This is a genomic window from Phenylobacterium sp. GW823-FHT02A09, assembly GCF_058797775.1.
Map to the genome: position 1 here is coordinate 808,046 of NZ_JBXAJZ010000002.1, position 109,389 is coordinate 917,434.

Annotated in this window: 112 protein-coding genes (2 of these 112 only partly in view); 68 read left to right on the forward strand and 44 right to left on the reverse strand. The window is 69.4% G+C overall.

Annotated features, from left to right (window positions below; translation table 11 throughout):
• On the forward strand, positions 1 to 150 hold the final stretch of the coding sequence (locus tag AC1Q87_RS11225) for a transglycosylase domain-containing protein (RefSeq protein ID WP_492609018.1). 1,809 nt of this gene lie to the left of the window's left edge; the window shows 150 of its 1,959 coding nt (coding positions 1,810–1,959); its start codon lies beyond the left edge, outside the window; its stop codon occupies positions 148 to 150.
• A 4-nt stretch (positions 151 to 154) separates the two neighbouring features.
• On the opposite strand, the gene AC1Q87_RS11230 is transcribed toward AC1Q87_RS11225, so the two are convergent.
• Positions 155 to 430: a hypothetical protein gene (locus tag AC1Q87_RS11230; protein WP_492609019.1), complete on the reverse strand. Its 276-nt coding sequence runs from the start codon at positions 428 to 430 to the stop codon at positions 155 to 157.
• 135 nt (positions 431 to 565) lie between these two features.
• On the opposite strand from AC1Q87_RS11230, the gene AC1Q87_RS11235 reads away from it, so the two are divergent.
• From AC1Q87_RS11235 to AC1Q87_RS11260, 6 genes are read left to right on the forward strand one after another with little or no spacing between them, the layout of a single operon-like run.
• Positions 566 to 1,555 (forward strand): adenosine kinase, encoded by a 990-nt coding sequence (locus AC1Q87_RS11235; RefSeq protein ID WP_492609020.1) that lies wholly within the window; start codon positions 566 to 568, stop codon positions 1,553 to 1,555.
• Positions 1,556 to 1,558: 3 nt separating this feature from the next.
• Positions 1,559 to 2,149 carry an imidazoleglycerol-phosphate dehydratase HisB gene (gene hisB, locus AC1Q87_RS11240; RefSeq protein ID WP_492609021.1) on the forward strand — a complete coding sequence of 197 codons (591 nt, stop codon included), beginning with the start codon at positions 1,559 to 1,561 and terminating at the stop codon, positions 2,147 to 2,149.
• A 13-nt stretch (positions 2,150 to 2,162) separates the two neighbouring features.
• Positions 2,163 to 2,795, forward strand: coding sequence for an imidazole glycerol phosphate synthase subunit HisH (gene hisH / locus AC1Q87_RS11245; protein ID WP_492609022.1), 633 nt, complete (start codon positions 2,163 to 2,165; stop codon positions 2,793 to 2,795).
• Positions 2,792 to 3,514 carry a 1-(5-phosphoribosyl)-5-[(5-phosphoribosylamino)methylideneamino]imidazole-4-carboxamide isomerase gene (hisA, locus tag AC1Q87_RS11250; RefSeq protein ID WP_492609276.1) on the forward strand — a complete coding sequence of 241 codons (723 nt, stop codon included), beginning with the start codon at positions 2,792 to 2,794 and terminating at the stop codon, positions 3,512 to 3,514. Before hisH ends, hisA begins: the two co-directional genes overlap by 4 nt.
• Complete coding sequence (hisF, locus tag AC1Q87_RS11255) at positions 3,514 to 4,281, forward strand: imidazole glycerol phosphate synthase subunit HisF (RefSeq protein WP_492609023.1); 768 nt, start codon at positions 3,514 to 3,516, stop codon at positions 4,279 to 4,281. Before hisA ends, hisF begins: the two co-directional genes overlap by 1 nt.
• Positions 4,278 to 4,604: a phosphoribosyl-ATP diphosphatase gene (locus AC1Q87_RS11260; protein ID WP_492609024.1), complete on the forward strand. Its 327-nt coding sequence runs from the start codon at positions 4,278 to 4,280 to the stop codon at positions 4,602 to 4,604. Before hisF ends, AC1Q87_RS11260 begins: the two co-directional genes overlap by 4 nt.
• A gap of 135 nt (positions 4,605 to 4,739) precedes the next feature.
• Here the strand turns inward: AC1Q87_RS11260 and AC1Q87_RS11265 are convergent, their stop codons facing one another.
• From AC1Q87_RS11265 to AC1Q87_RS11280, 4 genes are all read right to left on the reverse strand, one after another.
• Positions 4,740 to 5,885, reverse strand: a complete 1,146-nt coding sequence (locus AC1Q87_RS11265) for a hypothetical protein (RefSeq protein ID WP_492609025.1) — start codon at positions 5,883 to 5,885, stop codon at positions 4,740 to 4,742.
• A gap of 21 nt (positions 5,886 to 5,906) precedes the next feature.
• Positions 5,907 to 6,587: a helix-turn-helix domain-containing protein gene (locus tag AC1Q87_RS11270; RefSeq protein ID WP_492609026.1), complete on the reverse strand. Its 681-nt coding sequence runs from the start codon at positions 6,585 to 6,587 to the stop codon at positions 5,907 to 5,909.
• A gap of 4 nt (positions 6,588 to 6,591) precedes the next feature.
• Complete coding sequence (locus tag AC1Q87_RS11275; protein WP_492609027.1) at positions 6,592 to 6,825, reverse strand: YdeI/OmpD-associated family protein; 234 nt, start codon at positions 6,823 to 6,825, stop codon at positions 6,592 to 6,594.
• Between the two features lie 67 nt (positions 6,826 to 6,892).
• Positions 6,893 to 7,831, reverse strand: a complete 939-nt coding sequence (locus AC1Q87_RS11280; protein ID WP_492609028.1) for a sensor histidine kinase — start codon at positions 7,829 to 7,831, stop codon at positions 6,893 to 6,895.
• A 170-nt stretch (positions 7,832 to 8,001) separates the two neighbouring features.
• On the opposite strand from AC1Q87_RS11280, the gene AC1Q87_RS11285 reads away from it, so the two are divergent.
• Positions 8,002 to 8,931 carry a CPBP family intramembrane glutamic endopeptidase gene (locus AC1Q87_RS11285; RefSeq protein WP_492609029.1) on the forward strand — a complete coding sequence of 310 codons (930 nt, stop codon included), beginning with the start codon at positions 8,002 to 8,004 and terminating at the stop codon, positions 8,929 to 8,931.
• Here AC1Q87_RS11285 and AC1Q87_RS11290 read toward each other — a convergent pair.
• From AC1Q87_RS11290 to timA, 8 genes are all read right to left on the reverse strand, one after another.
• The gene (locus tag AC1Q87_RS11290; RefSeq protein ID WP_492609030.1) at positions 8,912 to 9,220 is read right to left on the reverse strand and encodes a polyhydroxyalkanoic acid system family protein; all 309 of its coding nucleotides are present in this window, start codon (positions 9,218 to 9,220) and stop codon (positions 8,912 to 8,914) included. The two genes, AC1Q87_RS11285 and AC1Q87_RS11290, sit on opposite strands and share 20 nt — an antisense overlap.
• A gap of 20 nt (positions 9,221 to 9,240) precedes the next feature.
• On the reverse strand, positions 9,241 to 9,390 hold the full coding sequence (locus AC1Q87_RS11295) for a hypothetical protein (protein WP_492609031.1): 150 nt from the start codon (positions 9,388 to 9,390) through the stop codon (positions 9,241 to 9,243).
• Entirely contained in the window at positions 9,383 to 9,877 is a 495-nt protein-coding gene (locus AC1Q87_RS11300; protein ID WP_492609032.1) for a LysR substrate-binding domain-containing protein, read from the reverse strand. Before AC1Q87_RS11300 ends, AC1Q87_RS11295 begins: the two co-directional genes overlap by 8 nt.
• 3 nt (positions 9,878 to 9,880) lie before the next feature.
• The gene (locus AC1Q87_RS11305) at positions 9,881 to 10,306 is read right to left on the reverse strand and encodes a hypothetical protein (RefSeq protein ID WP_492609033.1); all 426 of its coding nucleotides are present in this window, start codon (positions 10,304 to 10,306) and stop codon (positions 9,881 to 9,883) included.
• A gap of 129 nt (positions 10,307 to 10,435) precedes the next feature.
• Positions 10,436 to 11,389, reverse strand: coding sequence for a Tim44 domain-containing protein (locus AC1Q87_RS11310; RefSeq protein WP_492609034.1), 954 nt, complete (start codon positions 11,387 to 11,389; stop codon positions 10,436 to 10,438).
• Positions 11,390 to 11,472: 83 nt separating this feature from the next.
• Complete coding sequence (locus AC1Q87_RS11315; RefSeq protein WP_492609035.1) at positions 11,473 to 12,015, reverse strand: Smr/MutS family protein; 543 nt, start codon at positions 12,013 to 12,015, stop codon at positions 11,473 to 11,475.
• The gene (locus AC1Q87_RS11320) at positions 12,012 to 13,163 is read right to left on the reverse strand and encodes an MltA domain-containing protein (protein ID WP_492609036.1); all 1,152 of its coding nucleotides are present in this window, start codon (positions 13,161 to 13,163) and stop codon (positions 12,012 to 12,014) included. Before AC1Q87_RS11320 ends, AC1Q87_RS11315 begins: the two co-directional genes overlap by 4 nt.
• A 176-nt stretch (positions 13,164 to 13,339) precedes the next feature.
• Positions 13,340 to 13,951, reverse strand: coding sequence for a TIM44-related membrane protein TimA (timA, locus tag AC1Q87_RS11325; protein WP_492609037.1), 612 nt, complete (start codon positions 13,949 to 13,951; stop codon positions 13,340 to 13,342).
• Positions 13,952 to 14,102: 151 nt separating this feature from the next.
• Here timA and secB point away from each other — a divergent pair, with 151 nt between their 5' ends.
• Positions 14,103 to 14,600, forward strand: coding sequence for a protein-export chaperone SecB (gene secB, locus AC1Q87_RS11330; RefSeq protein WP_293407491.1), 498 nt, complete (start codon positions 14,103 to 14,105; stop codon positions 14,598 to 14,600).
• A 51-nt stretch (positions 14,601 to 14,651) separates the two neighbouring features.
• Here the strand turns inward: secB and cml are convergent, their stop codons facing one another.
• Complete coding sequence (gene cml / locus AC1Q87_RS11335) at positions 14,652 to 15,848, reverse strand: CmlA/FloR family chloramphenicol efflux MFS transporter (RefSeq protein WP_492609038.1); 1,197 nt, start codon at positions 15,846 to 15,848, stop codon at positions 14,652 to 14,654.
• A gap of 270 nt (positions 15,849 to 16,118) precedes the next feature.
• Between cml and AC1Q87_RS11340 the strand changes: the two genes are divergently transcribed.
• The 3 genes from AC1Q87_RS11340 (at position 16,119) to AC1Q87_RS11350 (ending at position 18,890) form a co-directional block, all read left to right on the forward strand.
• A complete protein-coding gene (locus AC1Q87_RS11340) occupies positions 16,119 to 17,141 on the forward strand; it encodes a mechanosensitive ion channel family protein (protein WP_492609039.1) in 1,023 nt (340 codons plus the stop codon).
• A gap of 104 nt (positions 17,142 to 17,245) precedes the next feature.
• Positions 17,246 to 18,172: a cation diffusion facilitator family transporter gene (locus AC1Q87_RS11345; protein WP_492609040.1), complete on the forward strand. Its 927-nt coding sequence runs from the start codon at positions 17,246 to 17,248 to the stop codon at positions 18,170 to 18,172.
• Between the two features lie 142 nt (positions 18,173 to 18,314).
• Positions 18,315 to 18,890, forward strand: a complete 576-nt coding sequence (locus tag AC1Q87_RS11350) for a hypothetical protein (protein ID WP_492609041.1) — start codon at positions 18,315 to 18,317, stop codon at positions 18,888 to 18,890.
• Here the strand turns inward: AC1Q87_RS11350 and dnaQ are convergent.
• From dnaQ to AC1Q87_RS11375, 5 genes are all read right to left on the reverse strand, one after another.
• Positions 18,887 to 19,594: a DNA polymerase III subunit epsilon gene (gene dnaQ, locus AC1Q87_RS11355; protein WP_492609042.1), complete on the reverse strand. Its 708-nt coding sequence runs from the start codon at positions 19,592 to 19,594 to the stop codon at positions 18,887 to 18,889. The two genes, AC1Q87_RS11350 and dnaQ, sit on opposite strands and share 4 nt — an antisense overlap.
• Positions 19,595 to 19,625: 31 nt before the next feature.
• Positions 19,626 to 20,249: a dephospho-CoA kinase gene (coaE, locus tag AC1Q87_RS11360; RefSeq protein ID WP_492609043.1), complete on the reverse strand. Its 624-nt coding sequence runs from the start codon at positions 20,247 to 20,249 to the stop codon at positions 19,626 to 19,628.
• A gap of 133 nt (positions 20,250 to 20,382) precedes the next feature.
• On the reverse strand, positions 20,383 to 21,225 hold the full coding sequence (aroE, locus tag AC1Q87_RS11365) for a shikimate dehydrogenase (protein WP_492609044.1): 843 nt from the start codon (positions 21,223 to 21,225) through the stop codon (positions 20,383 to 20,385).
• On the reverse strand, positions 21,222 to 21,818 hold the full coding sequence (locus AC1Q87_RS11370; RefSeq protein ID WP_492609045.1) for a Maf family protein: 597 nt from the start codon (positions 21,816 to 21,818) through the stop codon (positions 21,222 to 21,224). Before AC1Q87_RS11370 ends, aroE begins: the two co-directional genes overlap by 4 nt.
• Positions 21,815 to 22,657, reverse strand: a complete 843-nt coding sequence (locus AC1Q87_RS11375) for a pyruvate, water dikinase regulatory protein (protein ID WP_183775460.1) — start codon at positions 22,655 to 22,657, stop codon at positions 21,815 to 21,817. Before AC1Q87_RS11375 ends, AC1Q87_RS11370 begins: the two co-directional genes overlap by 4 nt.
• Before the next feature lie 513 nt (positions 22,658 to 23,170).
• Here AC1Q87_RS11375 and hemE point away from each other — a divergent pair.
• From hemE to rho, 4 genes are all read left to right on the forward strand, one after another.
• A complete protein-coding gene (gene hemE, locus AC1Q87_RS11380) occupies positions 23,171 to 24,202 on the forward strand; it encodes a uroporphyrinogen decarboxylase (protein ID WP_492609046.1) in 1,032 nt (343 codons plus the stop codon).
• Entirely contained in the window at positions 24,199 to 25,227 is a 1,029-nt protein-coding gene (gene hemH, locus AC1Q87_RS11385) for a ferrochelatase (RefSeq protein WP_492609047.1), read from the forward strand. The genes hemE and hemH overlap by 4 nt, the downstream gene beginning before the upstream one ends.
• Before the next feature lie 12 nt (positions 25,228 to 25,239).
• Positions 25,240 to 25,701: a CopD family protein gene (locus tag AC1Q87_RS11390; protein WP_492609048.1), complete on the forward strand. Its 462-nt coding sequence runs from the start codon at positions 25,240 to 25,242 to the stop codon at positions 25,699 to 25,701.
• A gap of 374 nt (positions 25,702 to 26,075) precedes the next feature.
• On the forward strand, positions 26,076 to 27,506 hold the full coding sequence (rho, locus tag AC1Q87_RS11395) for a transcription termination factor Rho (RefSeq protein ID WP_492609049.1): 1,431 nt from the start codon (positions 26,076 to 26,078) through the stop codon (positions 27,504 to 27,506).
• Positions 27,507 to 27,740: 234 nt separating this feature from the next.
• Here the strand turns inward: rho and AC1Q87_RS11400 are convergent, their stop codons facing one another.
• Positions 27,741 to 28,712, reverse strand: coding sequence for a quinone oxidoreductase family protein (locus AC1Q87_RS11400; RefSeq protein WP_492609050.1), 972 nt, complete (start codon positions 28,710 to 28,712; stop codon positions 27,741 to 27,743).
• Between the two features lie 9 nt (positions 28,713 to 28,721).
• Positions 28,722 to 29,417: a dienelactone hydrolase family protein gene (locus AC1Q87_RS11405; RefSeq protein WP_492609051.1), complete on the reverse strand. Its 696-nt coding sequence runs from the start codon at positions 29,415 to 29,417 to the stop codon at positions 28,722 to 28,724.
• A gap of 184 nt (positions 29,418 to 29,601) precedes the next feature.
• Between AC1Q87_RS11405 and AC1Q87_RS11410 the strand changes: the two genes are divergently transcribed.
• The 6 genes from AC1Q87_RS11410 to AC1Q87_RS11435 all read left to right on the forward strand — a co-directional run bounded on the left by AC1Q87_RS11410 (position 29,602) and on the right by AC1Q87_RS11435 (position 35,528).
• Entirely contained in the window at positions 29,602 to 29,853 is a 252-nt protein-coding gene (locus tag AC1Q87_RS11410) for a DUF6489 family protein (protein WP_492609052.1), read from the forward strand.
• Positions 29,850 to 31,184 carry a tRNA uridine-5-carboxymethylaminomethyl(34) synthesis GTPase MnmE gene (gene mnmE / locus AC1Q87_RS11415; protein ID WP_492609053.1) on the forward strand — a complete coding sequence of 445 codons (1,335 nt, stop codon included), beginning with the start codon at positions 29,850 to 29,852 and terminating at the stop codon, positions 31,182 to 31,184. Before AC1Q87_RS11410 ends, mnmE begins: the two co-directional genes overlap by 4 nt.
• Before the next feature lie 160 nt (positions 31,185 to 31,344).
• Entirely contained in the window at positions 31,345 to 33,195 is a 1,851-nt protein-coding gene (mnmG, locus tag AC1Q87_RS11420; protein ID WP_492609054.1) for a tRNA uridine-5-carboxymethylaminomethyl(34) synthesis enzyme MnmG, read from the forward strand.
• On the forward strand, positions 33,173 to 33,835 hold the full coding sequence (rsmG, locus tag AC1Q87_RS11425) for a 16S rRNA (guanine(527)-N(7))-methyltransferase RsmG (RefSeq protein ID WP_492609055.1): 663 nt from the start codon (positions 33,173 to 33,175) through the stop codon (positions 33,833 to 33,835). Before mnmG ends, rsmG begins: the two co-directional genes overlap by 23 nt.
• A gap of 7 nt (positions 33,836 to 33,842) precedes the next feature.
• Positions 33,843 to 34,634: a ParA family protein gene (locus AC1Q87_RS11430; protein WP_492609277.1), complete on the forward strand. Its 792-nt coding sequence runs from the start codon at positions 33,843 to 33,845 to the stop codon at positions 34,632 to 34,634.
• Positions 34,635 to 34,640: 6 nt separating this feature from the next.
• Positions 34,641 to 35,528 carry a ParB/RepB/Spo0J family partition protein gene (locus AC1Q87_RS11435; protein ID WP_492609056.1) on the forward strand — a complete coding sequence of 296 codons (888 nt, stop codon included), beginning with the start codon at positions 34,641 to 34,643 and terminating at the stop codon, positions 35,526 to 35,528.
• Between the two features lie 120 nt (positions 35,529 to 35,648).
• Here the strand turns inward: AC1Q87_RS11435 and holA are convergent, their stop codons facing one another.
• From holA to AC1Q87_RS11455, 4 genes are all read right to left on the reverse strand, one after another.
• Positions 35,649 to 36,701 (reverse strand): DNA polymerase III subunit delta, encoded by a 1,053-nt coding sequence (gene holA / locus AC1Q87_RS11440; protein WP_492609057.1) that lies wholly within the window; start codon positions 36,699 to 36,701, stop codon positions 35,649 to 35,651.
• A gap of 13 nt (positions 36,702 to 36,714) precedes the next feature.
• Positions 36,715 to 37,209, reverse strand: a complete 495-nt coding sequence (gene lptE, locus AC1Q87_RS11445; RefSeq protein WP_492609058.1) for an LPS assembly lipoprotein LptE — start codon at positions 37,207 to 37,209, stop codon at positions 36,715 to 36,717.
• A gap of 5 nt (positions 37,210 to 37,214) precedes the next feature.
• Entirely contained in the window at positions 37,215 to 39,800 is a 2,586-nt protein-coding gene (gene leuS, locus AC1Q87_RS11450; protein ID WP_492609059.1) for a leucine--tRNA ligase, read from the reverse strand.
• Positions 39,801 to 39,916: 116 nt separating this feature from the next.
• Positions 39,917 to 40,426 carry a DUF3576 domain-containing protein gene (locus AC1Q87_RS11455; protein WP_492609060.1) on the reverse strand — a complete coding sequence of 170 codons (510 nt, stop codon included), beginning with the start codon at positions 40,424 to 40,426 and terminating at the stop codon, positions 39,917 to 39,919.
• Between the two features lie 260 nt (positions 40,427 to 40,686).
• Between AC1Q87_RS11455 and AC1Q87_RS11460 the strand changes: the two genes are divergently transcribed.
• A complete protein-coding gene (locus AC1Q87_RS11460) occupies positions 40,687 to 41,082 on the forward strand; it encodes an NtrZ family periplasmic regulatory protein (protein ID WP_492609061.1) in 396 nt (131 codons plus the stop codon).
• On the opposite strand, the gene AC1Q87_RS11465 is transcribed toward AC1Q87_RS11460, so the two are convergent.
• Positions 41,072 to 41,599, reverse strand: coding sequence for a thiamine phosphate synthase (locus AC1Q87_RS11465; protein ID WP_492609062.1), 528 nt, complete (start codon positions 41,597 to 41,599; stop codon positions 41,072 to 41,074). The genes AC1Q87_RS11460 and AC1Q87_RS11465 overlap by 11 nt on opposite strands.
• 82 nt (positions 41,600 to 41,681) lie before the next feature.
• Between AC1Q87_RS11465 and AC1Q87_RS11470 the strand changes: the two genes are divergently transcribed.
• A complete protein-coding gene (locus AC1Q87_RS11470) occupies positions 41,682 to 42,335 on the forward strand; it encodes a YggS family pyridoxal phosphate-dependent enzyme (RefSeq protein ID WP_492609063.1) in 654 nt (217 codons plus the stop codon).
• Here AC1Q87_RS11470 and AC1Q87_RS11475 read toward each other — a convergent pair.
• The gene (locus tag AC1Q87_RS11475) at positions 42,332 to 42,838 is read right to left on the reverse strand and encodes a L,D-transpeptidase family protein (RefSeq protein WP_492609064.1); all 507 of its coding nucleotides are present in this window, start codon (positions 42,836 to 42,838) and stop codon (positions 42,332 to 42,334) included. The two genes, AC1Q87_RS11470 and AC1Q87_RS11475, sit on opposite strands and share 4 nt — an antisense overlap.
• Before the next feature lie 58 nt (positions 42,839 to 42,896).
• Here AC1Q87_RS11475 and AC1Q87_RS11480 point away from each other — a divergent pair, with 58 nt between their 5' ends.
• Entirely contained in the window at positions 42,897 to 43,583 is a 687-nt protein-coding gene (locus AC1Q87_RS11480; RefSeq protein WP_492609065.1) for a response regulator transcription factor, read from the forward strand.
• A gap of 17 nt (positions 43,584 to 43,600) precedes the next feature.
• The gene (locus AC1Q87_RS11485) at positions 43,601 to 44,065 is read left to right on the forward strand and encodes a hypothetical protein (RefSeq protein WP_492609066.1); all 465 of its coding nucleotides are present in this window, start codon (positions 43,601 to 43,603) and stop codon (positions 44,063 to 44,065) included.
• Here AC1Q87_RS11485 and AC1Q87_RS11490 read toward each other — a convergent pair.
• From AC1Q87_RS11490 to AC1Q87_RS11500, 3 genes are all read right to left on the reverse strand, one after another.
• The gene (locus AC1Q87_RS11490; protein WP_492609067.1) at positions 44,062 to 44,868 is read right to left on the reverse strand and encodes an exodeoxyribonuclease III; all 807 of its coding nucleotides are present in this window, start codon (positions 44,866 to 44,868) and stop codon (positions 44,062 to 44,064) included. The genes AC1Q87_RS11485 and AC1Q87_RS11490 overlap by 4 nt on opposite strands.
• A 214-nt stretch (positions 44,869 to 45,082) precedes the next feature.
• The gene (locus AC1Q87_RS11495; protein WP_492609068.1) at positions 45,083 to 45,727 is read right to left on the reverse strand and encodes a LolA family protein; all 645 of its coding nucleotides are present in this window, start codon (positions 45,725 to 45,727) and stop codon (positions 45,083 to 45,085) included.
• An 80-nt stretch (positions 45,728 to 45,807) separates the two neighbouring features.
• The gene (locus AC1Q87_RS11500; protein ID WP_492609069.1) at positions 45,808 to 46,182 is read right to left on the reverse strand and encodes a hypothetical protein; all 375 of its coding nucleotides are present in this window, start codon (positions 46,180 to 46,182) and stop codon (positions 45,808 to 45,810) included.
• Between the two features lie 231 nt (positions 46,183 to 46,413).
• On the opposite strand from AC1Q87_RS11500, the gene AC1Q87_RS11505 reads away from it, so the two are divergent.
• Positions 46,414 to 48,249, forward strand: a complete 1,836-nt coding sequence (locus AC1Q87_RS11505; protein WP_492609070.1) for a phosphoenolpyruvate carboxykinase (GTP) — start codon at positions 46,414 to 46,416, stop codon at positions 48,247 to 48,249.
• Positions 48,250 to 48,411: 162 nt separating this feature from the next.
• Positions 48,412 to 49,554, forward strand: coding sequence for a serine hydrolase domain-containing protein (locus tag AC1Q87_RS11510; protein WP_492609071.1), 1,143 nt, complete (start codon positions 48,412 to 48,414; stop codon positions 49,552 to 49,554).
• Here AC1Q87_RS11510 and AC1Q87_RS11515 read toward each other — a convergent pair.
• The gene (locus AC1Q87_RS11515) at positions 49,551 to 51,956 is read right to left on the reverse strand and encodes an FtsK/SpoIIIE family DNA translocase (protein WP_492609072.1); all 2,406 of its coding nucleotides are present in this window, start codon (positions 51,954 to 51,956) and stop codon (positions 49,551 to 49,553) included. The two genes, AC1Q87_RS11510 and AC1Q87_RS11515, sit on opposite strands and share 4 nt — an antisense overlap.
• A gap of 135 nt (positions 51,957 to 52,091) precedes the next feature.
• On the opposite strand from AC1Q87_RS11515, the gene AC1Q87_RS11520 reads away from it, so the two are divergent.
• A complete protein-coding gene (locus tag AC1Q87_RS11520; protein ID WP_492609073.1) occupies positions 52,092 to 52,481 on the forward strand; it encodes a hypothetical protein in 390 nt (129 codons plus the stop codon).
• Here the strand turns inward: AC1Q87_RS11520 and AC1Q87_RS11525 are convergent.
• Positions 52,478 to 53,089: an alpha-ketoglutarate-dependent dioxygenase AlkB gene (locus AC1Q87_RS11525; protein WP_492609074.1), complete on the reverse strand. Its 612-nt coding sequence runs from the start codon at positions 53,087 to 53,089 to the stop codon at positions 52,478 to 52,480. The two genes, AC1Q87_RS11520 and AC1Q87_RS11525, sit on opposite strands and share 4 nt — an antisense overlap.
• Positions 53,090 to 53,108: 19 nt before the next feature.
• On the opposite strand from AC1Q87_RS11525, the gene AC1Q87_RS11530 reads away from it, so the two are divergent.
• The 4 genes from AC1Q87_RS11530 to AC1Q87_RS11545 all read left to right on the forward strand — a co-directional run bounded on the left by AC1Q87_RS11530 (position 53,109) and on the right by AC1Q87_RS11545 (position 57,646).
• Positions 53,109 to 53,621: a hypothetical protein gene (locus AC1Q87_RS11530; RefSeq protein ID WP_492609075.1), complete on the forward strand. Its 513-nt coding sequence runs from the start codon at positions 53,109 to 53,111 to the stop codon at positions 53,619 to 53,621.
• Positions 53,622 to 53,797: 176 nt separating this feature from the next.
• Positions 53,798 to 55,702, forward strand: coding sequence for a molecular chaperone DnaK (gene dnaK / locus AC1Q87_RS11535; RefSeq protein ID WP_492609076.1), 1,905 nt, complete (start codon positions 53,798 to 53,800; stop codon positions 55,700 to 55,702).
• 164 nt (positions 55,703 to 55,866) lie between these two features.
• A complete protein-coding gene (gene dnaJ, locus AC1Q87_RS11540; protein WP_492609077.1) occupies positions 55,867 to 57,018 on the forward strand; it encodes a molecular chaperone DnaJ in 1,152 nt (383 codons plus the stop codon).
• A 31-nt stretch (positions 57,019 to 57,049) separates the two neighbouring features.
• On the forward strand, positions 57,050 to 57,646 hold the full coding sequence (locus AC1Q87_RS11545; protein ID WP_492609078.1) for a TetR/AcrR family transcriptional regulator: 597 nt from the start codon (positions 57,050 to 57,052) through the stop codon (positions 57,644 to 57,646).
• Here AC1Q87_RS11545 and AC1Q87_RS11550 read toward each other — a convergent pair.
• Entirely contained in the window at positions 57,643 to 58,161 is a 519-nt protein-coding gene (locus AC1Q87_RS11550) for a GNAT family N-acetyltransferase (protein ID WP_492609278.1), read from the reverse strand. The two genes, AC1Q87_RS11545 and AC1Q87_RS11550, sit on opposite strands and share 4 nt — an antisense overlap.
• Positions 58,162 to 58,282: 121 nt before the next feature.
• On the opposite strand from AC1Q87_RS11550, the gene mutS reads away from it, so the two are divergent.
• Both mutS and AC1Q87_RS11560 read left to right on the forward strand, forming a co-directional pair.
• Positions 58,283 to 60,967 carry a DNA mismatch repair protein MutS gene (gene mutS / locus AC1Q87_RS11555; RefSeq protein ID WP_492609079.1) on the forward strand — a complete coding sequence of 895 codons (2,685 nt, stop codon included), beginning with the start codon at positions 58,283 to 58,285 and terminating at the stop codon, positions 60,965 to 60,967.
• Complete coding sequence (locus AC1Q87_RS11560; RefSeq protein ID WP_492609080.1) at positions 60,964 to 61,557, forward strand: HAD family hydrolase; 594 nt, start codon at positions 60,964 to 60,966, stop codon at positions 61,555 to 61,557. The genes mutS and AC1Q87_RS11560 overlap by 4 nt, the downstream gene beginning before the upstream one ends.
• On the opposite strand, the gene AC1Q87_RS11565 is transcribed toward AC1Q87_RS11560, so the two are convergent.
• Entirely contained in the window at positions 61,554 to 63,035 is a 1,482-nt protein-coding gene (locus tag AC1Q87_RS11565; RefSeq protein WP_492609081.1) for a methyl-accepting chemotaxis protein, read from the reverse strand. The two genes, AC1Q87_RS11560 and AC1Q87_RS11565, sit on opposite strands and share 4 nt — an antisense overlap.
• Before the next feature lie 261 nt (positions 63,036 to 63,296).
• On the opposite strand from AC1Q87_RS11565, the gene AC1Q87_RS11570 reads away from it, so the two are divergent.
• From AC1Q87_RS11570 to trmB, 18 genes are all read left to right on the forward strand, one after another.
• Positions 63,297 to 66,116, forward strand: a complete 2,820-nt coding sequence (locus AC1Q87_RS11570) for a [protein-PII] uridylyltransferase (protein WP_492609082.1) — start codon at positions 63,297 to 63,299, stop codon at positions 66,114 to 66,116.
• An 82-nt stretch (positions 66,117 to 66,198) separates the two neighbouring features.
• The gene (murJ, locus tag AC1Q87_RS11575; RefSeq protein WP_492609083.1) at positions 66,199 to 67,788 is read left to right on the forward strand and encodes a murein biosynthesis integral membrane protein MurJ; all 1,590 of its coding nucleotides are present in this window, start codon (positions 66,199 to 66,201) and stop codon (positions 67,786 to 67,788) included.
• Positions 67,789 to 67,934: 146 nt separating this feature from the next.
• The gene (gene trpS, locus AC1Q87_RS11580; protein WP_492609084.1) at positions 67,935 to 68,969 is read left to right on the forward strand and encodes a tryptophan--tRNA ligase; all 1,035 of its coding nucleotides are present in this window, start codon (positions 67,935 to 67,937) and stop codon (positions 68,967 to 68,969) included.
• A gap of 26 nt (positions 68,970 to 68,995) precedes the next feature.
• Positions 68,996 to 69,505 (forward strand): universal stress protein, encoded by a 510-nt coding sequence (locus AC1Q87_RS11585; RefSeq protein ID WP_492609085.1) that lies wholly within the window; start codon positions 68,996 to 68,998, stop codon positions 69,503 to 69,505.
• A gap of 48 nt (positions 69,506 to 69,553) precedes the next feature.
• The gene (locus tag AC1Q87_RS11590; RefSeq protein WP_492609086.1) at positions 69,554 to 70,126 is read left to right on the forward strand and encodes a NifU family protein; all 573 of its coding nucleotides are present in this window, start codon (positions 69,554 to 69,556) and stop codon (positions 70,124 to 70,126) included.
• Between the two features lie 10 nt (positions 70,127 to 70,136).
• Complete coding sequence (locus tag AC1Q87_RS11595; RefSeq protein ID WP_492609087.1) at positions 70,137 to 70,667, forward strand: hypothetical protein; 531 nt, start codon at positions 70,137 to 70,139, stop codon at positions 70,665 to 70,667.
• Positions 70,667 to 71,302, forward strand: coding sequence for a tRNA (adenosine(37)-N6)-threonylcarbamoyltransferase complex dimerization subunit type 1 TsaB (gene tsaB, locus AC1Q87_RS11600; protein ID WP_492609088.1), 636 nt, complete (start codon positions 70,667 to 70,669; stop codon positions 71,300 to 71,302). Before AC1Q87_RS11595 ends, tsaB begins: the two co-directional genes overlap by 1 nt.
• A gap of 10 nt (positions 71,303 to 71,312) precedes the next feature.
• Positions 71,313 to 71,765, forward strand: a complete 453-nt coding sequence (locus AC1Q87_RS11605; RefSeq protein ID WP_492609089.1) for a GNAT family N-acetyltransferase — start codon at positions 71,313 to 71,315, stop codon at positions 71,763 to 71,765.
• Positions 71,766 to 71,807: 42 nt separating this feature from the next.
• Positions 71,808 to 72,215 (forward strand): Fur family transcriptional regulator, encoded by a 408-nt coding sequence (locus tag AC1Q87_RS11610; RefSeq protein WP_492609090.1) that lies wholly within the window; start codon positions 71,808 to 71,810, stop codon positions 72,213 to 72,215.
• 72 nt (positions 72,216 to 72,287) lie between these two features.
• Positions 72,288 to 73,628: a tRNA (N6-isopentenyl adenosine(37)-C2)-methylthiotransferase MiaB gene (gene miaB / locus AC1Q87_RS11615; protein WP_492609091.1), complete on the forward strand. Its 1,341-nt coding sequence runs from the start codon at positions 72,288 to 72,290 to the stop codon at positions 73,626 to 73,628.
• On the forward strand, positions 73,625 to 74,578 hold the full coding sequence (locus AC1Q87_RS11620; protein WP_436059568.1) for a PhoH family protein: 954 nt from the start codon (positions 73,625 to 73,627) through the stop codon (positions 74,576 to 74,578). Before miaB ends, AC1Q87_RS11620 begins: the two co-directional genes overlap by 4 nt.
• Positions 74,575 to 75,039, forward strand: coding sequence for an rRNA maturation RNase YbeY (gene ybeY, locus AC1Q87_RS11625; protein ID WP_492609092.1), 465 nt, complete (start codon positions 74,575 to 74,577; stop codon positions 75,037 to 75,039). Before AC1Q87_RS11620 ends, ybeY begins: the two co-directional genes overlap by 4 nt.
• Positions 75,032 to 75,904 carry a hemolysin family protein gene (locus tag AC1Q87_RS11630; RefSeq protein ID WP_492609093.1) on the forward strand — a complete coding sequence of 291 codons (873 nt, stop codon included), beginning with the start codon at positions 75,032 to 75,034 and terminating at the stop codon, positions 75,902 to 75,904. Before ybeY ends, AC1Q87_RS11630 begins: the two co-directional genes overlap by 8 nt.
• A gap of 52 nt (positions 75,905 to 75,956) precedes the next feature.
• Positions 75,957 to 77,489: an apolipoprotein N-acyltransferase gene (gene lnt / locus AC1Q87_RS11635; RefSeq protein ID WP_492609094.1), complete on the forward strand. Its 1,533-nt coding sequence runs from the start codon at positions 75,957 to 75,959 to the stop codon at positions 77,487 to 77,489.
• Between the two features lie 52 nt (positions 77,490 to 77,541).
• Positions 77,542 to 77,967 (forward strand): helix-turn-helix domain-containing protein, encoded by a 426-nt coding sequence (locus AC1Q87_RS11640; protein WP_492609095.1) that lies wholly within the window; start codon positions 77,542 to 77,544, stop codon positions 77,965 to 77,967.
• A 210-nt stretch (positions 77,968 to 78,177) separates the two neighbouring features.
• Positions 78,178 to 82,953 (forward strand): autotransporter outer membrane beta-barrel domain-containing protein, encoded by a 4,776-nt coding sequence (locus AC1Q87_RS11645; protein ID WP_492609096.1) that lies wholly within the window; start codon positions 78,178 to 78,180, stop codon positions 82,951 to 82,953.
• Positions 82,954 to 83,121: 168 nt separating this feature from the next.
• Positions 83,122 to 84,342, forward strand: coding sequence for a methionine adenosyltransferase (gene metK / locus AC1Q87_RS11650; protein WP_492609097.1), 1,221 nt, complete (start codon positions 83,122 to 83,124; stop codon positions 84,340 to 84,342).
• Positions 84,343 to 84,414: 72 nt separating this feature from the next.
• Positions 84,415 to 85,092 carry a tRNA (guanosine(46)-N7)-methyltransferase TrmB gene (gene trmB, locus AC1Q87_RS11655; protein ID WP_492609098.1) on the forward strand — a complete coding sequence of 226 codons (678 nt, stop codon included), beginning with the start codon at positions 84,415 to 84,417 and terminating at the stop codon, positions 85,090 to 85,092.
• A gap of 43 nt (positions 85,093 to 85,135) precedes the next feature.
• Here trmB and ppa read toward each other — a convergent pair whose 3' ends face one another.
• Entirely contained in the window at positions 85,136 to 85,687 is a 552-nt protein-coding gene (gene ppa, locus AC1Q87_RS11660; RefSeq protein WP_183775334.1) for an inorganic diphosphatase, read from the reverse strand.
• 258 nt (positions 85,688 to 85,945) lie between these two features.
• Between ppa and rimP the strand changes: the two genes are divergently transcribed.
• The 12 genes from rimP (at position 85,946) to AC1Q87_RS11720 (ending at position 98,935) form a co-directional block, all read left to right on the forward strand.
• On the forward strand, positions 85,946 to 86,491 hold the full coding sequence (rimP, locus tag AC1Q87_RS11665; RefSeq protein ID WP_492609099.1) for a ribosome maturation factor RimP: 546 nt from the start codon (positions 85,946 to 85,948) through the stop codon (positions 86,489 to 86,491).
• 14 nt (positions 86,492 to 86,505) lie between these two features.
• Positions 86,506 to 88,209 carry a transcription termination factor NusA gene (gene nusA / locus AC1Q87_RS11670; RefSeq protein ID WP_492609100.1) on the forward strand — a complete coding sequence of 568 codons (1,704 nt, stop codon included), beginning with the start codon at positions 86,506 to 86,508 and terminating at the stop codon, positions 88,207 to 88,209.
• 24 nt (positions 88,210 to 88,233) lie between these two features.
• A complete protein-coding gene (locus AC1Q87_RS11675; RefSeq protein ID WP_492609279.1) occupies positions 88,234 to 88,896 on the forward strand; it encodes an RNA-binding protein in 663 nt (220 codons plus the stop codon).
• A gap of 74 nt (positions 88,897 to 88,970) precedes the next feature.
• On the forward strand, positions 88,971 to 92,102 hold the full coding sequence (gene infB / locus AC1Q87_RS11680) for a translation initiation factor IF-2 (protein WP_492609101.1): 3,132 nt from the start codon (positions 88,971 to 88,973) through the stop codon (positions 92,100 to 92,102).
• Between the two features lie 114 nt (positions 92,103 to 92,216).
• Positions 92,217 to 92,759 (forward strand): lipocalin family protein, encoded by a 543-nt coding sequence (locus AC1Q87_RS11685; protein WP_492609102.1) that lies wholly within the window; start codon positions 92,217 to 92,219, stop codon positions 92,757 to 92,759.
• A complete protein-coding gene (locus AC1Q87_RS11690) occupies positions 92,759 to 93,268 on the forward strand; it encodes a DUF2939 domain-containing protein (protein ID WP_492609103.1) in 510 nt (169 codons plus the stop codon). Before AC1Q87_RS11685 ends, AC1Q87_RS11690 begins: the two co-directional genes overlap by 1 nt.
• A 40-nt stretch (positions 93,269 to 93,308) precedes the next feature.
• Positions 93,309 to 94,106, forward strand: a complete 798-nt coding sequence (locus AC1Q87_RS11695; protein WP_492609104.1) for a dienelactone hydrolase family protein — start codon at positions 93,309 to 93,311, stop codon at positions 94,104 to 94,106.
• Between the two features lie 93 nt (positions 94,107 to 94,199).
• The gene (rbfA, locus tag AC1Q87_RS11700; protein ID WP_492609105.1) at positions 94,200 to 94,637 is read left to right on the forward strand and encodes a 30S ribosome-binding factor RbfA; all 438 of its coding nucleotides are present in this window, start codon (positions 94,200 to 94,202) and stop codon (positions 94,635 to 94,637) included.
• The gene (gene truB, locus AC1Q87_RS11705; protein ID WP_492609106.1) at positions 94,637 to 95,581 is read left to right on the forward strand and encodes a tRNA pseudouridine(55) synthase TruB; all 945 of its coding nucleotides are present in this window, start codon (positions 94,637 to 94,639) and stop codon (positions 95,579 to 95,581) included. The genes rbfA and truB overlap by 1 nt, the downstream gene beginning before the upstream one ends.
• Before the next feature lie 3 nt (positions 95,582 to 95,584).
• Complete coding sequence (rpsO, locus tag AC1Q87_RS11710) at positions 95,585 to 95,854, forward strand: 30S ribosomal protein S15 (protein WP_056023895.1); 270 nt, start codon at positions 95,585 to 95,587, stop codon at positions 95,852 to 95,854.
• Between the two features lie 246 nt (positions 95,855 to 96,100).
• A complete protein-coding gene (pnp, locus tag AC1Q87_RS11715) occupies positions 96,101 to 98,248 on the forward strand; it encodes a polyribonucleotide nucleotidyltransferase (protein ID WP_492609107.1) in 2,148 nt (715 codons plus the stop codon).
• An 87-nt stretch (positions 98,249 to 98,335) separates the two neighbouring features.
• On the forward strand, positions 98,336 to 98,935 hold the full coding sequence (locus AC1Q87_RS11720) for an SOS response-associated peptidase family protein (protein WP_492609108.1): 600 nt from the start codon (positions 98,336 to 98,338) through the stop codon (positions 98,933 to 98,935).
• A gap of 4 nt (positions 98,936 to 98,939) precedes the next feature.
• Here the strand turns inward: AC1Q87_RS11720 and AC1Q87_RS11725 are convergent, their stop codons facing one another.
• Together AC1Q87_RS11725 and AC1Q87_RS11730 are read right to left on the reverse strand one after the other, a co-directional pair.
• Positions 98,940 to 101,258 carry a hybrid sensor histidine kinase/response regulator gene (locus AC1Q87_RS11725; RefSeq protein ID WP_492609109.1) on the reverse strand — a complete coding sequence of 773 codons (2,319 nt, stop codon included), beginning with the start codon at positions 101,256 to 101,258 and terminating at the stop codon, positions 98,940 to 98,942.
• A gap of 117 nt (positions 101,259 to 101,375) precedes the next feature.
• The gene (locus AC1Q87_RS11730) at positions 101,376 to 102,155 is read right to left on the reverse strand and encodes an SDR family NAD(P)-dependent oxidoreductase (RefSeq protein WP_056023883.1); all 780 of its coding nucleotides are present in this window, start codon (positions 102,153 to 102,155) and stop codon (positions 101,376 to 101,378) included.
• Positions 102,156 to 102,212: 57 nt separating this feature from the next.
• Between AC1Q87_RS11730 and AC1Q87_RS11735 the strand changes: the two genes are divergently transcribed.
• A complete protein-coding gene (locus AC1Q87_RS11735; RefSeq protein WP_492609110.1) occupies positions 102,213 to 102,641 on the forward strand; it encodes a YkvA family protein in 429 nt (142 codons plus the stop codon).
• Here the strand turns inward: AC1Q87_RS11735 and AC1Q87_RS11740 are convergent.
• From AC1Q87_RS11740 to AC1Q87_RS11755, 4 genes are all read right to left on the reverse strand, one after another.
• Positions 102,638 to 103,510, reverse strand: a complete 873-nt coding sequence (locus AC1Q87_RS11740; protein WP_492609280.1) for a DMT family transporter — start codon at positions 103,508 to 103,510, stop codon at positions 102,638 to 102,640. The genes AC1Q87_RS11735 and AC1Q87_RS11740 overlap by 4 nt on opposite strands.
• Positions 103,511 to 103,563: 53 nt before the next feature.
• The gene (locus tag AC1Q87_RS11745; RefSeq protein WP_492609111.1) at positions 103,564 to 104,418 is read right to left on the reverse strand and encodes an SDR family NAD(P)-dependent oxidoreductase; all 855 of its coding nucleotides are present in this window, start codon (positions 104,416 to 104,418) and stop codon (positions 103,564 to 103,566) included.
• 93 nt (positions 104,419 to 104,511) lie between these two features.
• Positions 104,512 to 105,513, reverse strand: coding sequence for an NADPH:quinone oxidoreductase family protein (locus tag AC1Q87_RS11750; protein WP_492609112.1), 1,002 nt, complete (start codon positions 105,511 to 105,513; stop codon positions 104,512 to 104,514).
• A 91-nt stretch (positions 105,514 to 105,604) separates the two neighbouring features.
• Positions 105,605 to 106,135, reverse strand: a complete 531-nt coding sequence (locus tag AC1Q87_RS11755; protein WP_492609113.1) for a hypothetical protein — start codon at positions 106,133 to 106,135, stop codon at positions 105,605 to 105,607.
• 116 nt (positions 106,136 to 106,251) lie between these two features.
• Between AC1Q87_RS11755 and coaBC the strand changes: the two genes are divergently transcribed.
• Positions 106,252 to 107,445, forward strand: coding sequence for a bifunctional phosphopantothenoylcysteine decarboxylase/phosphopantothenate--cysteine ligase CoaBC (gene coaBC / locus AC1Q87_RS11760; RefSeq protein WP_492609281.1), 1,194 nt, complete (start codon positions 106,252 to 106,254; stop codon positions 107,443 to 107,445).
• A gap of 4 nt (positions 107,446 to 107,449) precedes the next feature.
• On the opposite strand, the gene AC1Q87_RS11765 is transcribed toward coaBC, so the two are convergent.
• Genes AC1Q87_RS11765 through AC1Q87_RS11775 form a run of 3 tightly spaced genes read right to left on the reverse strand, consistent with a single transcriptional unit; the run spans position 107,450 to position 109,071 of the window.
• Positions 107,450 to 107,923, reverse strand: coding sequence for a hypothetical protein (locus AC1Q87_RS11765; protein WP_492609114.1), 474 nt, complete (start codon positions 107,921 to 107,923; stop codon positions 107,450 to 107,452).
• Between the two features lie 21 nt (positions 107,924 to 107,944).
• The gene (locus tag AC1Q87_RS11770) at positions 107,945 to 108,337 is read right to left on the reverse strand and encodes a c-type cytochrome (RefSeq protein WP_492609115.1); all 393 of its coding nucleotides are present in this window, start codon (positions 108,335 to 108,337) and stop codon (positions 107,945 to 107,947) included.
• Complete coding sequence (locus tag AC1Q87_RS11775; protein WP_492609116.1) at positions 108,334 to 109,071, reverse strand: GntR family transcriptional regulator; 738 nt, start codon at positions 109,069 to 109,071, stop codon at positions 108,334 to 108,336. Before AC1Q87_RS11775 ends, AC1Q87_RS11770 begins: the two co-directional genes overlap by 4 nt.
• Positions 109,072 to 109,246: 175 nt before the next feature.
• Between AC1Q87_RS11775 and AC1Q87_RS11780 the strand changes: the two genes are divergently transcribed.
• A protein-coding gene (locus AC1Q87_RS11780; RefSeq protein ID WP_492609117.1) for an FAD-linked oxidase C-terminal domain-containing protein crosses the window boundary here: on the forward strand, positions 109,247 to 109,389 show its start. 1,345 nt of this gene lie beyond the right edge of the window; 143 of the gene's 1,488 nt are visible here — the first part of the coding sequence; its start codon is at positions 109,247 to 109,249; its stop codon lies off the right edge, out of view.

Consider the following 109,389-nt stretch of genomic DNA (forward strand, 5'->3'; position numbering starts at 1 on the left):
CCGCCGCTCTATGTCGAAGAGCCCCCGCCGCCGGCCCCCCTGCGCGACGCCTTCGGCCCGGTGCGTCGCAACGCCATGGCCAACGACGCCGATCTCCGGCCCGCCGAGGTCGAACCGACCCCGGCGGACTGGTCGGAAATTCCCTACTGACCGGTCAGGTGATGCGCTTGACGCTCACCGGGTCGCTGCTCGGGAAGCTTTCCTCCAGGCCTTCGTCCAGCAGCGCTTCCTGACGGTCCTCCGCGTTCTTCTGCTTTTCGGCGAGCTGGTCGTGTTTCTCGTTGTCGCCGAGCGGCGTCGCGGGCCGGGCGTGCGGGGCCTCGCTCCTGTGGTCGGCCTTCGTCGGGCGACCCTCGACGGCGGCGTCGGCCGCCGCCGCGCCCGAGCCGATAGCGTCAGTCTTGGGTTTGTCGCGCTTCAGTATCGCCATTTCGGTCCTCCGTTGTGCCCAGGATCAACACATGGGACCGGCGGCGGTTGCCCTCGATGCGCCGCCCGCGTTGCTCCGAAAGGGCTTTCCCTGTAGGAGGCGAGCCTGATTTCCGCGAAAGCCGACCATCCCCGCATGACCGAGCTCTACGACGTCGCCGCCATCGGCAACGCCATCGTCGACGTGATCGCCCCGGCGACCGACGACTTCCTCACCCAGCAAGGCATGGACAAGGGCGCCATGATGCTGGTCGACGAGCAGCGCAGCGCGGCGCTTTACGCAGCCATGCAGGCCGGCGTCGAAGCCTCCGGCGGCTCGGCCGCCAACACCGTCGCGGGCCTCGCCTCGTTCGGCGGCCGCGGCGCCTTCCTCGGCAAGGTCGCCGACGACCAGCTCGGCAAGGTCTTCACCCACGACATGCGCGCCATCGGCGCCCACTTCGACACCGCCCCGCTGCTGGACGGCAAGGCCACCGCGGTGTCGATGATCAACGTCACGCCCGACGGCGAGCGGACCATGTCGACCTTCCTGGGCGCCTCGACCGAGTTCGCCTCCGGCGACATCGACGCGGCGGTCATCGAGGCGGCCAAGATCGTCTACCTGGAAGGCTACCTGTTCGACGCCGAGGCCGCGCGCCGCGCCTTCGCCAAGGCCGCCGGCCTGGCCCACGCCGCCGGCCGGATGATCGCCATCACCCTGTCGGACGGCTTCGTGGTCGAGCGCCACCGCGAGGCCCTGCTCGGCTTCCTGGAGACCCAGGTCGACCTGGTGTTCGCCAACGCCACCGAAGTCACCTCGCTGTTCCAGACCGACGACTTCGACGCCGCGGTCAACGCGCTGCGCTCCAAGGTCAAGATCGCCGCGGTCACCCGCAGCGCCCAGGGCTCGGTCATCGCCGCCGGCGGCGAAACCTTTGAAGTTTCCGCGTTCCCCGTGGAGAAAGTCGTGGACACGACGGGCGCGGGCGACCAATACGCAGCCGGGTTCATGTACGGCCTCGCCACCGGCCGGCCGCTCAATGTCTGCGGCCAGCTCGGCTCGCTGGCGGCGGCCGAAGTGATCTCGCACTATGGCCCGCGGCCGCAGATCAGCCTCAAGGATCTCGCGGCTTCGAAAGGACTCTAACGGATGGCCCGCACCGCGGAAGTGGTCCGCAACACCAAGGAGACCCAGATCACGGTTCGCGTGGATCTGGACGGCTCCGGCGTTGCCGACGTCGAGACCGGCATCGGTTTCTTCGACCACATGCTGGACGGTCTCGCACGCTTCAGCGGGATCGACCTCTATGTCCGCACCAAGGGCGACCTGCACATCGACTTCCACCACACCGTGGAAGACACCGGCATCGTCATCGGCCAGGCGATCCGCCAGGCGCTGGACGGCTTCAAGGGCATCTACCGCTTCGGCCACGCCTACGTCCCGATGGACGAGACGCTGACCCGCTGCGCCCTCGACCTCTGCAACCGCCCGTATCTGATCTGGAAGGTCGCGTTCAAGACCCCGAAGATCGGCGATTTCGACACCGAGCTGTTCAAGGAATTCCACCAGGCCTTCGCCATGAACCTGGGCGCCTGCGTGCACCTGGAGACGCTCTACGGCGACAACAGCCACCACATCGCCGAAAGCGGCTTCAAGGCCCTGGGCCGCGCCCTGCGCGCAGCCGTCGAACTCGACCCCAAGACCCATGGTCACGCCCCGTCGACCAAGGGCGTCCTGTAGGAAAGTATCCCCTATGCAGAGCGTCGCCCTGATCGACTACGGGTCGGGCAACCTGCGCTCGGCCGAAAAGGCCCTCGTCCGCGCTGCGGCGGGAACGAGCCAGATCGTCGTCACCAGCGATCCCGAAACCGTGGCGGCCGCCGACCGGGTGGTGCTGCCCGGGGTCGGCGCCTTCGCCGCGTGCATGAAGGCCCTGTCCGAGCGTCCCGGCCTGATCGAGGCCATGACCGAGGCTGTCCAGGTCAAGGGCCGCCCGTTCCTGGGCGTCTGCGTCGGCATGCAGTTGCTGGCCACCCGCGGCCTGGAGTTCGGCGAGACCCCCGGCCTCGGCTGGATTCCGGGCGACGTCCGCCGCGTGGAGCCGACCGACCCCGCCGCCAAGATCCCGCACATGGGCTGGAACACCTTGATCGACCCGCACGGCCCCGCGCCGATCGCCGGCGTCGGCGAGGCGCCCATGTACTTCACCCATTCGTTCGCCTTCTTCCCGAACGATCCCGCCGACGTCGCCGCCTATGTCGACCATGGAGGCCGCTTCCCGGCCGCCGTCGCCAAGGGCCATGTCGCGGGCGTACAATTTCACCCTGAAAAGTCGCAAAGCGCCGGCCTCGCCCTGCTGGCGCGTTTCCTGGAGTGGCGACCGTGATCCTCTATCCGGCCATCGACCTCAAAGACGGCCAGTGCGTCCGTGTCCTGCACGGCGACCTCGACACCGCCACGGTGTTCAACAATTCACCCGCCGCCCAGGCGGCCAGCTTCGTCGAAGCCGGCTTCCACTGGGTCCACGTCGTCGACCTGAACGGCGCGGTGCAAGGCAAGGCCGTGAATGAGAAGGCCGTCGAGGCGATCCTCGAAGCGGTCTCGATCCCGGTCCAGCTGGGCGGCGGCATCCGCAGCCTGAAGGACGTCGAGCGCTGGATCGAAGCCGGCGTGAGCCGCGTCATCCTCGGCACCGTCGCGGTGACCGAACCCGAGATCGTCCGCGAGGCCGCCCGCCTCTGGCCCGAACAGATCGCCGTCTCGGTCGACGTCCGCGCCGGCAAGGTCGCGACCCAGGGCTGGACCGAGAGCTCCGACCTCGACGCCGTCACCGTCGCCAAGCGCTTCGAGGACGCCGGCGTCGGCGCTCTGATCATCACCGACATCGACCGCGACGGCACCGTCATGGGCTTCAACGTCGAGGCCTTCGGCGCCATCGCCGACGCCGTGGCGATCCCGGTCATCGCCGCCGGCGGCCTCGCCACCATCGACGACATCGTCAAGATCAAGGCCCGCAAGGGCGTGCCGATCGCCGGGGCCGTGCTCGGCCGCGCGCTCTACAACGGCGCGATCAACCCGGAAGAAGCCCTCAAGGTCTCCGCCTGATGCTCAAGGTTCGCGTCATTCCGTGCCTGGACGTCAAGGACGGCCGCGTCGTGAAGGGCGTGAACTTCGTCTCGCTGCGCGACGCCGGCGACCCGGTCGAACAGGCCACCGCCTATGACGCCGCCGGCGCCGACGAGCTGATGTTCCTCGACATCACCGCCAGCCACGAGCGGCGCGGCGCGATCCTCGACGTCATCGCCCGCACCGCCGACGTCTGCTTCATGCCGCTCAGCGTCGGCGGCGGCATCCGCCAGGTCGAAGACGCCCGCCGGCTGCTGCTGGCCGGCGCCGACAAGATTTCCGTCAACACCGCCGCGGTCGAGAACCCCGACCTGATCAGCGCCTGCGCCGACGCCTTCGGCTCGCAGGCCGTGGTCGTCGCGATCGACGCCAAGCGCACCGCCGACGGCTGGAAGGTGTTCACCTATGGCGGCCGCACCGACACCGGGCTCGACGTGGTCGAGTATGCGGCGAACGCGGTGAAGCGCGGGGCAGGGGAGATCCTGCTGACCTCCATGGACCGCGACGGCGCCAAGACCGGCTACGACCTCGACTTGTTGAAGGCGGTGACCAGCGCGGTCAACGTCCCGGTCATCGCCTCGGGCGGGGCCGGGAACGCCCAACACATGGTCGATGCGGTGACCCAGGGCGGGGCCGACGCGGTCCTCGCCGCCTCGATCTTCCATTTCGGCGAGGTCTCGGTCGCCGAGGTGAAGCGCGAAATGGCCAAGGCCCACATCCCGGTCCGCATCACGGAGGCCGCATGAGCCGCTTCTCGCAGACCCTCGAGCGCCTCGCCGCGACCATCGAAGCCCGCAAGGGCGCCGATCCGTCCAGCTCCTACACCGCCAAGCTGCTCAGCGACGGCGTCGAGCGCGCGGCCAAGAAGTTCGGCGAGGAAGCCGTCGAGGCGGTGATCGCCGCCGCCCAGGGCGACCAGGACGGCCTGGCCGCCGAAAGCGCCGACCTGATCTATCACTGGCTGGTGCTGCTGGCCCGCGCCGGCGTCAGCCTCGACGAGGTCGCCGCCAAGCTCGAAGCCCGCGAGGGAACCTCCGGCCTGGCCGAAAAGGCGTCGCGGCCGAAGTAGTTCCTCCCCCTCTGGGGGAGGTGGATCGATGCGCAGCATCGAGACGGAGGGGGACTGCTCTCTCCTGACTTCAAAGTCCCCCTCAGTCAGCCATTCGGCTGACAGCTCCCCCAAAAGGGGAGCAATCGGAAGACCTCAGGCCTTCGGCGTCGTCCAGAGCCCATCCGCCGGCTTGCCCAGCACCTTGCCCGCCGCCGCGTGCAGACTGGCCGGCGCCAGCTTGCCGCCCCGCGCCGCCGCCAGCATCCAGGCCTCCAGGTCGCCCCCGGTCCTGTCATAGCCGTCGGCCTTCAGCAGGCCGTAGAGCCCGGCCGCCAGCACGTGCATGCCCTGGTCGCCCTGGCTCCAGCGCTCGGCGGCCGGCCGGGCCACATAGCCGAGCCGCTCCTGGATGATCTGGTCCAGCGCCTGGGCGGTGTCCTCGTTGAGGATGCCGTCGAGGCTGTTGTAACCGGTCTGCTTGTCCTTCTCGGCCAGGATCCTGGTGAACAGGTCGTCCCGCGCCAGCACCGCCAGCGCCGCGCTCGCCGCCGGCCCCTTCATGTCGATCGGCGGGTGCAGGATCTCGTGCGCCGCGGTCAGCACCACGACCTGGTCGCGAGCGCCGACAAAGGTCAGGAACCGCTGGCCCTGCACCTTCACCCCATGCGGCTTGCAGAACCAGCTGAGCTCGATCTCGATCAGGGGGTCCAGCTTGCGGCCCAACAACCGCTCCTGCTCGGCGATGACGTCCAGGCCGCCGAGCAGGGTCTGCAACTCCCGGGTCCGGGTTTCGAACTGCGTCTGCGCCAGCCCCCGGCGGAAGCCTGCGAAGTCGGCGTCGCGCAACGCCGTCAGGACCAGGGAAAGCTCGGCGCGCCCGGCGATGAACCGATCCCAGTCCTCGGCGTCCCAGTACTCGCCGGCCGCCAGCGGCGGGCGCAGCACCGTCTCGGCGTCGGCCAGGCTGCGCAGCAAGTCGTCCACGCTCGCGGTCGGCCCGCCCGAGAAGATCAGCGCCAACCCCGGCCACAGCAGGCCGCCGGCGGCGTCGGCGCGGGCGTGCAGCGCGGCCAGGGCCTCGAGCGCCCGCGGCGCCAGCCGGGGTTTGAAGGCGGCCATCTCGCTCTCGTAGAAGCGCGCATAGAACGGCTTGCCCGACAACGGGCCCAGGAAGGCGATGGCGTCCATGCCCTCGCTGGCGGCGAGCTTCCAGCGGGTTCGCGGCGGCGCGGCGAGCGCTGGAAGGGGGGCGAGGGCCAACACGGCGGCGGCGCTGAGCAGAGCACGGCGATCAATCATGCGAGCCGTTGTGCGCCGGGGTCAGGCCGGCGTCTTGTCGCCACTTGACCTGCGCCGCCAGGATCCGGGCGAAACCCCGGTCAGCGCGCCGATCGCCCGGCTCATCTGCGCCTGGTCGGCGAAGCCGGCGTCCAGCGCCACCTGGGCCAGCGGCGCGGCGGTTTCGATCGCGCCCGCCAGCGCGCGGCGCATCTTCACCTCGTGGCGGAAGCGCTTGGGCGCCAGGCCGAAGGTGCGCCGAAAGCCCCGCGACACGGTCTCCGGCGCCAGGCCGCGGGCGCCGGCCCAATCGCTGAGCGAGATCTGCGGATCGCCGGCCAGGGCCGCCGCCAGCTCGTCTGGCCAATCCAGCCGCTCGGCGCCCAGCACGGCGAGGCTCCGCGTCGCCAGCGCCGCAGCGCTCGCCGGGTCTTCTGCCGCCAGCGCGACCACGGCGTCGGGATCGGCCAGCCGCCCGAACAGGCCGACGGTTCCGGACGTCGACAAGTTCAGCACCACCGCGCCGCGCGTCGCGACGCTGTTGCGATGGCAGGAGAACATCCCGTGCACGACGACGTCGCCCGGCCCCAGACGGCGGCGGCCATGGTCGCCCGCTTCCTCGTAGGACCCTTCCAGCACCAGGGTCAGATAGGCGCCGTCATGACGGTGACAGGCGATCTGCAGGCCGGGATCCAGGACTTGGCGAGGCGGGGGCGCGCGCATCGGCTCAGGATGCCGGGCCCCAACGCATCTTCATATAGATATCGCCGTCCTCGAGCTCGTCGAGCATCTGGGTCAGCCGCTTCAGGCGGGTCTCAGGCTTGCGGGCGCGGGTGATCCAGCCGAGGTAGTCGTTGCGCTGGAACGGGGGACGGGCCTCGTACGCATCGGTCAGGGCGCGGGCCTCCAGCGCCTGGCGCACGTCGTCCGGTATCGGGTTCAGGTCACGGCGCAGCGTCATTCGACGTCCTCCCTGGCGCCGTTAACGAATAACTACGGTGAAGGTTCTCGCCAACCTTGCATTCGGCTCAGTGCGGCAACACCAAGGTGTGGCTGACGCCCGGGCCGTCGCCGCGCGTCAGGGTGCCGCCGGTCTGGCGGGCGAACCCCTCGACCAGCTTGCGGCCGAGCCCGCGGCTGTTGAGCTCGGCGTCGGGCGCCATTCCGACGCCGTTGTCGGCGACCGTCAGCTCGCAGCCGATCTCGATCTGCTTGAGGGAGACCAGGATGCGGCCGGTGCGGCCGGCCGGGAAGGCGTACTTGGCCGCGTTGGTGACCAGCTCGTTGACCACCAGCCCGACCGCCACCGCCCGGTCGCGGTCGCACGGGCAGGAGGTGAGCCAGCTGTCCAGCCGCACATCCCCGCTCAGCAATAGGCTGTCCGACAGGTTTTCGCAGAGATCGCCCAGATAGGCGCCGAGATCGATCGCATCGCCGGCCTCGTCGGGCGAATAGAGGTTGGCGTGGGCCTGGGCCATCGAGTGCACCCGGCGCAGCGCGTCGGCCAGGGCCTGCTCGGTGCTCGCCGCGGACGCCCGGCGCCGCTGCATGTCGAGCAGGCTCTCGACCATCTGGAAATTGTTCTTCACCCGATGGTTCAGCTCCCGCAGCAGCAGGTCGCGGACCTCGAGCTTGGCGGCGCGCTCGGCCTCGGCCACCCGGTACGATGTGCGGAACGCCTGCGCCACGGCGACCACCGCCAGTCCGCTCAGCGCGTTGAGCACCAGCGCCGCGCCTTCGCCGGCGGTCAGCGGCCCGAACCGGGCGGGGAACAGCACCACGTACCAGATGCCGAGCAGGATGATCGTCAGGCTGTAGAGCCCCGAGCGCCACCCCGCCAGCAGCGTCGCCAGCAGCACCAGCGGGTAGAGGAAGACATAGGGCGGGGCGACGACCACCAACGAGATCAGCGCCCGCAGCACGCCGGCCAGCGCTGCGCAGGCGCAGGCGCACACCCACTCGGTCACCCAAGTGGGGACGTCCGGCGCGAGTCTCTCGCGCAGATTAAGGTCACCCAGCCCAAGCATCGGTGACACAACGTCGGTCTCGATGCCGTCCGGTCAAGGCAAAATTCACCCTATAGGTGAATTTATCCCAAAAACAGCTTTGCGGCTACACCACGACGCTACTCGCGGCGATGGCGCAAGCGCCTCCGCAGGAGCATAGTCCGGCGGTGCTCGCGCCCTTTCCATTTCTGCAGGCTGTAACCGAACGCGATCGTCGCTGGCCGCGGGTCGCCGCCATGGCCGCGGCGACGCCGGCGGCGGTGATGCTGTTGTCGCTGCTGTTTGCGATCGTGCTCGGCACGCTCACCGGCGGCGCGATGTTCGAGGACACCGGCGGGCCGCGACTGCAGCGCTCGGCCATCTACGTCCTGCAGCTCGGGGCCGGGCTCGGGGCGATGGGCTTGGCCGTGCTGCTGGCCGCCCGCTACGTGTTCGGCCGCCCGATTACCACCTGGCTGACCGCCGCGCCGCACTTCCGCTGGCGCCTGCTGCTGGTCGGCGCCGCGCTCACCGTGGTGGGGGTGGGGGTGCTGATGGCCGCCGACCTCGTGCTCAATCCCGGCCAGTTCCAGATGCCGATTTTCGACCCGCACTCCGGCCTCGGACTGAAGGCGTTCTACGCGCTGGCGGTGGTCGCCGGGCTGCTGGTCGCCGCGACGGCGGAGGAGGCGGTGTTCCGCGGCTACCTGTTGCAGCAGACCGCCGCCTTCACGCGCAATGTCTGGGTGCTGATCGCGGTCAACGCCGTCGCCTTTGCGCTGGCCCACCTGGAATTCGATCCCGGCGCCATGGCGGCTCGCGCCCTGGCCGGCGCGGCCTTCGCCTGGGCGGCGCTGCGGCTCGGCGGTCTGGAGTTCGCGATCGGCGCCCACGTGGCGACGAACCTGATGATCGCCTTCTTCCAGGCCCCGATGCTGCCGGACGACCCGGAGGTGACCGGCGGCCTCGACGAAACCGTCATCGAGGTCCTGCTGGCCTTCTACATGGTGGTGGTCGTCGAGCTGGTGCGCCGCTCGCCGCGGCTGATGGCGCCGTTCTCGGCTACTTCTTCTCAAGCATGAGTTGGCCTTCCTTCTTGAGGCGGCCCTTCACCTTGTCGGCGATCATCGCGAAGAACGGCGGCAGGTCGACCTCCATGCGCACCGCGTCCTCGGCCACGTCGAGCCGGCCGGCCACCGCCTGACCGACGACCTTGGCCGCGAACGAGAGGCGGTCGCCCTCCCAGGTCCGGGTCAGCTTCACGCCTTCGCCGAACTGATGGATCAGCTTGCCGACGCCGTCCTCGATGCGTTGGCGCGCCTCGGCCTTGCCGAGTTCGTGCGGGATGGTGACGACGACGGGCTTGGCCATGTGCGGATCCTCCAGCCCCTTTAACGGGCGAGCGGCGCAACCGCTCCAACGCTCGACGGCGCGGCCGGGTCGGCGGCGGCGGCCACGACCAGCGCGCCGATCAGCAGCACCAGCATCGCCGCCGCGCCCAGGACGGTCGCCAGGTCGGTCGGCTCGCGTCGCCTACGCACGGGGGGCCTCCCGCAGCCAGCCTCGGGGAGGGCCCTCATGGCCCGGCGGCCAGAACGCGCAGTACGTCAGCCATCCGAAGTCGCTATCCAGCGGCCTGAGACTGACGCCGCGCGGCAAGGCGGCCAGGCCCCGGGCTCCGGCCAAAGTGTAGCCGAGGCCGAGCGACACGAGCTCCAGCAGGTCCGTGCGCCCCGCATAGTGCAGCAACGTCGGCGGGCCGCCGAGCGCCCGCAAGATCTCGCGGTGCAAGACGCGGTCTTCCGGTTCGTCGCCCCCGAGCACGAGCGTGCCCTCCGCCAGAAGGTCCGGCGTGAGGACGTTGCGCGCGGCCCACGCGCTGTCGTGCGGAACCAGGACGACCAAAGGCTCCGACCACAGCGGTGCAGAGCGCCAATCTCGCGGGCCCGCCCCGTGCAGCGCCACCACCACGTCGCCCGGTCGGTCGGCCGGCCGGCCGATCCGGGGCGCGAGCATCTGACCAACCATGGCTCACGCCGCCCGTTGCAGCGGCGGCGCACGTCGCGCCACCAAGACGTCGCGGTGGGCGCCCGGCAGCCGGCGCACCAGGTCGAAGCCATGGCGATGGAAGATCCGCGCGGCGGCCGCGCCGCCGACGCTGGGCCGGGTCTGGACGATCACCACGCCGCCGGGCTGCACGTGCGGTCCGGCCTCGAGCAGACCTTCCAGCCATTCGCCGCTGGCGGTGTGCGCGGCCAGCAGGGCGTCCGCCTCGCCGGCGGGCGCGCGGACGCCGGCCTGCAGGCAGCCGACGTTCTCGTAGCCGCGTCGGCACAGCCAGAGCAGGGCGGGCAGGGCGCCGGGGCCGGTCACCCGGATGGCGCTGCCGGCGTCGAGGCCGGCTTCGATGAGCAGTTGGGAAAGGCCGATGGTCGGCCGGGGGAACGCCGCGGACATGGTCGCCTCATTGACGCGGCCGGCGGATGAGCCGGCCTGGCGTCAAATCTGGCGCAAAGCCCCGTCAGGGTTCGATGGCGGATGACGGCGCGCCGCATAAGCGCGCCGTCAAGATCAGCCCAAGCCTATTCAGGCTTCCTGGATCGCCGAGAGCTTCCAGCCTTCGTTCGGGTGGCGCACGAAGGTCCACAGCTCGGTCGTCTCGGTCGGGCGATCGGCGTCGCCCTCGACCACCGCGCCGCTCTGGCGGTCGACCATCACGTCGATGCTCGAATAGCGCAGGGCGGCGGTGGCGTAGTCGATCGGGCCCTCACGCCAGGCTTCGGCGACGTCGCCTTCCAGCATCTTCACGTCGCGGACCTCGTTGCGGCGGCCGGCGGTGGCGTTCTGGCCCAGTTCCTCGGCCAGGTAGCCCATGATCTCCGGCGTCGTGCGCTCGCGGATCGCGGCGTAGTCCTCGCGGCCGAAGGCTTCCTGGATCTCGCGCAGCAACCGCTCGAAGGTCTCGCGGTCGGCGCCGGTGACCGCGAAGTCCTGGCCGAGATCGGCCGCCGGCGCATAGGTCTGCGGCGCGGCGGTCGCCGGCTGCTGCATCTCGAAGGGCGAACGGAACGCGGCGTTGTTGCTCGCCGCGGCCTGGGCCGGTTTGCGGCGCGAGGCGAAGAAGCGGAACGCCAGCATCGCCACCAGCGCGATCGCCGCGATCTGCAGCAGGCCGCCCAGCATGCCGGCCATGCCGGCGCCGAAGCCGTGGCCCAGCAGCAGGCCGATCAGGCCGCCCAGCATCAGGCCGCGGACCAGCGGGTTCCCGAACAGGCCGGGCTTCGGCGCGGCGGCCGGATTTGCCGCGTTCGGACGGGCCGGCGCCGTGGTCGGCGCGCCCGGCTGGCGCTCGGTCATCGAGCGCTGCACCGGCGCGGTCTGGGTCGGCGAGGTCTGGGTCGGCGGCGCGGCCTGGTGGGTGCGCGCCCCGCGGCTGCCGAAGCTGCCCCCGCGACGGGCGTCCGCCTCGGTCACGAGCGCCAGCCCCATGGCCAGCGACAGGCCGCTGACGGCGAAGATCTTCGGAAGTCGGGAGGTCAAAACAGCGTTTCCTTTGTAATTATCCGCGCGCATATCGTGCGTCAGGCTCGAGATTTCCAGGGGGCCATACGCAGTTGTGACCGCTAGGCCCTCGGCTTGCGCTTCAACGCCACGTAGAGCGCGCCCTCGCCGCCGTGCCGCCGGTGGGCCTCCGAGATGCCGGCCACCACGCCGCGCAGGGCCATGCCGCCCAACCACTCCGGCGCGCGGCGGCGCAGCACGCCGTCGCCCAGCGTTCCCTTGCCGGTGATCACCAGCACCGCGCGATAGCCCTCGTCCCAGGCCCGCAGCACGAACGCCTCCAGCGCCGCCTTGGCGCGTTGCTGGTCCATGCCGTGCAGGTCGATCCGCGCGCCGATCGGATCGCGCTCCTTGGCGATGCGGTGCTTGCGGCGCGGCTCGATGCCCTCGGTCTCGCCACGCAGCGGCGGGCGCAGGGGCGGCATGATTTCGGACAGCGGCAGGCGGGCGGCCGGATCGGTCACCCGGCCCTTGGCCTTCAGCGCCGGGATCGCCGGCTCGGCCGGCGGCGGCGCAGGCGTCGCCGGTCGGCCCGGATGCGGGTGGACGGTGGCCGCCACCATCGCCCAGAGCTTCTGCTCGTCAGGGCGGATGGGCCGTTTCATCGATAGGGGCCGACCTTCGGGACCAGCCGGTGCATGCGCAGGGTGTGGCGGACGCGGCCGGCTTCGGCGCCGGCCTGCGAGCCGATGCCCAGATAGAGGTCGGCGCGCACCGGCCCCTTGATCGCCCCGCCGGCGTCCAGCGCCATCACCGTGCGGCGATAGGCCGGGAAGGCGCCCGACAGGGTCGGGGCCACGCCCTCGATGAAGTAGAGCCCGCCGAGCGCGTTCAGCCCGGTGTCGACGGCGATCGAGCGGCCGGGCGGCAGCGGAATGCCGGCCGCGCCGACCGGCTGGCGGCCGTCGTCGGGCGCCAGGGTGAAGAACACATAGCGCGGGTTCAGCCGCATGATCTCGTCGGCGCGCGGGCCGCGGTTGTCGGCCAGCCAGCTGCGGATCGCCTCGCCGGAGGTGTTGTTGGCGGCCAGCAGCCCGCGGTCGCGCATCGGATTGGCGATCCCCTGGAACGTCTTGCCGTTGGTGGCGGCGAACACCGCCTTGGCGCGGCGGCCGCCCTCGAAGGTCAGCACGCCCGAGCCCTGGATCTGCAGGAAGAACAGGTCTTCGGGCCGCATCCAGGCCAGCACCGGCCCGGCGCTGGCCTTTTCGATCTCGGCGCGGTCCGGATAGGGGCCAAGCTGGCCGCCGCCGCCGCGCTGCTGGGCCGGCTTGCCGCCGACGCCGGTGCCGACCAGGTCGTCCGGCTTGGGCCGCACCGGGGCCGAGAACTCGACGCTCGGCCGCTCGCGCGCCTCGTACTCGGGCGAGAAGTAGGCGGTCAGCACGCCTTCGCCGACCAGCAGCTCCGGCCGGAAGTTCTCTTCCAGGAAGGCGCGCGCCCGGCCGCCGTCCAGCGGCCCGATGGCCCGCGCCCGGCGGCAGATCTCGCCCAGCGCCGGATCTCGCGTCACCCCGCAGGTGGTGCGGAACGCCTCATAGCCGGCGCCGTGATCGTCCTGCGCCCAGCCCGGCACTTCGGCGAAGCTCTCGGGCCGGCCGGCGGGCGGCGTCGGTTGCGGCGGCTGGGTCGGGGTCGGCCGCGGCGGTTGCGGGCCGGGCCCCGGCGCCGGCGGCTTGGGCGTGGCGCAGGCCGCGACCAGCAAGGTCAGCAGCAGGGCCGGAACCAGGCGGCTTGCATGTCGTATGTTCAAGGTCGCCCCCAGCGCTGTCGTCGAAGTCGCGGCGATCGGCCCGCCGCCCGCTCGAACCGAAAGAACGAACGCCCGGCGCACATCGTCCGCCAGGCTCCCTTCATAGTCCTGCGTTGAGGGCGGGAAAACGGCGTAAGGGTTAACAAACCCTTGCCGCCGTTCGGTTTTCGCTCTGCTTAAGCTTCGGCGGCGGCCACGTTGACGAGCAGCCAGTTGGGGTCGCGGTTCTTCAGATTGCGCTCGAAGGTCCACAGTTCGGCGGTGCGCTTGTCGTCCACCGCCTCGCCTTCCGGGCCCTTGGTGCGGCTGCGGAATTCGGCCAGGAAGCGGACCGTGATCTGCGCGGTCTCACCGTGCAGGTCGGCGCGTTCCATGTCGGCGCGCGGCGGATGCAGGAACTCCACGGACTCGCTGCGGCCCTGGGTTTCGCGCTCGTCGATCGCGCTCTCGAAACTGGCCAGCACGTTGGGGGCCAACAGGTTGCGCAGGGTCTCGCGGTCGCCGCCGGCGAAGGCGCGGACCACCATCTCGTAGGCGCCCTTGGCTCCGCCGAGGAAGCGCGAAAGGTCGAACGAGGGGTCGCGATGCTTGATCGCCGGCAGGCCGGTCAGGTCGACGCCGTCGTCGATCTGGTCCATCGCCGGCGCCTGGCGCGCGCCCGCCGCCACGGAGTCCGCCGCCGGCGTGTCCTCAGGCTGACGGCCGACACGACGGCCCAGCACCGCATAGAGCTGGTACAGCACCACAGCGGCCAGACCGGCGAAAATGATCAGTTCGAGGACTTGCAATTCTTCAGGCTCACGAGACGAACGTAATCTTCAATATAGGACAGCGTAACGCCCGCGTCAGGGGCGACGTTGCCATGGCATAGGGCGCATGATAGCAGCCCAGGCCACAACAGGACGTGAATGCGCGTCCACCAACCGGATTTTCCCGACTATGACCGATACCGACGCCGCCGGCCCCGAGACCAACGGTGCGGGCGCCCCCGAGCCCGGCATCCGCATCCTCGCCCAGTTCATCCGCGACCTGTCGTTCGAAAATCCCCGCGCGCCGGAGACCCTCCGCGCCCAGAACGCCACCCAGCCGCAGATCGAAATGGGCGTCGAAATGAACGCCCGCGGCCGTGAGGACGGTCTGTTCGAAGTCGACCTGAAGCTGTCGGCCCGCGCCGAGCGCGAAGACGGCCCGGTGTTCCACGTCGAGCTGCTCTACGGCGGCGTGTTCCAGATTTCGGGCGTCAGCCAGGAAGACCTCGAGCCGGTGCTGCTGGTCGAGTGCCCGCGCTTCATGTTCCCGTTCGCCCGCCAGATCATCGCCTCGGTGACCTCGGACGGCGGCTTCCCGCCCTTCATGCTCGACCCGATCGACTTCGCCGGCGTCTACGCGGCGCGCAAGGCCCAGGGCCTGGGCGGCGAGACCATCGGCAACGCCTAAGGCGACGATCTTGGAGGGGGACGGCTCGCGCCATCCCCCTCGCAGGCCGAGCTAAGCCAGGCGTCTCGACGGGCTGGCGACAAGCATCCCCAGCACCAGAAGCGCCGTCCCGGCCGCGAACGTCGCCAAAGGCCACGCCGTGTCGCCGTCCAGCCAGACCACCGCCGCCGTGCCCAGCACGCCGACGATCACGCTCTCGATGGCGAAGTAGAGCGCCACCGCCGTCCCGGCCGCGCCGCCGAACGCCGCCAGCGCCCCGTTGGCGCAGACCGCGACCGCCAGCACCATCCCGACGGCCATCACCCACATCGGCGCCAGCAGCGTCCAGAACGACGGCTCGGCCCAGATCTGTCCGACCGCCAGCATCGCGGCGCCGACGATCAGCAGGCCCATGCCGCGCGCCAGGCCGCCGGCGGTTCCCCAGCGCGCGACGGCTCGGCCGACGAACCGCGAGGCCAGGATCATCACCCCTGCCGCCGAAGCGAAGGCCAGACTGAACGCCAGCTGCGAGAGCCCCGCCTGGCCGATCAGGATCCGCGGCGCGGTCGAGAAGAAGACGAAGAACGTCCCCATCGCGGCGCTGAACCCGAGCGTATAGGCCCAGAAGTCGTAGCTGCGCAGGATCGCGGCGAGCGACGGGCCGTCTCCGCGGCCGACCGCCGGCCGCGTCTCGGGCCAGCGGCGCGACGCCTGAAAGGCCGCGCCCGCCATCAGCGCCGCCAGCAGCAGGAAAATCGCCCGCCACCCGAACCCCTCGGCGATCAACGCCCCGGCGATCGGCCCCAACGCCGGGACGAACGACAGGATCGCGCCGAGCAGGCCGTAGATGCTCGCCGCTTCCGGCCGCTCGGCATAGACGTCGCGCACCGTGGCGAAGGTGGCGACCAGGGCCGCCGAAGCGCCGGCCGCCTGCACCGCCCGCCAGGCGACGAACGCCGGCCCGGCGTCGGTCAGCGCCAGGATCAGGCTGGCGACCGCGAACAGCAGGGCTCCGCCGAGCAGCACCGGGCGGCGGCCGATGCGATCCGACAACGGCCCGAAGGCCAGTTGGCCCAGGCCCAGCACCGCCATGTAGAGGCTGAGGGTCAGTTGAACGACGGCGGGCGTCGTCGAAAGCTGGTCGGGCATCTCGGGGACGACCGGCAGGTAGATGTCCATGGCCAGCGAGGCCAGGACGTCGAAAGGCGCCAGCAGCATGAGCGCGGCGGGCAGGGAATAGTCCCAGGGTCTGGCTTTGGAACCAGGCATGACTTTGCATCCACTCAAATCAGGAGATTTGGCGGCGGTCTGCCGTGGCTCTGGAGCTGGGGTGTCGACCGCCGCAACAACGAAGGGGTGTTGTTGCGGCCTACCTGCTTGCGGACTCGGTCATGGGTCCCGTCCCGGTTCGAGGAAGCGTCCTAGCTAGGCGGCGGTCAGGCCGGGCGCAAGCGCCGCCGGCGGCGCCAGGGTTTCGCCGAATGTTCAGACCGCGCCTTCTACGCCTTGATTGGCGCTCCTCAATGCGGGAGCACGACGATGAGTGACACCACCCTCCTGGCGATCGGCGACTGGCTGACGTCCGGCGCCTGGCTGCACTTCGGCGGGCGGGCGCTGGCCGCCATCGCCATCGTCGTGGCGGCCTACGGGCTTGTTCGGCTGATGCGGGCCGGGCTCGACCAGGTCCGCCGCCGCTCCAAGGCCGCCTCGCCGCTGATCTATATCTTCGAACAGGTCGCCGGCTACGCCCTGCTGGTGGTCGGGATCCTGGCCGGGCTCGCCGCGCTCGGCCTCAACCTCAGCTCGTTCACGATTTTTGCTGGCGCCACGGGGGTCGGCGTCGGCCTCGGTCTGCAGGGCGTGGTCAAGGAGTTCGTCGCCGGCCTCGTGCTGATCTTCGATCCGGCCATCCAGGTCGGCGATTTCATCGAGCTGGAAGGCGACCTGCGCGGCGAGATCGTGGAGATCGGCGCCCGCGCCACCCGGCTGCGCACCAATGACGACGTCAACGTGGTGATCCCGAACTCCAAGCTGATGCAGAGCCAAGTGGTCAACTGGACCTACAACGAGGAATCCCGCCGCATCCACGTACCGTTCTCGGTGGCCGAGACCTCGAACAAGGCCCTGGTCCGCGACGTGGTGCTGGCCGCGGCCGAGGCGCTGCCGTTCACCCAGCCCGACCTCGACCATCGCAAGACCCAGGTCTGGCTGACCAGCTTCAGCGGCGACGGCCTCGACTTCGAGTTGATCGTCTGGCCGACCCCGGAATCCTCGCGCCATCCGTCCTCGATGCACGCGGCCTACACCTGGGCGATCCACGAGGCGCTGCTCGCTGCCGGGATCGAAAATTCCTCGCCCCAGCTCGACCTGCGGGTCCGCAACCTGTTCGGACGCGAGGGCGATCACGCCCTCGACGCCCTGCAGCTCAAGACCGCCCCCCCACCCCCCGGGCGGCGGCCGAGGCAGGCCCCGAACGACGCCGCCGTCGCCGTGTTCGACGACGCCGTCCGCACCACCCGGGCCCGCGAAGCCGCGCCGCGCAAGCGCGAGCCGCAGCTCTAGCCCGGCCGTTCGGCCAGGAAGGTTCCGTAGACGTGCTCCCTCTCGACGCCGGCGCGCCGATGGGGTCTCCTGGCGGCGATTGAGCCAACAGGTGCGCCCGCCGCATGACGCCGCAATCGACCACGCCGCACCCGTCGGCCAGGGAGGAACGGCTGCTCGCGACCTCGATGGCGACGACCATCGTCTTCGCCGTCGCCAGCATCGGGTTCGGGCTCTGGCTTGGCTCGAAATCGGTGACCTTCGACGGCTTCTACGACCTGATCGACGCGGCGATGACGGCCATCGCCCTGCTGACCGTGCGGCTGATCGCGCGCGGCGACGACCGCCGGTTCCAGTACGGGTACTGGCACCTCGAGCCGATGCTGGCCTTGCTCAACGGCCTCGTGCTCAGCTTCGCCTGCATCTACGCCTTCCTCGACGGGCTCAACGGCCTGCTGGCCGGCGGCCGCTACGTGCAGTTCGGCCTCGGCGCGGTCTATGCCGGCCTCAGCAGCGTGCTCAGCTTCGGCATGTTCGCCTATGTGCGCAGCTCCGCCCGTCACCTGAACTCACAGATGCTCGACGTCGACGCCCGCTCCTGGCTGATGGGCGGGGTGCTCAGCGCCGGCCTTTGCCTCAGCTTCCTGATCGGAAAGGGGCTGACGGGCAGCGGCGCGGAGTGGATGACCCCCTATGTCGACCCGATGATCCTGGTGATTGTCGCGGTCTGCCTGGTCCCGTTCCCGGTCATGACCCTATGGCGGGCCAGCCAGGACATCCTGATGATCGCGCCGAGCGCGCTCGACCAGCAGGTCCGGGATCTCGCCGCCGAAGTCGCCGCCCGCTACGGCTTTTCCAACTACAGCTCGCACGTGGTCCGCTCGGGCCGTCAGCAGTTCATCGAGATCGGCTTCGTCGCCCCGACCGGCCAGACGACCATGAGCTTCGAGCAGCTCGACACCATCCGCCGCGAGATCGCCCTGGCGATGGGCGGACTCCATCCCGGCTATTGGCTGACCGTCGACTTCACGGCCGACGAACGGTGGATCTGAAGCGCGAAGGCCCGATCCCACGCGCGAGCACATTGGCGGCGCGGGAGTAGCCCGCCGCCAACGCTCAGGTATTGGTTAGAACTGTCCAGACAATCTCTTGGCGAGGCCGCTGGACCTCCCCAGCATTGCATAGGGTCAGTACGTGCCGAAATTGAGCGCCCGAACATTTGTGATGCTCTATTGGGGGTCTCAGATAGCGACCTTTCTCCCGAGTTTCTGGCTGACACCAACGCACTCCGCAACGCTGCTGCGGTTGAACGGCGCCTGGGTGACTCTGCTGGTGTGCTCGGCTTTCGGGCTTCAGGTTCTTTGGATTTGGCAGCAGGTCAAACTGGCGGCCGATCCGGTCGCCGCCTCTAGTCCGAAGATTTCACGCCTGCTGGCGCGCTGTCGGACTACAGGAGGCGCAAGCCTCGCCGGCTTCCTGATCCTCGCCGCACTCAAGATCGCGCTTGAGGGATATTTCACGGACCTCGACGACTGGCTGGATCCGGTGTTTGGTGTCGCCCTCCTGGGCGTGGTTGTCTCGGGCGTCTTCGCCGCACAATGTCTGTGCACGACCGAAATCGAGCTCGCGCCACAAGCCAAGCCGAGCGTTTTCGGGACGTGTGTGCAGTTCTTCTATGCCGGCCTGACGGCGGGCGTAATCGCCCGACGCGCTAGAAAAGCGGTCGCCGCAGCAGAAGCTAACCAGCTTGGCGTAGGCATCGCGGCCTAGAGCCCGAACTTGCCCCAGAGCTCGTCGCTCTTCACGACCTCGCGCACGAACTTGGCGTGCAGTTCGCGCTCGGCGTCAGTCGAACGGAAGGGCAGGGGGCGCGGGCGCGCGCCATAGGCCGCGGCCTTGGCGACGGCGACGGCGTGGGCGGCCATTTCGCGGGTGGTCAGTTCCAGCGTCAGCGCGCGGCCGCCCTTCAGCTCCAGATAGACCGCGGCCAGCAGCCGGGCGTCGATGAGCGCCCCGTGCTTCTCGCGCTCGGAGAGCGAAATCTTGAAGCGCTTGCAGAGCGCGTCGAGGGAGTTGTGCATCCCCGGAAAGCGCTTGCGCGCCAGGGCCAGGGTGTCGATCCAACGCTCTTCCGGAATGCCGGCGAGGCCCAGGCCCTCCAGCTCGTAGTTCACGAAAGTGCGGTCGAAGGTGGCGTTGTGGGCGATGATCGGGGCGTCGCCGACGAAGTCCAGGAACTCCTGGTGGATCTCCTTGTCGCGGAACTTCGGCTTGCCGCGCAGGAAGTTCGCCGACAGCCCGTGCACCTTCTCGGCCTCGGGCGGCATGTCGCGTTCGGGGTCGATATAGACGTGGAAGCTGCGCCCCGTCGGCAGGTAGTCCTCGATCTCCAGGCAAGCCAGTTCGACCAGCTTGTGGCCGAGGTGCGGCTCGAAGCCGGTGGTTTCGGTGTCGAGAACGATCTCACGCGCCATGGAAACTACTTCGGCTGCTTCGCCGCAGCCTTCAACCCGGCGCCTTGTCGCGAGCCGGTTTGCGTTGTGGATCGCGCATGATCTCGATGATCTCGGCCACCTGTTCGCGGGCTGGCTCCAGGCCGCGGCCGGTGTCGACCACGAAGTGCGCCCGGGCCCGCTTCTCGGCGTCGTGCATCTGCCGCGACAGGATCGCGTCCAGTCGCTCGGCGGTCATGCCGGGCCGGGCAAGCACCCGTTCGCGCTGCTGGCTCTCCGGCGCCGAGACCACCACCACCGCGTCCATGTTGGCGTGGCCGCCGGTCTCGTAGAGCAGCGGGATGTCCAGCACGACCATGTCGGCCTGGGCCTCTTCGGCCGCCTTGAAGAAGTGCACCCGGTCGGCGCCGACCAGCGGGTGGACGATGGCGTTGAGCTTGGCCATCGCCTCGTCGTTGCCCAGCACCCTCTGGCGCAGGGCTTCACGGTCGACGGCGCCGTCCTTGGTCACGCCCGGAAACGCCGCTTCCAGCGGCGCGACCGCCGCCCCGCCGGTTTCGTACAGGTCAGCGACCGCCGCGTCGGCGTCGTAGACCGGGATCCCCGCCTCGCGGAACATCTTGGCGGTCGTGGACTTGCCCATGCCGATAGAGCCGGTCAGGCCGATGATGAGCATGCTCGCCCCTCCAACTCTGTTCGTCATGGCCGGCGTCTTGTGCCGGCCACCCATAGACTCCGCGTCTCGGGCTTGCCTGCAGGTTTCGTGCTTATGGGTCGCTGGGACAAGCCCGGCGATGACGAACCTGTGGTCAAAGCCCCAGCGCCTTGATCGCCAGCGCCCGCACGTCGACCTCGCGCGGCGGGAGCTGGCCGTAGAAGTATTCGAAACTCGGGACCGCCTGGCCGATCAGCATGGCCAGGCCGTCCACCGTCCGCCGGCCCAGACCCTCGGCCTGCGCCAGGAACGGCGTCTTCAGCGGCTTGTAGACCATGTCCATCACCACCGCGGTCTTTGGGGTCGCGTCCAGCGGAACCTCGAGCCCCGCACTTCCCGACAACCCGGTCGAGGTGGCGTTGACCACGGCCACGACGCCGTCGAACGCGGCGGCCGCCTCGCTGAGCGGCAAGGCCTGCGCGCCCAGAGGCTCGGCGATTTCCTGCGCTTTCAAGAGCGTGCGGTTGACGATCCGCACCTGCGGGCAGCCGGCCTCGACGAAGGCGGCCGCCGCGCCGCGGGCCGCGCCGCCGGCGCCCAGGATCGCCACCGGCCCGGCCGCCGGATCAAAGCCCGGCGCTTGCTCGGCGAACGCCCCCAGCATGCCCAGGCCGTCGGTGTTGTCGGCGTAGATCGTCCCGTCCTCGCGGAACACCAGCACGTTGGCGGCGTCGGCGCTCCTGGCCCGGAAGCTGGCCTCGTCGGCGAGGGCCAGCGCCTCGCCCTTGAACGGCAGGGTGACGTTCAGGCCCGCCACCGAGCCGCCGCGCAGGGACTGCGCGAAGGCCGTGAACCGGCCAGGCTGGGTCGAGAACGGCACATAGATCCCGTCGATCCCCGCCGCCTCCAGCCAGGCGTTGTGCAGGATCGGGCTCATCGAGTGGGCGATCGGCCGCCCCACCACGCCGGCGACCCGGGTCGCGCCCGAGATGCTCATGGCGTCAGCACCCCGTGCCGCCGGAACAGGTCCAGCAGGCCCATCAGCGGCAGGCCGAGGATCGCGAAATAGTCGCCCTCGATCTTCGAGAACAGCTGCGCGCCGGGCCCTTCCAGCCGATAGCAGCCGACCGATCCCAGCATCTCCTCGCCCTCGAGCGCCAAGTACTCGTCCAGGAAGGCGTCCGAGAAGTCGCGCATGGTCAGGGTCGCCGAGACGATCTCGCGCCAGATCGGCGCCCCGTCCTTGGCCACCACCACCGCCGAATGCAGCTTGTGCGGCTTGCCGCGCATGGTCGCCAGCCGCTCGCGCGCGGCGTCCAGGGTCTCGGCCTTGTCGTAGAGCCTCCCCTCGAACTCCAGGGTCTGGTCCGAGCCGATCACGAAACCGGCCCGGCCGGCGGAGATCTTCACCGCCTTGATCTCGGCCAGGGCGTCGGCGACGTCGCGGGGGCTCGCCCCCTGCGCCAGCATCGAGGTCTTGACCGCGTCCTCGTCGACGCCGGCCACCGCCACGTCGAACGGCACGCCCGCCCCTGTCAGCACTGCGCGGCGCGCAGCGCTCTTCGAGGCCAGAATGATCGGCTCGCTCATCCGCCCAGCACCTCGACCTGGCCGTGACCGCCGTGCAGCAGGTTCAGCACCGCCGCGGCCGTCTCCTCGACGCTGCGCCGGGTGACGTCGATCACCGGCCAGCCTTGGCGCTCGTAAAGCCGGCGCGCCTTCACCGTCTCCTCGCGCACCGCCTCGATGTCGATGTAGCTGCTTTCCCGGTCTTCCTTGAGGCTCAGCAGCCGGTTGCGGCGGATCTGGATCAGCCGGTCCGGCGAGATGGTCAGCCCCACGACCAGGGTGTTCTTCAGCTCGAACAGCTTCTCCGGCGGCGGTCTTGTCGGCACCAGCGGCACGTTCGCCGCCCGCACCCCACGGTGGGCCAGATAGATGCAGGTCGGCGTCTTCGAGGTCCGCGACACGCCGACCAGCACGACGTCGGCCTGCTCCAGGTCCTGGCCGCCCTGCCCGTCGTCATGGCCGATCGCGTAGTTCAGCGCGTCCATGCGGTTGAAATAGTCGTTGTCCAGCGCGTGCTGCACGCCGACCCGCCGGCTGATCGAGGCGCCCAGATAGCGCTGCAGCGAGGAGACCAGCGGGTCGAGCGCGGCGATGCACGGCATGTCCAGCCGCCGCACGCCCTCTTCCAGCGCCGTGCGCAGCTGGTCGTCGACGATGGTGTGGATCACCACGCCGGGCGCTTCTTCGATGTCGGTCAGCGCCCGCTCCAGCTGCCGGGGCGAGCGCACCAGCGCATAGATGTGCTCGATCGGCAGCACGTTCTCGAACCGGGCGCACACCGCCCGCGCCATCGCGTTCAGCGTCTCGCCGGTGGAGTCCGAGACCAGGTGGACGTGGAAGTAGGTCGCAAAGCGGGTCATGGAGCCTTTGCCGGCGCGTAAAGAGGAATCTGCAGGGCGGGGATCGCAAAGCTGGGGACGAAAGAGTCGAAACCTTCTTAACGAAGCCGGACCGTTTTGGGGAAGAGTGCGCGCGCCGCCGCCGAGGGTGTGAACGGGCGGGATAAACCCCCGGGTTTGCGCCCGTCTCGTCCACGGCTCCGTTGGTTAAAAAAGTATGAACAGGGTCGGTTTCCGGAACGGTTTTGATGACTCCCGTTCGTCATCGTTAACTCCCTGTTAACCCTTTAACGAAAGGTAAACGCCAGTAGGGGTTTAGGGGTTTTCCCCGTGACTCACAGGTATGGCTTAACCATGTTGGGAAATGCGCGATCGCCTTGTTGAAAAGGGGTTGGCGCGGTATGGCCGGGCGAAGTTGTCCCCACTTCTCCAAGGGCCAACCTCTAACTCCACTTCCTATTTAAGAATCTTAGATATGAAGAAGAAGGGCAGGCGGGCTTGAGCCTTTCGTCCGAAGCCGGTTTAACGACGGCCATGTCGGAAAGTTCAAAACCGCGCCTTCTGCGGGCGCTCGCGGGCGAAACCCTCGATCGGCCGCCGGTCTGGTTCATGCGCCAGGCGGGCCGCTCCTTGCCGGAGTACCGCGAGCTGCGGACCCGCGCCGGCGACTTCATCGCCTTTTGCCACAATCCGGAAATGGCCGCCGAGGCGACGCTGCAGCCGATGCGCCGCTTCCCGCTGGATGCGGCCATCGTGTTCGCCGACATCCTGCTGATCCCGCGGGCGCTGGGCCAGGACGTCTGGTTCGAAGCCGGCGAAGGCCCACGGCTCGGCGAGCTGCCGCCGATCGAGGCCCTGGCCGACCAGATCGAGGCCTCCACCGGCCGGCTGTCGGCGATCGGCGAGACCCTGAGCCGCGTCCGCGCAGAGCTCGAGCCGGAACGCGCCCTGATCGGGTTCGCCGGCGCGCCGTGGACCGTCGCCACCTACATGATCGAGGGTCGGGGCTCGCAGCGCGAAGCCGCCCGCGCCTTCGCCTACCAGAACCCCGAGAAGCTGGGCGCCCTGCTGGACGTGCTGGTCGAGTCCACCGCCCGCTACCTGGTCATGCAGGCCAAGTCCGGCGCCCAGGTGCTGAAGCTGTTCGAGAGCTGGGCGGAAAGTCTCTCCGAGGACATGTTCGAACGCATCGTCATCGGCCCGCACGCCGCGATCATCGAAAAGGTCCGGGCGGCGGGGGTCGACACGCCGTTCATCGGCTTCCCGCGCGGGGCCGGCGCCCAGGTCGCCACCTACGCCGCCAAGGTCCCGGTCCAGGCCGTCGCCCTCGACACCCAGGCGACCGCCGTGCTCGGCCAGCAGATCCAGGCCGGCGGCAAGGCCATCCAGGGGGCGCTCGACAACCTGCTGCTGCGCGCCGGCGGCCCGGCGCTCGACGCGCGGGTCGACGCCCTGATCGAGCAGTGGAACGGCGGGCCCTACATCTTCAACCTCGGCCACGGGGTGATGCCCGACACGCCCATCGCGCATATCGAGCGCACGATCCGCAGGGTGACCGGCAAGTGAAGAAGCTGGCCGTCGTCCTCTTCAACCTCGGAGGACCTGACGGCCCCGAGGCGGTGAAGCCGTTCCTCACCAATCTGTTCAGCGACCCGGCGATCATCAGCCTGCCGGGGATCTTGCGGCTGCCGCTGGCCCGGATGATCGCCTCCGGCCGCGAGGAGACCGCCAAGGCCAACTACGCGATCATGGGCGGCGGCTCGCCGCTGCTGCCCGAGACGAAGCGCCAGGCCGAGGCCCTGCAGACCGCCCTCGCCGTCGCCCGGCCGGATCTGGAGACCCAGGTCTTCATCTCGATGCGCTACTGGAAGCCGTTCGCCGACGAGACCGCGAAAGAGGTCGCCGCCTTCGCCCCGGACGAGCTGGTGCTGCTGCCGCTCTATCCGCAGTTCTCGACCACGACGAGCGCCTCGTCGCTGAAGGACTGGGCCCGCGCCTATCGCGGCCCGGGCGCCAGCCATGCGGTCTGCTGCTATCCGACCGCCCAGGGTCTGGTCGAGGCCCACGCCCGCGCCATCAGCCAGACCTGGCTGAAGGCCGGACGGCCCGACAATGTGCGGCTGCTGTTCTCGGCCCACGGCCTGCCGGAAAAGGTCATCAAGGCCGGCGATCCCTACCAGGCCCAGGTCGAGGCCACCGCCCAGGCGGTCTCGGCGCTGTTGCCCGAGCTGCCGGACTGGAGCGTCTGCTACCAGAGCCGGGTCGGCCGGCTGAAATGGATCGGCCCCTCGACCGACGATGCGATCCGTCAGGCCGCCGCCGACGGCAAGGGCGTGCTGGTCACGCCGATCGCCTTCGTCTCCGAGCATGTCGAGACGCTGGTCGAACTGGATCACGAGTATGCCGAGCTCGCCAGGTCGCTGGGCTGCGCGCCTTATCTGCGCGCGCCGACCCCGACCGTGGACGGCGCATTGATCGATGCCTTGGCGGCCGCCACGCTGGAGGCGCTAGATCGCGGCGGCGCGCCCGCGCCGTTCGGGACGTGGCGTTGTCCGGCGGCGCATGGCAAATGCGCCTGCAGACAAGGCTAGGGGGAGCCGACGATGAACCATTTCGACCTGCTGCGCGGCCTGCACATCATCGCGGTGATCGCCTGGATGGCCGGCATGATGTACCTGCCGCGGCTCTACGCCTACCACACCGAGACCGCGCCGCCCGGCAGCGAGTTCGACAAGCACTTCCTGGTCTGGGAGCGCAAACTCCTGAAAATCATCATCAATCCGTCGATGATCATCGTCTGGGTGCTGGGCGTCAGCCTGGTCCTCTACCACGTCTATGCGGTCGGCGAGGGCTGGGGCTTCCTGCTGCAGCCCTGGATGATCGTGAAGCTGGCCGCGGTGCTGTTCATCTCCGGCTGGCACGGCTTCCTGGCCGGCTCCTACAAGAAGTTCCTGGCCGGCCAGCGCCCGAAGTCGGCGAAGTTCTGGCGCGCCACCAACGAACTGCCGTTCCTGGCCGCGGTGATCGCCGTCCTGGCCGTGACCCTTCAATTCGGCCAGCGCTGATCCTATCTGTCTCTCCGGGTCGTCATGGCCGGGCCGGTAGGTCCCGGTCATCCATAGACGCCATCCTCGACGAATAACGCCGGCGCATATGGATCCCCGGCGCGCTGACGCGGCCGAGGATGACGAACGGGGAGGCGACAGCGCCCCCGCGATCCCAGGCCACGCTTGACCCGCCGCCCGGCATGTGGTTCCGCTGACCGCACGTGGAGTCGCGCCGCGAAGCCACGCCCCGCCTTTTCCCGTGCGCCGCGCGCTGAACATCAGCCGCCGCGGCCCGGTCCTAGAAAAATTCATCGGCGCGCCCCTGCGCCAATTGCGATTCCCCCGGCGCCCGAAGTCCGTTCGGCCCCGCCAGGGACTATCAGAGTTATATCATGAGCGAAGACACCCCCGCCCCGACCGAGGAAACCCCGGTCGAAGCCACCGAAACCACCGAAACCCCGGTTGTCGAGGACGCCCCGGTCGAAGCCGGCGCCGAAACCGAGGACGAGGACGACGAAGGTCCCTCGGAGGTCGCCCAGGCGATCGCCGCCATGGGCCTCACCCGCATGTCGCTCCAGGAGCTGAAGGACAAGTCGCCGGCCGACCTGCTGTCCTTCGCCGAGACCCTGGAGATCGAGAACGCGAACTCGATGCGCAAGCAGGACATGATGTTCGCGATCCTCAAGGCCCTGGCCGAGGAAGGCGTTCAGATTTCAGGCTCCGGCACGCTCGAGGTCGTCCAGGACGGCTTCGGCTACCTGCGCAGCCCGGAAGCCAACTACCTGTCCGGCCCGGACGACATCTATGTCAGCCCCTCGCAGATCCGGAAGTTCGGCCTGCGCACCGGCGACACCGTCGAGGGCGTCATCCGCTCGCCGCGGGAAGGCGAGCGCTATTTCGCGCTGGTCAGCGTCGAGCAGATCAATTTCGAGAACCCCGAGAACGTCCGCCACAAGGTCCTGTTCGACAACCTGACGCCGCTCTATCCGGACAAGCGTCTGAACATGGAGATCCAGGACCCGACGCTGAAGGACCGCACCGGCCGGGTCATCGACATCGTCGCGCCGCTCGGCAAGGGCCAGCGCTGCCTGATCACCGCCCCGCCGCGGGTCGGTAAGACGGTGATGCTGCAGAACATCGCCAAGTCGATCGAGACCAATCACCCCGAGTGCTACCTGATCGTCCTGCTGATCGACGAGCGCCCGGAAGAAGTGACCGACATGCGCCGCACCGTGCGCGGCGAGGTCGTGTCCTCGACCTTCGACGAGCCGGCGACCCGCCACGTGCAGGTCGCCGAAATGGTCATCGAGAAGGCCAAGCGGCTGGTCGAGCACAAGCGCGACGTGGTCATCCTGCTGGACTCGGTCACCCGTCTCGGCCGCGCCTACAACACCGTGGTGCCGTCGTCCGGCAAGGTGCTGACCGGCGGTGTCGACGCCAACGCCCTGCAGCGTCCGAAGCGCTTCTTCGGCGCGGCCCGGAACATCGAGGAAGGCGGCTCGCTGACCATCATCGCCACCGCCCTGATCGACACCGGCAGCCGGATGGACGAAGTCATCTTCGAAGAGTTCAAGGGCACCGGTAACTCGGAAATCATTCTGGACCGCAAGGTCGCCGACAAGCGGATCTACCCCGCCGTCGACGTCATCAAGTCGGGCACCCGGAAGGAAGACCTCATCACCCCGAAGGAACACCTGCAGAAGTCGTTCATCCTGCGCCGCATCATTACCCCGATGGGCGCCCAGGACGCGATCGAGTTCCTGCTCGACAAGCTCCGGCAGTCGAAGAACAACGACGACTTCTTCCAGTCGATGAACACCTAGGGCTCTCCGGCCTTAGCGATACAAAAAAAGGGGCTCGCGGCGACGCGGGCCCCTTTGATTTTGTCTAAGCCGCTGATTTCAGACGTGTTTCACGTGGAACACCGCCTTTCCCCCCCTTTTGTGGGGAGGGTGGATCGCCGTGAAGCGGCGAGACGGGCGGGGACTACTGACTCCGCAAGGCCCCACCCTGACCGCTCCGCGGTCTGTCCCTCCCCATGAAGGGGAGGGAGATCACTACGGGATCAGCAGGCTCGCCCCGACGGTCTCGCGGCCCTCCAGCGCCTCGTGCGCGCGCTGCGCCTCTTCCAGCTTGAACGTCTGGCCGATGTCGATCTTCACGGCCCCGGAGGCGATCACCCCGAACAGCGCCGCGGCGCTCTCGTCCAGCTCGGCCGTGGTGACCAGGTAGTCGCCCATCGTCGGGCGGGTGAAGAACAACGAACCGGATTGCTGCAACCGGGCCGGCGCGAACGGCGGAACCGGGCCCGACGCGTTGCCGAAGCTGACGAACAGCCCCCGCCGGGCCAGGCTCTTGAGCGTGCCTTCGAAGGTCGCGGCGCCCACGGAGTCGTAGGCCACCGGCACGCCGGCGCCGCCGGTGATCTCGCGCACCCGCGCAGCCACGTCCTCGTCGCGATAGAGGATGACGTGGTCGGCGCCGAGCGATGTCGCCCGCGCCGCCTTCTCCGGCGAACCAGCGGTGGCGATCACGGTGGCCCCGATGTGCTTGGCCCACTGGACCAGGATCGAGCCGACCCCGCCGGCCGCGGCGTGGACCAGGATCGTCTCCCCCGCCGTCACCGGATAGCAGCGGCGGATCAGGAACTCGGCGGTCATGCCCTTGAGCATCGCCGCGGCCCCGACCTGGGCGCTGACCCCGGCGGGCAGGGCGACGGCCCGGTCGGCGGCCACCGCGTGATGCTCGGCATAGGCGCCGAGCGGCCCCGACGCATAGGCGATGAGGTCGCCGGCCTTGAAGCGGGTCACGCCGTCGCCGACCGCCTCCACCACGCCCGCGCCTTCCATGCCGAGCCGCGACGGCAGCTTCACCGGATAGAGCCCGGAGCGATGGTAGGTGTCGATGAAGTTGACGCCGATCGCCTGCTGCTTGACCAGCACCTGGCCGGGTCCGGCGACCGGCGCCGGGATTTCGACGACGCTCAGGACCTCGGGGCCCCCGGTGGTATCGAACTGGATGGCTTTCATGGCCGGTCCCTAGGCGAGGTGCTGTTGGAAGAAGGCGAGCGTGCGGCCGCCGGCCAGCTTGGCGTCGGCGGCGTCGTAGTGCTCGCCGCCCTGGCGGGCGAAGGCGTGGTCGCGGCCGGGATAGGTGAAGATCTCGACCTGCGGGTGGTTCTTCAGTTGCGCGAGGATCAGGGCCTGGGCCTCCTTCGGCACGAACTGGTCTTCTTCGGCGATGTGCATCAGCAGCGGATGGGCCTGCTTTTCGCTCTCGGCCAGATGCTTTTCGATGCCGACCCCGTAATAGGCGACGGAGGCGTCGGCGTCGGTGCGCGCCGCGGTCAGGTAGGCGAGCAGCCCGCCCAGGCAGAAGCCGACCGCGCCGACCTTGCCGTTGGCCTCGGGCAGCGCCCGGACGTGGTCGATGGTGGCGGCGATGTCCTTGACGCCGGCGTCGACGTCGAACGCGTTGTAGAGCTCGAACGCCTTCTTCCACTCGGCCTCGGACTGGTCGGTGATGTCGATGCCGGGCTCGATCCGCCAGAACAGGTCCGGGCAGACCGCCAGGAAGCCGGCCGCAGCCAACTCGTCGCAGACGCCGCGCATCACGGCGTTCACGCCGAAGATCTCCTGGATGACCACGATGGCCGGCGCCTTCGGATTGCTCGGCCGCGCCACGTACGCGGCGAACTGACCGTCCTCGGTCTTGATGGTGGTGGTCTCGCCCATCGGTAACTCCCTAGCTGTGCGGCGCCTACGCGCGGCGCCGCATGTGGATACTGGTTCGCGCGCTCACCGCACGCTCACTTTTACGAGTAGTCTTGACCAAGGGCCGGCTGGAGGTGGCGCCCCTGGCCGGGCTAGGCTCATATCAAATGTGGTCAAGCATCACGTCGGCTGTAGAGTTATCCGAATGAAGATGACGATTGAAATCGACTGCTCGCCTCAGGAGGCCCGCGCCTTCCTCGGCCTGCCGGACGTGTCTGGTCTCAACGACAAACTCGTCGAAGAGATGCAGAAGCGCATGACGTCCAACATGGCCATGCTGTCGCCGGACGAGCTGATCAAGAATTGGACCGCATTCGGGGTGGGGGCTCAGGAGCAGTTCCGCAACCTCATGAACGCGGCTGTCGACGTCGGCATGGGCGCCACGCGCTCAAAATGACCGACACCATTTTCGCGCCCGCCACCGCCGCCGGGCGATCGGCGGTCGCGGTCGTGCGTCTGTCAGGCCCGGGGACGGGGGCGGCGCTCAAAGCCCTGGCCGGCAAACTCCCGCGTCGGCGCGAGGCGGCCCTGCGCCTGCTGCGGGACGGGCAGGGGCGGGCGATCGACCAGGCCCTGGTCCTCTGGTTCGAGGGACCCTCCAGCTACACCGGCGAAGACGCCGCCGAGTTCCACGTGCACGGGGGCCCGGCCGTGGTCGCTGGCCTGCTCGATGCGCTGGCCGGCCAGGGCCTGCGGCTGGCCGAGCCGGGAGAGTTCACCCGCCGCGCCTTCGAGAACGGCAAGCTCGACCTGGCGCAGGCCGAGGGCGTGGCCGACCTGATCGAGGCCGAGACGGAGGCGCAGCGGCGCCAGGCGCTCGACCAGCTAGGCGGCGCGCTGGGCCAGGCCCAGACCCGCTGGCGCGATGGACTGATCGAGGCGTTGGCCATGTTCGAGGCGGCCGTCGACTTTCCGGACGAGGAGGTTCCGGCCGATGTCGCCGCCCGCGCCCGTCCGGTGCTGGCGTCGCTGATCGGCGAACTGGAGCACGCCGTCGCCGACGTGAAACGCGGCGAGCGGGTGCGCGAGGGCTTCCGCATCGCGCTGGTCGGCGCGCCGAACGCCGGCAAGAGCACGATCCTCAACGCCCTGGCCGGTCGCGAGGCGGCGATCGTCACCGCCACGCCGGGCACCACGCGCGACGTGATCGAGGTGCCGATGCGGCTGGCCGGCTACAAGGCGCTGCTGGCCGACACCGCCGGCCTGCGCGACACCCACGACGAGATCGAGGCGGAGGGGGTTCGCCGGGCCCGGGCCTGGGCCGACGACGCCGACCTGCGGATCTGGGTTGTCGACGGCGCCAGCGACGCGGCCGCGACCGTCCCGGCGCTGCATCCGCATGATCTCTGCGTGATCAACAAGTCCGACCTCGGGCAGGGGGCCGAGACCGGCCATGCGCTGGTCGAGGCGCGCGCGCTTAATGTTGAGGTTGTTAGGCTGAGCGCCTGGAAACCTGACGATATCTCCGCCCTCGAGGCTGCGCTGGAACACCGCGTCGTCGAGGCCCTGGCCGGGGCCGAGCTGCCCACCGCCACCCGCCTTCGTCATCGCGAGCTGCTGTCCGAAGCCCTCGAACGCCTCAACCGTGCCCTGGTGCTGGAGGACGATCTCGAGCTCGCCGCCGAGGATGTGCGGCTCGCCGGCCGTGCACTGGACCGGATCACCGGCCGGATCGACCCGGAGGACGTGCTCGACCGGGTGTTCTCCAGCTTCTGCATCGGCAAGTAGCCGCTGTTTCACGTGAAACACCGCGGCGCGCTTCTGCTGTTTCACGTGAAACACTCTGCCGGGCGGCTGCGGAATCCCGGGTGAAAAACCGCCTCCAGTTCGCTATATAGCTGCCGATCACGCCCCCGGCCGCCCGGGGGCGTCTTCCGTGGAGATCAGCTTGAGCGCCTGGGACGTCATCATCATCGGGGGAGGGCACGCCGGCTGCGAAGCCGCCGCGGCCTCCGCGCGCGTCGGCGCCAAGACCCTGCTGCTGACCCACAAGCTCGAGACCATCGGCGAGATGAGCTGCAACCCGGCCATTGGCGGCCTCGGCAAGGGCCACCTCGTCCGCGAGATCGACGCCCTCGACGGGCTGATGGGCCGGCTGGCCGACCAGGCCGGCATCCAGTTTCGGATGCTGAACCGCTCGAAGGGCGCGGCCGTCCGCGGCCCGCGCAGCCAGATCGACCGCAAGCTCTATCGCCAGGCCATGCAGGCCGAGCTCGCCGCCACGCCGAACCTCACCGTGATGGCCGAGGCGGTCGAGGACCTGATCGTGGTCGACGGCGTGGTCCAGGGCGTGGTCGGCGCGACGGGGACCGAGTACCGTGCCGGGCGCGTGGTGCTGACCACCGGAACCTTCCTCAAGGGCCTGATCCATCAGGGCGAGACCCGCATCCCTGCGGGCCGGGTCGGCGACGCGCCGGCCATCGGCCTGTCTGATCGTCTCTACGCGTCGGGCCTGACCATGGGCCGGCTGAAGACCGGGACGCCCGCGCGCCTCGACGGCTCGACCATCGCCTGGGACGGTCTGGAGATGCAGGCCGCCGACGATGAGCCGGTGCCGTTCTCGTTCCTGACCGACAAGATCACCGTGCCGCAGATCTCCTGCGGCGTGACCTACACCAACGCCCAGACCCATCAGATCATCGCCGACCGGCTGACCGAGTCGGCGGTCTATGGCGGCCGGATCAACGGCCGCGGGCCGCGCTACTGCCCGTCGATCGAGGACAAGGTCGTCCGCTTCGGCGACAAGGACAGCCACCAGATCTTCCTGGAGCCCGAGGGCCTGGACGACGACACCGTTTATCCGAACGGCATCTCGACCTCGGTCTCGACCGAGACCCAGGACCTGTTCCTGCGCACGATCCCCGGCCTCGAGAACGTCAAGGTCAAGCGCTACGGCTATGCGATCGAGTACGATTACGTCGATCCGCGCGAGCTCTATCCGACCCTGGAAGTGAAGAAGCTGCCGGGCCTCTACCTGGCCGGCCAGATCAACGGCACGACGGGCTATGAGGAGGCGGGGGCTCAGGGCCTGGTCGCCGGACTGAACGCGGCCCGCGCCGCCTCCGGTCAGGACGCCGCCGCCTTCGGTCGCGACGAAGCCTACATCGGCGTGCTGATCGACGACCTGACGACCCGGGGCGTCACCGAGCCCTATCGGATGTTCACCAGCCGGGCGGAGTTCCGTCTGACCCTGCGGGCCGACAACGCCGACCAGCGTCTGACCGAACGCGGTATGGCCTTGGGCGCGGTCGGTGTTTCACGTGAAACGTCATACCGCGCCAAGGCGGCCGAACTGACGCACGCGCGCCAGCGGGCAGGGGAGTTGATCCTGTCTCCGAACATGGCCCAGAAGGCCGGCCTGCCGGTGAAGTCGGACGGCGTCGTCCGCGACTTCGTCCAGCTGCTGGCCTACCCGACCATCAGCTTCGACGACCTGGCGCGGATCTTCCCGGAGGCCGGCGACTGGTCGGCGACCTGCCGCGAGCAGCTGGAGATCGACGCCGCCTACGCGGGTTACCTGGATCGGCAAGCGGCTGACGCCGCAGCGTTTCGTCGCGACGAGAACCTGCGGCTGCCGGCAGATCTCGACTATGCCGGCGTCGGCGGCCTTTCCAACGAAGTGCGCGAAAAGCTCTCGACCGTCCGGCCGCTGACCCTCGGCCAGGCCGCGCGGATCGAGGGCGTGACGCCCGGCGCGCTGACCGCCCTGCTGGCCCATGTCCGCCGTCGCGCCGCCTGATCGCATGACCATGGATGTGACCGACGCGGCCAGCTTCGCCGCCGCGACCAACGCCGGCCCCCAGGCCATCGCCGACCTCGAGCGCTACCGGTCATACCTGGCCGAGTGGAACGAGAAGATGAACCTGATCGGGCCGGCCACGCTGGACACGTTCTGGTCGCGGCACGCCTGGGACTCGGCCCAGATCTTGCCGTTGGCGCCCGACGCGCTGACCTGGGCCGACCTCGGAACCGGCGCAGGACTTCCGGGCATCGTGTTGGCGATCATGGAAAAAGACCGGCCAGGCTTTCACGTGCATCTGGTCGACAGCCTGACCAAGCGCTGCCGCTTCCTGACCGAGGTGGTGAACGGCCTGCAGCTTCCGGCGACCGTTCACAATTCACGTGCGGAAGACTTGTCGCTGACTGTGGATATCGTCACGGCGCGGGCTTGCGCCCCTCTGTCGCGACTGATGGGGTACGCTCAGCCCTACTTCAAGCGAGGCGCGCAGGCGCTGTTCCTGAAGGGGCAGGAGGTTGCGTCCGAACTCGAAGACGCGGCGAAGACCTGGAATTTCGAGGCGGACGTGTCGCCGAGCTTGAGCGACGCCAGAGGCCGGATCGTGCGTGTGAGGAGACTCGGCCGTGGCCGTAAAAGCTAAGCGAGGCCTGCGCGTCCTGGTGGTCGCCAACCAGAAGGGCGGCGTGGGCAAGACCACGACGGCGATCAATCTCGGCACCGCGCTCGCCGCCGTCGGCGAAAAGGTGCTGCTCATCGACTCCGACCCTCAGGGCAACGCCTCGACCGGCCTCGGCGTCGGTCGCGCCCAGCGCAAGGTCACCCTCTACGACGTGCTGATGGGCGAGCAGCCGATCTCGGCGGCGGTGGTCAACACCGTGCTGCCGGGCCTCGACCTCGTGGCCGCCGATCCCGACTTGTCGGGCGTCGAGCTGGAGCTGGGCCAACAGGCCCGCCGCTCGTTCAAGCTCCGTGACGCCCTGGAGCCAATCCGTGCGGAGGGCGAATACACCTACGTCCTGATCGACTGCCCGCCGTCGTTGAACCTGCTGACGGTCAACGCCATGGCGGCGTCGGACGCGGTGCTGGTGCCGCTGCAGTGCGAGTTCTTCGCGCTGGAAGGCCTGACGCAGTTGATCCGTACGGTCGACCTGGTCCGCGGCAGCCTGAACCCCAACCTGGAGATCCAGGGCGTGGTGCTGACCATGTACGACCGTCGCAACAGCCTGTCGGAACAGGTCGCCAGCGACGTTCGCGGCCACTTCGGCGAGACGGTCTACAACACGGTGATCCCACGCAACGTGCGAGTCTCCGAGGCGCCCAGCTACGGTAAGCCGGTGCTGGTCTACGATCTGAAATGCTCGGGCTCGCAGGCCTATCTGAAACTGGCGCGAGAAGTGGTGCTGCGCGAGCGCAACCGCCGCGCCCAGGCGGCGGCGTAGGGGGACATGATGGTCGAGAAGCGTGGACTGGGCCGCGGCCTGTCGGCCCTGCTGGGCGACGTCGATGAGGCCAAGGTCGTGGCCGGCGCGCCGGCTGACGAGATCACCGGCGTTCGGGAGATCCCGATCGAGCTGATCCATCGCAACGTGCATCAGCCGCGTTGGGTGTTCACCGAGGCCGAGGTCGACGAACTGGCCGGCTCGATCCGCGAGAAGGGCGTGCTGCAGCCGATCCTGGTTCGGCCCGCGCCAGGCCTGCCGGGTGAGTGGGAGATCGTCGCTGGTGAACGCCGCTGGCGCGCCAGCCAGAAGGCCGGCCTGCGGGTCATGCCGGTGCTGGTCCGCGAGCTGGACGACGTCCAGGTGCTCGAGATCGGCGTCATCGAGAACGTCCAGCGCGCCAATCTCAACCCGATCGAAGAGGGCGCGGCCTACCAGCAGCTGATCGAGAAGTTTGGCCGCACCCAGGAAGAGGTGGCCGAAAGCATCGGCAAGAGTCGCAGCCACGTGGCCAACACCCTGCGGCTGATGAACCTGCCCGAGGCGGTCCGCAACTACGTGCTCGAGGGCAAGCTGTCGGCCGGCCACGCGCGGGCCATCCTCACGGCCGACGATCCCGTGGCGCTGGCCGAGAAGATCATCGCCGGCGGGCTGTCGGTCCGCGAGGCCGAGGCCCTCGCCCGCGGCGGCGCGCCGGCGGCGAGCCGGCCGAAGTCGGCGTCGCGCAAGCCCGTGAAGGACACCGACACCCAGGCGCTGGAGGTCGACCTCTCCGATGCGCTCGGTCTCGACGTCGAAGTGCTCGACAAGGGCGGCGTCGGCGAGCTGCGTATCAAGTACGCGACGCTCGAACAGCTCGACGAGCTCTGCCGCAAGCTGACCACGCGAGGCTGATCGCTAAGTCATTGATTTCAAAAGGCGCGATTTCAGAATTCGCGTTCTGGCGAAACGGGCGTCCAGGAGTACGGCGCGCCTGCGCTCCCGGCGCGACAGCGGCGGTTTCAAAACGAGACTTTAGAGGCCGAGGCGTCTCGCCCGGCCGGCGATGGTCAGGGCGAGGCGCTCGGCGATCAGGCCGTCGGGCGAGCCGGCGGTCTTGACGGCCTTGTCGGCGGCGAGCACCTCGGGCTGCAGCTTGTCGAGTTCGGCCAACGACCAGCTGCGCGCCTGACGCAGGAACTCGCGCTCCTGTTTCCAGAACACGCCGGAGGCCTTGGCCGCTTCCTGCAGGCCCGCGCCGTTCTTGGCGAGCGTCAAGGTGCGGCGCATCCGGCCAAGGTACATGCTGATGGCGCGGATCGCGGCGGCCCCGGCTTCGCCCTCGGCGGCGGCGCGGCGCAGGCCGGCCTGCGCCTCGGCGAGCTTGCCGCCGAACGCATCGGCCGCGGCGTCGGAGAGCGAGGCCTCCGGCTCCACGCCCAGGAAGTCCTCCAGATCGCGAGGGGCGGCCGTGCGGCCGCTGCCGGGCTCCAGGTAGAGGGCCAGTCGTTCGATCTCCTGACGGGCCACGCCGCGCTCTTTCGGCAGCCGTCCGACGAACAGCTGCAGGGCCTGGGCGTCGAGCCCGACGTTGTCTTGGGACAGCAGCTCGCGCACCAGCCGGGCGACATCGCCGGGCTCGTCTTCGTAGCAGGGGATGGCGGCCGCGTCGGACGCTTTCTCGGCGGCCTTGCGCAGGGCCGAGTCGCGGCCAAGGTTGCCGGCCTCGACGATGAAGAACGCGTCGGGGTTCAGTTTGCCTTCGGCGTGGGCGATCAGCGTCTCGGCCACCTGCTTGTCGAGGGCGGCCTTCTCGGTGGAGAACCGCAGCCGCACCAGCCGGCGACCGCCCATCAGCGACTGGGCCGCCAGCTCGCCCTCGAGCCGGGCGCCGTCGGAATCGAGGTCGCCGTCGGTCAGCAGGGCGACGTCGAACGGGTCGTCGAGATTGGGGACGATCTTCTTGGCCAGCTGCAGGCCCCGGTCGCGGACCACGCCGGTGTCGCGGCCATAGATCACGACGGCCCGGATCGGCGGCTCCGGCCGGGCCAGAAACCGCTCGATGTCAGGCCGCTTGGATAGGATCACGGCCTTGAAATCCTTACGATTTTCCCTGCGTCGCCAGCCAGGCGGCGAGCTCGAGCTGGATCAGCCGGGCGCACTCGGCGGCGGCCCGGTCCTGGGCGTCCTGCTGCGCGGTGATCGAGGCGTAGGGCTGGTCGGCGCTGTCATAGGTGACCTGGGCGCGGGTCGAACCGGTCTTCACCTGGGCGCCGGTGGTCGACGACACGACGGTGTAGCGCGCTGTCAGCACGTATTCGTAGCGGGTGGCGACGTTGTCGACCCGCAGGCCGCGCGGGTAGCGGGTCTCGGACAGCGCCAGGTCCATCCGGTACTTCGGCGTTCCCTTGGCGTTGGCCAGGGCGTCGTCGAGGTGCTCGCGGATCAGCTGGCCGGTGCGGCCGGGGGGGGTCGTCACCTGCACCGAGTGCAGCTGCGCGGTCACCGCCGGATCGCCATAGAGCGGCGTGAACCCGCAGCCGGCCAGGGCCAGAGCCCCGGCGGCGATGAGGGCGGAAGCAACGACGCGGTTCATGCAGGTCACCCGGCCACGATGTTGACGATGCGGTCCTTCACGACGATCACCTTCTTGATCGCCAGACCTTCAAGGCGCCGCGCGATCTCGGGATCGTCAAGCACGATCTTCTCAACATCGGCCGGTTCGAGGCCCGCGGCGACCGAAATCTCTCCGCGCCGCTTGCCGTTCACCTGCACGGGCAGGACCTTGACGGCGTCCTGGGTCAGGGCGTCGTCGTAGGCCGGCCAGGGGGCGGCGACGACCATGCCTTCGCCGCCGATCCGCGCCCAGGCTTCCTCGGCCAGGTGAGGGGTGAAGGGCGAGATCAGCCGCGCGAAGGCCGACAGGGCTTCCTGGCGGGCGGCCAGCACCGGGGCGGTCGCCTTGTCGGCCGGGAATTCCTTGAGTTTGTTCAGGAATTCGTACATCCGCGCGATGCCGGAGTTGAAGCGGAAGGTCTCCACCGCCTCAGTCACCGCCTTGATCGTGCGATGCGTAAAGGCGCGCAATTCGTCGGCCTTGGGGTCGGGCGAGGGCGCCGGGGCCGGGCCGGCGGGTTGGCTGTCGAACTCGTTCCAGACGCGGTTCACGAACCGCCAGGCGCCGTCGACGCCGGCGGCCGACCATTGGGTGTCGCGCTCGGGCGGGCTGTCGGACAGCACGAACAGGCGGGCGGCGTCGACGCCGTAGACCTCGAAGATCTCTTCCGGCGCGACGGTGTTGCGCTTGGACTTCGACATCTTCTCGATGTCGCCGATGACCAGGTCCTCGCCGGTCTCCAGGCTGCGGGCGCGGCGCTTGCCGTCCTCCGCCAGGATCTCGACTTCCTTGGGCTCGACCCACTCGCCGCTCTGGGCGCGACGATAGGTTTCGTGCGTCACCATGCCTTGGGTGAACAGGCCGGCGAACGGCTCGCGCACGCTCAGCATGCCCTCGTCGCCCAGGGCGCGGGTCACGAAGCGGGCGTACAGCAAGTGCAGCACCGCGTGTTCGATGCCGCCGACATATTGGTCGACCGGCAGCCAGTAGTCGGCCGCCGCCTTGTTGATCGGCTCGGCCGCTTCGGTGTCGGTGAAGCGCGCGAAGTACCAGGAGCTGTCGACGAAGGTGTCCAGCGTGTCGGTTTCGCGCGTCGCCTCGCCGCCGCATTGCGGGCAGCTGGCGTTCTTCCAGGTTGGATGGCGCGCCAGGGCGTTGCCCGGCTTGGAGAAGTCCATGTCGTCCGGCAGCACGACCGGCAGCTGGTCCTTGGGCAGCGGGACCACGCCGCACTTGGCGCAGTGGACGACCGGGATCGGGCAGCCCCAGCCGCGCTGGCGGGCCACGCCCCAGTCGCGCAGGCGGAACACGGTCGCGCCCTTGCCCTGGTTCTGAGCCTCGATCTTGCCGATCGCCGCGGCCTTGGCCGGCTCGATCTCCATGCCGTCCATGAAGTCGGAGTGGAAGATCGTCCCGGGGCCGGTGTAGGCCTCGTCGCCGACCGCGAAGGCGGAGGGATCCCCGCCGGGCGGCAGCACCACCGGCTTCACGGGCAGGCCGTACTTGCGGGCGAAGTCCAGGTCGCGCTGGTCGTGCGCGGGGCAGCCGAAGATCGCCCCGGTGCCGTAGTCCATCAGGATGAAGTTCGCGATCCAGACCGGCAGCCGCCAGGTCGGGTCGAACGGGTGGGCGACGGTCAGGCCGGTGTCGAAGCCGATCTTCTCGGCGGTCTCGATCTCGGCTTCCGAGGCGCCGCCCTTGCGGCATTCGGCGATGAAGGCGGCGACCTTCGGGTCGGCGGCCAGCTGCTCGGCCAGCGGATGGTCCGGGGCTATGCCGACGAAGCCGGCGCCGTACAGCGTGTCAGGGCGGGTGGTGTAGACCTCCAGCCCGGCCTCGAAGCCCTTGGGCGCCTCGCCGGCCCAGCCGAAGCTGAACTTCAGGCCCTTGGAGCGGCCGATCCAGTTTTCCTGCATCAGCCGGACCTTGTCGGGCCAGCGCTCCAAGGACTTCAGGCCCTCGATCAGTTCCTCGGCATAGTCGGTGATACGCAGGAACCACTGGTTCAACTTGCGCTTCTCGACCACCGCGCCCGAGCGCCAGCCGCGGCCGTCGACGACCTGCTCGTTGGCCAGCACGGTCTGGTCGACCGGGTCCCAGTTGACGATGCTTTCCTTGCGGTAGACCAGGCCGCGCTTCCACAGGTCCAGGAACCAGTCCTGTTGCTTGCCGTAGTAGGCCGCGTCGCAGGTCGCGAATTCGCGCGACCAGTCGATCGACAGGCCCAGCTCCTTCAGCTCGGCCCGCATCTTGGCGATGTTGTCGTAGGTCCAGCCGCGCGGATCGACGCCGCGCTCCATGGCCGCGTTCTCGGCCGGCAGGCCGAAGGCGTCCCAGCCCATCGGGTGCAGGACGTTGAACCCGCGGGCGCGCTTGTAGCGGGCCACGACGTCGCCCAGCGAATAGTTTCGCACGTGACCCATGTGCAGACGTCCCGACGGATAGGGGAACATCTCCAGGGCGTAGTACTTCGGCACGCCCGGGGTCGGGGGACCGGCCTTGAACACGTCGGCGTCGGCCCAGGCCTTACGCCACTTCGGCTCGGTCTCTTTGGGATTGTAGCGGGCCATGGGGGGCGCTCTTCAGACTTCGATGGGGGACGGCCAGCGGCGGAAAGCGCTGGCCCTTGGGAGGGAGCGCATCCGAACCGGTTTCCACCCTTGCTGAATGCGCCCCGAAGCGGGCCTTAGCCGATGTTCGACAACCGAAGCTGCCGCGCCTTGGTAAGGATCGCATTTTCCAGGTCGGTCTCGGTCTGGCCGGCCGACGGCGCATCGGTCCAGTTACCGGTCGCATCCTTGACCTGCTTGAAGACGGCCACGTTCAGGCCGTCGGCGCGCAGGCGCGAGTCCAGGATGTAGACGGTGCACTTGAAGCGCTCGTCCGGCTTTTCCGGGTTCACGTACCAGTCGGTGATCACCACGCCGCCGTACGGGTCGGCCGAGGCCAGCGGCATGAAGGACAAGGTGTCCAGCGTCGCTCGCCACAGATAGCCGTTCACGCCGATCGCGGGTTGGCTCGCATTGGCCGGAGCGGACTTCTTGCCGCCGCCGAGGCCAAACATGTTGAAGCCGCCCGGCTCCTGGGTCTGGAAGGTCCGCGGACCGCCGCTCGAGCACGCGGCCAGCGCCGTGAGGCTCAGCACCAAGGCTCCGGTCGTCACGCCACGCATCAACTCACCGCGCACAAACGGCATATATCGGCTCCTAGTCGTTCTTCCGCGATCGGTTCGCGCCGCGGCGCCGCCCCCACGCAGCCGCGCCCTCTATAACAACGCCCGTGGAACCGCCAAACAGGAATCGCGTGTCCCAGCCGCCACAGGCGCCGACGATCTGCCTGCGGAGTGTGCAGAGGGCCCCGAGAGTCGGTTGACCTGACGTCGCCCAGGACTTTAATCGGCTCAACGGTCACGTCTCTAAGTGGCGTGTTCGGGGCTAAGGGGCCATATAGGTAGTCATGTCCAAGCGGTTGGTCATTTCGTTGATCGGCGTGGCGCTCCTCGCGAGCGGCGCTTCGGCGGCGCATGCCCAAACCACCGCCGCTCCAGGCGCGAAGGGCAAGACCGCCGATTTCACCGTGCGCAGCGAAGCTTCGACGACCCCGCAAGGGAACAAGTCGCTGAAGTGGGATACGCGCAAGGGGCGCTGGGGGGTCACGCTCAACCTCGAACAACGGGGCGAGCGCGACACGCAGTGGAACGACGTCGAGGCGGGAGCCTACTTCCGCGTGACGCCGAGCCTTCGGGTCGGCGGCGCGGTCGCGCTCGGCGAAAAAGAAGCGCCGGCCTACAAGAAGACCGAGCCGCAGGAATCCGCGCCGCGCGTCCGGCTCGAGACCGCCTTCAAGTTCTAAGGGCCTCCACGGCCGCCAGACCGACCAGGCCCGCAGGCAGCAGCCGGCGGGCTGTTTTGTCGTTGATCCCGCCCAGCGCATAGACCGGGCCGCCTGTGGCGCGGACCAGCTGCGCCAGCCGCATCGGCCCGATCGGCGCTCCGGCCGAGGGGCTGCTTGACGGAAAGATCGCCGAAACCACCACCGCGTCGGCCCCGGCCGCCAGCCCTCGCCGCGCCGCCGGGAGGCTGTGCGCGGCCACGGTGACGATCCAGCCTGGACATTTCAGCCGCCGGGCGCGCGCCGCCATGCGTTCGGGCAGGTGGACGCCGCCGGCTCCGACCCGCGCGGCCAGGGCCGCGTCGGCGCCGATCAGCAGCACCAGGCCGCGCTCGGCCGCGATCTGCTTCAGCCGCCGTGCGCGCGCCTCGGCGTCCGGGGCCCCGAACGCGCGGTAGACGATCGCCGAACCGCGCGGCAGCCGTCGGGCGGCGGCCTCGATGTCGGGCGTGCGGCCCGGATCGGTGAAGAACAGCAACGGCGGCAGCGGGGGGTTTCGCCCGGCCGCGCGGCGACCTATGGCTTGGGCCGCCCTCGTCACTGTCCAGAAGTTCGCCGCGATGACCGTTCCTCCCGCCCTCACCGACGTCCTAGCCCGGATCGCGCGCGCGGCGAAGGCGTCCGGCCGGTCGGCCGGCGACGTGACCCTGGTGGCGGTCTCGAAGATGCAGCCCTGGGACAGCGTGGCGCCGATCCTGGCGGCCGGCCAGTCGGTGTTCGGCGAGAACCGGGTGCAGGAGGCGATGGAGCGATGGTCGGGCCGGCAGGAGGCGCTTGAACTGCGGCTGATCGGACCGCTGCAGTCGAACAAGGCCAAGGATGCGGTGGCGTTCTTCGAGGTGATCGAGAGCCTCGACCGCGAAAAGCTGGCCCGGGCCCTGGCCGACGAGATCCAGAAGCAGGGCCGCACGCCGCGGTTCTACGTCCAGGTCAACACCGGCGAGGAGCCGCAGAAGGCCGGCGTCGCGCCGGGCGAGGCCGACGCCTTCATCGCCGCCTGCCGCGCGACCTACGGCCTGCAGGTCGAGGGACTGATGTGCATTCCGCCGGCCGCCGAGCCGCCGGGCCCGCACTTCGCGCTGCTGGCCAAGATCGCGGCCCGCAACGGGCTATCGAAGCTCTCCATGGGCATGAGCGACGACTTCGAGACCGCCATCCGCTTCGGCGCCACCAGCGTGCGGGTCGGCTCGGCGCTGTTCGGCGCCCGCAGCTAGGCCGGCTCGATCGCCACCGCGTCGCCGAGCTTGGCCAGCGACAGCAGTTCCAGCATGTCCTCGCGCGACAGCGCCACGCAGCCCTCGGTCGGCTCGTAGCCGGGCCGCGCCAGGTGCATGAAGATCGCCGAGCCCAGTCCGGCGACCGGCGGGTCGTCGTTGTGGGCCAGGATGCAGACCAGGTCGTAGACGTCGTCCTCGCGCCACATCTGCTCGGCGCTGGCCGGATGCGGCAGCTTGACCGCGCGGTTGTAGGCGGGATCGCCCGGCGCGTCGCACCAGCCGTCGTCGCGCTCGAGCGCCTTGGTCGGCAGCCGCGTCTCCGGGGGACCGCCCTTGTCGGGACGGTACAGCACTCGGCGGATCGCCCAGGTCCCGAGCGGCGACTTGCCGTCGCCCTCGCGCTTGTCGGCGGCGGCGATCACGCCGCCCTTTCCCAGGGCGCAGCGGGTCGTGCGGCCGTCCAGGCGGAAGCTTCCATCTGACAACGCCGTGAAGATCATGACTTAAGGGAACTCCCGCGGTTGGCTCTTTCGCACGATACGGTGCATGTTCGGGTCCATGGCTCAACGCAAGACCCTGCTCGTCGTCGACGACAACGAAGAACTCCGCGGCGCGATCGCCGAACAACTCCAACTTTCCGAGGATTTCTCGGCCATCGAGGCGGCGACCGCCGGCGATGGGGTGAAGGCGGCGGTCGAGAACCGTCCCGACCTCATCCTGCTCGATGTCGACCTGCCGGACATGAACGGCCGCGAGGCTTGCCGTCAGATGCGTGAGAAGGGCGTCGTCGCCCCGATCATCATGCTGACCGCGGCCGCCGCCGACGACGACCAGATCTCCGGCCTGGAAGCCGGCGCCAACGACTACGTGACCAAGCCGTTCAAGTTCCAGGTGCTGCTGGCCCGCATCCGCGCCCAGCTGCGCAGCGCCGAACAGTCCGAAGGCGCGGTGTTCCACCTCGGCGCCTACGAGTTCCGCCCCTCGGCGAAGATGCTGGTCGACGCCAACCAGAAGAAGATCCGGCTCACCGAGAAAGAGACCAACATCCTCAAGTACCTCTATCGGGCCGGCGAAAAGCCGGTCTCGCGCGAGGAGCTCCTGGCCGAGGTCTGGGGCTACAACGCCGGCGTCACCACCCACACCCTGGAAACCCACGTCTATCGCCTGCGCCAGAAGATCGAGCCCGATCCCGGCAACGCCCGCTTGCTGCTGACCGAGGCGGGCGGCTATCGGTTGGCGCCGTAGGCGCTCGGGGCGTTCGCGTGGCGAAGAAGAAGTGGACGGTGGGGCGCGCCTTTCCGCTGATGATGCTCGCCGCGGTGGCGGTGGGCGTCGTCGTGCTGGCGGTCGGCAACCACCTGCGCCGCGCGACGATCATCGAGCAGTCCACCGCCAGCCTGCCGGCGGGGGCGCTGGACGGCGAGCCGTGCGCGGTGCTGACCAAGGCTGAGTACGAGGCGCGCGGCGCCAAGGCCACGCACGCCTTCATCACCAACGACATCCGCTATGAGCGCCGCTACGGCCACGCCGACTGCAGCATCGTCAAGGCCGGCGGGTCGGGGAACGACTTCGTCCCGGTCTGCCAGTTCAGCGGGCCGGCGCAGGTGGTGGTGACCACCGACAAGGGCGCCTTCTATTTCGCGCCGGGCGTCGGGCGGCCGGCGACGGTCGCCACGCGGGACGGCGTGCCGACCTGCGTGATTCCGAAGGTTCCGCCTAAGTTCTAGACTGCGAAGTCGGCGCTGACCGGCGCGTGGTCGCTCGGCCGCTGCCACTCGCGCACGTCGTCGTGCACCCGCGAGGCGGCCTTGCCGGTGTGGAACGCCGCATCCTTCAGGCCCGGCGTCACCAGAATGTGGTCCAGCCGCAGCCCGCGGTTCGACTTGCGGAAGTCGGCGGCGCGGTAGCTCCACCACGAGAACAGCTTCTCCGGCTCCGGAACGGCCTCACGCGGCAGGTCGATGAAATCGAGGCTGGCCTTCAGCTTGGCGAAGGCCTCGAGCTCGACCGGCGTGTGGCTGACGATCTTCGACATCTGCTTGTGGCTCCAGACGTCGAACTCGCCCGGCGCGACGTTCAGGTCGCCGACGATGGCCAGCGGCGCTTTTGGATCGCGGCGCGCCATCTCGGCGGTCAGCTTCTCGAAGAAGTCGAGCTTGTGGTCGAACTTCGGATTGAGCTCGCGATCGGGGATGTCGCCGCCGGCCGGGATGTAGAAGTTCTGGATCTCGACCCCGGCCACCTTGCCGCCGACGCAGCGGGCGTGCTTCTCACGGCAGACATCCAGCGGCGCGGCGTCCTCGATCGGCAGCCGTGAGGCGATGGCCACCCCGTGCCAGCCCTTCTGGCCGGCGATCTTGATGTGCGGCAGGCCGACGGCCTCGAAGGCGGCGCGCGGGAACTCGCCCTCCTGGCACTTGATCTCCTGCATGCACAGCACGTCGGGCGCCTGCTCGTCGACGAAGCGGGCCACTTGCTCGGCCCGCAGGCGCACGGAGTTGACGTTCCAGGTGGAGAGGCGAAGTCGCATGGGACGATGTCTAAGGGGGTTCGGGCAAAAAGAAACGCCCGGGCACTGGAGAAGCCCGGGCGTAAAGTGTGTCTCTCATGCCGCCGCCGGGAGGGGATAGGGTCCGGCACGGAAAGGGGTCGCGATCGCGCGAACCCAATAGTGTCATTAATGCCACTGGCGACGAGAAAAAGTCAATCACAAATCACGCGGCATATTGCCTGTTGTGAATGTGTCACATTTTGGAACGCCCGACGTTCTTCGGCCGCGGGTCCTTCAACACGAACAGCGAGGGCGCGAGGCCGCTGGTCTTGGTCAGACTGGTCAGCCGGATGCGGGTCGAGGACCCCTGTGCGTCGGTGACCGTCCAGCCGACCAGCGCCAGCGGATTGTCGGAGAAGGTGAGGGTGATCTGCCCCTCGGCTTGCTTCTTGCCGTCGCGGGCGGTGATCGAGAAGCCGTCGGCCAGCCGCGCCACGCGGGTGACGTTGATGCCGCGGTCGAGGCGGATCTGCCGGGCCAGGAAGATCGACAGCGGCGTCGCCATCAGCGGATAGGCGTCGAAGGTCTTCAGCCGCGAGTCCGCGATCGAGACGTTGCCGCCGTCGGACACCACCAGCAGGCCGGAGGGCTTGTCGTATTCGAACCGGGCCTTGCCCGGACGCTTCAGATAGAGCGAGCCCTGGGTCATCGCCCCGCGGGCGTCGGTCTGGACGAACCGGCCCTTGGCCTCGGTCAGCCCTTCCAGATAGGCCGCGGCGCGGTCGACCAGCGCCTTGTCCGCAGCCGACAGCGGCGCGGCGGGCGCGCGCTGAGCCAGAGCGGGGAGGGGCAGGGCGGCCAGGCCCAGCGCCAGGGCGCGGCGGGTCAGTCGGGTCATGCGAGGGCGAACTCCAATTTCGGCGACCTCTATACGGCGCCGTGGGCCTCAATAGGGCGCAAGAACGGCGAAGCTGGCGCTTAGTTGCGCGGCGCTCTTCGCCAGCCGATCACGCAGAGCCCGAGCATGATCACATTGCCGACAGCGTCGAGCAGCCCGACCACGGTCAGCACCGGGGTCACCACATAGAACCAGTAGTTGAAGACGAAGAACGGCAGCAGCGCGACGCCATAGGCGAGGAACGTCGCCTTGGTGAACCGCGAGAACGCCGCGAACAGACCGGCCAGGATCGCCTGGGCGCCGAAGCAGCCGATGGCGAACAAGGCGATGAAGTCTTCCGAGCGGTATTGCGGGGTGATCGTCAGCGCCATGACGCTGGACGGCGAGACCAGGCACCAGCCGCCCAGTATGAAGAACACGCTGGCCAGGGCCCACTGGATTTGTCTGGAGCTCATCGTCGCCTCCCCTCTTGGCTCGACCTGGACGGGCGCCGTCCCACGCGATCGTGAGCAAAAACTTACCCCGGATGGGCGGCGTTTCACCCCCTCAGGGGCGATTCCGCAGTGCAGCAAGCTTGTGCGCGTCAAAAATCGTACATATCACCGGGCCGTCGTCCGTCTGAGAGACCCCGCCAGAGGGCTTCCGCGGTCGGCATGACGCGTGGGTAACATAAGGGGCGCAGCCTGATGGGCTTGGCCATTCCGGGTCTCGACGAGGCCCCGACCAAACATGCCGGACTCCTGACCTGGGTACGTGAAGTCGCTGAACTCACCCAACCCGACCGGGTCCACTGGTGCGACGGCTCCGATGCGGAGTGGAACGCGCTGACCGCTGAACTCGTGAAGTCCGGCACCCTCCAGCCGCTGAACCCCGAGAAGCGGCCGAACAGTTTCTACGCAGCCTCCGATCCCCGCGACGTCGCCCGGGTCGAGAGCCGGACCTTCATCTGCTCGGAGGACCCGGCTGACGCCGGTCCGACCAACAACTGGCTCGACCCGCAGGAAATGCGGACCAAGCTGCAGGGCCTGTTCAAGGGCGCCATGCGCGGCCGCACCATGTACGTCGTGCCCTTCTGCATGGGCCCGCTCGGTTCGAAGATCTCCGCCCTGGGCGTCGAGATCACCGACAGCGCCTATGTCGCCATTTCGATGCGGGTGATGACCCGGATGGGCCAAGGCGCACTCGACATGCTCGGCGACGACGGCTTCTTCGTGCCGGCCCTGCACACCGTCGGCGCGCCGCTCGACGCGGGCCAGGCCGACGTGCCGTGGCCCTGCAACGAAGAGAAGTACATCGTCCACTTCCCTGAGAGCCGCGAGATCTGGTCCTACGGCTCGGGCTACGGCGGCAACGCCCTGCTCGGCAAGAAGTGCTACGCCCTGCGCATCGCCTCGGTGATGGCCCGCGACGAGGGTTGGCTGGCCGAGCACATGCTGATCCTCAAGCTGACCTCGCCGCAGGGCGCGGTGCGCTATGTCGCCGCCGCCTTCCCGAGCGCCTGCGGCAAGACCAACATGGCGATGCTGCAGCCGACCATCCCCGGCTGGAAGGCCGAGACCGTCGGCGACGACATCTGCTGGATGCGCTTCGGCGAGGACGGCCGCCTCTATGCGATCAATCCGGAGGCCGGCTTCTTCGGCGTCGCGCCGGGCACCGGCAATGCGACCAACAAGAACGCGGTCGACGCCCTGCACGCCAACACCGTCTTCACCAACGTCGCCCTGACCGCCGACGGCGACGTCTGGTGGGAAGGCCTGACCGACGAGCCGCCGGAAGGCCTGACCGACTGGAAGGGCCGCGCCTGGACGCCGGAGATGGGCGAGCCCGCCGCGCACCCGAACGCGCGCTTCGCCGTGCCGGCCGACCAGTGCCCGGTGATCGCCGACGAATGGGACGACCCGGCCGGCGTGCCGATCTCGGCCATCCTGTTCGGCGGCCGCCGCGCCAGCGCCGTGCCGCTGGTGACCGAGGCCTTCGACTGGGAGCACGGCGTGTTCCTGGCCGCCAACGTCGCCTCGGAAGGCACCGCCGCGGCCGAGAACAAGGTCGGCGAGCTGCGCCGCGACCCGTTCGCGATGTTGCCGTTCTGCGGCTACAACATGGGCGACTATTTCGCCCACTGGCTGAAGGTCGGCGCCAACGCCGACGCCGCCAAGCTGCCGCGCATCTACTTCGTCAACTGGTTCCGCAAAGGGGCCGACGGCAAGTTCCTGTGGCCGGGCTATGGCGAGAACGCCCGCGTGCTGAAGTGGATCTTCGGCCGTCTGGAAGGCGACGCCGCGGCCGTCGACACCCCGATCGGCCGCGTGCCGAGCAAGGAATCGCTGGATCTCGACGGCGTGACCATCGACGCCGCCGCCCTGGAAACCCTGCTCTCGGTCGACGCCGAGGTCTGGGCCGAGGAAGCCGCCCTGATCCCCGAGTTCTACAAGAAGTTCGGCGACCGCCTGCCGGCCGCGCTCTGGGACCAGCACGCCGCGCTCAGCCGCCGCCTCGGCGTCCAGGCTCAGGCCGCGGAGTAGTCGAGACGCGCTTTCCCGCCGGCGGGCGAAGTTCGAATTGAGGAAGCCGGTGCGGTTCGACCGCCCGGCTTTTTCTTTGGCCGGCGTCCGTGCTGACGCGACGACAGGCTTGCGCGGCAAGCTCCGCCGTCCATCTGATCTCGAAACCGGATGGAGCGCGCCATGACCCAGAGCCTCGACGCCAGCCTCGACGACGTCATCGACCGCGCCCTGGCCGAGCGACGGATCGTCGGGACGGTGGTGCTGGTCGCGCGCGGCGGCGACCTCGTCTACGCTCGCGCCGCCGGCGACGCCGATCGCGAGCGCGGCCTGCCCATGGCGCAGGACACTGTCTTCCGTCTGGCCTCGGTGACCAAGCCGATCGTCGCCGCCGCGGCCCTGGCGATGGCCGAGCGCGGCGACCTCGCTCTCGACGCGCCGGTCAGCCGGTGGCTGCCGGACTTCCGGCCGAGCGGTCCCGGCGGGGCGCCGGCCGAGATCGCCATCCGTCAACTGCTCACCCACACCAGCGGGCTCAGCTACGGCTTCCTGCAGCCGGAGGGCGGCCCCTACCTGGCGGCCGGGGTCTCCGACGGCCTCGACCTGCCCGACCGCAGCATGGGCGACAACCTGGCGCGGCTTCGCCAGATCGAGCTGTTCTTCCCGCCCGGCGCGGCCTGGAATTATTCGGTCAGCCTCGATGTGCTGGGCGCGGCCATGGAGCAGGCGGCGGGCAAGCCGCTGCCCCAGCTGATCGACGAGCTGATCCTGCGCCCGTTGGGCATGGACGCGAGCGGCTTCTACGTCGACAGCGCCGACCAGCTCGCCACCCCCTATATCGACGGCCAGCCGCCGCGCCCGATGCAGGAGCCGGACGTCTCGCCGTTCTTCGAGCTCTCGGGCATCCGCTACTCGCCGGCCCGGGCGACGCGGCCGGCCTCGTTCCCGTCCGGCGGCGCCGGCATGGTCGGCACGGCGGGCGACGTCCTGAAGCTGCTCGAGGCTGTGCGCACCGGCGGCGGGCCGATCCTGTCGCAGGCCGCGGCCGCCTCGATGCTCAGCAACCAGATCGGCGAGCTGGTGGTCACCACCCATGGACCCGGCTGGGGCTTCGGCTATGCCGGCGCGGTGCTCAAGGATCCGTCCGCCGCCGGCTCGCCGCTGCGCCAGGGCACGGTGCTCTGGGGCGGGGTCTACGGTCACTCCTGGCAGATCGTGCCGGATCGCGAGACCACGGTGGTCGCCCTGACCAACACCGCCATCGAGGGCATGAGCGGCGTCTTCCCGGGCGAGCTCGGCGCGGCGGTGGCCGCGGCGGTCGCCTAGGGCGCGGCGCCGACCAGCACCTCGCGCTTGCCGGCGTGGTTGGCGGGGCTGACCACGCCTTCGTTCTCCATCCGCTCGATCAGCGAGGCGGCGCGGTTGTAGCCGATCTGCAGCCGGCGCTGGACGTAGCTGGTCGAGGCCTTGCGGTCGCGGGTGACCACGGCCACGGCGCGGTCGTAGAGGTCGTCGCCGGAGCCGCCGCCCTCGTCGCCGAAGCTGTCGCCGCCGCCGTCCTCGTCGTCGCCGCCAGCGGTGACGTCCTCGAGGTACTGCGGCTCGCCCTGGTCGCGCAGGAACTTGGCCACGGCCTCGACCTCGCCGTCGGACACGAACGGCCCGTGCAGGCGGGTGATGCGGCCGCCGCCGGCCATGTAGAGCATGTCGCCCTGGCCCAGCAGCTGCTCGGCACCCTGCTCGCCCAGGATCGTGCGGCTGTCGATCTTTGAGGTGACCTGGAAGGAGATCCGGGTCGGGAAATTGGCCTTGATGGTGCCGGTGATGACGTCGACGGACGGCCGCTGGGTCGCCATGACCAGGTGGATGCCGGCGGCGCGGGCCATCTGGGCCAGGCGCTGCACCGCGCCTTCCACGTCCTTGCCGGCGACCAGCATCAGGTCGGCGACCTCGTCGATGACCACCACCAGGTAGGGCATCGGCTTGGGATCGATCCGCTCGCTCTCGTAGATCGGCCGGCCGCTGTCGTCGAAGCCGGTCTGCACGGTGCGCTCGAAGTGCTCGCCCTTGGCGGCCGCCTCCTTGGCGCGCTCGTTGTACGAGGCGACGTTGCGCACCCCGATCTTCGACATCAGCCGGTAGCGGTCCTCCATCTCGCGGACGGTCCACTTCAGCGCGACGATGGCCTTCTTCGGGTCGGTGACGACCGGGGCCAGCAGGTGCGGGATGCCGTCATAGACCGACAGCTCCAGCATCTTCGGGTCGATCATGATGAACCGGCACTGGTCCGGCGGCAGCCGGTACAGGATCGACAGGATCATCGCGTTGACGCCGACCGACTTGCCCGAGCCGGTGGTGCCGGCGATCAGCAGGTGGGGCATCTTCGACAGGTCGGCGATGTAGGGCTCGCCGCCGATGTTCTCGCCCAGCGCCATCGGCAGGGCCTGGGTCGAGCGCTCGTATTCGGCGCTGGCCAGCAGGTCGCGCAGATAGACGGTCTCGCGCCGGGCGTTGGGCAGTTCGATGCCGATGGCGTTGCGGCCGGGCACGACGCTGACGCGGCAGGCGGCGACCGACATCGAGCGGGCGATGTCGTCGGCCAGGGCCACGACCCGCGCCGACTTCACGCCGGCCGCGGGCACCAGTTCGTAGAGGGTGACGACGGGACCTGGGCGGATCTGGTCGATGGTGCCGCGCACGCCGAACTCGGCCAGCACGCTTTCCAGCAGCTGGGCGTTCTGGCGCAGGGCGCCTTCGTCGAACTGCGAGGCGCGCGGCTTGGGCTTGGCCAGCATGGCCAGTTCGGGCAGGGCGAAGCCGCCGGTCTTGACGAAGTCGAACGCGCCCTGGGCCTCGCGCTGCTCGCGGCCGGAGTCCTTGGGGGCCGGCTTCGGCTGCTTGATGGCCACCGGGCTGGCCACGGTGTCGTCGGCCTCGTCCTCGCCGTCGTCGTCCTGCGCGTAGGCGGCGGGTTCGACCACCGGGGCCGTGGGCGCCTGGCGCTGCGTCGCCGCGGGCGCGGCCGGCTCGGCGGCCTTGGCGCGGCGGGCGACCGAAGCGCGGGCGGGCTTGGCCGGCTGGACGGGCTCCTCGCGCATCTGCTGCAGGGTCGCGCGGACCCACTCGATGCTGGCGGTCAGCTCCGAGCGGCGCACGCCGATGGCGAAGCCGAGCCCGGCCGCCGCGCCGACGAGCAGCAGCAGCGCAGCGATCAGCACGCTTCCGGGAATGTGGGCATAGGCGAACAGGCCGGCGATCGCATGCAGCAGCCCGTCGCCCCAGAAGCCGCCCAGGCCCTTGGCCAGCGGCCAGGCGGCCGGGGCCGGCGGCGCGCTGAGCAGGCCCGCGAGCGCCATCACGCCGAGCAGGCCGATGGCGGCGCGCAGGCGCACCTTGCGGCGGGTCAGGTCCGGTTGCGGCGTGGTGGCGCGGCCGAGGCCGAACACCACCATCAGGAGGGCGCCGACGCCGGCGGCCAGGCCCAGCGACTGGATGCCGACATCCGCGGCGGTCGCGCCCGGCGAGCCCAGGGCGTTGGTCGGCGACAGGGCCGAGGCGGCGTTCAGGCTGGGGTCGGCGGCGTTGTAGGTCGCCAGGGCGATGATCAGGGCGAGGCCGGCCGCCGCGACGATGCCGCCGCGCAGCCGCGCTGTCGCCGGATGCGACCAGGCCAGACCGGCGATGTGCATCCCCAGTTCGACACCCGTCTTTCGCGCCGCCCGCGCCATTCCAAGCTCCTGATTTCAGTGACCCCCTGTTTGCCCGGACGAGGGTTAAGAGGCGTTTACCAAGCCCGGCCGTAAGCGCGGCCGTACCCGCAAAATCCCGTTTCCGTTTTGGCCAAGCCCATCTAGGTTCGCCGCATGTGGAGCATGCCTCGCAGCGTCCTGCGGTTCGTCGCAATCATCCTCGGCCTCTGCGCCGTGGGCGGGTTCATTCTCGGCGTGCGCGGCGCTCCCGAGCGCGCACGGCTGCCCGGCGAGGCGGCCGGCGGCGGCGCGCCGATCCAGGCCAGCGACGCCCAGCCGCTCGAGGATCTGGTGCTGACCCCTTCCGAATTGGCCCCCGAGCCGAAGAAGGAAGAGGAAAAACCCGCGGAGACGACCGAGCAGACGCCGCTTCCGGTCGAGAAGGCGCCCGAGCCCAAGGCCGCGCCGGCGCCGAAGGCCCCGACCACCCCGCCGCCCGAGGAAGACCGGGTCGGCGACCTGATCGACGGCCTCACCCCGCCGCCCGAACAGCCGCCCTACTAGGCGCGGGCCGCCCGCCGCAGGGTCAGGTTGAACCGCCCGCCGCCGGGCGCCAGCCGCGACGATCCCGGCAGGATGCGGTCGATCCCGTGATGATAGAGCCGCGCCTCGCCGGCCAGCAGGCAGACGTCGCCTGACGACAGCCGCACCGAGGTCGTCGGGTCGCTGCGCTTGAGGCCGCCGATGCGGAACACGGCCGTGTCGCCGAGCGAGACCGACAGCACCGGAAACCGGAAGTCGGCCTCGTCCTTGTCCTGGTGCAGGCCCATCTTCGCCTGTGCGTTATAAAAGTTGATCAGGCAGGCGTCGGGCGGAATCTTCGGGTCGGCGAGCTCGCGCCAGAGATCCGTCAGGATTGTGGGGATCGGCGGCCAGAACCTGCCGGTGGTCGGGTGCTGGCGCTCGTAACGATAGCCCTTGGCGTCGGTGGTCCAGCCGAGGTCGCCGAAGCTGCTCGTCGCCACGCTCATCGGCTTGCCGCCGGGGGTCGCCTGGTGGACCAGCGGCGCCTCGGCCAGGCCGGCGAGCACTTCGTCCATCAGTTGCGCCTGGGTCGCGGGCGACAGCCGGCCGGGCAGCAGGCGAAATCCACTGGTCGTCGAAAGGCTCATGGGGGCTCATATAGGCGCAATGACGTCCCGCGCCGCCAGCGACCTGTGCATGCCGCCCCTGCGCGCGCGCCGGCTCACCGCCGGCGAGCACCACCTGTGCGCTCAGGTGTTCGGCGAGGCCCTCGACCCCGCTCGGGTGCGAATTTTCAGCCTTCCGGTGTGGCCGCGACCTTTCGTCCCGTCGTCAGGGCTGGTGGTTTGGCCGGCGGTCTCGGCCCTGGCCGACTTTTCCACCGCCCCGCTCTGGTTGCGCTCGGTGCTGGTGCACGAACTGGTGCACGTCTGGCAGGCGCAACACGGGGTTTTCCTGCCCTTCGCCAAGCTCCGCGCCGGGGACGGCCGGGCGGCCTACGCATATGATTTGGCGGACGGCCGGTCATTTTCTCAGCTCAACATCGAGCAGCAGGCGATGGTCGTTCAGCACGCCTATCTGGCCGCCGGCGGGGGCGCGGCGCCCTACGACAGCACAGCTTATGCAGGGATTTTAGAGGCTTGGCCGCAGCCGCTCGGGGGAAGACCCCGCACGATCTAGGGTCATTACGCACTTGCGGCGGGTGCATGTGATCCCATATCGCGACTCGACGCTGGTTGCCCCATGGGTTAACCGGCCGAGCCCTTATTCGACCGGGGATGCCGAGAAGAACCGGGGTGCTTCAAACGAAGGCCCTCAAACCGGCGTCCGCCATTCAGGAGCGAGCAAGACTCGATATGAGCAAGATCATCGGCATCGACCTGGGCACGACCAATTCGTGCGTGGCCATCATGGACGGCAAAGCGCCGAAAGTGATCGAGAACGCCGAAGGCGTGCGGACCACTCCGTCGGTCGTCGCCATCCTCGACGACGGCGAGCGCCTCGTCGGCCAGCCGGCCAAGCGCCAGGCGGTCACCAACCCGTCCAACACCCTGTTCGCCATCAAGCGTCTGATCGGTCGCCAGTACAACGATCCGCTGGTGGAGAAGGACAAGGGCATGGTGCCCTATGACATCGTCAAGGGCCCGAACGGCGACGCCTGGGTGAAGGCCCACGGCAAGGACTATTCGCCCCAGCAGATCTCCGCCTTCATCCTGCAGAAGATGAAGGAAGCCGCCGAGCAGCACCTCGGCGAGAAGGTCGAGAAGGCGGTCATCACCGTCCCGGCGTACTTCAACGACGCCCAGCGTCAGGCGACCAAGGACGCCGGCAAGATCGCCGGCCTGGAAGTCCTGCGCATCATCAACGAACCGACCGCGGCGGCGCTCGCCTACGGCCTCGAGAAGAACGACGGCAAGAAGATCGCCGTCTATGACCTCGGCGGCGGCACCTTCGACGTCTCGATCCTCGAGATCGGCGACGGCGTGTTCGAGGTGAAGGCCACCAACGGCGACACCTTCCTCGGCGGCGAAGACTTCGACATGCGCATCGTCGAGTACCTCGCCGACGAGTTCAAAAAGGAGACCGGCGTCGATCTTCGGAACGACAAGCTGGCCCTGCAGCGCCTGAAGGAAGAAGGCGAAAAGGCGAAGAAGGAGCTGTCCTCGGTCACCCAGTACGAGGTCAACCTGCCCTTCATCTCGATGAACGCGTCGGGCCCGCTGCACCTGAACATCAAGCTGAGCCGCGCGAAGCTGGAAGCCCTGGTCGAAGACCTGGTCGCCCGCACCGTCGGCCCCTGCGAGCAGGCGCTGAAGGATGCCGGTCTGAAGAAGACCGACATCGACGAAGTGATCCTGGTCGGCGGCATGACCCGCATGCCGAAGGTTGTCGAGACCGTGAAGGAGTTCTTCGGTCGCGAACCCCACAAGGGCGTGAACCCGGACGAAGTCGTGGCGCTCGGCGCGGCGGTGCAGGCCGGCGTTCTGCAGGGCGACGTCAAGGACGTGCTGCTGCTGGACGTCACCCCGCTGACCCTGGGCATCGAGACGCTGGGCGGCGTGTTCACCCCGCTGATCGAACGCAACACCACGATCCCGACCAAGCGCTCGCAGACCTTCTCGACCGCTGACGACAACCAGTCGGCCGTGACCATCCGCGTGTTCCAGGGCGAACGCCCGATGGCGCACGACAACAAGATGCTGGGTCAGTTCGACCTGGTCGGCATCCCGCCGGCCCCGCGCGGCGTGCCGCAGGTCGAGGTCACCTTCGACATCGACGCCAACGGCATCGTCAACGTGTCGGCGCGCGACAAGGCGACCAGCAAGGAGCAGTCGATCCGCATCCAGGCCAATGGCGGCCTCTCGGACGCGGACATCGACAAGATGGTCCAGGAAGCCGAGGCCAACAAAGCCGACGACGAAAAGCGCAAGGCCGCTGTCGAGGCCAAGAACCAGGCCGAGGCGGTGGTGCATTCCACCGAAAAGGCCCTGGCCGAGCACGGCGACAAGGTCTCGGGCGACGACAAGGCCGCCATCGAGACCGCGCTGGCCGACGTGAAGTCGGAGCTTGAAGGCGACGACGCCGAGGCGATCGCGGCCAAGACCCAGACCCTCATCCAGGCTTCGATGAAGCTCGGCGAGGCGATGTACGCGGCCCAGCAGGGCGGTTCGGAAGAACAACCCCAAGGCGGCGCGGCGGCGGACGACGTGGTCGACGCCGAGTTCGAAGAAGTCTCCGACGACGACAAGAAGTCGGCGTGACGTTCCGCCCGATGGCGGTCATCCGCAAATTCTGCGAGACGACCGCCATCGGTTCGGGCGCCCCCAGTGGAAATCTCCGTCTGCTCCGGTTTGGAATAAGCCTTGCAGTCGGGCGGGGATCATCCCACCTCAATTCTCAGATCAATTTGAACCTCTGACATAGCATGCGGGATTATTACGAAATCCTCGGCGTGGAACGGAGCGCGGACGAAGCTGCGCTCAAGTCTTCGTTCCGTAAGCTCGCCATGGAGCACCACCCCGACCGCAATGGCGGGTGCGAGGAAGCAGCCGGCCGGTTCAAGGAGATCAACGAGGCCTATTCGGTCCTCTCCGATCCCCAGAAGCGTGCGGCCTACGACCGCTTCGGCCATGCCGGCGTCAACGGCGCTGCGGGCGGCGGCGGCGGAGCCCAGTTCCACGACGTGAACGACATCTTCAATGAGGTGTTCGGCGACGTCTTCGGCGACATGTTCGGCGGCCGCGGCCGCCAGCGCTCGGGCCCGGCCCGCGGCCAGGACCTGCGCTACGACCTGGAGATCACCCTGGAGCAGGCCTATGCCGGCTCCGAGGTCGAGATCACCGTGCCGGCCTCGATCAACTGCGAGACCTGCGACGGCTCGGGCGCGCGTCCGGGCACCAGTCCGACCGTCTGCGGCGGTTGCGGCGGCGCGGGCCGCGTGCGCGCCAGCCAGGGCTTCTTCTCGATCGAGCGGGCCTGTCCGCGCTGCGGCGGCTCCGGCCGCCTGGTGCTCGACCCCTGCGAGGACTGCAACGGCCACGGCCAGGTGCGCAAGCAGCGCACCCTGCAGGTCCGTATCCCGGCCGGCGTCGACGACGGCGCGCGCATCCGCCTGGCGGGCGAGGGCGACGCCGGGGCGCGCGGCGGGCCGCGCGGCGATCTCTACATCTTCCTGTCGGTGCGTCCGCACGACCTCTTCGACCGCGACGGCCTGGACCTGCTCTGCACCGTGCCGGTGCCGATGGCGGTGGCCGCGCTGGGCGGCGAGATCGAAGCTCCGTGCCTGATGGGCGGCGACAACTGCGACGGCGCCTGCCGCATCGAGGTCAAGGTGCCGGAAGGCGCTCAGACCGGCCGAACCGTGCGCCTGAAGGGCAAGGGCATGCCGTCGCTGCGCTCGCGCGATCGCGGCGACCTGGTGGTCGAGCTGTTTGTCGAGACCCCGACCAAGCTCACCGCCCGCCAGAAGGAGCTGATGCGCGAGTTCGTCGAGATCTGCGGCGAACAGCAGCATCCGAAGTCGGCCAACTTCATCGGCAAGGCCAAACAGTTCTGGGACGACGTCACCGGCGGCTGACCCCGTCGCGCGCTCGGGCTATCAACGGCGAATGAGCGTCACAGTCGAAGCCATCGAGAAACGGGACGGCCGCCGCGAGCGCGCGGTCGCCAGCCGCGCGCGCATCCTCGAAGCGATGGTCGATCTGATCCAGGCCGGCGAGGTTCAGCCTTCGGCCGAGGCCGTGGCGGTCCGCGCCGGGGTCGGGGTGCGCACCGTCTTTCGCCTGTTCAACGACGTCGAGGGCCTGCACCGCGGCCTGCAGCAGGTCATGGACGAGCGTCTGGCCCCGATTTACGACGAGCCGATCCATGGAACCCTGGCCGAGCGTCTCGTCCAGCTGGTCGCGCGCCGCGCCGTGGTGTTCGAGAAGCTCGCGCGGCCCAAGGCCTTCGCCGACGCCAACCGTTCCCGTTCGCCCAGCCTGACCGCCGGCCATCAGGCGTTTGTCGCCCGGCAGCGTGAACTGTTGCTGCGTCATCTGGACGGCGTCGCGCCGGTCGACGGCGATGTGCTGGAAGCGCTCGACCTGGCGCTCAGCTTCGACGTCTGGCGTCGCCTGCGCGAGGACCAGGGGCTGTCGGTGGAGGCGGCCCAGCGCGTGGTCGCGGCGATGGCCCGCGCGGTCGTGGCGACCTTGGCCGACTAGCCGCCGGTCAGGCTGCGGATGTCGGGCCAGCGATAGCTGACCTCGTGGGTGACGCCGCCGGGGCCGGGTTCGCGCCGCGGCGCGTCGGCCAATCCGCCCAGATGCTCGTAGAACTGCCGGGCCGGAATGTTGTCGCGAAGCACCGACAGCATCAGGCTGCTCGCGCCGTTGGCCGCGAACACCCGCGCCATGCCCACCATCAGCTGGCGACCAAGACCATGCCCCTGGGCCGCCTTCAGCACGTAGAGGGTCATCACCTCGGCTTCTCCCGGCCGCCGCGACCGCGAAGGACCTCCCGAGGCGTAGCCGACCAGCCGCGACCGGTCGGCCGCGACCAGCGTCGCCTCCTGCTCGCCCGGACGCAGCAATCCGGCCCGGAAGCGCCGGGCATAGACCGGGATAGACATCCGGGTCAGGTAGGTGTCCGGCAGCAGCCCCTGATAGGTCTCGCGCCAGGCGGTGATGTGCACACGCGCCAAGTCCTCGGCGTCGTCCGGTCCGGCGGGAAAGATCACGTGCGGCAAGTGCGGCTCCTCACTTAGCCACAGCTTGGAAGTCGCAGGCGGAGGTTCAAGGGCCTTCACGCGGCTGTCAGGGGTGACGGATCGCGCGGACCTCATTAGCTTCCGCTGACCCATGAACGCCCCGACCTCCGCCATCCCCGATCCGTCCGGCGCTACGCCGGTCATGGCCCAATTCTTCGAGGCCAAGTCCCGCCAGCCCGATGCGCTGGTGTTCTTCCGCATGGGCGACTTCTACGAGCTGTTCTTCGAGGACGCCGAGAAGGCCGCCGCGGCGCTGAGCATCACACTCACCGCCCGCGGCAATCACGGCGGCGCCCCGATCCCGATGTGCGGGGTGCCGGTGCACGCAGCCGAGGCCTATCTCGCCAAGCTGGTCCGCGCCGGCTTCAAAGTCGCGCTCTGCGAGCAGATGGAAGACCCGGCCGAGGCCAAGAAGCGCGGCTCGAAGTCCGTGGTGCGCCGCGACGTCGTCCGCGTCGTCACTCCGGGCACCCTGACCGAGGACGGCCTGCTCGACGCCCGCGGCGCCAACCGCCTGGCCGCGATCGCCGTGCGCGCCGGCGCGGCGGCCGTGGCGAGCGTCGAGCTTTCCACCGGCGAGGTGGAGTGCATGGCGCTCTCGCGTGACAGCCTCGCCTCGGCCCTGGCCGCGCTCGGGCCCTCCGAGACCCTGGTCCCTGACCGGTTGTTCGCCGACGAAACCCTGACGGCGACCTTCAAGTCGGCCGGCGGCCTGATCCAGCCGATGCCCTCGGCGCTGTCCGAGCCTTCGGCCTCGGAGGCGCGGTTGAAGCGGCTCTACGGGGTCGAAACTCTGGACGGCTTCGGCGAGCTGACCGGCGCCGAGATCTCGGCCCTCGGCCTGATCGCCGCCCACCTGGAAACCACCCAGGCCGGCAAGCTGCCGGCGCTCACCGCCCCGCGGCGGGCGGGCGAGGCCGACGTCATGGCCATCGATCCGGCCACCCGCTCCAGCCTGGAGATCGAGAAGTCGACTTCCGGCTCGCGCGACGGCTCGCTGCTCGGCGCCATCGACCGCACGATCACCGCGCCTGGCGCGCGCCTGTTGGCCTCACGGCTGGCCCGACCGCTGCTCGATCCGGCCGCCATCGACGCGCGCCTGGACGCCATCGAGTGGTTCTGCGAGCGCCGCCCGCTGCGCGCCAAGCTGCGCGAGCAACTGCGCGGCATGGGCGACATGGCCCGCGCCCTATCACGGCTGGCGCTCGGCCGCGGCGGTCCGCGCGACCTCGGCTCACTCAAGGCGGGCCTGGCGGGCGGCGAGGCGATCGTCGGCCTGTTCGCCGCGCCCGAACCGCTGGATCCGGCCCCGGCCGAGATCGCCGGCGCCCTGGCCGCGCTGCATGCGCCCGAGGACCACGACCTGGCCGAATTCCGCCGCATGCTGGCCGACGGCCTCGGCGACGACCTGCCGGCCCAGGCCCGCGACGGCGGTTTCGTCGCCGCCGGCGTGCGCGCCGAGCTCGATCAGGCCCGCGCCCTGCGCGACGACAGCCGCAAGGTGATCCTGCAGCTGGAAGCCAGGCTGGCGGCCGAGAGCGGCGTGGCGCTGAAGATCCGTCACAACGCCGTGCTGGGCTATTTCGTCGAGGCCACCGCCAAGGCGGCCGAGCCGCTGATGAGCGCGCCGCTCAACACCACTTTCATCCATCGCCAGACCCTGGCCAACCAGGTCCGCTTCACCACCGTCGAGCTGGCCGAGCTGGACGCCCGCATCGCCCAGGCCGCCGAGCGCGCCCTGGCCATGGAGGTCGCCACCTTCGAGGCCTGGCGCGAGGCCGCGATCCGCATCGCCAAGGCCATCCAGGCCGCCGCCGAGGGCGCGGCGCGGCTGGACGTCGCCGCGGGCCTCGCCGAATGGGCCGACGACGTCGGCGCCGCCCGGCCGGTGGTCGACCGCTCGACGGTGTTCGAGGCCCAGGCCGCGCGCCATCCGGTCGTCGAGTCCGCGGTCAAGCGGGCCGGCGATCCCTATACGCCCAACGACTGCGCGCTCGACGGGGCCGGCGCCGCGGCCGCGCGGCTCTCGATCGTCACCGGCCCGAACATGGCCGGTAAGTCGACCTTCCTGCGCCAGAACGCCTTGCTGGCCGTGCTGGCCCAGGCCGGCTGCTACGTGCCGGCCAAGGCGCTGCGCATCGGCGTCGTCGACCGGCTGTTCAGCCGCGTCGGGGCCGGCGACGATCTGGCCCGCGGCCGCTCGACCTTCATGGCCGAGATGGTCGAGACCGCCGCCATCCTCACCCAGGCGACGCCGCGCTCGCTGGTGATCCTCGACGAAATCGGCCGAGGCACCGCCACCTATGACGGCCTGGCCATCGCCTGGGCCTGCGCCGAGGCGCTGCACGAGACCAACCGCTGCCGCGGCTTGTTCGCGACCCACTATCACGAGCTCGCCGTGCTCGAGGATCGGCTGGCCCATGTCTCCAACCTGTCGCTCAAGGCCAAGGAGTGGAACGGCGACCTGATCTTCCTGCACGAGGCCGGTCCCGGCCCGGCCGACCGCTCCTATGGCGTGCAGGTCGCCAAGCTGGCCGGCGTACCGCCGGCTGTGGTGGTCCGCGCCCGCGAGGTGCTGGACCGGCTGGAACGCGAGGCCGGCGCCCCCGCGCACCTGGAGGATCTGCCGCTGTTCGCTGCCCACGCCGCCGAACCGGAAACCCCGGCCTTCGGCCCGAGCGACGTGGAGGCGCAGCTCAATACCCTCGACCTCGACGGCATGAGCCCGCGCGAGGCGATGGCGGCGCTCTACCGGCTGAAGGAACTGCTGCGGTGAAGGCGCTGATGGTCGATGTGGACGGCGTCATCGTCGTCCATCCCGACCCCGGCGGCTGGGCCGTCCATCTGGAACGCGACCTCGGGCTCTCCAAGGCGCGGCTGCAGGAGGCGTTCTTCGCCCCGCACTTCGATGACGTGGTTCACGGCCGAGCTCCCTTGCGCGAACGCTTGGCCCCGGTGCTGGCGCAGATCGCGCCGCACCTCAGCTGCGACGAGCTCTGCGCCTACTGGTTTCGCGAGGACGGGCATCTCGACCACGACCTGCTGGGCCAGCTGGCTGCGGTCCGCGCCAACGGGTACGCCCTGCACCTGGCGACGGTTCAGGAACACGAGCGCGCCGCCTATCTCTGGAACGAGATGGGGCTGAAGGACCGCTTCGACGCCATCCACTACGCCGCCGACCTCGGCCACGCCAAACCGGCGGACGGGTTCTACGCGGCGATCGAGGCGCGCACCGGCTACGCGCCCGGCGATCTCTTCTTCATCGACGACAAGGCCGCCAACGTGCAGGCGGCCCAGGCGCGCGGCTGGAAGGCGGCGCTCTGGACCGGCCGCGAGCGGCTGGCCGATCTGATGGCGCGGGCTTAGGCCGCGCGGCGGGCGCTCGCCGGAGCGCCGGTCGCCAGCCGGAAGCGGCCGATCAGCTGCGACAGGTTCTGGGCCTCGCGCGCGAGGTCGGCGGCGGCGTTGGCGGTCTCCAGCACCATGCCGGCGTTTTGCTGAGTGACGCGGTCCATCTCGTTGACGGCGCTGTTCACCTGGCCGAGGCCGATCGCCTGTTCCTGGGTAGAGCTGGAGATGTCGGCGACCAGGCCGTGAACCTCGCTGACCCGGCCGACGATGCGGCCCAGGGCCTCGCCGGTCTCGCCGACCAGGTTGACGCCCTGGCTGACCTGCTCGCTCGAAGCGCTGATCAGGGTCTTGATCTCCTTGGCGGCGTCGGCCGAGCGCTGGGCCAGCGCCCGCACCTCGGAGGCGACGACCGCAAAGCCCTTGCCGGCCTCGCCGGCCCGGGCCGCTTCGACGCCGGCGTTGAGCGCCAGCAGGTTGGTCTGGAAGGCGATCTCGTCGATCACGCCGATGATCTGGCTGATCTGCTTGGAGCTATCCTCGATCTGGCCCATGGCCGAGATCGCCGCCTCGACGACCGGGGCGCTGGTCTCGGCTTCCTTGCGGGCGTCGGCGACGGCCCCGGAGGTCTGGCGCGCGGTCTCGGCGGCGCGCCGGACGGTGACGGTGATCTCTTCGACCGCGGCGGCGGTCTCCTCCAGGCTGGCGGCCTGGTTTTCGGTGCGCCGGGCCAGGTCGTCGCCCGAGCTCTTCATCTGCCCGACCGTGGCGGTCACCGCCGAGACGGAATCGACGACCGCGGCGATCGCGCCGTGCAGTTCGCCGACCGCGCCGTTGAAGTCGTCGCGCAGTTGGGCGTAGTCGCCCGACAGCGGGGTCTCGATGCGGCTGGTCAGGTCGCCGCGGGCCAGGCCCGACAGCGCCGCCGCCAGGCTGCGCACCACGGTCGCCTGTTCAGCGGCCGAGCGGGCCTTCTCGGCCTCGGCCTTGGCGCGATCGGCCTCGGCGGCCTCGAAATAGACGTCCAGCACCAGGCTCATGTCGAGCATGGCGCCCTTGATCAGCGCCGACAGGGTGTCGGCCAGTTCGGCGTTCTTGGCCCTGGCGCCGAAGCCCTTGGGGGCCTTTTCGGCGACGACGGCGCGGACCAGCTGTTCCAGCACCAGGGCGTAGCCGCCGATGTACCAGCGCGGCTCCAGTCCGATGCGGGCGTGGACGGCGCCGATGGTCTGGACCGACTTGGCGTAATCGGTGGTGAACTCGCCCGAGGCGATGCCCTGCCAATGGCGCAGCTGGGCGTTCTGGGCCTTGGTGATGTGGCCGTCGTCGCGGAAGTGCACCTTGGTCTCGGGCGTCGCCCGCACCTGGGCGTAGAAGTGGTCGAGCGCGCCGGGCAGCTTCTCGGAGATCAGCGGTTGCGCCGCGCGCAGCGTCTGCCGGGTCTGCGGCGTCACCTGCATGAACTCCAGGCGCCCGTCCAGGCTGTTACCCGTCATAACCCACTCCACCATGACCCGCTTGGGGCAGTCCTTGGACGCTCGTGGTTAAGGATGGGTAAGCAGTTTCCTCAATCGGCCCAAGTCTTGGGAGCCACGACTACAAACTGAAGCTTGAGGCGTCGCTCAACCTGCGGCTGGGACGATTTTCGGGCGCCGCCGTTATTCTGGACGCCGCGGCGGGGTTTCGGTTTGGCCCTGGTCGAAGCCCCGGCCAGAGGAGAGGATGCCGCAGCTTCCGGAAGTGATTATATCGACGCCATGCCGCCTCGCCTTCGACCCACCCGCCTGGAATACGTCGTCGACGGCGTGCGTCTGCGCGCCCAGCTGTCCGCCGCCGCCCTCGACGCCGCCGGCGACGAGCAGGAGCAGCGCCGCCGGGCGCTGGACATCCTCAAGCAGGCTCTGTTCCGCGGCCGGATGATCGCCAAGGAGCGGCTCGAGAACGGGGCCGGCGGCATCGAGACCGCGCGGCTGCTGTCGGGGGTCACCGACGAGGTGGTCACCGCGCTCTACGACTTCACCACCGTCCACGTGTTCCGGGCCCGCAACCCGACCGAGGGCGAACGCCTGGCGCTGATGGCGGTCGGCGGCTACGGCCGCGGCACGCTCGCCCCGTTCTCCGACCTCGATCTGCTGTTCCTGCGCCCCTACAAGCAGACCGCCCACACCGAGAGCGTGATCGAGTACATGCTCTACGCGCTCTGGGATCTCGGCTTCAAAGTCGGCCACGCCTCGCGCACGGTCGAGGAGTGTCTGAAGCTCAGCCGCGAGGACTACACGATCCGCACCTCGATCCTGGAGGCGCGCCAGCTCAGCGGCGACACCGCCCTGGCCGAGGAGTTGTTCCAGCGGTTCCGCGCCGAGGTGGTCAAGGGCACCGCCGCCCAGTTCGTCGCCGCCAAGCTCAAGGAGCGCGACATCCGCCAGGAGCGGGCCGGCGCCAGCCGCTATCTGGTCGAGCCGAACGTGAAGGAGGGGAAGGGCGGTCTGCGCGACCTCAACACCCTGTTCTGGATCGCCCAGTACCTGCACCCGGTCAGCCACGTCGACGGTTTCGTCCAGCTGGACATGTTCGACCGCAAGGAAGTCTCGGCCTTCATCAAGGCGTTCGATTTTCTCTGGGCGGTGCGCTCCCACCTGCATTTCGCCACAGGCCGGCCGGAAGAGCGGCTGACCTTCGACTTGCAGCCCGAGATCGCCCGCCGGATGGGCTATGGCGACCGCGGCGACGCCCCGGCGGTCGAGCGGTTCATGCGCCGCTACTTCCTGATCGCCAAGGAGGTCGGCGCCCTGACCCGGGTGTTCGCCGCCAAGCTCGAGGCCGAGCAGATCAAGCAGCAGCCCAAGGGGCTGTCGCGGCTGATCCCCGGCCGCGGCAAGGCCAAGCGCAAGAAGCTCGATCCCGGCTTCCACGAGGAGGGCGGGCGCCTGAACGTCGACGGTCCGCAGGTGTTCGAGGCCGACCCGGTCAACCTGCTGCGGCTGTTCCGGCTGGCCGACCAGCGCGACCTCGACCTGCACCCGGACGCCTTCACCGCCGCCAGCCGCTGCGCCAGCATCATCGGCTCCAAGGTCCGACGCGACCCGGCCGCGGCCAAGGTGTTCCTCGACATCCTGGCCCATGGCCGCGATCCGCAGCGGGCGCTGTCGATGATGAACGACGCCGACGTGCTCGGCCGGTTCATTCCCGAGTGGGGCCGCATCGTCGCCCAGATGCAGTTCAACATGTACCACTCGTACACGGTGGACGAGCACACCCTGCGGGCCGTCGGCGTCATCGCCGACATCGCCAACGGCCGCTTCGCGGAGGACCACCCGCTGTCGACCGCGGTCATGCCGCTGATCGACGACCGCGAGGCGCTGTTCCTGGCCATGCTGCTGCACGACACCGGCAAGGGCGGGGCGGGGGGCCAGGAGAAGGCCGGGGCGCGCGCCGCGCGCTCGGCCTGTGAGCGGCTGGGCCTCGACCGCAAGCGCATCGAGATGGTCGCGTGGCTGGTCGAGCATCACCTGGTGATGAGCGACTACGCCCAGAAGCGCGACGTCTCCGACCCGCGCACCGTCGCCGACTTCGCCCGCATCGTGGAGACGCCTGAGCGCCTGCGCCTGCTGCTGGTGCTGACCGTCGCCGACATCCGCGCCGTCGGCCCGGGGGTCTGGAACGGCTGGAAGGGCCAGCTGATGCGCGAGCTCTACGGGGCGACCGAGGCGGTGTTCCGCGGCGGTCGCGGGTCCGACGCCGCCGCCGCCATCCGCCGCTATCACGAGAACGCCGCCTATGACGCGCGCGTGCGCCTGATCGCCGCCGATCCGGCCGCCACCGACTGGGTGCAGGCGATGGAAGACGCCTATTTCACCTCGTTCTCCGACGCCGAGATCCTGGTCCACGCCAGTCTCGCTCGCCGCGCGGCCGACAGCGGCGCGGCCGCCGAAGGCCACATCCGCGCCGGCCTCAACGCGTCCGAGGTGGTGATCGCCGCCCCCGACCGCTCGCGGCTGTTCGTCGACCTGGCCGCCGCGGTCACCGCCGCCGGCGCCAACATCGTCGGGGCGCGGGTGTTCACCTCCCGCCAGGGCCAGGCGCTCGACGTCTTCTACGTGCAGGACGCGACGGGCGCGGCCTACGGCGCCGACAATCCGCGCTCCCTGACCAAGCTGGCCGACACGCTGGCGGCGGCCGGTCGCGGCGAGCTGACCAAGTCCGAACCGCGGCGGGTGACCGACTTCGGCCGCGCGGCGGCCTTCACCATCACCCCGACGGTGATGCTCGACAACGAGGCCTCCGAGGTCTCGACCGTCGTCGAGGCGTCCGGCCGCGACCGACCCGGCCTGCTGGTGGCGCTGGCCCGCAATCTCGCCGACGCCGGGCTCTCGATCGTCTCGGCCCACATCGACGGTTACGGTGAGCGGGCGGTCGACGCGTTCTACGTGATCGAGCGCGACGGCGGGAAGCTCACCGATCCGAAGCGCATGGCGGCGCTCAAGTCCCACCTGATGGCGGCCCTGGAAGAGGTCGAGGCTGCAGCCCCGAAACCGCGCGCCAATCTGCAGAAGGCGCGCGCTAGCGTCGCGCGCTGACGGGGCGCCTTGACCGGTGCGGCCGCATAAGCGCACACCAACCCCCGTGACCGCAGCCGCCACTCCTGCCGCCAAGAGCGGATTGATCCGCTCCTCCCTGCTGCTGTCGGGTCTGACCCTGATCAGCAGATTCATGGGTTTGGCGCGGGACCTGGTGCTGACCGCGCGGCTGGGCGCCAGCGCGACCATCGCCGCCGACGCCTACTACACCGCCCTGGCCTTCCCGAACCTGTTCCGGCGGATCTTCGCCGAGGGCGCGTTCTCCTCGGCCTTCATCCCGTCCTACACCAAGACCCTGACCGGCGAAGGCCAGGCCGAGGCCGATCGCATCGCCTCCGACGCGCTGGCGACCCTGGCGGCCGCGACCATCGCCATCACCCTGATCGCGCAGCTGGCCATGCCGTGGCTGATGTACGTGATCAATCCGGGCTACGCTTCGGATCCGGCCAAGTTCAAGCTGGCCATCGTGCTGACCCAGATCAGCATGCCGTACCTGCCGTGCATGGCGATCGGCGCGCTGCTGTCGGGCGTGCTCAACGCCCACCGTCGGTTCATCATCACCGGCATCTTTCCGACCATTCTCAACCTGGTGATGCTGATCGCGGTGATCCCGCAGGACGACCCGATCCTGGCCGCCTACGCCGCCTCCATCGCCATTCCGATCGCCGGCGTGTTCCAGGCCGCGCTGCTCTGGTGGGGCGCGCGCAAGTGCGGCGCGCATATCCGTCTGCGCTGGCCGTCCCTCACGCCCGAGATCAAGGCGCTGATCGCGCTGGCCGTGCCCGGCGCGATCGCCGCCAGCGCCGTGCAGATCAACATCTTCATCTCGGGCATCCTCGCCTCGCAGGTGGCCGGCGGCCGCGCCTGGACCGAGGTCGCCGCCCGGCTCTACCAGCTGCCGCTCGGCCTGATCGGGGTGGCGGTCAGCGTCGCCCTGCTGCCGCGGCTCTCCAGCGCCATCCAGGCCAAGGACCACGACGACGCCCAGGCCGCCACCGACCAGGCGGTGATCTTCTCGCTGGCCCTGACCGCGCCGGCCGCCGCGGCCCTGATCGCCATGCCGTTCTTCCTGATCGACGGCCTGTTCACCCGCGGCGCCTTCACGATCGAGGACGCCCGCCAGACGGGGTGGATCCTGCTCAACTACGGCTGGGGCGTGCCGGCCTTCGTGCTCGCCCGGGTGCTGCAGCCGGCCTTCTTCGCGCGCTCGGACACCAAGGCGCCGATGCGCTTCGGCCTGATCTCGGTGGCGGTGAACATCGTCCTGGGCCTGGCGCTGTTCCAGGTGATCGGGGTCAAGGGCATCGCCGCGGCGACCAGCGCGGCGGCGTGGATCAATGTCGCCCAGATGGTGCTGCTGCTGGCCAAGCGCGGCGACTACTCGCCGACCAAGGCCGCCTGGAACCGCATCGGCCGCATCGTCGCGGCCAGCGCCGCGTTCGGCGGACTTCTGGCCTTCGCCTCGCACGAGCGGGACCGGCTGGAAGCGCCGCTGCTCGGGTTCCATTTCGTCGGTCTCGGGGCCAAGGAGATCGCCGTGCTCGCGGTCGCCGCCGTCGGGGTGGCGGTCTATGGCCTGCTGCTGCTGGCGTTCCGCGGCATTACGCCCAGCGAGATCAGGACCGCCCTGCGCAGACGCCCAGGCGACGCGGCGGTCTCGGCCGACCTCTGACGGGCTTGCGGTCGCGGCCCTCAGGCCTTATTCGCTGGGGCATGGCTAGCGGACGAAACACGTGGCGATGGCGTAGCGCCTGATCCCCGCCTTTCCCGGCGCGGTCCTGCGCGCCTGCCTGTCCACTTCCTTCGGAAGCCGATCCCATGACTGACCAAGCTCCCCCCGCCTACACGGGTCCCCAACGCGTGCTGTCCGGCGTCCAGCCGTCCGGCGCCCTGCACCTCGGCAATTATCTCGGCGCGCTGGTGAAGTTCGCCCGCCTGCAGCACGAGGTGGAGACCTTCATCTTCGTCGCCGACATGCACGCCATCACCGTGTGGCAGGACCCCAAGCTGCTGGCCGGGCAAGTGCGCGAGATCACCGCCGCCTATCTTGCCTCGGGCCTCGATCCCAAGGTCGCCACCATCTTCCCGCAGTCGGCCGTGCCCGAGCACGCCGAGCTGGCCTGGATCTTCAACTGCGTCGCTCGCCTCGGCTGGCTCGACCGGATGACCCAGTTCAAGGAGAAGTCGGGCAAGCACAAGGAGCGCTCGAGCGTCGGCCTCTACACCTATCCGGTGCTGCAGGCGGCCGACATCCTGCTCTACAAGGCGACCCAGGTGCCGGTCGGCGACGACCAGCGCCAGCATCTCGAGCTGACCCGCGACGTGGCCGCGAAGTTCAATCACGACTTCGAGGTCCCGGGCTACTTCCCGCTGCCCGACGCCATGACCCAGGGGCCGGGCGCGCGGATCATGTCGCTGCGTGACGGCGCGGCGAAGATGAGCAAGTCCGATCCGTCGGACAACTCGCGGCTCAACCTGCTCGACGACGCCGACACCATCGCCCAGAAGGTCCGCAAGGCGAAGACCGACCCCGAGCCGCTGCCGGAAACCCTCGAGGAGTTGAAGGCGCGTCCGGAGGCCGAGAACCTGGTCGGCGTCTACGCCGCGCTCGACGGCCGCACCTCGGCCGACGTGCTGGCCGAGTTCGCCGGTCAGGGCTTCGGGTCCTTCAAGCCCAAGCTTGCCGATCTGGCGGTGGCCAAGCTCGGTCCGGTCAGCGGCGAGATGCGCCGCCTGATGGCCGATCCGTCCGAGATCGACCGCGTCCTGGCCGCCGGCGCCGAGCGCGCCCGCGCCGCCGCCGCCCCGACCCTGGCCGAGGTTCGCAAGATCGTCGGCTTCTGGGGCGCCTGATCTGAATCCCTACCGCTGAAGGTGGCTTGCGCAGAACCCCTGCGCAGGCCACCGTCCGCGCCATGAGCCAGCGCAAGTTCCTCGTCATCGCCGACGACAGCCCGGAGTTTCAGGCCGCCCTGCGCTTCGCCTGCCGGCGGGCGCGTTCGACCGGCGGTCACGTGGCGCTGCTGCGGGTCATCGAGCCGGCGGTGTTCGAGCACTGGAGCGGCGTGCGCGAGGAGATAGAGCGCCAGGCGCGCGAGGAGGCCGAGGCCGTGCTGCACAAGATGGCCGAGTTCGTCATCGCCGAGACCGGCATGCCGCCCGAGTTCATCATCGTGCACGCCGAGAGCACCCGTCAGGCCCTGCGCAAGGTCATCTCCGAGGATCCGGCGATCAAGATCCTGGTGCTAGCCGCCTCGGTCGGCGGTCGCGGTCCTGGCCCGCTGGTCTCGTCCATCGCCAAGGACGGCGTGAAGTGGGGGACCCGCAAGCTGCCGGTGACGGTGGTGCCCGGCGACCTCACCGACGACGAGATCGCCGATCTGGCCTGACGTTCCGCCACGCTTGCGATTCCGCGTCCAAAGCGCCACATCTGGCGCATGTTCATCCAGACCGAAGCCACCCCGAACCCCGAGGTTCTGAAGTTCCTCCCCGGCCGTGAGGTCCTCGCCGAGGGCTCGCGCGATTTCCGGGACCAGGACGAGGCCCAGGTCTCGCCCCTGGCGGCCGAGCTGTTCGACATCGACGGGGTCACCCGCGTGTTCTTCGGGTCGGACTTCGTCACCGTCGGCAAGGACCCGGACCACGACTGGCCGCTGCTGAAGGCGCCGATCCTGGCGGCGATCATGGATCACTTCACCTCGGGCCGGCCGCTGTTCGTCGAAAGCGCCGCCGAGGCCGGCGGTCACGACGAGGCGGTCTACGAAGGCGAGACCGCCCAGGTGGTCGCCGAGATCAAGGACCTGCTCGACACCCGCATTCGCCCGGCCGTGGCCCAGGACGGCGGCGACATCCTGTTCAACCGCTTCGACGCCGACACCGGCGTGGTCTGGCTGCACATGCGCGGCGCCTGCTCGGGCTGCCCGTCGTCGTCGGCGACCCTGAAGGCCGGGGTCGAGAACATGCTCAAGCATTATGTGCCCGAGGTCACCCGCGTCGAGCAGACGCTGTAGGGCGAACTTCGTGGGGGCGATCCGGACCTTGATCCTGGCGCTGGCCGGGGCCGGCGCGCTGGCCGCGCCTGCCGCCGCCAGCGACGACGACTGGCCAGTGCTCAAGGGGACGCCGCTGGAGGGCCTGCGCCCGTGGGGCGCCTTCGCCGTCTATCGCGCCGACCGCAGCGTCACCGGCGTGTCGCTCTATCTGCGCGAGGGTCAGACCATCGCCCGCCGGGTCGAGACCCGCGAGGGCGAAGGCGCCGTGGTCAGCTGGGCGGCGGCGCGGACCTGCCCCACCCTGACCGCCGCCGTGGCCGGGCTGGAAAAGCTGCCGGCCCCGCGCATCGAGGTTCCGGGCGTCGGGATCAAGCCGCCGCCGTCCGCCGCTGCGGCCAACGCCGACAGTTATCTGCTCTGGGCCGAGGACGCGCGGTTCGCGACGTCGCCCTATCCGGTGCAGCTCGAGGTGCGCGGCGAGGGCGGCTCGCCCATGGCCGGCTGGATCGACGCCGGCCTGCGCCGCCTGGCGTCCTGCTGGAGCAAGGCCCAGCCGTGATGATCCTGGCGATCGACACCTGCCTGTTCGCCTGCTCGGCGGCGGTGGTTCGCGACGGCGCGGTGCTGGCCGGCCGAGTCGAGCCGATGAGCCGCGGCCATCAGGAGCGCCTGGCTCCGCTGGTCGCCGAGATCATGGCCGAGGCCGGCGTCGGCTTCGACCGACTGGAGCGCATCGCCGTCACTGTCGGCCCCGGCTCGTTCACCGGCCTGCGCGTGGGCCTGGCCTTCGCCAAGGGGCTGTCGGCGGCGCTCGGAATTCCGGCCGTCGGCGTCGGCTCGCTGGAGGCGCTCGCCCAGCCCCACAAGGGCCGCGTGATCGCCGTGCTCGACGCCAAGCGCGGCCAGGTCTACCTGCAGGCTTTCGCGGACGGCGCGGCGGTCAGCGCCCCGGACGCCCTGCCGATCGAGACCGCCGCCGCGCGGGTCGCCGAACTGGCCCCCGACATCCTGGTCGGGACCGGCGCGGCGCTGCTCGCCGAGATGCGACCCTCCGCCCGGGCGATCGGGCTCGATCACGCCGACCCGGCCGCCGTCGCCGCGCTCGGTGCGAGCCGCAGCCCCGTTCCGCCGCGCCCGCTCTATCTGCGTGCGCCCGACGCCAAGCTGCCCGGCGGCAAGAGTCTTTCCGAATGAAGCTGGCCGAATGAAACTGCGCGGCGCCTGGGGGCATGAGGCGCAGGCCTTGGCGCAGATCCACGCCGCGGCCTTCGACCACGCCTGGTCGGCCGCCGAGATGGCCGAGCTGCTGGACGGGCCGGGCGGATTCGCCCTGCTGGTCGAGAGCGAGACCCCCCTGGCCTTCATCCTCTGCCGCGCCGTCGCTGGCGAGGCGGAGATCCTGACCCTGGCGGTCGATCCGGCCGCCCGCCGCCGCGGCCTGGCCCGCGCCCTGGTCGACGCCGCGGCCGGCGCGGCGCGCATGGCCGGGGCCGACGTCATGTTCCTGGAGGTCGCGCACGACAACCTGCCGGCCCTGGGTCTCTACGATGCGGCAGGGTTCGAACGCGCCGGAATGCGCCGTGGCTACTATGATCGCGGCGCCGCCGGAACGGCCGACGCGGTTGTTATGCGTCTCGACCTTGGCCGCGAGGCCTAGTCGCCCTATCCTTGTGGCGAGTTGAATACCGAGGAGACTGTCGTGGATCGGATCGAAAGCCTCTGCGTCGAAAAGGGCATGCGCATGACCGAGCAGCGTCGCGTCATCGCGCGCGTGCTGTCGGCCGCCCATGATCACCCTGATGTGGAAGAGCTGTACCGCCGCTCCCACGAGGTGGACCCCCATATCTCGATCGCCACCGTCTACCGCACGGTGCGCCTGTTCGAGGAAGCCGGCATCATCGCCCGGCACGACTTCCGCGACGGCCGCTCGCGCTACGAAGAGGCGACCGAGGTCCACCACGACCACCTGATCGACATGAAGTCGGGCAAGGTCGTGGAGTTCGTCGACGAGGAGATCGAGGCCCTGCAGGAGGCGATCGCCCGCAAGCTTGGCTACAAGCTGGTCGACCACCGGCTCGAACTCTACGGCGTGCCGATCGAGGACTGAGGCGCGGCTCGCGCCGCCCCCGCGTCAGGTGGAAAACTTGCGTGGGGCCGCTCGCAACCCCATAACGCCGGCATGACCGGTTCTGCGCCCACCAAGCGCCTCTTCATCAAGACCTACGGCTGTCAGATGAACGTCTACGACAGCGAGCGCATGGCCGACGTGCTGGCGCCGCTGGGCTATGGCGTGACCTCGACGCCGGAGGACGCCGATCTCGTCGTCCTCAACACCTGCCATATCCGCGAGAAGGCCACCGAGAAGGTCTATTCCGAACTCGGCCAGATCAAGCTGATGAAGCAGGCCCGCGCCGCGGCCGGGGCCAAGATGACCATCGCCGTCGCCGGCTGCGTGGCCCAGGCCGAGGGCGAGCAGATCATGCTGCGCCAGCCGGCCGTCGACCTCGTGGTCGGGCCGCAGGCCTATCACCAGCTGCCCGAGCTGATCGCCCGCGCCCACCGCGCCCGCGGCGAGCGCCTGGCCGCCGATTTCGCCGCCGACGAAAAGTTCGACGCCTTGCCGGTCGAGCGCAATCCGGAGGGCGTGACCGCGTTCCTGACCGTGCAGGAAGGCTGCGACAAGTTCTGCACCTTCTGCGTGGTGCCCTACACCCGCGGCGGCGAGTGGTCGCGGCCGGTCGAGACCATCCTGGCCGAGGCCCGCGATCTGGCCGCCAAGGGCGTGCGCGAGGTCACCCTGCTGGGCCAGAACGTCAACGCCTATGCCGGCGAGGGCGGTCTTGCGGGCCTGGCCCGCCAGCTGGCGAAGATCGAGGGCCTGGACCGCATCCGCTACACCACCAGCCATCCGGCCGACATGGACGATGCGCTGATCGAGGCGCACGCCGAACTGCCGCAGCTGATGCCCTATCTGCACCTGCCGGTGCAGGCCGGATCGGACAAGATTCTCAAGGCGATGAACCGCGCCCACACGGCCGAGAGCTATCTGCGCCTGGTCGAGAAGATCCGCGCCGCGCGGCCCGACATCGCCATGTCCGGCGACTTCATCGTCGGCTTCCCGGGCGAGCGCGACGCCGACTTCGAGGCGACCCTGAACCTGGTGCGCGAGGTGGGCTACGCCGCCTCGTTCACCTTCAAGTACTCGCGCCGCCCGGGCACGCCCGCCGCCGCCCTGCCGGGCCAGGTCGACGAGACGGTGAAGGAAGAGCGCTTGGCGCGCCTCAACGCCCTCATCGACGAGCAGCAGCGCGCCTTCAACGCCGCCCAGGTCGGCAAGGTGCTGCCGGTGCTGTTCGAGAAGCCCGGCCGCCATCCGGGTCAGCTTTCCGGCCGCAGCCCATATCTGCAGGCCGTCCACGTCGAAGGCCCCGAGCGCCTGATCGGCCAGATCGCGCCGGTGCGCATCGAGACCGCCCACAAGATGAGCCTGGGCGGCGTGCTCGAGATGGAGACCGCGTGAGCCGGCCTGAGTACATCCCGCTTTCGGACGACGCCGCCCGCGCGGTGGCCGGCCCCGCCAGCCGCCATGCGGCGCTGATCGAAGACGCCTTCAACGTCCTGATGGAAACGCCGGGCGGCGGGGTTTCCATCGACGGCGACGCCAAGTCGCGCGCCGGCGCCAAGCAGGTCGTCTCCGCCCTGGCCGCCCAGGCCGACTCCGGGCGCGAGGTCACCGAGGCCGACGTGCGGGTCGCCATCGGCAATGCGCGCGCCGGAACCGGCAAGGCGCCGGCTGGCGGCCTGCCCAGCGGCCGGCGCGGCCAGGTCGCGCCGCGCACCCCCGGCCAGGCGCGCTATCTCGACGCCCTGACCAAGTGCGACCTGGTCTTCGGTCTCGGCCCGGCCGGCACCGGCAAGACCTTCCTCGCCGTCGCCCACGGCGCGGGTCTGCTGCTGCGCGGCGAGGTCGATCGCCTGATCGTCAGCCGCCCGGCGGTGGAGGCTGGCGAGCGGCTCGGCTTCCTGCCCGGCGACATGAACGAGAAGGTCGATCCCTACATGGCGCCGGTCTGGGAGGCGCTGACCGACATCCTCGGCGCCGAGCAGCTGCGCCGCCGCCGCGAGAAGGGCGAGATCGAGGTCGCGCCGATCGCCTTCCTGCGCGGCCGCACGCTCAGCCACGCCTTCATCATCATCGACGAGGCGCAGAACACCACGCGTCTGCAGATGAAGATGGTCCTGACCCGCATCGGTGAAGGCTCGCGCATGGCGGTCACGGGCGACCCCAGCCAGATCGACCTGGTCAACGCCGCCGATTCCGGCCTGGCGCACGCCGTCGGCCTGCTGGAGGGCGTCGAGGGCGTCGGGGTCAACCGCTTCACGGCGGAGGACATCGTGCGTCACCCGATGGTCGAGCGCATCGTCCGCGCCTACGACGCCGACGCGGCCAAGAGCGGACGGGCGATTTGATCGACATCGAAATCGAGGACGAGGCCTGGGCCGCCGCCGCGCCGCAGGCGCAGGATCTCGTCCAGGCCGCGGCCGCCGCCGCCCTGCGGCAGGCCGAGTTCGACGGCGACGCGCTCACCATCCTGCTGACCGACGACGAGAGCGTGCGCGACCTCAACGCCCGCTTCCGCGGCAAGGACTACGCGACCAACGTCCTGTCCTTTCCGGCCCCGCAGAACCCCGAAGGCCACCTCGGCGACATCGCCCTGGCGTTCGGGGTCTGCGCCCGCGAGGCGGCCGAGCAGGGCAAGCCGCTGGCGCACCACCTGCAGCATCTGGTGGCGCATGGCGTGCTGCATCTTTTAGGATACGATCACGAGACCGACGCCGAGGCCGAACACATGGAAGGTCTAGAGCGCGTCATCCTGGCCGCGCTCGGGGTTCCAGACCCCTACGCGGCTGAGCAGGGAGACCATGGCTAACTCTTCGGACGGGATATCCAGTCCGCCCGAACCCCCTAGTCGAAGCCGGGGGATTCGGGCGTTCTTTCGCAAACTTCGCGCCGGCCGGGCCGAAGCGCCGCCGCCGGGCCCGCCTTCGGCTCCGAACGGCCTGGTCGAGCAGGCCGCCGCCTTCCAGACCCTTCGGGTCTCCGACGTGATGACGCCGCGCGTCGACATCGTCGCGGTCGAGCTTTCCACACCCTTCGCCGAGGTCGTCGAGCTGTTCGCCGAGTCCGAGCACAGCCGCATGCCGATCTATCGCGAGACGCTGGACGACCCGGTCGGGGTGATCCACGTCAAGGACATCTTCAGGCTGCTGGCCGGCCACGGCCGCCGGCCCGGCCCCTCCGACCTGGTGCTCCAGAAGCTGCGCCGCGACGCGCTCTACGTGCCGGGCTCGATGCGCGCCGCCGACCTGCTGCTGCGCATGCAGGCCGAACGCACCCACATGGCCATGGTCATCGACGAGTTCGGCGGCACCGACGGTCTGGTGACCATGGAGGACCTGGTCGAAGCGGTGGTCGGCGACATCGACGACGAGCACGACGAGGCGACCATCTCGTCGATCACGCCGCGCGCCGGCGGGGTCTACGAGGTCGACGCCCGCGCGCCGCTGGAAAAGCTGGAGGCCGCGCTCGGCGAGCACCTGGCCCCCGGCGAACTGGACGAGGAGATCGACACCGTGGGCGGCCTGGTCTCGGCCCTGGCCGGGCGCGTGCCGCAGCGCGGCGAGGTCATCGCCCACCCGGCCGGCTTCGAAATCCAGGTGCTGGATTCCGACGCCCGGCGTGTAAAGCGGGTGCGGTTCGCGCCGGTGACGGCGCCGTCCGGCGAAGAGGTCTGATCTGAAAACCCCGACTCCCTGGCTCGCGCGGCTGCTGGCGCTCTGCGCCGGCGTGGCGGCGGGGCTCGCCCATCCGCCGTTCGGCCTGCTGCCCGGCTTGCTCGGCTATGCGCTGCTGATGCGGATGGCGGAGACGACCGGCCCGAGGCCGCGGCGTTCGGCCTTCTTCCGCGGCTGGCTGGCCGGGGTCGGCTACTTCGCGGTCGGGGTCTGGTGGATCACCGAGGCGTTCCTGGTCGACGCCGCCGCCCATGGCTGGATGGCGCCCTTCGCCCTGCTGCTGATGGCCGGCGGGCTGGCGCTGTTCTGGGGGCTGGCGGCGCTGGCCTACCGCCTGGCCGACGTCCGCGGGCCTGGCCGGGTGCTGGTCTTCGCCGGGGCCCTGGCTCTGCTCGAATGGGTCCGGTCGCACATCTTCACCGGCTTTCCCTGGAACCTCCCGGGCGAGAGCTGGACCGCCGGCGGCGCGATCTCGCAGTTCGCCTCGGTGGTCGGGCCCTACGGTCTCAGCTGGCTGACGGTGGCGCTCGCCGCCAGCTTCGCCCTGGTGCTGGACGCCGGCTCGCCGCGCCGCCGCTTCGCCGGTCCGGCGCTGGCGATCGTTGCGCTGGCGGCGATGTTCGCGTTCGGAACGACCCGCCTCTCCACCGCGCCGGCCCCCCGCGCCGACGCGCCGCTGGTGCGCATCGTCCAGGCCGACATCGACCAGAAGGACAAGTGGAAGCCCGAGAACCTCGACGCCATCGTCGACGCCTATGTCACGCTCTCGCGCGGCAAGCCCGGCGACCCCGCCCCGCAGATCATCGTCTGGCCCGAGGGCGCGCTGCCGGCGGTGATCGATGATCTGCTGGCCCCCGGCAGCCCCTATCTCGGCCGCTTCGCCCAGGCGATCGCGCCGGGCCAGACTCTGCTGCTCGGCGCCAACCGCGTGCAGTTCGATGCGGAGGGCCAGGCCGACTACTTCAACAGCCTCGTGGCGCTGCGCGGGTTGCCCGACGGCCTCAAGGTCACCGGGATCTACGACAAGCACCGGTTGGTCCCGTTCGGCGAGTTCCTGCCATTCGGCGAACTGGCGACGAAGCTCGGCATCCGCAGCCTGGTGCACATGCCCGAGGATTTCACCGCCGGCCCGCCGCCCAAGCCGATCTCGCCCCAGGGCCTGCCGCCGCTGCAGCCGCTGATCTGCTACGAGGCGCTGTTCCCGCGTTTCGCCGAGAACGCCGCCGCCCGCGCCGGGGTGCGGCCGCAGTGGCTGCTGAACGTCTCCAACGACGCCTGGTTCGGGGCCACGAGCGGCCCGTGGCAGCATCTGAACATCGCCAGCTACCGCGCCATCGAGAGCGGTCTGCCTATCGTTCGGGCGACGCCGACCGGCGTTTCGGCGGTGATCGACGCCCACGGACGGATCGTTCCGGGCGCTGAGTTGGGACTTGGGAAATCGGGCGTAATCGACGCTCGGTTGCCCGCTCCGCGGGCTCGGACAATCTACAGTTTCATCAGCGAGACAGGCTTCGCCATGATGTTGCTCCTTTCGCTGGCCATGGTCGGATTTCGACAGTTAGATCGGCGAATAGAGCGCAATTGACGAGTTGGTCAGGTTTTTGACGCGTCAGTGGAGGCTCGTTTAGGGTGAGCCCATGTCCAAGGACCTCGACAGCGTTCCAAACCCGATCGACGTGCATGTCGGTCTTCGCATCAGACTTCGTCGCAAGGAACTAGGGGTCAGTCAGGAGAAGCTCGCCGAGGCCATCGGCCTGACCTTCCAGCAGGTCCAGAAGTACGAGCGGGCGGCCAACCGGGTGTCAGCCTCCAAGCTCTACGAGATGGCCCGCGCGCTCGAGACCTCCACCGCCTACTTCTTCGAAGGCCTCGCCGACACCGCCACCATCGGCGCCGACGGTTCGCCCGGCGGCCAGGCTCATCTGCAGGCCTTCCTGCTGACGCCCGAGGGCGTCGAGCTGGCCGGCGCCTTCCCGCGGATCACCCCCCCGCGCGTGCGCCGTCGGATCCTCGATCTGGTCCGCGCCATGGTCGAAGAAGACCCCTCGATCCTCGACGAGTGACGGCCGCCGGCCGGCGTTTCGTGACCCGCCCCTGACCGTTCAGGCGGCGCTGAATTGTCACCTGAAATGCCACTTAAAATAGTCAACTCTTCCGATGCCATATTAGGCGTTAGTTCACGTTTACGCCGCGACAGTCCCGCCGCGCCGCGCTCCCGGTGGAGGCGTGCGTAGGCCCGCCATCCCCCCGGCCGGCCGCCAGTGGGTGCAGTCATGTCGCGTTCGTACAGCGTGCTTTCCCGGTCCCGTCGCACGGGGCTTTGCGTCACCGTATCGGCCCTGGCGCTCGCCGCCGCCGTCGTCCCGGCCCAGGCCGCGACCTACACCGCCGGAACCGAGCAGCAGTTCCGCGACGCCCTGACCGCCGCGGCCGCCAGCCCCGACGCCCAATCGACGATCACGCTGACGGCGGGCTTCGCGGTCGCCGCGCCGATCGCCTTGCCGGGCAAGCAGATCGTCGTCGATTCGGCCGGGTTCACGGTCACCGGCCTGACCGTCAACGGCGCGACGGGAACCTTCGCCATCACGGGCGCCGGCGTCATTCCGCTGGCGGGCGCGAACACGACGACCGCCTTCAGCGTCAATAACGGCGAGGTTCGGCTGGCCGGCGGCGCGACGCTCAACACGAGCGGCGGGAGCCTCAGCGTCGGGAATACGGGAACGCTCATCGTCGACGGCGCCGGCAGCGTGTTGACGACCGGCACCTTGATCTTCGCCAATCCCGGGCCATCGCCCAAGGTCTACATCCGAAACGGCGGAGTCATCCACGCGACGGCCGGTGTCGGCGTTGGCGGGATGGGCAATGCGGGCGCGCTGGATCTGTTGGTCACGGGGGCCGGGTCGCGGCTGGACATCGACGGGACCACCACGGCCACGACCTTCGGCGGCGGCGCCACGACGACAGCGGCGTGGACCATCGCCGACCGCGGGAGCAGCACCATTGCGGGAACCCTGGCGATCGGGTCGCAAACCGGCGCGGGAAGCACGCCGCGACTGACGGTGACGGACGCGAGATCGACGCTGAGCATGGGGGGCCTGACCTTCTCGCGCGGCGTTCTCAGCGTTCTCGCCGGGGGCCAAGTCACCACGGCCGGAAATGCGGTCCTCGGTCAGCGGATCGGCGCAGGCTCTGCGAGCCTCCTGGTTTCGGGGCCTGGATCACGCTTCATCGTGACCGGGACGACGAACCTCGGATCGGCCCTTAGCGGCTCAAGCAGCACCGCCATCGTCACCCTGGCCGATGACGGAGTGTTTGAAGCGCGCGGCGCCTTCACCGTGGCCGCAAACTTCGCGGCGAACACCGGCGTGGTGAACATCGGCGGCGCCGAAGGCGCCGCGGCCGCCGCGGCGGGCGTCCTTGACGCGGCCGCGCTCACCTTCGGCCCCGGGACCGGCCGGCTCAACTTCAACCACACCGAAACCGACTACGAGTTCGACGCTGGGATCTCCGGCGCCGGGACGATCAACCAGGTGGCCGGCGTGACGCACCTGACGGGCGACAGCTCGGCCTTCACCGGCATGACCAACATCACTGGCGGCAAGCTCTATGTGGACGGCAAGCTGGGCGGCGACCTGACCGTCGCGGCCGGCAACGTCCTGGGCGGTTCGGGGACCATCGGCGGCGACGTCACGGTCACGGGCGCCACGATCGCGCCCGGAAACAGCCCTGGCACGCTGACCATCGCCGGCGACCTCAGCCTGGACGCCGCGTCCAGGCTGGACATGGAGTTCGGCGAGTCCAACGTCGTCGGCGGTCCGATGAATGACCTGATCAAGGTCGGCGGCGATCTGCGCCTGGACGGGACGGTCGATGTCACGGTCACTGCCGGCGGGGTGTTCGACGCTGGCCTCTACCGGATCATCACCTATGGAGGCGCGCTGGATAACCAGGGCCTGAGCGTCGGGACCACGCCGGCCGGTTCGACCGTCACGGTCCAGACGGTGATCCCGGGCCAGGTGAACCTGGTCAACACCGCCGGCATGGCGGTCAACTTCTGGGACGGCGACGGCGCGGGCAGCTCGGGCAACGGCCGGGTCGACGGCGGGGCCGGCAGCTGGACGATCGCGGGACTGAACTGGACGACCGGCACCGGCGCGGTGAACAGCGCCTTTGCGGCGGACGACTTCCTGATCTTCGCCGGCACGTCGGGCGCGGTGAACGTCGGCGCGGTCGCGATCAACGCCGGCGGCCTGCAGTTCGCGACGGACGGCTATCGGCTCAGCGGCGGCTCGATCACCATCGCGACCTCAGGCCGAACCTTCCGGGTCGGCGACGGCACGGCCGACGGCAAGGACTACGTCGCAATCATCGACACGCCGATCTTGGGCAACGCGTCGGCGGGCATCACCAAGACCGACCTCGGCACGCTCGTGCTGAACGGCGCCAACACCTACGGCTGGATCACGAACGTCAACGCCGGGACGCTGATTGTGAACGGCTCCATGGCCGGTTCAGGCAACGGGACCATCGTGAGCGTCAACGGCACGATTGGCGGCACGGGAACCATCCGTGGCGGCGCGTTCAATGGCACGCTGGCGCCGGGCGGCCTCTCGACGCCCGGCACGTTGACTGTCAACGGCCCACTCACCCTCGGCGGGACGGCCGTGCTCCGCTATCGCCTCGGCCAGGCCGACACGGTCGGCGGCGCGCTCAACGACCTGACGGTGGTGAACGGCAACCTGACTCTCAACGGCACGCTCAACGTCACTCAGAGCGCGGGCGGCAGCTTCCTTCAGGGCGTCTATCGCCTGATCAACTACACCGGGTCGCTGACCGACAACGTGCTGGACGTCGGGACCCTCCCGGCGGGCTTCACGGGGGTGATCCAGACCTCCATCGCCAATCAGGTGAACCTGATCGCTTCAGGCGCGCCGCCGGTCGGCCCTGGCGGCGAAGAGCCGTCGGCTCCGCCCCCGACCTTCAACTTCTGGGACGGCGACGGCGTGGCCGACGGGGCGATCGGCGGCGGCGACGGGACCTGGCGGGCGAACGCCGCCAACTGGACCACGGCGAGCGGCGCGGCCAACGGCGCATTGAGCTCCGACGTCTTCGCGATCTTCGCCGGGGCGGCCGGCACGGTGACAGTCGACGGTTCGGACGGCCCGCTCGCGGTCACCGGCATGCAGTTCGCCTCCAACGGCTATCGCCTGACCGGCGACGCCGTGACCCTGTCCGCCGGCGACAATCTGATCCGCGTCGGCGACGGCACGATCGAGGGCGCGAGCTTCGTCGCCACGGTGGCCTCCGAGCTGACCGGCGCGGGCCTGTTGGACAAGGACGACGGCGGCACGCTGATCCTGACCGGCGAGAACAGCTACAGCGGCGGCACCCGCGTCACCGGCGGCGTCCTGCAGATCGGCGACGGCGGCAAGACCGGCTCGATCCAGGGCGACGTGACCAATCTCGGGGCGTTGGCCTTCAACCGCTCGGACGATGTGACGTTCGGCGGCGTGATCAGCGGCGGCGGCGCGCTGGCCCAGCTTGGGGCAGGCGTGCTCAGCCTGACCGGCGACAGCTCGGGGTTCAGCGGCGCCACCGAGGTGCGAGCCGGCGCCGTGGCCGTCGACGGCCGGTTGGGCGGCGTGACCAGCATCCACTCCGGCGCACGCCTGATCGGCTCGGGCGAGCTCGGCGGCCTCGTCAATCAGGCCGGCGGCGTGGTCGCGCCGGGCCGTGGCGGCCTCGGCGTGCTGACCGTGACCGGGAACTACGCCGGCGCTGGCGGCGTGCTGGAACTCGACGCGACCCTGGCGGGCGACAACGCGCCGGCCGACCGGCTGGTCGTCCGCGGCGCGGCTTCCGGCGCCAGCGCGATCAAGATCAACCGGTTGGCCGGTGGGACCGGCGCCCTGACCAAGGACGGCATTCTGCTGGTGCAGGTCGACGGCGCTTCGGCGCCGGGCGCTTTCACGCTGGCCCAGGGCGACTATCGCCGCGGCGAGGAAAACGTGCTGGTCGCCGGCGCCTACGGCTATGTGCTGCGCCGCGACGCGGGTGGCGACTGGCGCCTGCGCTCGAACCTGGAGCCGAGCGAGATCCCGGGCGCATCGGACGCCGCGCCGCTCTACCAGCCGGGCGTGCCGATCTACGAGGCCTATCCGCAGGCCCTGCAACTGTTGAACGGCCTGGGCACGATGCGCGAGCGCACCGGCGCGCGGCAGTGGTCTGGCGAAGCGGGCGTCGGGGTCTGGGGCCGCATGGAAGGCGGCCGCACGCAGTTGCAGCCTGACGTCAGCACCACCCGCGCCGAGTTGAAGGCCGATCGCTGGAAGCTGCAGTTCGGCGTCGAGCCGCTCACCGCCGAAACCGGCGCGGGCGGGACGGTCTCCGCCGGCCTCACCGGCTATCTCGGCGGCGCCAAGACCAAGGTCGCCTCGCCCTATGGCGGCGGCGAGATCGACACCAAGGGCTACGGCCTCGGCGCCAACCTGACCTGGATCACGGCCGCCGGCGGCTATGTCGACGCCCAGGTCCAGGCCAGCTGGTTCGACAGCGACCTGACCTCCAGCCTGCTTGGCCGTCGCGCCGACGGAACGGGCGGCGAGGGTCTGGCCGCCGCGCTCGAGGCTGGCCACAGCTTCGCCGTAGGCGGGCTGCGGCTCACCCCGCAAGCGCAGGTCAGCTACGCCAAGGTCGATTTCGACAGCTTCACCGACTCGTTCGGGGCTGTGGTCGCGAACGACAAGTCCGAAAGCCTGGTCGCGCGCGCCGGCCTCGGCGTCGACTACGCCCTGGCGTCCGGCGGCGGCGTCTACGCCGTGGTCGATCTCAGCCACGAATTCCTCGATGGCGCCGCGGTCGACGTCTCCGGCGCGCCGGTGATCAGCCGTGTCGAGCGGACCTGGGCCGGGCTGGCCGCGGGCGGGACCTACGCCTGGGGCGAGGGGCGCTACACGCTCTATGGCGAGGTCTCGGGCGACACCTCGCTCTCGGGGTTCGGTGACAGCTACGACATCGCCGGCACCGCCGGCTTCCGGGTCCGGTTCTAGGCGAAGGCGCAGGCGGGCTTCGCGGCCGGCCTGCACCGTTTCGGCCGCGACTTGCTATCGCGTGTCGAGCGACGCGGCTTGCGGGATATAAAGATTTCCTTATAGGTTCCGGCGACGTCCAAATGGGGCCGCCCTGCGCCGCGGCCTGCCCGTTACCGGAGCTACCTCTTGAGCCGTTCCTCCTACATCTTCACCAGCGAAAGCGTGTCCGAAGGCCATCCGGACAAGGTCGCCGACCGCATTTCCGATACGGTGGTCGACGCCTTCCTGTCGGTGGAGCCCGAGGCCCGGGTGGCCTGCGAGACCCTGGTCACCACCAACCGCATCGTGCTGGCCGGTGAAGTCCGCGCCGGCAAGCCGGGCGCCACCAAGGCCGAGAACAAGGCCATGACGAAGGAGATCCTGGCCGGCCTGGAGCCCAAGGTCCGCGCCGCGGTGAAGGACATCGGCTACGCCCAGAAGGGCTTCCACTGGGAAAAGGCCAAGTTCGCCAACTTCCTGCACCCGCAGTCCGCCGACATCGCCGTCGGCGTCGACTCGACCGAGAAGAAGGAAGAGGGCGCGGGCGACCAGGGGATCATGTTCGGCTACGCCTGCGACGAAACCCCGTCGCTGATGCCGGCCACCCTGCAGTACTCGCACGACATCCTGCACAAGCTCGCCGAGGTCCGTCACTCGGGCGAGGCCGACTTCCTTGAGCCGGACGCCAAGAGCCAGGTCACCGTGCTCTATCAGGACGGCCGTCCGGTCGAGATCCTGAAGATCGTCGTCTCGACCCAGCACAAGAAGAAGATCGGCGACCACACCGTCAATTCGAAGCGCCTGGCCGCGGCCATCAAGCCGTACGTCGAAAGCGTCCTGCCGAGCGGCCTGGTCACCAAGAAGACCAAGTGGCACGTCAACCCGACCGGCCGCTTCCTGATCGGCGGTCCGGACGGCGACGCCGGCCTGACCGGCCGCAAGATCATCGTCGACACCTACGGCGGCGCGGCCCCGCACGGCGGCGGCGCGTTCTCCGGCAAGGACCCGACCAAGGTCGACCGTTCGGCCGCCTACGCCTGCCGCTACCTCGCCAAGAACGTCGTGGCCGCCGGCCTGGCGCGCAAGTGCACCATCCAGATCAGCTACGCGATCGGCGTCTCGGACCCGCTCAGCTTCTACGTCGACCTGCACGGCACCGGTCAGGTCGACCCGGCGAAGCTGGAGCTGGCCCTGCCGCAGATGATCGGCGGCGCCACGCCGCGCGCCATCCGCGAGCACCTCGGCCTGAACCGCGCGATCTACGCCCGCACCGCCGCCTACGGCCACTTCGGCCGTCAGCCGGACAACGAGGGCGGCTTCTCGTGGGAAAAGACCGATCTGGTCGACCAGCTGAAGAGCCTGGCCTGATCCACACCGGGTGGAATATCCGAAGGCCGTCGCGCACTCGCGCGGCGGCCTTCGTCGTTGTAGAGCGCGCGCATGGAAGACAACCAACATCCGCTGATGCGGTCCTACGGCCGGATCAAGTCGCGGCCGATCAAGCCGCGCCAGGCCGCCCTGGTCGACGAACTGCTGCCTTCGCTGCGGCCGCCCGAGGGGCCGTTCGATCCGCGCACGCTTCTGGACGGCGGCCGCGAGGCGTGGCTGGAGATCGGCTTCGGCGGCGGCGAGCACATGGCCAGCCAGGCCGCTCGCGCGCCCGACGTGCTGATCGTCGGCTGCGAACCGTTCCTCAACGGCGTCGCCAGCGCCGTGCGCCATGTGGCCGAGCAGGAGCTGAAGAACGTCCGCATCCACGACGGCGACGCCCGCGAGCTGGCCGCCCGTCTGCCGGACGCCAGTCTCGACCGGGTGTTCATCCTGTTCCCGGACCCTTGGCCGAAGGCGCGCCATCACAAGCGCCGGATCGTGCAGAGCGAAATGGTCGTGGAATTGGCCCGGGTGCTGAAGCCGGGCGGCCGGCTGCGCTTCGCCACCGACGTGGCGGGCTATGCCGATTGGGCGCTGGAGCGGATCCTGGCCTCGCCGGATTTCGACTGGCCGGCGCAGAAGGCGGACGACTGGCGCGTCGCGCCCGCCGATCACATCACCACGCGGTACGAAGAGAAGCGGCTGGGCGATTGCGAGCCGGTCTTCTTCGACTTCATCAGAAGGTAGTTGGAAGGCCGCCGTCGAAACCTGCCGACGGCGGCCCCTATCGTCACGTTCCTGGCTGGCCCTTGCCCGCCGCCTTGGCGCGCTCGATGCCCTGGCGGATCAGGTCGCCGGTCTCTTCCGGATCGGCCCAGCGCACGATCTCGACGCTCTTGCCCTTTTCCAAGTCTTTGTAATGTTGGAAGAAGTGGGCGATCTGCTCGGTCAGGATGGCGGGCAAGCCGCGCCAGGAATCCACGCCCGCATAGAACGGGTGCAGCTTGTCGACCGGCACGGCGAGGATCTTCTCGTCGCCGCCCGCCTCGTCGACCATCATCAGCGTCCCGATCGGCCGCACGCGGATCACCGCGCCCGGAACCACGGGGGTCGGGCCGACCACCAGCACGTCCATCGGGTCGCCGTCGTCCGACAGCGTGTGCGGGATGAAGCCGTAGTTGCCCGGGTAGTACATGGCGGTGTGGAGGAAGCGGTCGACCATGATGGCCCCGCTGTCCTTGTCGAGCTCGTACTTCACCGGCTCACCGCCCTGCGGGATCTCGATGATGGCGTTGACGTCATAGGGCGGGTTTACGCCCGTGGGGATCTTGGAGATGTCCATAGGGAGGAAGGACCTTGGCGACACAAGAGTTGAGGGCGCCGTCTGTGGACCATTCAGGCCCCGGCGAAAAGGGGCCGCGCGCTGATTGCCGCGCGAAAAGCTGCGAAAGCGACGAATTGGGGCCTGCGCGGCTAGGGGCTGACAAAGCCATGGCCGCGCGCTATATAGGCGCTACATCGTCCGTTAGCGCTGGATAGCGCATACGAGCGGCAGGCTTCGGCCCGGCCGCTTTTTTGTTGCCGGAGAGCAGCCAAGCTTATGCGTGGCAAGACCGCTGAAGACCGTCGGCTCCTGGAGCTCCTCGACCCCGTCGCGGAGGCTGCAGGCTACGAGATCGTCCGCCTGCGCCTGATGGGCGGCGAAGAAGCCCGCCGGCTGCAGATCATGGCCGAGACGCCCGAAGGCGAGATGGTCGTCGAGGACTGCGCCCGGCTGTCGCGGGCGATTTCCGAAGTGATGGACGCCGCCGACCCGATCGCCGGCGAGTACACGCTCGAGGTCTCCTCGCCTGGCGTCGACCGGCCGCTGACCCGGCTCAAGGACTTCGAGAACTACGACGGCTTCGAGGCGCGGATCGAACTCGATCGCGTCGCCGAGGGCCGCAAGCGCTTCCGCGGCGTGCTCGCCGGCGTCGAGGGCGACGCCATCGGCATCGACCTGGAAGGCGAAGAATCCACCGCCATGATCCCGTTCGACTGGATCGTGGACGCTAAACTCATCCTGACCGACGACCTCATGAAGCGCGGCGCGAACGAGCGCGCCGCCCGCATGAGCTCTGAGGCCGACCAAGACACCCCTGAGTAAGAGGACGCAAACCGATGAGCCTGACCGGCATTTCCGCCAACCGGCTTGAGTTGTTGCAGATCGCCGAGGCCGTGGCCCGCGAGAAGTCGATCGACAAGGAAGTCGTGATCGAGGCGATCGAGGAAGCGATCCAGAAAGGCGCGCGCGCCCGGTACGGCGCCGAGCACGACATCCGCGTGCGCATCGACCCGAAGACCGGCGAGACGACGGTCAAGCGCGTGATCACGGTCATCGACGACGAGGCGGTGTTCGAATCCGAGGACGGTATTCCGGAAGAGCCGGTCGGCGTGCGCCGCCTGGCCGACGCCCTGCGCGGCGACAAGGACGCCTTCGTCGGCAAGATCTACGAAGAAATCCTGCCGCCGTTCGAGTTCGGCCGCGTCCAGACCCAGATGGCGCGCCAGGTGGTGACCGGGAAGGTCCGCGAGGCCGAGCGCGAGCGTCAGTACGAAGAGTTCAAGGATCGCGTCGGCGAGATCGTCAACGGCGTGGTCAAGCGCGTCGAGTACGGCAACACCGTCGTCGATCTGGGCCGCGGCGAAGGCATCATGCGCCGCGACCAGTCGATCCCGCGAGAGAACTTCAACATCGGCGACCGCATCCGCTGCTACATCTACGACGTCCGCCGCGAGACCAAGGGCCCGCAGATCCTGCTGTCGCGCGCCCACGGCGGCTTCATGGCCAAGCTGTTCGCGCAGGAAGTGCCGGAAGTCTATGACGGCGTCATCGAGATCCGCGCCGTCGCCCGTGACCCGGGCTCGCGCGCCAAGATGGCCGTGGTGTCGAACGACTCCTCGATCGACCCGGTCGGCGCCTGCGTCGGTATGCGCGGTTCGCGCGTCCAGGCCGTCGTCGCCGAGCTGCAGGGCGAGAAGATCGACATCATCCAGTGGAGCCCGGACGAGGCGACCTTCATCGTCAACGGCCTGGCTCCGGCGGAAGTCTCCAAGGTCGTCATGGACGAGGAGGACGAGCGCGTCGAAGTGGTGGTGCCGGACGAACAGCTGTCGCTGGCCATCGGCCGCCGCGGTCAGAACGTTCGTCTCGCGAGCCAGCTGACCGGCTGGCAGATCGACATCATGACCGAGAGCCAGGAGAGCGAGCGCCGTCAGCGTGAGTTCACCGAGCGCACCGCCCTGTTCCAGGAAGCCCTGGACGTCGACGAGGTCATCGCCCAGCTGCTGGTCACCGAAGGCTTCGCCTCGGTCGAGGACGTGGCCTATGTCGACGCGTCGGAAGTCGCGGCGATCGAAGGTTTCGACGAGGACACCGCCGACGAAATCCAGACCCGCGCCCGCGAGTTCCTGGAGAAGGAAGCGGCCGAGTACGACGCCAAGCGCAAGGCGCTGGGCGTCGAGGACGGCGTGCTCGAGATCGACGGCGTCACCCTGCCGATGGCCGTGGCGCTGGGCGAGGGCGACGTGAAGAGCGTCGAGGACTTGGCCGGCCTGATCCCGGACGACCTGCGCGGCTGGTTCGAAAACCGCGACGGCGAGCGCGTGCGCGAGCCGGGCATTCTCGAAAGCTTCAACCTCGACGCCGCCGACGCCGAGGCCCTGATCATGCGCGCCCGTATCGCCATGGGCTGGGTCGAGGCTCCGCCGGAGCCGGAAATCGAAGAAGAGTACGTCGACGAAGCCGAAGCCGAAGCGGACGCGGATGCGAATGCGGACGCTGAGGTCGCCGAAGCCGAAGTCGAAGAAACTCCGGAGGCCTAAGCCCAGGTGAGCGCGTCCACTTCCATCACGGCCGGGACAACGGCCCCGCGGACTCTCGCGCAGGCCGCGCGGGAACGGCGGGACATCGTCTCGGGCCAGGTGATGGACGAGGCCGCGCTCATCCGGTTCGTCGCCGGTCCTGGCGGCCTGGTGGTTCCGGATCTGGCGCGCAAGCTGCCGGGGCGCGGACTCTGGGTCGCCGCCGACCGCCTATCGGTCGAGACGGCGGTCAAGAAGGGAGCCTTTTCCCGCGCCGCCAAGGCCAAGCTTGCTGCGCCGGCGGATCTTGCCGATCAGGTTGAATCCCTGCTGCGGCGCCGGATCCTCGATGGTCTCGGGCTTGCGAAACGGGCCGGCGAGCTTATCTCCGGGTTCGAGAAGGTCGCTTCGACCCTGAACGCAGGCAAGGCCGCGTGGTTGATCGAGGCGTCCGACGGCGCCGCGGACGGCCGCCGCAAGATCCTGAATGTGGCCCGCAAGTCACCCAAACCGCCGCAGCTTTGCGGACTCTTCGACGCTGAGGAATTGGGTTTGGCCTTGGGGGCCGAGAATGTGATACACACCGCCTTCCTTGCGGGGCGCGGCGCCGGTCGCTGGACGAAAGACGTCCGGAGACTATCTGGCTTCCGCCCGCTCCTTCCAGAGAGTTGGCGCGAGGAAAAGCCTCCTGAGGCGGGCGGAACCTGAACCGGTTTCGCGCGCCTAGAGCTATTGGAATGTCCGTGGTCGGGACCGTCCCGGCCGATATGTAAAGCGAGCGCATGAGCGACGAGAACGACAACGGCCGGGCCCCTGGCGGGCGAGCTCCCCTGACCCTCAAGCCCCGTGGGGCTGGATCGGTCAGTGCGGGCACGGTGAAGCAGAGCTTCAGCCACGGTCGCTCCAAGACTGTGGTCGTGGAGACCAAGCGCCAGCGCACGCATGCCGCGCCGGCGGGGAACCTTGCTGCCCCGTCCTCGGCCGAGAAGCGCGCCTACTCGCCGCAGCCGTCCTCGCCGCGCCCGTCGCAGGGCGGATCGTCGAACGACGGCTCGGGCCTGTCGGCCGACGAACAACGCGCCCGTCAGCGCGCCATCGAGCTGGCGCGCGAGCATCAGGCTCGTCAGGCCGCCGAACAGCGCGCCAGCGAGGACCGCGCCCGCGCCGAAGCCGAAGCGGCCCGCGCCTCGGCCGCTGCTGCGGCCGCCGCCGCGAAGCCTGCTGAAGCGCCTGCGCCGGCAGCCCCGCCTGTTGCGCCGGCTCCCGAAGCGCCCCGCGCCGAAGCGCCTGCTGCGCCTGCTGCGCCTGCTGCGCCGGCTCCCGAGGCCCCCCGCGCCGAAGCGCCTGCGGCGCCTGCTGCGCCCGCGCCCCAGGCTCCTGTCGCGCGCTCGGAGACTCCGCGCCCGCAAGCGCCGCGCCATGAAGGCCCGCGTCACGAGGGTCAGCGCTCGGACGCGCCGCGGTCGGACAACCGCAGCTCCCCGGGTCAGACCCGCACCTACGAGCCCTCCCGCGAGCGTCGCGATGATCGTCCGACGACGACGACCTATCGTCCTGAGCGCGCGCCGGGCCGCTACGAAAACATGAACTTCGGCCAACGGGCCCCGCGCGCCGACGCTCCGCGTCCGCCGCGCGACGACCGCGGCCCGCGTCCGCAGGGTGATCGTCCGCAAGGCAATCGCCCGCAGGGTGATCGTCCGCCGCATGGTGATCGTCCGCAGGGCGACCGTCCGCGTCCCAGCGGCGAACCCGTCCGTTACTCGGCCCTTGCTCCGCGCCCGGCGCCGGGCGGCGGTCGTCCGGGCGACCGTCCCGGTGGTCCGCGTCCGCCGCGCGGCGCGGCTCCGAACGCCCCGCCCGCCACGCCGGAAATCCAGCGCGCCGCTCGCCAGGCGCCGCGTCCGGGTGAAGCCGGTCGCCGGCCCGACGACGACGAGGATACGCGCCGCAAGGCCGCGGCGAACGCCCCGAACAAGGCGATCAGCCGTGTGAAGGGCGCCGCTCAGCGCCGCGAAGGCCGCCTCACCATCCAGGCCGTGGCCGGTGACGATGAGGGCGCCGTCGAACGGATGCGTTCGCTGGCCTCGGTCCGCCGGGCGCGCGAACGTGAACGCGAAAAGCGCAAGGGCGGCGGCCAGGAACAGGCCCGCGCCGCGCGCGAAGTGGTCATCCCGGACGTCATCACCGTGGCGGAACTCGCCAACCGGATGGCGACCCGCGGCGTCGAGATCATCAAGTTCCTGATGCGTCAGGGCGTGATGCTGAAGATCAACGACGTCATCGACAACGACACCGCCGAGCTTGTGGCCACTGAGTTCGGCCATACCGTGAAGCGCGTCTCGGAATCCGACGTCGAAGAAGGCTTCATCGGCGAAGAGGATATCGACGACAACCTGGTCCCGCGTCCGCCGGTCGTGGCGGTCATGGGTCACGTCGACCACGGCAAGACCTCGCTGCTGGACGCCCTGCGTTCGGCCGACGTCGCCGGTGGCGAACATGGCGGCATCACCCAGCACATCGGCGCCTATCAGGTGCGTCTGGCCGACGGCCAGGCCGTGACCTTCCTCGACACCCCTGGCCACGCCGCCTTCTCGGCGATGCGGGCCCGCGGCGCGGACGTCACCGACATCGTGGTGCTGGTCGTGGCGGCTGACGACGGCGTCATGCCGCAGACGGCCGAAGCCATCCAGCACGCCAAGGCGGCCGGCGCTCCGATCATCGTGGCGATCAACAAGATCGATAAGCCCGACGCCAATCCGCAACGGGTGATCAACGAGCTGCTGCAGCACGAGATCGTGGTCGAAAGCCTCGGTGGGGACACCCAGGTGATCGAAGTCTCGGCCCTGAAGAAGACCGGCCTGGAGAACCTCATCGAGGCGATCCTGGTGCAGGCCGAAATGATGGACCTGAAGGCCAATCCGGACCGCACCGCGGACGGCACGGTCATCGAGGCCAAGCTCGATCGCGGCCGCGGCGCGGTTTCGACCGTGCTGGTCAAGCGCGGCACCCTGAAGCGCGGCGACATCGTCGTGGCCGGGGCCAACTTCGGCCGGGTTCGCGCCCTGCTGAACGAGCGCGACGAACAGCTCGACTCGGCCGGCCCTTCGGTGCCCGTGGAAATCCTCGGCCTCGACGGCACGCCCAGCCCGGGCGAACCCTTCGCGGTCGTGGAGAACGAAGCGCGCGCTCGCGAGCTGACCGAGTACCGGACCCGCGTGAAGCGCGAGAAGGCCGGCTCGCCGGTCGCTGGCGGCGTCACCATGGCCGACTTCATGGCCAAGCTTCAGGACAAGAAGATCTCGGAGCTGCCGGTCATCATCAAGGCCGACGTCCAAGGTTCGGCCGAAGCCATCGTCGGATCGCTCGACAAACTGGCCACCGACGAGGTCCGTGCGCGGATCATCCTCCAGGGCGCCGGCGCGATCAGCGAAAGCGACGTCATGCTGGCCAAGGGCTCGGGCGCGCCGATCATCGGCTTCAACGTCCGCGCCTCCAAGCAGGCCCAGACCCTGGCCGAGCGTGAAGGCGTCGAGATCCGCTACTACGCGATCATCTACGACCTGATCGACGACATCAAAGGCGTGCTCTCGGGCATGCTGGCGCCGGAACAGCGCGAAACTTTCCTGGGCAACGCGCGCGTCCTGCAGGTGTTCGATATCACCAAGGTGGGCCGCGTCGCCGGTTGCCGGGTCACCGAGGGCGTGGTTCGCCGCGGCGCTCGCGTCCGGATCATCCGCGACGACATCGTGGTCCTGGAACTGGGCACCCTGCGGACCCTCAAGCGCTTCAAGGACGAAGTCGCCGAAGTGGGCTCGGGCGTCGAGTGCGGGATGTTCTTCGAGGGCTTCCAGGACATCAAGGAAGGCGACGTCATCGAGTGCTTCAATCTCGAAGAGGTCGCTCGCAGCCTCTAGGCCGCGCCGCATCCAAGTCATCAGGCCCCCGGGAAACCGGGGGCCTTTTGCGTTTCGGAGCCATTCGCGGCGGCGGGCATTCCAATGGGGGAAGCACTCAGTCCAGGAGCCGCTATGCGTCCGTTTCTCGCCGTCGCCCTCGGCGCGCTGGCCATCGCCGCCTGCGCGGGCGGACCGGTCGGCAACAATGAGGTTCCCGAGCCCGCCAAGCCGGTCGAGCTGAACCGCTATCTCGGCCTCTGGTACGAGTTCGCCCGCTACGAGAACCGCTTCGAACACGGCTGCGAGGCGGTCACGGCGGAATACGCCGTCCTGCCCGGCGGCGAAGTGTCGGTGAAGAACAGTTGTCGCGAAGACTCCGTTCGGGGCCCGGTCAAGGTCTCCGAGGGCAAGGCGCGGCCTGCGGGTGATCGCTTGGGGGCCAAGTTCAAGGTGTCATTCTTTGGCCCCGCTCTGCTGACCAACTATTGGGTGCTCGACCGCGACGACGACTACAACTGGGCGATCGTCGGGGAGGGCTCGGGCCGCTTCCTCTGGTTGCTGACCCGCAATCCAAGGCCGTCGGAGGCCGAACGCATCGCGCTGTTGGCGCGGGTGAAGGCCTTGGGATACGACACCGACATGCTGCGCTACACCCAACACATGGCGACCCCCTGATGAGAGTTCTGATCCTGGCGCTGGCCGCGCTTAGCCTTTCGGCCTGCGCCACCGCCCAACGCTACGACGCGGCGGCCGACGTCCACGCCCTGCTGGTTTCGATCCGCGACAACGACAAGGCCGCCTTCGAGGCCCACGTCGACCGCCCTGCGCTCAAGCGACAGATCGAAAGCCGCATGGTGGCCGAGACGCGCAAGTCGGGGGCCAACGACGGCCTGGCCGCCCTCGGCGCGCTGATCGCTCCGACCTTGGCGGACCTGGCCGGCGAGGCCCTGATCCAGCCGAACGTGTTCCGCTCGGTCGCCGCCTACTACGGCTACGACGCGGCCAAGCCGCTGCCCGGCCCGATGGTGATCGGCGGCCAGCTCAAGTCGGTCGGCGAGGGTCAGGTCTGTGTCCCGCGCAAGAAGGACGGTCCGTGCCTGCTGACCTTCACCGAGGAGCAGGGGACCTGGCGGCTGTCGGGTTTCGAGGGCGATCTTTCCATGCTGCGCACCAAGGCCCGTTAGGGCTAAGCTCCCCCGCCGAACGGCGTTAGGGGAGGGTGCGATGAGCTACGAAGCCGCGCTGGCCGAGTACGAGAAGTTCGCGTTCGACGACGGGCGCTGGACGCGCAACGTCTACAAGCGCGGCTCGGGCCCGGCGGTCGTCGTCATCCACGAGATGCCGGGCCTGCATCCGCTGGTCATCCGCTTCGCCGACCGCGTCGCGGCGGCCGGCATGACAGTCTACTGCCCGCATCTGTTCGGCGAGCCGGGGCGGCCCGCCAGCCACCCGCTCAGCGCCCTGACCATGCTGGGCGGCATCTGCATCCGGCGCGAGTTCAACGTCTGGGCGTCTGACAAGTCGAGCCCGATCGTCGAGTGGCTGAAGGCCCTGTCGCGCAAGGCCCACGCCGAGTGCGGCGGCAAAGGCGTCGGCGCGGTCGGCATGTGCTTCACCGGCGGCTTCGCCTTGGCGATGATGACCGAACCGTCGGTCGTTGCGCCGGTGCTCTCGCAGCCCTCCCTGCCGCTGGGCGCCAGCAAGCCGGAGCGCGCCGCCGGGATCGGCGCTTCGCCCGCCGAGGTCAGCTGCGCGCGCAAGCGGTTCGACGAGGAGGGCCTGTCGATGATCGGCCTGCGCTTCTACGGCGACCCCTTCGTGCCGGACGCCCGGTTCGACAGCTACAAGCGCGAGTTCGGCGACAAGTTCGAAGCGATCGAGATCGATCCGAAGCACGCCGTGCCCGGCGGTCTGAAGCACCCGCACTCGGTGCTGACCATCAATCTCGCCGAAGACGGGCCGACCAAGGAGGCCGAGACCCGGGTCATTGCGTTCTTTAGAGAGCGGACCGGCGCGGGCTAAGGCCTGGACTTCTTGACCTCGCGCGCCTAGAAGCGCGCCCTTCTCCTGAGCCGCCGCGTCCGATCCGCGCGCCAGGTCGCTAGAGGCAAGTCCATGAAACACTCTTCCCCCAAGGGCCGCCCCGCCCCGGCGGGCCCCTCCCAGCGCCAGCTTCGCGCCGGCGAACTGATGCGCCACGCCCTGGTTGAGATCCTCCGCGAGGAGGACTTCAACGATGAGGCGCTCGTCGGCGTCTCGGTCACCGTGACCGAGATCCGGATGAGCCCCGACCTGCGCCATGCGGTCTGCTTCATCGAACCGCTCGGCGGCGAGCATGCCGACGACGTGGTCAAGGCGCTCAACCGCCACGCCAAGTTCCTGCGCGGGCGCCTGGGCCGGTCGATCGACATGAAGTTCACGCCCGATCTGAAGTTCCTGCACGACGAGAGCTTCGACGAAGCGGCCCGCATCGGCCGGCTGTTCGACGATCCGCGCGTCGCACAGGATCTGACGCCGCAGCCGCCGTCGGATTCCTGGAAGGACGAAGACTGATGGCGCGTCGCAAGAAGGGCGACGCCATCTCCGGCTGGGTCAATCTCGACAAGACGTATGACCTGGGCTCGACCCAGGCCGTCGGTCGCGTGCGCCGGATCTTCAACGCCCAGAAGGCCGGCCACGCCGGAACCCTCGATCCCCTCGCCACCGGCATCCTGCCGATCGCCCTGGGCGAGGCGACCAAGACCGTCTCGTTCCTGATGGACGCCGACAAGGCCTATCGCTTCACGATCGAGTGGGGCCGCACGACCGCCAGCTTCGACCGTGAGGGCGCGACGACCGCGACCTCCGACGTGCGTCCGACGCCCGAGCAGGTCGCGGCGGTGTTGCCGGAGTTCATCGGCGACATCCAGCAGGTCCCGCCGGCCTTTTCGGCTGTGAAGGTCGATGGCGAGCGGGCCTACGACCTGGCCCGCGCCGGCGAGACGGTCGAGCTCAAGGCGCGTGAGGTCTCGATCTACGATGCGCGGGTGATCGACGTTCCTGACGCCGACCACATCGAGATCGCGGTCGAGTGCGGCAAGGGCACCTATGTCCGCGCCATCGTCCGCGACATCGCCGAGCGGCTGGGGGCCTGCGCCCACGTCAGCGCTCTGCGGCGCACCCGCGTCGGCCCGTTCAGCGAGGACTCGGCGATAACGCTGGAATTGTTGGAAGATTTGAGCCATAAGGCCGGCTGCTTGGAGGCATTGCTTCCGGTCGAGACCGCCCTGGACGACATCCCGGAGCTGGCCGTGACCGCCGAAGACGCTTTCAAGTTGAAGCAGGGACGGCCGATCGTTCTCGTTCCCCGACAGGTCGAAGCGCTGAAGGCCCGGCTAAGCCCCGGGACTCGAACCGTTTCAGCCATGTCGGACGGGGTCGTGGTGGCGCTCTGCGAGATGCGTGCGGGCAAGCTCGAGCCTTCGCGGGTCTTTCATCTGGAAAAGAGCGGAGACTAGCCGATGTCGATTACTCTCGAGCGCAAAGCTGAGCTCATCAAGACCCACGGCCGTTCGGCCGGTGACACCGGAAGCGCTGAAGTGCAGGTGGCGATCTACTCTGAGCGGATCTCCAACCTCACCGAGCACTTCAAGACCCACAAGAAAGACAACCACTCGCGTCGCGGCCTGCTGAAGCTGGTCTCCGCGCGTCGTTCGCTGCTCGACCACCTGAAGAAGTCCGACGAGGGCCGCTATCAGGCGCTCATCGAAAAGCTGGGCCTGCGCCGCTAAGGACCGAGAGGTCAGCCCCCGGGAAACCGGGGGCTTTGCGTATCAGGTCATAACTACTGCGCCGCTTCCTTCGCGACAGGCCGAAGGGAACAAAGCGGCGATCCGGGTGGTCCAAGTCAGGGGCGCCCGCTACACGCCGAGGGTTCCACAGCAATCCTCATCGCCTGATCGTCTGGAGAGGATTTCGGAACCCCGACCCTGTCCGCCCCCGTTGGGAATACGCCCGCGGGATGAGAAAGAAGCAAAATGTTCGATATCAAGCGCAAGACCATTGAGTGGGGCGGCAAGACGCTGACCCTCGAAACCGGCCGCATGGCCCGTCAGGCTGACGGCGCGGTTCTGGCCACCTACGGCGAGACCATGGTCCTGGCCACCGCCGTTTTCGCCAAGAGCGCGAAGCCGGGTCAGGACTTCTTCCCGCTGACCGTCAACTATCAAGAAAAGTTCTACGCGGCGGGCAAGATCCCCGGCTCCTTCCCTCGTCGCGAAGGCGCGCCGAGCCAGAAGGAAACCCTGACCTCGCGCCTGATCGACCGTCCGATCCGCCCGCTGTTCGTCAAGGGCTTCAAGAACGAAGTCCAGGTCGTCACCACCGTGCTGGCGCATGACCTCGAGAACGATCCGGACGTCGTGGCGATGGTCGCCGCCTCGGCCGCGCTGGTGATTTCCGGCGCCCCGTTCATGGGCCCGATCGGCGCTGCGCGCGTCGGCTACATCAACGGCGAGTACGTCCTCAACCCGACGCTCGACGAGATGAAAGAGTCGGCCATGGATCTGGTCGTCGCCTCGACCAGCGACGCGGTCATGATGGTCGAGTCGGAAATCCAGGAGCTCAGCGAAGAAGAGGTCCTGAAGGGCGTCATGTTCGCCCACAACGGCATCCAGCCGGTGATCGACGCGATCATCGAACTGGCCGAGCACTCGGCCAAGGAGCCCTTCGAGTTCACCCCGGACGACACCGACGCCATCAAGGCCGACGTGAAGAAGCTGATCGGCAAGGATTTGGCCGCGGCCTACAAGATCGTCGCCAAGGGCCAGCGTCATGACGCCGTCTCGGCCGCCAAGGCCAAGGCGACCGAGAAGTTCGGCAAGTCCGACGCCAACCCGACCGGCGTCGACCCGGCCAAGCTGGGCGGCGTGTTCAAGGAACTGGAAGCCGACGTCGTTCGTCGCAACATCCTGGACACCGGCATCCGCATCGACGGCCGCACCGTCGACAAGGTTCGCCAGATCGTTTCGGAAGTCGGCGTGCTGCCGCGCGCTCACGGCTCGGCTCTGTTCACCCGTGGGGAAACCCAAGCCCTGGTGGTCGCCACCCTGGGCACCGGCGACGACGAGCAGCTGATCGACGCGCTGGAAGGCAAGTACTACGAGAAGTTCATGCTGCACTATAACTTCCCGCCGTTCTCGGTCGGGGAGACGGGCCGCATGGGCGCTCCGGGCCGTCGTGAAGTCGGCCACGGCAAGCTGGCCTGGCGCGCGATCCGCCCGATGCTGCCGAAGACGGAAGAGTTCCCCTACACCATCCGCCTGGTCTCCGAGATCTTCGAGTCGAACGGCTCGTCCTCGATGGCCTCGGTCTGCGGTTCGTCGCTGGCCCTGATGGATGCGGGCGTTCCGCTGAAGAAGCCGGTCTCGGGCATCGCCATGGGCCTGATCCTGGAATCGGACGGCTTCGCGGTCTTGTCGGACATCCTCGGTGACGAAGATCACCTGGGCGACATGGACTTCAAGGTCGCCGGCACCGAAGACGGCATCACCTCGCTGCAGATGGACATCAAGATCGCCGGCATCACCGAAGCGATCATGAAGCAGGCGCTGGAGCAGGCGAAGGGTGGCCGCAAGCACATCCTCGACGAAATGGCCAAGGCCATGGAAGCGCCGCGCGCCGAGCTGGGCGAGTTCGCCCCGAAGATCGAAACCATGAAGATCGCGGTCGACAAGATCCGTGAAGTCATCGGTTCGGGCGGCAAGGTCATCCGCGAGATCGTCGAAAAGACCGGCGCCAAGGTCGACATCGAAGACGACGGCACGATCAAGGTCTCGGCCGCCGATCAGTCGAAGATCGATGCGGCCAAGGAGTGGATCAAGTCGATCGCTTCGGAGCCGGAAATCGGCGCCATCTACACCGGCAAGGTCGTGAAGATCGTCGACTTCGGCGCCTTCGTGAACTTCTTCGGCGCCAAGGACGGCCTGGTGCACGTCTCGCAGATCTCCAGCGACCGCGTCGCCAAGGTCGGCGACGTGCTGCAGGAAGGCCAAGCCGTGAAGGTCAAGCTCCTGGGCTTCGACGACCGCGGCAAGACTCGCCTGTCCATGAAGGTCGTCGACCAGGAGACCGGTGAAGACCTGTCCAAGAAGGACGAGCCGGCCGCCGCCGCCGAAGAAGCCTAAGGCTTCCAGTCGGACCAAAATCGGGAAGGGCGGTCGCGGCGACGCGGCCGCCCTTTTCGTTTGCGATAAGCGCGCTAGCCTGGCGCCATGTGCAATGAGTTCCAGCGCCACAAGCTGCTCAAGGACGCGATCGAGGAGTTCGACCGGCGGGGCCTGCCGCTGTTCAAATGGCAGGATGGGCTGATCCCCAACATGCAGGACGCCCAGCCGGCGATCCGCATTCGCGACAGCGCCTTCGTCGTCCACGGCGGCAACAGCGGCCTGGAAGGGACGATGATGACCTGGGCCTGGCCTGGTCCGCGCGGCGCGCCGGTGTTCAACTTCCGCTCGGAAGGGCGGGATTTCTCGCGCAGCGACCGGGTTCTGGTGCTGGCGGACGGCTTCATCGAGTACACGGCGCCCGTCGCCGGGGTGAAGCTCAAGGACCGCCACCTCTTCACCATGGCCGGTGAGCCCTGGTTCTGGATCGCCGGGATCGTCAGGGACGCCTGCTTCAGCCTGCTGACCACGGCGCCGGGACCCGACGTGGCGCCGTATCACGACCGACAGATCGTCACCCTTGCGCCCACCGACGGCATGGCCTGGCTCAATCTCTCCCAGCCTGAGCAAGCGATCCTGCGGCCGTCGCCGCCGGGAACCTTCCAGGTTCGCACCCTTCGCAAGGACGGCGTCGAGCTGGTCGCCTGACGCCTCAGGCGTCGACCGGGCCGCGCTCGAGGGCCTCGCGCACCGCCATGCTCAACTGTTCGGCGCGGAAAGGCTTGCGCAGCAGCGGCCAGGCCAGGGCCTCGGCCCCCTCGCCAAGCCGCTCGCCGGCGTAACCGCTGGTCAAGACGATCGGCAGCCGGGCATCGCGGGCGCGCGCGGCGCGGGCCAGTTCGACCCCGCTCATGCCGCCCGGCATGACGATGTCCGAGATCAGCAGGTCGAACATTTCGCCGGCCTGCAGCCGACTGAGCGCGGTTGGGCCGTCCGGCGCCCCCTCGACCCGACACCCGAAATCGATGAGCAGGCTCTCCGTCACCGCTCGCACGGCGGCGTCGTCCTCGACCAGCAGAACCCGAGCCCCGCGGGCCCACTCGCCCTCGTTCGGGGTCGGCTTCACGGTTTGGCTCGCCGCCTCGGCCGCCGCCGCGGGGAGGTAGAGGGTGACGGTGGTGCCGAACCCGATGGAGGACGAGATCACCGCGGCCCCGCCGACCTGCTTGATGAACCCGTAGACCTGGGCGAGCCCCAGCCCCGTGCCCTTGCCGACGTCCTTGGTGGTGAAGAACGGCTCGAACGCGCGAGCGAGGATGTCGGGCGCCATGCCGGCGCCGTTGTCGGACACGGCCACGCTGACGTAGTCCCCCGCCGCGGCTCCGGCGACCTCGCCATCGGCCAGTCGACGCCGATGCAGGGCGATCTCGATGTCGCCCCCCTGCTGGGGCGCGGCGTCGGCGGCGTTGACCACGAGATTGAGCAGCGCCGCCTCGAACTGGGCCGGATCGAGCCGGCTCAGTCCGACCGCGCCGTCCTGGCGGATGGTGAGATTGAGATCCTCGCCGATGGCGCGGCGCACCAACGGCTCGATCTGTTCGATCAGCCCCGGCACGTCGACGAGCTCGAGCTTCAGTTCCTGTCGACGCGAGAACGCCATCAGCTGGCGCACCAGCTGCTCGCCGCGCCGACCGGCGGCGAGCGCCGCCTCGGCCAACCGGGCGACGCGTGAGCGGTCGTCCGGGTGCTGCAGGATCATGTCCAGGCCGCCGATGACCACGGTCAGCAGGTTGTTGAAGTCGTGGGCGACGCCGCCGGTCAGCCGTCCCACGGTCTCCAGCCGCTGGGCCTGGGCCAGGGCGGCTTCAGTCTCGGCACGCTCGGCCAGGCTGCGCTCCAGCTCGCGCGAGCGGACGGCGACGCGTTCCTCCAGCTCGGTGCGGGCCTGCACCACCTCGGTGATGTCGCTGCTGGTGCCGAACCAGCGGGTGACGCGGCCGTCGTCGCCGCGCACGGCCGACGCGCGCGCCGTCATCCAGCGCCAGACCCCGTCGTTGCGCCGCAGCCGATACTCGACGTCATAGGGCAGCCCGCCATTCACCGCCTGGATCCAGGCCTGTGAGACCGCGTCGCGATCTTCGGGATGGATCGAATCCTGCCAGCCCGTGTCGAAATGCTTCTCGGCCGGGGCGCCGGTGAACTCGATCCACTGCGGGCTGAGATAGTCGCAGTAGCCGTCGCCGCGGGTGGACCAGATCAGCTGGGGCAGGCTGTCGAGCAGGGCGCGGACCCGTGCTTCGCCGGTGCGCAGGGCCTGCTCGGACTGGCGCTGACCGGTGACGTCGCGGAACGACACGGCCAGCCCGTCAGGCAGCCGCACGCCGCTGGATCGGATGAACAGCGGCTTGCCGTCGACCAGGCGCCGCACCTCGACGTCGTCCGAACCGCCCGCCTGGTAGAGCGCTTCCAAGCGCTCGAACATCAACCGGCCGTTGTCGTCGGCCAGCACCTCCTTGATCCGTCGGCCCTTCAGCCCGCGGGCGTCGGCGCGGGACATCTTCTCGGCGGCCGGGTTGGCGTAGGAGCAGTGAAAATCGACGATCCGCCCCTGGTCGCGCACGGGCTCGAGGATGACGAAGCCCTCGCGCGCCTGCTCCTGGAAGATGCGGAAGCGCTCCTCGGCTTCGACGCCGCGCAGGACCGCGGTGCGGATTGCGCGTCCGATCAGCACCGTCGCGGCGGCGGTGGCGATGAAGATGGCGGTGAAGACGCCTTGCTGGGCGTCGAGCCAGAGACCGGCGACGAGCAGGGCGCTGACCAGCGTCGCGGCCAAGCCCCCGCGTGCGCCGGCCACCAGGGTGGCGAACAGCACGGCCGGATAGAAGGTCATGTAGTTGGGGGGATCGGCCATCACCGCGCCGGCGGCGGCGCGCAGCAGGGCGGCGGCGGCGACGGCGCCGAGCGCTGCTCCATAGGCGAGGACAGGGCGCTCCATCGCAGTGGCGAACCGCTGCGCCCATCGACCCATCATGGCGCTTTCTAAGCCCCCCACGAAGTTCAGGCGATACGGAACGCCTAAATGGCCGCGAGGTAAAGCGTCACTGAAATTTCACGAGGGCCGCCGCGTCGGCGGCCCTCGCCAGGTCCCCTAGCGGGGCGCCATGCGGATGGCGCCGTCGAGGCGGACGTCCTCGCCGTTGAAGTAGCCGTTGGTGATCATTTCCAGCGCCAGCGACGCGTAGTCTTCGGCGCTGCCGAGGCGCTTGGGGAACGGCACCGACTGGGCCAGGGCTTCCTTCACCTGCGGCGGAGCGGCGTTCATCAGCGGGGTGTTGAAGATGCCCGGCAGGATGGTGTTCACTCGGATGCCGTCGCCCGACAGGTCGCGGGCGATGGGCAGGGTCATGCCGACCACGCCGCCCTTGGAGGCGGAATAGGCCGCCTGGCCCATCTGGCCGTCCTCCGCCGCGACCGAGGCGGTGTTGACGATCGCGCCGCGCTCGCCGTCGATCGGCTCCAGGTCCAGCATGCCCTTCGCCGACTTGGCGATGCAGCGGAAGGTGCCGACCAGATTGATCTGGATGATCAGGTTGAAGGCGTCGAGTGGGAAGTGCTTGGCCTCGCCGGTCTGCTTGTCGCGGCTGGCGGTCTTGATCGCATTGCCGGTGCCGGCGCAGTTGACCAGGATGCGCTCCTGGCCGTGGGCGGCGCGGGCCTTGGCGAAGGCCGCGTCGACTTCTTCCTCGGAGGTCACATTGACCTTGCAGAAGACGCCGCCCACTTCCTTGGCCACGGCTTCGCCCTTGGCTTCGTTCATGTCGAAGATGGCGCACTTCACGCCTTGCGCGGCGAGGGCGCGGACGGTGGCCTCGCCGAGGCCGGAGGCGCCGCCGGTCACGACCGCGGCGATGGAGGAATCGAGTTTCATGGACGCTTGGCTCCCGTTCACGTCTAATAGGATCTCGTTATCCGAGGCTTTAGCCCGATGAGCGCGGACTCAAAAGCGTCACCCCACGTCAACGGCGAGGCTTTCGACGCCCAGCAGGCCCTGGACCCGTCACGGGCCCTGACCCCGGCCGTGGCGCGGGTCAACGAACGCCGCGTGGCCCGCGGCTTCTGGCCGAAGATCCGGCGCGTGGCGGCCAAGATCCCGTTCGCCAGCGACGCCCTGTCGGTGTGGTTCTGCGCCAGGGATCCGGCGACCCCGACCACGGCCCGCGCGATGATGATGGCCGGGCTCGCCTATTTCGTGCTGCCGACCGACGCTATCCCCGACGTGCTGGCGGTGGTGGGTTTCACCGACGACGCGGCGGTGTTCGCCGCCCTGCTGGCCGTCGTCGGCCGCCACCTGAAGCCCCGGCACAAGGCCGAGGCCATGGAGATCCTCGAGCGCATGAAGCGCCAGGACGACTAGCCGGCGGCCTCGTCCCCGGCGCTGGCCTTGCGGGCGGCCCGGTTCAATGCGGCCTCCCGCCAGGTGATCAGTAGGGTCGAGGCGACGACCACGCCGGCCCCGGCGATGGTCCAGATGGTCGGGATCTCGTGGAACAGGGTCACACCGACGATCACCGTGAACACCAGGCGGATGTAGTCGATCGGCGCCATCGCCGCGGCGTCGCCGATCGCCATGCCCTTGATGTAGCAGCCCTGGGTGATGGTCCCGAGCACGCCCATGGCGCCGAGCAGCAGCAGGTCGAATGGCTCGGGCCAGCGCCAGGTGAAGAAGGCGCCGGGGATGCCCATGACCAGGCCGAGGGTCGCCGACCAGACCAGCAGCACGGTCGGCGAGTGGTCGCGGGTCATCACCTTCATGCCGGTGATGGTCAGGGCGAACAGGAAGGACGAGGCCAACATGGCGGCCGCCGGCCAGCCGATCGCGAACTCGCCGCCGACGCCCGGGCGCAGCATGATCAGCACGCCGATGAAGCCGACGACCGCCGCGCCGATGCGCAGCGGTCCGACCGTCTCGCGCACCACCAGGGCGGCCAGCGGCACCAGCCAGAGCGTGCGGGTGAAGGAGAGCGCGTTGGCGTCGGCCAGCGGCATCTTCTGGAAGGCGTAGAACGACAGGATCATCCCCAGCGTGCCGGCGGCCGAGCGGAAGATCAGGATGCCCGGCCGCGTGGTCGCGAAGGCCGCGCCGCGGCGCTTGAGGATGATCGGCAGCAGCACGATGAAGCCGGCGAGCTGCCGATAGAAGGTCTGCAGAGCAGCCGGATAGTCGTCGCCCAGATACTTGATCAGGGTGGTCATGGCCGTGAAGCCGACCGCCGAGGCGACCATCCAGAGGGCCCCCTCGACGTTGTGATCCAGACGCGGCTTGCCGGCGCCCTGGCTCAAGACTGCGCCGGTGGCGTCAGGTCGCCAAGGATGGTGGCGAACGGCGAGACCATGGTGGCGTCCCACGAATGGCGGCCGCCGACGGTGATGCCGCCGTCGACGACGATGTGGGTGCCCGACACGAAGGCCGCGGCGTCCGAGGCGAGATAGAGCGCGGCCTGGGCGATGTCGTCAGGCAGGCCGGCCTTCGGCACCGGTTGGGCCGCAGCGGCGTTCTCGGCGACGCGGGCGGCCATCTGGTCGGCGACCTCGCGCGGCAGGCCGAAGGAGGCGCCGAAGATCGAGGTGGCGATCAGGCCGGGACAGATGGCGTTGACGCGGATCTTCTGTGGCGACAGCTGGGCGGCGGCCACGCGGCTCATGTGGATGACGCCGGCCTTGGCGGTGGAATAGGCGATCGGGCCGAAGCCGGCCTGCAGCCCGGCGATCGAGGCGGTGTTGATGATCGACCCGCCGCCGCGCTCCAGCATCAGCGGCACGGCGTGCTTCATGCCCAGGGCCGGGCCGCGCACGAGGATGTCGAAGATCCAGCTCCAGCCGTCGGCGGTGATCTCGCCGATCGAAGTCATGCGGTCGGAGATGCCGGCGTTGTTGAACAGGATGTCGAGGCCGCCGAACTCGGTCTTGGCCTTCTGCAGCGCGGCTTCGATTTCGGCTTCGCTGGTCACGTCGCAGTGGGCGTAGGCGACCTTGCCGGGGAAGCGCTTCTCCAGCATCGCGCCCTTTTCGTCCTGGATGTCGGCCGCCACGACCTGGGCGCCCTCGGCGACGAACAACTCGACCGCGCCAAGGCCGATCCCCGATGCGCCGCCGGTGATCAGCGCCACCTTGCCGTCCAGACGTCCCGCCATATTCCGCTCCCGATCTTTTTTATGTGATCGGCGATAACTAGAGCGGGGCAGGCGAAAGTGGAAGCCGTTTCGGCGGCTTCCACTTCGGTGTCGTCAGTCGACGGTGACGACGACCTTGCCCATGGCCTTGCGGCTGCCCAGGTGGGCGATGGCGTCGGCGCCGCGCTCGAGCGGGAAGCGCTCGGAGACGTGCGGCGTGACCTTGCCCTGGGCGTAGAGCTCGAGCAGTTCGTCGATGCTCTTGGCGAACAGTTCGGGGTTGCGCGCCGCCCAGGTGCCCCAGAACACGCCGACGATCTGGCAACCTTTCAGCAGCGCCAAGTTCAGCGGGATCTTCGGAATGTCGCCGGCCGCGAAGCCGACCACCAGGTAGCGGCCTTCCCAGGCGATCGAGCGCAGCGCCGGCTCGGCGTAGTCGCCGCCGATGGCGTCATAGATCACGTCGAAGCCGTGCTCGCCGCCGGCTTCCTTGAACAGCTGGCCCAGCGCCTTCTGGCCGTCGCGGTCGAACGGGCCGCGGCCATAGACCACCCCGGCGTCGGCGCCGTGCTTGATCGCCAGGTCGACTTTTTCCTGGGTCGAGCAGGCGGCGATGACCCGCGCGCCCATCGCTTTGCCCAGCTCGACGGCCGCCAGGCCGACGCCGCCGGCCGCGCCCAGCACCAGCAGGGTTTCGCCGGCCTTCAGGTCGGCGCGGTCCTTAAGCGAGTGCCAGCTGGTGCCGTAGGTCAGGATGAACGCCGCGGCGATGTCGTGCGGCATGGAGTCGGGGATGTGCCACAGGCGGTTGGCCGGCAGCAGGACTTCCTCGGCCATGCCGCCCGAGCCGGTGTTGGCCAGGATGCGGTCGCCGACCTTGACGTTGGTGACGCCTTCGCCGACCGCCTTGACCACGCCCGACAGCTCGCCGCCCGGCGAGAACGGACGCGGCGGCTTGGACTGGTACTTGTCCTCGATCATCAGCACGTCGGGGAAGTTCACGCCCACGGCCTTGACCGAGATCACCGCGTGGCCCGGCTTCACCTCCGGCGCGGGCACGTCCTCGTACACCAGGGTTTCGGGTCCGCCCGTCACCTTGCTGAGCACCGCTTTCATGTCCGTCTCCCGCGTCTGCAATTGATTGGCGCGGACGCTAGCGCAGGGGCGGAAGCGACGAAAGAGGCGGTTCGAACATTTGTTTGAGTGATCAGCTCTCGCCGCTGTCTTCGCCGCCGCGCGAGGCCTGCCGCGCCTGGCGGGCCTTCTGTTCGTCCCAGTAGGCGGCGCCCTCGTCGGGCTTGAACATGGTGCGCGGCGCGCCGTCCTTGGTGGCGACCGCGAAGATGTTGCCCTTGGGGTCGTAGAGCAGCACGTCGCCATTGGCGCGCGTCAGGCGCTGGGTCCCGGCCGGCGGCTTCTCGATGAAGGCGTGGGCCTTGCGCACGAAGTCGTCGAGGTCGCGGGCGCCGAACGCCTCGCCATTGCGGTCGAAGGCCCGTCGGGCGTTCTCCTCGGCGGTGCCGCGGCGGCTGGCCGACCAGATCGGGCGGCCGTCGAGTTCGCGCACCGGTTCGCCGACGCGGGCCGCGCTCGTCGCGCGGGACGGCGCGGCGGCGAACTGGCGGGCCTCCGACGCCGGCGGGGCCTCGTCCTTCTGGGCGACGGCCGAAGGCCGCTCGCAGGCGGTGGTCAGGATCAGGGCCAGGCCCAGGCTCAACGCAATCTTGTACTTAGCCATCCGTCGTCTCCCTCTCACGGCCAAGTTGTGGAACAAATTAAGAACGGAAACCGACGTTTGTCCAGCCGCTTCGTATGGCCTATGACCGAGCGACCATTACGGAGGGGCACGAAGCCTTGTCGGACAAGCGGATTCTCCTGATCGTCGGCGGCGGCATCGCGGCCTACAAGGCGCTGGAACTGACCCGGCTGTTGCGCAAGGCAGGCATCGGCGTGCGGCCGATCCTGACCAAGGCCGGCGAGCAGTTCGTGACCCCGCTGTCGCTGGCCGCGATCAGCGAGGACAAGGTCTATTCCGAGCTGTTCTCGCTGACCGACGAGGCCGAGATGGGCCACATCGAGCTGTCGCGCTCGGCCGACCTCGTCGTCGTCGCCCCGGCCACCGCCGACCTGATCGCCAAGGCTGTGCACGGCCACGCCAGCGACCTGGCCTCGACCACTCTCCTCGCCACCGACAAGCCGGTGCTGATGGCCCCGGCGATGAACGTGCGGATGTGGGAGCATCCGGCCACCCGTCGCAACGTCGCCCAGCTGAAGGCCGACGGCGTGCTGTTCGTCGGACCGGACGAAGGCGCGATGGCCTGCGGCGAGTACGGTTTCGGGCGGCTGGCCGAGCCGCCGGCGATCTTCGAGGCGATCCTGGCGGCGTTGGAGGGGCCGGCCGCGCGGCCGTTGGCCGGCAAGCGGGCGATCGTCACCGCTGGCCCGACCGCCGAGCCGATCGATCCCGTCCGTGTGCTGACGAATAGATCGAGCGGCAAGCAGGGCTTCGCGATCGCGCAGGCCTTGGCCGAGCTCGGGGCCGAGGTGACGCTGGTCGCCGGCCCGGTCGCCGTCCCCACGCCCGTGGGGGTCAAGCGCGTCGACATCGAGACCGCCCGCGAGATGCTGGCCGCCTGCGAGGCGGCGCTGCCGGCCGACATCGCGGTCTGCGTGGCGGCGGTGTCCGACTGGCGCCCGGAGAGCGCGGCGGGGACCAAGATGAAGAAGGGCGCCGACGGCCCGCCGGCGATCAGCCTGGTCGAGAACCCCGACATCCTGGCGACGCTGTCGAAGTCGCCGCGCCGCCCGGCCCTGGTGGTCGGCTTTGCGGCCGAGACCAACGACGTCGAGGCCTATGCCAAGGCCAAGCTCGCCAAGAAGGGCTGCGACTGGATCGTCGCCAACGACGTCAGCGTCGCCGGCACCATGGGCGGCGATGACAACGCCGTGTCGATCGTCACCCAGGACGGCGTCGAGCGCTGGGATCGGACCGCCAAGTCCGAGGTGGCCCGCAAGCTCGCCGAGCGGATGGCGCAGGCGCTGGGCTGAGGCCTCAGCGCCCGGCCTTCTGCAGGGCGCACAGCAGCATCACGGTGCGGCGGACCAAGTCGCAGGTCCGCATATGCAGAGCCTCGAGCGCCTTGTCGCCGTCGCGGGGCGGGGCGCCGTCGATGTCGAACTGGCCCAGACCCATGCGGTTGAGGCTGGTGCGGGCCAGATCTTGCAGCGCGCCCTGCCGGCGGTCCGCCAGCGCGCGCGCCTCAGCGACCAGGGCGGCGGCCTCGCCAGCGTGGGGACCGAGGTCGAGGCGCTCCAGGGCCTCAAGCCGGGCGGCCAGGCTCAGCGGTCGGTTGCTGGCCGTCTCGCCGCCGCCGGCCTGCAGGCAGCGGTCGATGAAGTATTCCAGGAAGGCCCAGGTCTCCGAGAACGTCCCCAGCGCGTGGTAGTCCGGCGCGCGAGGCGTCAGGCAGGCGTGCGGCGGCGCCCCGGCGGGGCGGGCGCCCGGCCGGAGTTCAAGCGTGTTCATGAGTCACCTGGGAGTTGGCGGCTACTTCTGGGTTGCGAGATAGGCGATGACCGCCGCGCGCTGATCGGCGTTCGCCACCCCGACCAGCATCTTCCCGCCCGGGACGAGCGCCGAAGGCTTGGCCAGGTACTTGTCGAGGTTGGCGGTGGTCCAGGTCTGGCCCCAGGCGGAGAGCGCCTTGGAGTAGGTGTAGCCAGGCACCGTCGCGGCCTTGCGCCCGACCATGCCCTTGAGCGGCGGGCCGAGCTTGGCCGGGCCGCCGGGCGCGATGGTGTGGCAGGTCCCGCACTGCTGCTTGAACACCGTCTCGCCCTGCACCTGGGCGGCGGCCGAGGAAGCGAGGCCGGTGGCGAGGGCGAACCCGGCGGTCAAGCCAAGAATGCTGCGTGGGGTCATCGGCGTGATCCTGCTCATCGTGCTGAGGTCCGGCGCTTGGGCCGCGAGCGGTCAACGGCCGGCTCGTCGGTCCGTTGCGTCGCGGCGTAGCTGGAGAATTTCTCCGGCTCGTCATAGGAGACCCTCAGGTGTGCAATCACGGCGTCCTCTGGCGAGACGTTGGTGCGGCCCAAAACCACATCCAGAAGTCCGCGATGACGGTTCAAGCGCCACTTGATGGTCTCGCCGCGATCCTGGGCGGCGTGGGCGAAAACCACGGTGCACAGGGAGTCGAGGGTGCGCGCCAGGTACGGATTGCCCGATAGCGCCCAGATCTCGCGGTGAAATTCGAAGTCGGTGGTGGCCCCGGCCGGGCGGTCGCCGACTTCCCAGGCCTCCATCTGCTCGACCATGGCGCTGAGCCGGGCGGCGGCGGCCTTGGTCATGTTGGCGCGGCACAGGCGCAGGGCCTCGGCCTCCAGCACCACGCGGATGCTGTTGATGCGCTGCACGTCCACGTCGGTCAGCCGGGTGACGAACATGCCGCGGCGGGCGTGGTTGGTGACCAGGCCGCTTTCCTGCAGCTGCATCAGCGCCTCGCGGATCGGGATGCGGCTGATGGCGAACTCGCGGGCCAGCTGGCTTTCGTTGAGGCGCGAGCCGGGCGGATAGCGCCCCGACAGGATCGCCTGGCGCAGCAGTCGCAGGATGTGCGACTTCAGCGTGGTCGGCGTGGCGCCATGCGGGTCGCCCAGAGGAAAATCGCCGTCCATCAATCCACGCCCCAGCCCGGCGACCGAGCCGGACTTTCGTATTCAGTATACGAAACGGGCTCACCTAGGGGAAGCATGCCGCACCGCGGCGGTGGTCATGGCCGAGCGGCCGGGCTATGTCGAGCCGTCAGTTCGAGCGGGGAGGCCGGGCGGCCATGATGAGAACGGCGCAGCCATGCTGATGCCCGCGCCCGACCAGGGCCTGCTGGCCCGCCGCGGCGAGTTCGTCGCCGCGTTGCGCGCGATCGTCCCCGGCGAGGGCGTGATCGCCGACGACGCAGGGCTGGCCGCCTACGAGTGCGACGGCCTGACCGCCTA

What these genes read in the sequence shown, in the direction of transcription:
- AC1Q87_RS11230 (WP_492609019.1), bottom strand. Translation starts at nt 430, where the DNA reads ATGGCGATACTGAAGCGCGACAAACCCAAGACTGACGCTATCGGCTCG.
- AC1Q87_RS11235 (WP_492609020.1), top strand. Translation starts at nt 566, where the DNA reads ATGACCGAGCTCTACGACGTCGCCGCCATCGGCAACGCCATCGTCGAC.
- hisB (WP_492609021.1), top strand. Translation starts at nt 1,559, where the DNA reads ATGGCCCGCACCGCGGAAGTGGTCCGCAACACCAAGGAGACCCAGATC.
- hisH (WP_492609022.1), top strand. Translation starts at nt 2,163, where the DNA reads ATGCAGAGCGTCGCCCTGATCGACTACGGGTCGGGCAACCTGCGCTCG.
- hisF (WP_492609023.1), top strand. Translation starts at nt 3,514, where the DNA reads ATGCTCAAGGTTCGCGTCATTCCGTGCCTGGACGTCAAGGACGGCCGC.
- AC1Q87_RS11260 (WP_492609024.1), top strand. Translation starts at nt 4,278, where the DNA reads ATGAGCCGCTTCTCGCAGACCCTCGAGCGCCTCGCCGCGACCATCGAA.
- AC1Q87_RS11265 (WP_492609025.1), bottom strand. Translation starts at nt 5,885, where the DNA reads ATGATTGATCGCCGTGCTCTGCTCAGCGCCGCCGCCGTGTTGGCCCTC.
- AC1Q87_RS11270 (WP_492609026.1), bottom strand. Translation starts at nt 6,587, where the DNA reads ATGCGCGCGCCCCCGCCTCGCCAAGTCCTGGATCCCGGCCTGCAGATC.
- AC1Q87_RS11275 (WP_492609027.1), bottom strand. Translation starts at nt 6,825, where the DNA reads ATGACGCTGCGCCGTGACCTGAACCCGATACCGGACGACGTGCGCCAG.
- AC1Q87_RS11285 (WP_492609029.1), top strand. Translation starts at nt 8,002, where the DNA reads ATGGCGCAAGCGCCTCCGCAGGAGCATAGTCCGGCGGTGCTCGCGCCC.
- AC1Q87_RS11290 (WP_492609030.1), bottom strand. Translation starts at nt 9,220, where the DNA reads ATGGCCAAGCCCGTCGTCGTCACCATCCCGCACGAACTCGGCAAGGCC.
- AC1Q87_RS11300 (WP_492609032.1), bottom strand. Translation starts at nt 9,877, where the DNA reads ATGGTTGGTCAGATGCTCGCGCCCCGGATCGGCCGGCCGGCCGACCGA.
- AC1Q87_RS11305 (WP_492609033.1), bottom strand. Translation starts at nt 10,306, where the DNA reads ATGTCCGCGGCGTTCCCCCGGCCGACCATCGGCCTTTCCCAACTGCTC.
- AC1Q87_RS11315 (WP_492609035.1), bottom strand. Translation starts at nt 12,015, where the DNA reads ATGAAACGGCCCATCCGCCCTGACGAGCAGAAGCTCTGGGCGATGGTG.
- secB (WP_293407491.1), top strand. Translation starts at nt 14,103, where the DNA reads ATGACCGATACCGACGCCGCCGGCCCCGAGACCAACGGTGCGGGCGCC.
- cml (WP_492609038.1), bottom strand. Translation starts at nt 15,848, where the DNA reads ATGCCTGGTTCCAAAGCCAGACCCTGGGACTATTCCCTGCCCGCCGCG.
- AC1Q87_RS11340 (WP_492609039.1), top strand. Translation starts at nt 16,119, where the DNA reads ATGAGTGACACCACCCTCCTGGCGATCGGCGACTGGCTGACGTCCGGC.
- AC1Q87_RS11345 (WP_492609040.1), top strand. Translation starts at nt 17,246, where the DNA reads ATGACGCCGCAATCGACCACGCCGCACCCGTCGGCCAGGGAGGAACGG.
- dnaQ (WP_492609042.1), bottom strand. Translation starts at nt 19,594, where the DNA reads ATGGCGCGTGAGATCGTTCTCGACACCGAAACCACCGGCTTCGAGCCG.
- coaE (WP_492609043.1), bottom strand. Translation starts at nt 20,249, where the DNA reads ATGCTCATCATCGGCCTGACCGGCTCTATCGGCATGGGCAAGTCCACG.
- aroE (WP_492609044.1), bottom strand. Translation starts at nt 21,225, where the DNA reads ATGAGCATCTCGGGCGCGACCCGGGTCGCCGGCGTGGTGGGGCGGCCG.
- AC1Q87_RS11370 (WP_492609045.1), bottom strand. Translation starts at nt 21,818, where the DNA reads ATGAGCGAGCCGATCATTCTGGCCTCGAAGAGCGCTGCGCGCCGCGCA.
- AC1Q87_RS11375 (WP_183775460.1), bottom strand. Translation starts at nt 22,657, where the DNA reads ATGACCCGCTTTGCGACCTACTTCCACGTCCACCTGGTCTCGGACTCC.
- hemE (WP_492609046.1), top strand. Translation starts at nt 23,171, where the DNA reads ATGTCGGAAAGTTCAAAACCGCGCCTTCTGCGGGCGCTCGCGGGCGAA.
- AC1Q87_RS11390 (WP_492609048.1), top strand. Translation starts at nt 25,240, where the DNA reads ATGAACCATTTCGACCTGCTGCGCGGCCTGCACATCATCGCGGTGATC.
- rho (WP_492609049.1), top strand. Translation starts at nt 26,076, where the DNA reads ATGAGCGAAGACACCCCCGCCCCGACCGAGGAAACCCCGGTCGAAGCC.
- AC1Q87_RS11400 (WP_492609050.1), bottom strand. Translation starts at nt 28,712, where the DNA reads ATGAAAGCCATCCAGTTCGATACCACCGGGGGCCCCGAGGTCCTGAGC.
- AC1Q87_RS11405 (WP_492609051.1), bottom strand. Translation starts at nt 29,417, where the DNA reads ATGGGCGAGACCACCACCATCAAGACCGAGGACGGTCAGTTCGCCGCG.
- AC1Q87_RS11410 (WP_492609052.1), top strand. Translation starts at nt 29,602, where the DNA reads ATGAAGATGACGATTGAAATCGACTGCTCGCCTCAGGAGGCCCGCGCC.
- mnmE (WP_492609053.1), top strand. Translation starts at nt 29,850, where the DNA reads ATGACCGACACCATTTTCGCGCCCGCCACCGCCGCCGGGCGATCGGCG.
- rsmG (WP_492609055.1), top strand. Translation starts at nt 33,173, where the DNA reads ATGTCCGCCGTCGCGCCGCCTGATCGCATGACCATGGATGTGACCGAC.
- AC1Q87_RS11435 (WP_492609056.1), top strand. Translation starts at nt 34,641, where the DNA reads ATGATGGTCGAGAAGCGTGGACTGGGCCGCGGCCTGTCGGCCCTGCTG.
- lptE (WP_492609058.1), bottom strand. Translation starts at nt 37,209, where the DNA reads ATGAACCGCGTCGTTGCTTCCGCCCTCATCGCCGCCGGGGCTCTGGCC.
- leuS (WP_492609059.1), bottom strand. Translation starts at nt 39,800, where the DNA reads ATGGCCCGCTACAATCCCAAAGAGACCGAGCCGAAGTGGCGTAAGGCC.
- AC1Q87_RS11455 (WP_492609060.1), bottom strand. Translation starts at nt 40,426, where the DNA reads ATGCCGTTTGTGCGCGGTGAGTTGATGCGTGGCGTGACGACCGGAGCC.
- AC1Q87_RS11460 (WP_492609061.1), top strand. Translation starts at nt 40,687, where the DNA reads ATGTCCAAGCGGTTGGTCATTTCGTTGATCGGCGTGGCGCTCCTCGCG.
- AC1Q87_RS11470 (WP_492609063.1), top strand. Translation starts at nt 41,682, where the DNA reads ATGACCGTTCCTCCCGCCCTCACCGACGTCCTAGCCCGGATCGCGCGC.
- AC1Q87_RS11475 (WP_492609064.1), bottom strand. Translation starts at nt 42,838, where the DNA reads ATGATCTTCACGGCGTTGTCAGATGGAAGCTTCCGCCTGGACGGCCGC.
- AC1Q87_RS11480 (WP_492609065.1), top strand. Translation starts at nt 42,897, where the DNA reads ATGGCTCAACGCAAGACCCTGCTCGTCGTCGACGACAACGAAGAACTC.
- AC1Q87_RS11490 (WP_492609067.1), bottom strand. Translation starts at nt 44,868, where the DNA reads ATGCGACTTCGCCTCTCCACCTGGAACGTCAACTCCGTGCGCCTGCGG.
- AC1Q87_RS11495 (WP_492609068.1), bottom strand. Translation starts at nt 45,727, where the DNA reads ATGACCCGACTGACCCGCCGCGCCCTGGCGCTGGGCCTGGCCGCCCTG.
- AC1Q87_RS11500 (WP_492609069.1), bottom strand. Translation starts at nt 46,182, where the DNA reads ATGAGCTCCAGACAAATCCAGTGGGCCCTGGCCAGCGTGTTCTTCATA.
- AC1Q87_RS11505 (WP_492609070.1), top strand. Translation starts at nt 46,414, where the DNA reads ATGGGCTTGGCCATTCCGGGTCTCGACGAGGCCCCGACCAAACATGCC.
- AC1Q87_RS11510 (WP_492609071.1), top strand. Translation starts at nt 48,412, where the DNA reads ATGACCCAGAGCCTCGACGCCAGCCTCGACGACGTCATCGACCGCGCC.
- AC1Q87_RS11515 (WP_492609072.1), bottom strand. Translation starts at nt 51,956, where the DNA reads ATGGCGCGGGCGGCGCGAAAGACGGGTGTCGAACTGGGGATGCACATC.
- AC1Q87_RS11520 (WP_492609073.1), top strand. Translation starts at nt 52,092, where the DNA reads ATGTGGAGCATGCCTCGCAGCGTCCTGCGGTTCGTCGCAATCATCCTC.
- AC1Q87_RS11525 (WP_492609074.1), bottom strand. Translation starts at nt 53,089, where the DNA reads ATGAGCCTTTCGACGACCAGTGGATTTCGCCTGCTGCCCGGCCGGCTG.
- AC1Q87_RS11530 (WP_492609075.1), top strand. Translation starts at nt 53,109, where the DNA reads ATGACGTCCCGCGCCGCCAGCGACCTGTGCATGCCGCCCCTGCGCGCG.
- dnaK (WP_492609076.1), top strand. Translation starts at nt 53,798, where the DNA reads ATGAGCAAGATCATCGGCATCGACCTGGGCACGACCAATTCGTGCGTG.
- dnaJ (WP_492609077.1), top strand. Translation starts at nt 55,867, where the DNA reads ATGCGGGATTATTACGAAATCCTCGGCGTGGAACGGAGCGCGGACGAA.
- AC1Q87_RS11545 (WP_492609078.1), top strand. Translation starts at nt 57,050, where the DNA reads ATGAGCGTCACAGTCGAAGCCATCGAGAAACGGGACGGCCGCCGCGAG.
- mutS (WP_492609079.1), top strand. Translation starts at nt 58,283, where the DNA reads ATGAACGCCCCGACCTCCGCCATCCCCGATCCGTCCGGCGCTACGCCG.
- AC1Q87_RS11565 (WP_492609081.1), bottom strand. Translation starts at nt 63,035, where the DNA reads ATGACGGGTAACAGCCTGGACGGGCGCCTGGAGTTCATGCAGGTGACG.
- AC1Q87_RS11570 (WP_492609082.1), top strand. Translation starts at nt 63,297, where the DNA reads ATGCCGCCTCGCCTTCGACCCACCCGCCTGGAATACGTCGTCGACGGC.
- trpS (WP_492609084.1), top strand. Translation starts at nt 67,935, where the DNA reads ATGACTGACCAAGCTCCCCCCGCCTACACGGGTCCCCAACGCGTGCTG.
- AC1Q87_RS11590 (WP_492609086.1), top strand. Translation starts at nt 69,554, where the DNA reads ATGTTCATCCAGACCGAAGCCACCCCGAACCCCGAGGTTCTGAAGTTC.
- tsaB (WP_492609088.1), top strand. Translation starts at nt 70,667, where the DNA reads ATGATCCTGGCGATCGACACCTGCCTGTTCGCCTGCTCGGCGGCGGTG.
- AC1Q87_RS11605 (WP_492609089.1), top strand. Translation starts at nt 71,313, where the DNA reads ATGAAACTGCGCGGCGCCTGGGGGCATGAGGCGCAGGCCTTGGCGCAG.
- miaB (WP_492609091.1), top strand. Translation starts at nt 72,288, where the DNA reads ATGACCGGTTCTGCGCCCACCAAGCGCCTCTTCATCAAGACCTACGGC.
- AC1Q87_RS11630 (WP_492609093.1), top strand. Translation starts at nt 75,032, where the DNA reads ATGGCTAACTCTTCGGACGGGATATCCAGTCCGCCCGAACCCCCTAGT.
- AC1Q87_RS11640 (WP_492609095.1), top strand. Translation starts at nt 77,542, where the DNA reads ATGTCCAAGGACCTCGACAGCGTTCCAAACCCGATCGACGTGCATGTC.
- AC1Q87_RS11645 (WP_492609096.1), top strand. Translation starts at nt 78,178, where the DNA reads ATGTCGCGTTCGTACAGCGTGCTTTCCCGGTCCCGTCGCACGGGGCTT.
- trmB (WP_492609098.1), top strand. Translation starts at nt 84,415, where the DNA reads ATGGAAGACAACCAACATCCGCTGATGCGGTCCTACGGCCGGATCAAG.
- ppa (WP_183775334.1), bottom strand. Translation starts at nt 85,687, where the DNA reads ATGGACATCTCCAAGATCCCCACGGGCGTAAACCCGCCCTATGACGTC.
- rimP (WP_492609099.1), top strand. Translation starts at nt 85,946, where the DNA reads ATGCGTGGCAAGACCGCTGAAGACCGTCGGCTCCTGGAGCTCCTCGAC.
- nusA (WP_492609100.1), top strand. Translation starts at nt 86,506, where the DNA reads ATGAGCCTGACCGGCATTTCCGCCAACCGGCTTGAGTTGTTGCAGATC.
- infB (WP_492609101.1), top strand. Translation starts at nt 88,971, where the DNA reads ATGAGCGACGAGAACGACAACGGCCGGGCCCCTGGCGGGCGAGCTCCC.
- AC1Q87_RS11685 (WP_492609102.1), top strand. Translation starts at nt 92,217, where the DNA reads ATGCGTCCGTTTCTCGCCGTCGCCCTCGGCGCGCTGGCCATCGCCGCC.
- AC1Q87_RS11690 (WP_492609103.1), top strand. Translation starts at nt 92,759, where the DNA reads ATGAGAGTTCTGATCCTGGCGCTGGCCGCGCTTAGCCTTTCGGCCTGC.
- AC1Q87_RS11695 (WP_492609104.1), top strand. Translation starts at nt 93,309, where the DNA reads ATGAGCTACGAAGCCGCGCTGGCCGAGTACGAGAAGTTCGCGTTCGAC.
- rbfA (WP_492609105.1), top strand. Translation starts at nt 94,200, where the DNA reads ATGAAACACTCTTCCCCCAAGGGCCGCCCCGCCCCGGCGGGCCCCTCC.
- truB (WP_492609106.1), top strand. Translation starts at nt 94,637, where the DNA reads ATGGCGCGTCGCAAGAAGGGCGACGCCATCTCCGGCTGGGTCAATCTC.
- rpsO (WP_056023895.1), top strand. Translation starts at nt 95,585, where the DNA reads ATGTCGATTACTCTCGAGCGCAAAGCTGAGCTCATCAAGACCCACGGC.
- pnp (WP_492609107.1), top strand. Translation starts at nt 96,101, where the DNA reads ATGTTCGATATCAAGCGCAAGACCATTGAGTGGGGCGGCAAGACGCTG.
- AC1Q87_RS11720 (WP_492609108.1), top strand. Translation starts at nt 98,336, where the DNA reads ATGTGCAATGAGTTCCAGCGCCACAAGCTGCTCAAGGACGCGATCGAG.
- AC1Q87_RS11725 (WP_492609109.1), bottom strand. Translation starts at nt 101,258, where the DNA reads ATGATGGGTCGATGGGCGCAGCGGTTCGCCACTGCGATGGAGCGCCCT.
- AC1Q87_RS11730 (WP_056023883.1), bottom strand. Translation starts at nt 102,155, where the DNA reads ATGAAACTCGATTCCTCCATCGCCGCGGTCGTGACCGGCGGCGCCTCC.
- AC1Q87_RS11735 (WP_492609110.1), top strand. Translation starts at nt 102,213, where the DNA reads ATGAGCGCGGACTCAAAAGCGTCACCCCACGTCAACGGCGAGGCTTTC.
- AC1Q87_RS11740 (WP_492609280.1), bottom strand. Translation starts at nt 103,510, where the DNA reads ATGGTCGCCTCGGCGGTCGGCTTCACGGCCATGACCACCCTGATCAAG.
- AC1Q87_RS11745 (WP_492609111.1), bottom strand. Translation starts at nt 104,418, where the DNA reads ATGGCGGGACGTCTGGACGGCAAGGTGGCGCTGATCACCGGCGGCGCA.
- AC1Q87_RS11750 (WP_492609112.1), bottom strand. Translation starts at nt 105,513, where the DNA reads ATGAAAGCGGTGCTCAGCAAGGTGACGGGCGGACCCGAAACCCTGGTG.
- AC1Q87_RS11755 (WP_492609113.1), bottom strand. Translation starts at nt 106,135, where the DNA reads ATGGCTAAGTACAAGATTGCGTTGAGCCTGGGCCTGGCCCTGATCCTG.
- AC1Q87_RS11765 (WP_492609114.1), bottom strand. Translation starts at nt 107,923, where the DNA reads ATGAACACGCTTGAACTCCGGCCGGGCGCCCGCCCCGCCGGGGCGCCG.
- AC1Q87_RS11770 (WP_492609115.1), bottom strand. Translation starts at nt 108,337, where the DNA reads ATGAGCAGGATCACGCCGATGACCCCACGCAGCATTCTTGGCTTGACC.
- AC1Q87_RS11775 (WP_492609116.1), bottom strand. Translation starts at nt 109,071, where the DNA reads ATGGACGGCGATTTTCCTCTGGGCGACCCGCATGGCGCCACGCCGACC.